The sequence below is a fragment of the Kineosporia sp. NBRC 101731 genome, from assembly GCF_030269305.1.
In the GTDB taxonomy this organism is placed as follows: Bacteria; Actinomycetota; Actinomycetes; order Actinomycetales; family Kineosporiaceae; genus Kineosporia.
Map to the genome: position 1 here is coordinate 774,751 of NZ_BSTC01000001.1, position 115,343 is coordinate 890,093.

The window sequence follows — 115,343 nt, forward strand, 5'->3', positions numbered from 1 at the left end:
AGGCACGAACTCCGAACCCGCCTCCCTGACGCGGGCCCGCCTCCAGCTGCCCGCCGTAGAGGGTGGCCCGCTCACGCATGCCGATCAGGCCCTGGCTGCCCGGGGTGGCCGGGGTGGCCCCGGCCCCGCGGCCGTCGTCCTCGATCCGGATCTCCAGGGCCTCGGTCAGCCAGACCACGCGGATCCAGGCGGTGGCCCCCGGACCGGCATGCTTGAGGACGTTGGTGAGCGACTCCTGGACGATCCGGTAGGCGGCGAGTCCGGGACCGGCGGGAAGCAGGACGGACTCCCCGAGCACCTCCAGCTCGACGGTGAGCCCGCTTCCCCGCACCTGCTCCACCAGATCGCTGATCGCCTCGGTGTCCGGCTGTGGGGTGAGCTGTTGTGTGCTGTCGTCCCGCAGCACACCCAGCAGCGCCCGCATGTCGGCCAGAGCCTGCCGTCCGGTAGCCGCGATGGTCTCAAGTGCGGTGATGGCAGCGGCTGGATTGTGTTGTGCGGCATACCGGCCACCGTCGGCCTGGGAGATGGTGACGGACAGCGAGTGGGCCACGACGTCGTGCATCTCCCGGGCGATCCGGGCGCGCTCGGCGGTGGCCGCCAGCTGGGCCTGCTGCTCCGCCTCGGACTCCAGCAGACGGGCCCGTTCGTGCAGGCGCAGCTCGTCCCGCAGCCGTAGGTGGCGCATCCGGCCCAGCGCCCAGGTGCCGAACAACACGGCGGAGAGGAACCCGAGCCCGAGCAGGGCGTCCGCGCCGAGCAGATCCTGGTAGAGCATCACCGTGCTACCGGCGAGCCAGGCCACGCCCATGCCCGCCCAGCCCGCCCAGGTCGGGCCGTAGGCGCTGACCGAGTAGAGCGAGACCAGCGCCACGACGGTGGCGGGCAGGAGGGCGCTGCTGTCGCCGGAGATCACGATGAGTGTCCCGAAGGCGGACACCCCCAGGGCCGAGAGCAGGGGGCGGGTGCGGCGCCAGACCAGGCTTCCGGTCATCAGGGAGGCGAGCAGCCAGGCGGAGTCACCCGCGGCCAGGAAGGCGACGAGGAACATGAACACCGCCGCGGCCCCGGCCCCGGCCGCGTCGACCTGCTGGGGATGCGTGCGCAGCCAGTTGTAGGCCGACTCCAGCCGGTAGGTGTCCTCGCTCACCGTGCCACCGTACGTTCGCGGGCCCCGGTCACACGTCAGACCGTCGGGGGATCCGCGAGGTCAGACCCTGGTCTGACAGTGGCCCCACAGTCGCGGGGAGGCCGGACCGGTCCCGGGAGGGTGAGCGGCCCGAATCTCCCCGCGATCCGCTGTGAAGCCCTGTGAATCACCTGTCGGTGCGGGTGCCGAACGGGTTGTCGCGCGCAGCCCGCTGGTCGGCCTCGGCCTGCTGCTGGGCGGCCAGGGCGGACACACCGCGCGGGGCGTCGGGATCGTTCTTGACACCGGCGTAGAAGACCCGCCAGTTCTCCCGCCAGCCACCGAACGCGTCGGAGTCCAGCTTGTGCTTGCCCTTGCCCAGGAGGCTGCGGCGCCGTTCCACCGTGTCGAACTGCGACTGCATCATGCGCAGATCCTTGAACAGGAACGTCATCGCCTCGGGCGTGAAGCGCCAGTAGTCCACCGGGGTCGGGTGATAGCGCCAGCTGAAGAGAGTCGAGTGGTAGGTGAAGCCGCCCGGCCGCAGCAGCCGGACGATCTCGGGGGCGGCCAGCCAGGGCTCCCGGATGTGCTCGAACACGTCGACGCTGATGATGGCGTCGAAGCTGCCGGACTCGATCTCCGGGCAGTTGGTGATATCGCCCTGAATCACCCCAGGCTCGGTTATCTCGAGATCAAGACAACTATATTCAAAACCGGGGAACCAGTCCTTGTAGGGATTGGCTCGTCCTCCGATTTCAAGAATTCGTCCCCCCTTCACCCCAGATTTACCCAGCATCGTCTTGATGTGTTGCCCGATGCGTTCGGTCCGGTGCGGGAATGCCTCGAAATTCTGTTCGAGACGCTGCCGGGCGCGGGCCTGTTCGAGAAGCTTGACATCCTCAGGGGAAAGGGCTGTCTCGCCGGCCGGAACCTCGGTCTGACCTCGGCGTCTCGTCAGGCGGCGCAACTGCTCGGTCACCACGTGAAGCCTCCGCGGGGTTGGTGCAGGAGTGTCATAACTGTCCTGTGTGAATTTGCTGTGAGTGCACAAGGGGACGGCCAAAAACCTTACACTCCGCAGGTGCCCCATCATGTGATCGCTGTTGCGGAATCGGACTCATTCCTGAAATGGGCTGTCAGTCTCCTCGGGCAACTACCGGAGGGAACGCGGACCGAGGTCGTGGTGGCCTGCTCGCCGGCCAGACCTTCGGCTTCGCAACGGATTGCGGCCCTGAGTGGCACTGCGTACGCAGGCCATGACCCTGAGGTGCTGTCGCCCGGGCAGCTGATGAAGCGGGTGGAGCGGGACCGGCCCGACGCCGTGCTGCTGGCCCTGACCGGGCCGAGCGTGCACGCCTACCAGGAAGCGCTGAGCAAGTCCTCGCACCGTCCGGTGCTGCTGACCGGTATCCCCGGTATTGCGATCCCGGCCCGCCGCCGGGCCTGGGGCTACCGCGGCGCCGTCGACCTCTTCGTCGTGCACAGCCACCGTGAGGTGGAGGACTACGACCAGATCCGCCGGCAGATGGGGATGCACGCCAAGGTGGGGCTCGCCACCATCCCGTTCCTCGCCAAACCTGCCGACATTCTCCCCGCGCGCGAGATGACGCAGGAGATGGCGGCCGGAACAACAGCTTTCGAAGCCTCGCGGAACGAGGCGGGAACCAGCGTCGAACCGCTGAACCCGGTGGCGGCACCGCAGCGCAACCGGGTGCTGTTCGCCACCCAGGGCAAGGTGCCGCGGGTCAAGAAAGACCGCGTCCAGATCCTCCTGAGCCTGGCCCGGCTCGCAGCGAACCGGCCTGATCTGGAGGTCGTGGTCAAGACGCGCGGGGCGGTCGGCGAGTTCCACACCCACCACGAGCCGCACCACTACCAGTCCCTCTGGGACGAGCTGGTGGCGGCGGGTGAGGTGCACGCGCCCGACGCCCTGACCTTCGCGGCCGGGTCGATGGCCGAGCAGCTGGCCAACGCCGTGGCGCTGGTCACGGTGAGCTCGACGGCCGTCCTCGAAGCGATGGCGCTGGACATTCCGGTGCTGCTCATCGACGAGTTCGGCGTTTCGGAGAACCTGATCAACCAGGTGTTCGTTGGTAGTGGGGTGATGGGTGGACTGGACGAACTCGAGCGCGGTGACTTCCGTCATCCCGAAACCTGGTGGCTGGCAGACAATTACTTTCATCCCCGCGGTGACAACTCGTGGATCGGGATGCTCGACGAGCTGGTCGTGCTGAACGCTGCGGGGCAGCTGCCCACCATCGCGTCCGGTCTGAACAAGGGCCGTTCGGCGAAGCGGCGACGGCTCGACCGGCTGAGGCTGACCCCGGCTGGAAGTGCGATCGTGCGGGCGCGCGTCAGAATGCGTCAACGTGTTCGGGAGTCATCACAGACGCTGACTCGTATCTCGGCGCAGAGTTCCTGATCGCGTCGATGACTGGACGCCGTCCGTTCACACAGGTTGTTGATGGGATCCGTAACCTAAACTCGCTCTCCGGGATCGTGGCCGACGAGGGGCTGTCCGAATCCTGCCGGTGACCCACACACTTGGGATCACTCCGGGGCAATCCGCCGGAGACTAGAGGGCCCTCAGGCTTGAAGGAGCAACAATGACTGCTGGACCCAGTAAGACGATCGCGCCGGTTGAGATCGGCGGGAAGCTGGTCGGACCCGACCAGCCCGTGTACGTCATCGCCGAGATCGGCCTGAACCACAACGGTGACGTGGCGATCGCCAAGCAGCTGATCGACATCGCCCACGAGGCGGGTTGTGACGCGGTGAAGTTCCAGAAGCGCACGCCGGAGATCTCGACGCCGGCCGACATGCGTGACGTTCAGCGGGAGACCCCCTGGGGCACCATGAGCTACCTCGACTACCGCTACCGCGTGGAGTTCGAGGAGGAGCAGTACACCGAGATCGACAACTACTGCTCGAAGCTGGGCATGCACTGGTTCGCCTCGCCGTGGGACGTGCCCTCGGTCGAGTTCCTGGCGAACCGGTTCGACGTCGTCACGTTCAAGGTGGCCTCGGCCTCGGTGACCGACCTCGAGCTGCTCACCGCGATGAAGAACACCGGCAAGCCGGTCATCCTCTCGACGGGTATGTCCACCCTCGAGGAGATCGACAAGGCGGTGGAGACCCTCGGTACCGAGAAGCTCGTGATGATGCACGCGACCTCGACGTACCCGATGCCCGCCCACGAGGCCAACCTGCGCACGATCAACACGCTGCGCGAGCGCTACGGTGTGCCCATTGGCTACTCCGGCCACGAGCGGGGCCTGCAGATCAGCCTCGCGGCCGTCGCCCTCGGCGCGGTCACGGTCGAGCGTCACATCACCCTCGACCGCACCATGTGGGGCTCGGACCACTCCGCCTCGCTGGAGCCCGAAGGCCTGCGTCACCTGGTTCGTGACATCCGGATCATCGAAGAAGCCCTGGGTGACGGCGTGAAGCGCGTCTTCGAGGGTGAGCTCAAGCCGAAGGCTCGCCTGCGCCGGGTCGGCTGACCCCGCTGAACAACGGATAATCATCACCGTGACCGACGTCGCCGGAACCGGCACCGTGCAGGCCTGGGTGGAGTCGCCCTTCCAGCTCCTCGGAGCGTTGGAGGCGCACGCCGCGGGCCGGCTCGGTCGGTGGCTCGTCGTCCTTCCCCGTAAGGACGTCGAGCCACTGGTGACGGCGGTCGCCGAGGTCACCCGGCTGGGGCTTCCCGCCGGTGTGACCATTCAGCTTCCCTCCGGTCCACCGCGGCACGGCGGCGGCGACCTCGCCGTCGGCGACGCGTTCTCCGGAGAGGTGCACCGCCTGCTGGTGCAGCACCCACCCCACCGCCTCGTCCTGCTGGACGACGGCCGTTCCACCCGCCGTGTCATGGACGCACTGATCGACCCCGACGTGCCCCTGGTGCGCCCGCACGTGCCGCAGCCCCCGCACCGCGCGATCCTGGCCCGGCTGGCCAAGCTGCGGCTGCGCCGGATGATCGCCCAGGGCCGGGTCCGGGTGATCACCGCGCTGCCGTTGCCCGAGCGGGTGCTGCGGGCCGCCGACGCGATCGGGCTGCCGGTCGAGCCCCACAATTTCGCCTGGTTGCGGTCGCTCCCGGGAGGTGAGGCCGGTTCTTCCGACCAGGAGAAGACGATCGTGCTCGGCACCTCGATGGTGGCGAACCGGCTCATCAAGGCCCAGCCGTACCTGTCCTGGATCCGCAGCCTGGCCGACCAGGGCCCGGTCGTCTACCGCGCGCATCGCCGCGAGAACGCTTCCACCCTGAGTCCTCTGACGAACTACCCGGGCATCACCATGGTCCGCGGTGAGGTGCCGGCCGAGATCAGTCTGCGAGGGCTGAGTAACCGACACCGATTGGTGTCACTGCCCAGTACGGCCGTCTCCACGTTGCGACTCATCGTGCCGGAGGCGCAGATCCAGGAGTTCGCGGTTCCCCAGGAGTGGTGGATGCCCAGCACCCCGGACGCCGCCCGGCATCACCTGGTTCCTGACGGGGAGTCGGATTCCTTTGAGATTCCCCAGCATTCATCGCATTGAAGGTACGGAACCGGTACCGCTGGCAGTATTCTGATCATCAGGGTCCGCTGGGCCCGGCCGGTGCGGTACGGCTGCAGTAGCCGGTCATACCGCTGGGCCTCCATTCGAGCTAGTTCCGAGGACACCTCGTGAGTGACGCACCACCCGCCAAGCCCCGTCCCCGAGTCGTCGCCGTCATCCCCGCCCGAGGCGGTTCGCAGGGGGTTCCGCTCAAGAACCTCGAACCCGTAGGTGGGCGAAGCCTTCTCATGCGTGCCGTGACGGCCTGCCGCAAGTCGGAACTCATCGACGAGGTGGTGGTCAGCTCCGACCACGCCGGCATTCAGGAAGAGGCGCGTCGCGCCGGCGCCACCGTGGTGGTGCGCCCCGCCACCCTCTCCGGTAACACGGCTTCTTCGGAATCTGCTGTGCTGCATGCGATTACCGAGATCCAGGGAGACGGTGAGGCTCCCGAGGTGACCGTGTTGGTGCAGTGCACCAGCCCGTTCATGGACCCGGAAGACCTGGACGCCGCGGTCGGTCGCGTGCTGGCGGGAGAGGCCGATTGCGCTTTCTCCGCAGTCGAAAGTCACGCCTTTCTGTGGAAATACGGGCCGGACGGCCTGATCGGTATCAACCACGACCCCAGCTTCCGGCCCCGCCGGCAAGACCGGGACACCGAATTCCGTGAGACCGGTGCGTTTTACGCGATGCGCACCGACGGCCTGCGCCGTCACGGCCGGCGCTTCTTCGGCACTCTGGTGGCCCAGCGCGTCAGCGACGATCACGCCATGGAGATCGACACCCCCGATGACCTGCACATCGCCCGGCTGCGGGCGGCGGTGCTCGAGGAGCAGGAGCGCATCGACGGGCTGCCGGTGATCGACGTCGACACCCTGGTGATGGACTTCGACGGCGTGCACACCGACGACCGGCTGTTCCTCACCGAGGAGGGCACCGAGAGTGTGCGGGTCAGCCGGGAAGACGGGATGGGCATCAAGCTCGCCCGTCAGGCCGGGCTGAAGATGCTCATCCTCTCGACCGAGGTGAACCCGGTGGTCGCCGCGCGCGGTCGCAAGCTGCAGATCCCGGTGATCCACGGCCAGTCCGACAAGGCTCAGGCCCTGAAGGAATGGATTGCGGCCGAGGGTCTCGACCCCGAGCGCATCGCCTACGTCGGCAACGACGTGAACGACCTGGGCTGCCTGCGCATGGTCGGCTGGCCGATCGCCGTGGCCAACGCCCACCAGGAGGTGATGGACCTGGCGCGACTTACCCTCACCAAGTCCGGTGGGTCAGGTGCGGTGCGCGAGGTGTGCGAGCTGGTCATCTCGGCGATCAATGCCCGCGAGGCCGGCAAGGCGTAAAGAGGCTGTTGCGGAGCGAGGTCTGCGCCCTCGCTCCGCCCTCTCACTCAGAGGCGCAGAGGCACCCGGGGTGCCACATCGTCCTCCATCAAGCAGTATTTTGTTGGCAGGACGAATCTGCTAATAGCTATTGACGATTTAATTAGGCTGCTGCGATGATCCTCGGGCAGTAATGTGTCTGCGTGCTCGTCAAATTACTTCGCGCACGTCTGCGCCCCTACGCTCCTGCCATTGGCTGGGTAGTTCTGTTCCAGCTGGTGCAGACGGTAGCCACCCTTTATCTCCCCACACTCAACGCCGACATCATCGATCGAGGCGTGATCGCTGGGGACACTCACTACATCCTGCGGGTCGGGGCCCTGATGCTCGGCATCAGCCTGATCCAGATCGCCGCGCTCGCGGTGGCGGTCTACTTCGGCGCCCACACTGCAGCGTCCCTCGGGCGTGACGTGCGAGCCGCTCTCTTCCACCGCGTGCAGTCGTTCTCGACCCGCGAGGTCGGGCACTTCGGCACCCCGACCCTCATCACGCGCACCACCAACGACGTGCAACAGGTCCAGATGCTGGTCCTGATGACACTGACCTTCATGGTGTCGGCGCCGATCATGTGTGTCGGCGGCATCATCCTGGCGGTGCGCCTCGATGTGCCGCTGTCGGGCATCGTCGCGGTCGCCGTGCCGGTGCTCGGCGTCCTGGTCGGCCTGATCATCGCCCGCATGCGGCCGTTGTTCCGGCTCACCCAGCAACGGCTCGACCGCATCAACCAGGTGTTGCGCGAGCAGATCGCCGGGATCCGGGTGATCCGGGCCTTCGTGCGGGACGACCGCGAGCGTCTGCGCTTCGAGCGGGCCAGCACCGATCTCTACGACGTCTCGCTGTCGATCGGCCGGCTGCTGGCCCTGATGTTCCCCACCGTGATGCTGGTGCTGAACCTCTCCAGCGTGGCCGTGCTCTGGTGGGGCGGTCACCGCATCGACGCCGGTCAGCTGGAGGTCGGCGAACTCACCGCGTTCCTCAGCTACCTCATGCAGATCCTCATGTCGGTGATGATGGCGACCTTCATGTTCATGATGGTGCCGCGCGCCGAGGTCTCCGCCGAGCGCATCGTGGAGGTGCTCGACACCGAGACCAGCGTGGTGCCGCCGGCTCAGCCGCGCGAGACCGGCCAGTTGCACGGGCGTCTGGAACTGCGCGACGTGGCCTTCCGCTACCCCGGCGCCGAGCGTTCGGTGGTGGAGGAACTGAACCTGAGCGCCCTGCCGGGTCAGACCACGGCGATCATCGGCAGTACCGGCAGCGGCAAGACCACGCTGCTGAACCTGGTGCCGCGGTTGTTCGACGCGACCGAGGGCGAGGTGCTGGTCGACGGCGTGAGCGTGCGCGACCTCGACCCGAAGCGGCTGTCCGAGGCCGTGGCCCTGGTGCCGCAGAAGCCGTACCTGTTCACCGGCACGGTGGCGACGAATCTGCGCTACGGCCGGCCCGAGGCCACCGACGACGAGCTCTGGCACGCGCTGGAGATCGCTCAGGCCAAGGACTTCGTCAGCAAGATGCCCGAAGGGCTCGACACGCCCATCGCGCAGGGCGGTACGAACGTTTCCGGCGGTCAGCGCCAACGGCTCTCGATCGCCCGGGCGCTGGTGCGGCGGCCGGAGATCTACCTGTTCGACGACTCGTTCTCGGCGCTCGACTACGCCACCGACGCGGCCCTGAGGGCAGCGTTGCAGGCCGAGACCCGTGAGGCGACCGTGGTGATCGTGGCCCAGCGGGTCAGCACCATCCGGGGCGCCGACCAGATCATCGTGCTCGACGGCGGGCGCGTGGTGGGCACCGGCAAGCACCGTGACCTGATGGCGCGCAACGAGACCTACCGAGAGATCGTGCTCTCGCAGCTGACCGAGAAGGAGGCGGTGGCGTGAGCTCCGAAACTCAGGAAGAGACTCCGTCGGGCGTTCAGGAGAAGGCTCCGGCCCGGGGTCCCGGCCCGACCGGTCCCCGCCCGGGTGGTGGTCCGGGCGCGTTCATGGCCGGTGCCTCCACCGAGAAGGCGCTCGATTTCACCGGTTCGGCCAAGCGTCTGCTGGGCCGGCTGTCGCCGCAGAAGCATCTGCTGATCGGCGCGATGGTGCTCGGCATCGGCTCGGTGACGTGCAGTGTGATCGGGCCGAAGCTGCTCGGCGACGCCACCGACGCGATCGTCGACGGGGTGCTGCCCCCGGCCACCGGTATCGACTTCGGCCGCGTCGGTGACCTGGTGATGCAGGTGCTCGCGGTGTATCTGGCCGCGTTCGTGCTCAGCCTGGCGCAGGGCCGGTTCGTCGCGGCGATGGTGCAGAAGGTGATCTTCGCGCTGCGGGCCGACACCCAGGCCAAACTGGCCCGGCTGCCGCTCAGCTACTTCGACCAGCAGCCGCGCGGTGAGGTGCTGAGTCGCGTCACCAACGACATCGACAACCTTCAGCAGTCGATCCAGCAGACCTTCAGCCAGATCGTCACCTCCCTGCTGACGATCATCGGTGTGCTGGCGATGATGTTCTGGATCTCCCCGCTGCTGGCCCTCATCGCGCTGGTCACCGTGCCGGTGTCGGTGCTGGTCACCGGCCTCATCGGCAAGCAGGCGCAGCCGCAGTTCGTGAAGCAGTGGGGCACCACCGGGCGTCTGAACGGCCACATCGAGGAGATGTACACAGGGCACGCCCTGGTCAGCGTGTTCGGTCGTCAGGACGAGGCCCGCCGCACCTTCGACGAGCACAACGAGGCGCTGTTCCAGGCCACTTTCCGGTCGCAGTTCATCTCCGGCCTGATCCAGCCGTCGATGATGTTCATCAGCAACATCAACTACGTGCTGGTCGCCGTGGTCGGGGGCATCCGGGTGGCCAACGGGCACCTGTCGATCGGTGAGGTGACGGCGTTCATCACCTACAGCCGGCAGTTCAGCCAGCCGCTGGCCCAGGTGGCGAGCATGGCCAACCTGCTGCAGTCGGCGATCGCCTCGGCCGAGCGGATCTTCGCGCTACTCGACGCCCAGGAGCAGGACCCTGACCCGGTCCCGGCCGATCACCCCGAAACGGTGAGCGGGCTGGTCGAGTTCGACAATGTCTCGTTCCGCTACACGGACGACCGGCCCCTGATCGAAGGGCTCTCGCTGCGGGTCGAGCCGGGGCAGACGGTCGCCATCGTCGGGCCCACCGGCGCCGGAAAGACCACCCTGGTGAACCTGCTCATGCGGTTCTACGAGCTGAAGAGTGGGCACATCCGGCTGGACGGTGTGGACACGGCCCGGATGACCCGTGACGACCTGCGCGAACAGTTCGGCATGGTGCTGCAGGACGCCTGGCTGTTCGGGGGCACCATCGCCGACAACATCGCCTACGGGGCCGACGAGGCCACGCACGACGAGATCGTCGCGGCGGCGCAGGCCACCCACGTGGACGCGTTCGTGCGCACGCTGCCGGCCGGTTACGACACGGTTCTCGACGACGAGGGCTCGGACGTGAGTGCCGGTGAGCGGCAGCTGATCACGATTGCCCGGGCCTTCCTGGCCCGGCCGCAGATCCTGATTCTGGACGAGGCCACCAGTTCGGTGGACACCCGCACCGAGGTGCTCATCCAGCAGGCGATGGGCTCGCTGCGCCGGGGGCGCACGAGTTTCGTGATCGCGCACCGTCTCTCGACCATCCGCGACGCCGACGTGATCCTGGTGATGGAGTCGGGCAGCATCGTCGAGCAGGGCAACCACGAGACGCTGCTGGAGCAGCAGGGCGCTTACGCACGGCTCTACGCGGCGCAGTTCGCCCAGCCCGCCGACGCTATCGAGTAAACCCTGGTTCGTGATCATGCGAAGTGTCCCCCGGGGACACTTCGCATGATCACGGAGCCGGTGCTGCTCGCTCTCGTCCGCTGTCTAGAGTTGCCCTGTGACCTCAACTGACATCTCCGCGGGTACCTCTGACAACTCCGACGCCTCCGGCGGGATCGTGTACGAACGGTCCGCCTTCGGGGTCACCTCCGCCGGGGAGCCCGTGGAGCGGTGGACGCTGGACGACGGCACCCTGCGGGTGAGCGTGCTCACCTACGGCGGCAACATCCAGAAGCTCGAGGTTCCCGCCGGTCCGGACGGGCAGGAGCGGGTGGACGTGGTGCTCGGCTTCGACGACATCGCCGGCTACGAGGGGACGAAGGCCTACATCAGTGCGCTGATCGGCCGCGTCGCCAACCGCCTGACCAACTCGACGTTCACCCTGGACGGCACCGAGTACAAGATCACCGCGAACGAGGCCCCGAACTCACTGCACGGCGGTGTGGACGGCTTCAACCGGCGGATCTGGGCCGCGGAACCGATCGAGGGCGGCCTGCGGCTGAGCCTGACCAGCCCCGACGGCGACCAGGGCTACCCGGGCGAGCTGACCGTGACGGTCGACTACCTGCTGCTGCCGGGTGGCACCTTCCGCATTCGCTACGACGCCACGACGAGCGCCCCGACCCTGATCAACCTGACCCAGCACGCCTACTTCAACCTGGGCGGGGTCAACGGCACCCCGAGTATCGACGGCCAGACCCTGCAGGTGGCCTCCGGCCACTACACCCCGGTCGACCAGGCCCTGCTGCCCTCCGGCGAGATCGCCCACGTGGTCGGCACGCCGATGGACCTGCGCACCCCGCAGCCCCTCGACTTCCTCAGTCTCGACCACAACCTGGTGCTCGACGAGCAGGAGGAGACCGAGGCCGGTCACGGTCACGGTCACGGCCACACCGCCACCGAAGCCCACGACGACCTGCCCGCCCGGCACTTCGCGGCCAAGCTCAGGCACGAGGCCAGCGGCCGCACCCTGACCGTCTCCACCAGCGAGCCCGCGATCCAGGTCTACACCGGCAGCAAGCTCGACGGTTCGGACACCGGCAAGGGCGGCGTGGTCTACGGCGCTTCGGCGGGCGTCTGCCTGGAGACCCAGAACTTCCCCGACGCCCCGAACCACGAGGACTTCCCCTCGATCGTGCTGCGTCCCGGTGAGCAGTACCTGACCGTGACCGACTGGGCGTTCAGCGTCTGAGGCACGGCCTGTCCGGCTGCTGTCACGAAACGACGGCAGCCGGACATGTAGGTGTTTGTGGGGACCTCTGGCGACAGTAGCTTCCGGCGTCTCTACGCCGACAATTTCGCCGCGATCCTGAGTTACGCGCTGCGCCGGGTCGGTGGCCTGGACGACGCGGCCGATCTGGTCGCCGAGATCTTCCTGATCGCCTGGCGCCGCCGGGCCGAGATGCCACCGGACGAGCAGGCCCGGTTGTGGCTCTTCGGTGTGGCCCGGCTGGTACTGGCCAATCACCACCGTGGTGAGCAGCGGCGTCACCAATTGGGTGAGAGGCTCCGCCTGGAACTGCATGAACACCTGATCGAGCACGACCCGACCGGTGACCTGGTCGAGGTGCGGGCCGTGCGGCAAGTGATGGCCGGGCTGGAGCCCGCCGACCGTGAGGTGCTGGAGCTGACCGTGTGGGAGCAGCTCGCCCCGCGCGAGATCGCCGTCGCACTGGATCTTTCGCCGCAGGTGGTGCGCACCCGCCTGTCCCGGGCCCGGGCCCGGATGCGCGCCCTGCTCGAATCCTCGCCGGACGTCGGACCTGAACCGGGTCATCGGGTCGGCATCGCTCCCGAGGAGGGGAAGGCATGAACGACCACGAGCTCGACCGGTTGCTGCGGCGCGCGCAGCCAGCGTCCGCGGCCCGGGTCCCGGCCGTCCTGCCCCTGCTCCGTGCCGGTGGGCTGGAGCTCCTGGGCGACATCGAGGACGAAAACTTCTATCCGACAGGGGAGAACGAGATTGTCTCGGTGTCCCGTCGGCGAAGTCCTTCGAGGTCGGTGCGATGGCTGCTCGGTGCCGTGGCCGCCGTTGCGGTGGTACTCGCGGTGTTGCTGCCGATGCGGTTCTTCGGCGGGCGCCCGGAGAGCGCTTCCCCTACCGGCGGAAACGCGCGGATTCTCGCCGACCGGCTTCCACAGACCGCATTGAAGGGCAGAGGGCTCCCGTTCTTCGTGCTGGACGACCCGAACTGGAGCCTGAGCCACCTCCAGATCCTCAGCGACAGGGGCGACCTGGTGATGGCGGAGAAGGGTTCCTCCCGAACCCTGCAGATCAAGTGGACGAAGCGCTCGGGCGAATGGCGCGAGGGGGCGGAGCCGGTGACGGTGTTCGGGACCGAGGGGGAACTACGTCACCGCAACGGCGACCCCGGATATCTCCTCGCGTTCCAGCACGGGAACTACGTGATGAGCTTCTCCGGTGACGGGTTCGCGGAGGTCGGGCAGTACGCCGATGTGATCGCGAAGATGCACCAGGTCGGCGAGAAGAAGTGGCACGCGAGCATGCCGGACTGGGTGATTACGCCGGAACAGGTCGATGCGATGATGGCCGCGATCCTGCGCGACGTTCCGGTGCCCGGTGACCAGGAGTTCTACAAGCTCTCGACCAAGTGGCCCACGCCGTACAGCGTTCTGGGGAAAGGCATTGCCTCGGACCTGGGTTGCGCCTGGCTGGGTGAGTACGACCAGGCGTATCAGGAGAAGGACGAAGCGGGAATGGCTCACGCCGTGGAGATCCTGCGGGGCAGCCGGCGGTGGAAGGTGGTCCAGCAGATCGACGGGCGAAAGGAATGGCTCCGGACCGTCCAGAAATCCGTGGACAAGATGGTGGAGCGCAAGCCGGTGACGGAGGAGGCCGACTTCCTGCCTCTGTGCGGGGAAGAACTCTGAGGACTTCCGTGCGCCGCCCGGTCAAGGGTGAACGACCAGCAGATCTTCGACTGCGGTCAGCCCTAGGCCCGACATCTCCCGGTGTTACCTCTATGGTGAACGACCATGACCGAAGTGCTTCGCTGGGGGATCATCGGTACCGGGGGAATTGCCTCGAGGTTCGCGGCTGATACGGCGTTCCTGGACGAGGCGGTCGTCACGGCGGTGGGGTCGCGGACGGCGGAACGGGCCGCCGGGTTCGCCTCCACCTGGAACGTGCCGACCAGTCACGACAGCTACGAGGGCCTGGTGTCGGACCCGGAGGTGGACGCGGTCTACGTGGCCAGTCCGCATCCGTTCCACGCCGAGCACGCCCTGCTGGCGATCGGCGCGGGCAAGCACGTGCTGGTGGAGAAGCCTTTCACGATGAACGCCGTGGAGGCCCGCACCGTGGCCGAGGCCGCGCGCAAGGCCGGGGTGTTCTGCATGGAGGCCATGTGGACCCGCTTCCTGCCGCACATGGCTCACGTGCGCGAGCTGCTGGCCGCCGGCGCGATCGGCGAGTTGATGGCGCTCGGGGTCGACCAGGGCATGCGGTTCGAGCAGAACCCCGACCACCGGCTGTTCTCCTTCGAGCTGGGCGGCGGTGCCCTGCTCGACCTGGGCATCTACCCCTTCTCGTTCGCCTCGATGGTGTTCGGCACCCCACAGACCGTGCGGGCCTCGGCCAGCCCGGCCTTCACCGGCGTCGACGGCACCACCTCGGCCGTGCTCACGTACGGCAACGGGGCGCACGCCACGATCCTGTGCAGCGCGATGGTCGCCACCCCGATGAAGGCGTGGATCGCGGGTACCGAAGGGCGCATCGAGCTGGACCGGCAGTGGTACACCGCCAGCAGTGCTGTGACCCTGACGAAAGCTGATGGGTCCACCGAGCGGTTCGAGCCCCGGCCCGAGCTGATCCAGGGCCGGGCCAAGGGCATGAAGTTCATGGTGGCCGAGGCGACCCGCTGCATCCAGGCAGGTCAGGCCGAGAGCACGGTCATGCCGCTGGACGAGACGATCATGATCATGGGCATTCTGGACGAGGTGCGCGACCAGATCGGTCTGGTGTACCCCCCGGCCTGAGGAGTCGCTTTGCTGCGCAGTCCTCAGGAACTGGCGCGGCATCGTTAGTAGAGTGGCGCCATCATGATTGCCGGAACCGCGACGGACGTCCCTCTGCTGAAGTGGTCGATCTTCGTCGGTCACGGTGTGCACGCGGTGGTGACCACGCGTGATGGCGGCGTGAGTTCGGGGCGATACGAATCGCTCAATCTCGGCCTGCACGTCGACGACGACCCGGAGGCCGTGCGGGTCAACCGTGAGCGTGTCGCGAAAGCCTTCGGCGCCACCCTCGACGACCTGGTGTTCGCGAAGCAGGTGCACGGGGCCGAAGTGGCCACGGTCACCTCGCGCGGCCAGGTGATCGAAGCCGACGCCATGATCGCCACCGAGCCCGGCCCGGTGCTGGTGATCATGGTGGCCGACTGTGTGCCCCTGGTGCTGTTCGACCCGGTGCGCCGGGTGGCCGCCGCAGTCCATGCGGGATGGCCCGGCACCGTCGCCGGCATCAGCACGGCGACCGTCCAGGAGCTCCAGGCCGCCGGCTCCGACCCGGCCGACCTGCTCGTCGGCATCGGCCCCTCCATCTCACCCGACCGCTACCAGGTCGGGGCGGATGTCGAGGCGAAGGCCCGGCAGCGGTTCGGCGACCGCGCGCACGAGGTGATCCGGCCCGACGGCACCGGCAAATGGCTCTTCGATCTGTGGCGCGCCAACATCATTCAGCTCACCGAGGCCGGTGTGCGGCCGGAGTCGATCGAACTGGCCGCCCTCGACACCGGCCCGGGCACCCCGTTCTTCAGTCATCGATCGCAGGGCCCTACCGGCCGTTTCGCAGCGCTAGTCCAGCTGTCCCCTCAAGACCAGTCCGAAGAGGATCCCCGATGAGCACATCCCCGGCGGCGAACGCCGACGAGCGCAAGGAGCCCCGGCGCGCCGAGCGTTTCACCTACGCCGGCTTCGACATCGAGCCCGAGGCCAACCGTGTGGTCTGCCGTTACCGGCTCGACGATCTCGAATTCGCCGAGGTGGTGAGCTTTCCCGGTGGTGGGGACTGGACGGGTCCGGCGGTGACCGAGGCCGCCCGCATCCTGTTCCTGCTGACCGGCGTCTCGTACTACAAGGCCGGTGCCCCGCCGGTGGTCGACCTCGGCGAAACCGCGCTGACGAAGACCGAACTCGCCTTCCTGACCAGCTTCTACCTGGACGGCCTGGGCGAGTTCGCCTACCGCAACGGCATCGACCTGAGCGGTCTGGAGTTCGTCGCCCCCGAACTGCAGCGAGAGAGCACGGCCAACTACACCCCCCGCCGTAACAGCCCGCTGGTCCCCTTCGGCGGTGGCGTCGACTCGATCGTCAGCGTCGAGCAGATCCGGCCCTTCGTCGAGGACACGAACGACGCGGCGCTGTTCGTGGTGACCCGCCCCGGCGACCGGTTCGAGGCGATCGAGGAGCCGGCCCAGGTCACCGGCTGGCCGATGGTGCGGGCCGAGCGCTCGATCGACCCGACCGTGCTGCGCTCGCGCGAGCTCGGTTTCCTGAACGGTCACGTGCCGGTCACCGGCATCATCTCCGCGATCACCGTGCTCGCGGCGGTGCTGGAGGGCCGCGACGCGGTGGTGCTGTCGAACGAGTGGTCGGCCTCGTCGGCCACGCTGTTCGACAAGGGCCGCCCGGTGAACCACCAGTTCTCCAAGAGCGAGACGTTCGAGGCCGGCTTCCGCGAGGTGCTGTCCGATGCGCTGGGTGACGGCCTGCAGTACTTCTCCCTGCTGCGCCCGCTGAGCGAGGTCTGGATCGCCGAGCGGTTCGCCGAGCAGCCCCAGTACTTCGACCATTTCCGCAGCTGCAACAAGGCTTTCCTGATCGACACGACCAAGCGGTTCGACCACTGGTGCGGTGTCTGCGACAAGTGCGCGTTCATCGACCTGGTGCTGGCGCCGTTCGTCAGCAAGGCCGACCTGCAGAAGATCTTCGCCGTGGCCGGTGAGCCGCTGCAGAAGCCCGAACTGCTCGACACCTTCCGCCGCCTGCTGGGTTTCGTGCCCGACTCCAAGCCCTGGGAGTGCGTGGGCGACGTCAGCGAGAGCCGGGTGGCGGCCCGTCTGGCCGCGGCCCGGCCCGATCGCGCCGATGACCAGATGCTGCAGACGCTGGTCACGGCCGCCGCCGGCTACAAAGACCCGGCCCCCGAAGAACTGCTGAAACCGCTCAGCCGGCACTTCGTGCCCGAGCGCTACCAGCCCGAGATCCTCAGAACCGCTCATGAGTGACGCGCTGTCCTGGGACGATCTCGCCGGGGCCCGGATCGGCATCTACGGCCTGGGCCGCGAGGGCGAGGCTTCGCTGCGCGCCTGCCAGGCCCGGGGCATCGAGCCGTTGCTGGTCGACGACAACCCGCCGACCGGTGACATCGAGGGCCGCAAGGTGCTGGCGACGGCCGAGGGTGGCGCGCAGGCACTGGCCGTCTGCGAGATCGTGATCAAGTCACCGGGGATCAGCCGGTACGCGGAGAACGTGACCAGCCTGATCAACCAGGGTGTGCAGGTGGTCGGCGGGCTCGGGCTGTGGGTGCAGGGCGCCGACCCGGAGAAGGTCGTGCTGATCACCGGCACCAAGGGCAAGAGCACCACGGCCTCGATCACTGGTCACCTGCTCAAGGGCCTGGGATACCGCACCCTGGTCGGCGGCAACATCGGCGTGCCGCCCTTCGACCCGGCGCTCGACCCGGCCGTGGGCGGTCCCGATCAGGACTTCTGGGTGATCGAGGTGTCCAGTTACCAGGCCACCGACATCCTCACCGTTCCGCACGTGGTCGGGGTGACCTCGCTGAACCCCGACCACCTGCCCTGGCACGGGAACGACCTGGAGACCTACTACCGCGACAAGCTGAGCCTGGCCGGCCGGCCCGGGGCCCGCTGGACCGTGGCGAACGGCGACAGCACGGAGATCCGTGAGCGCAGTGGTCTGCTCGGCCCGCAGGTCGAGTGGGTCACGGCGCAGGATGCCGCCCAGTCGTGGATCGACGAGCTCGGTCTTCTCGGGGTGCACAACCGCCGCAATGCCGCCATCGCCCGCGTCCTCCTGCAGAAACTCGGGGTGCCGGCGGCGGACGACGAGGCCGCTCTGCGCCGGGCCGCCACCGGTTTCGCCGGGCTGGAGAGCCGTCTGCAGCAGGTCGGCATGATCGACCAGGTGGGCTTCGTCGACGACGGGCTGTCCACCAACGTGCTGCCGACGCTGGCCGCGGTGGAGGCGTTCGACGGCCGCCGGGTCGCCCTGATCGTCGGTGGGCAGGACCGGGGCATCGACTACCGGCCGCTGGCCGAGGGCCTGCGGGGCCGCGACACCGAGGTGCTGGTACTGACCACCCCGGACAACGGCCCCCGCATCGCCGCCGAGCTGAACCAGACCGGCTCCGGGCCCAACGTTACGGTGAAGGAGACCGCCGACCTGGACGAGGCGGTGGAGGAGGGTTACGCCTGGGCTCGCCCCAACGGCGTGGTCCTGCTCTCCCCGGCCGCGCCCAGCTTCGGTCGTTTCCGCGACTACCGGCACCGCGGTGAGGCATTCGTCGAGGCGATGAACCGGATCTCCCGCCGGGGCTGATCCACCGCTGATCCACCGCTGATCCACCCTGGACGCCCGGCTCACCCGATCGGGGGGTTGGCCGGGCGGCCGTAGGGGTCGAGTCACCTGGAAGGGCTGATCAGGTCCTCAGTGAACCCGGGAGGACAGCGACATGTCGGCAGGTAAGTTTCGGCTGGTCACGCGCAGCGACTTCGACGGCCTGGTCTGTGCGGTGCTGCTGCGGGCGCTCGACATGATCGACGAGATCACCTTCGTGCACCCGAAGGACGTGCAGGACGGTCAGGTCGAGGTGACCGGCAATGACATTCTGACCAACCTGCCGTACGCAGCGCAGGCGCACCTGGTGTTCGATCATCACCACAGCGAGACGTTGCGCATCGGTGGCACCCCGGACAACCACATCATCATCGAGGAAGCGCCCTCGGCGGCCCGGGTGGTCTACGACCACTTCGGCGGGGCGCCGGCCTTCCCGATGGTCTCGGACGAGCTGATGCGGGCCGTCGATCAGGCGGACTCGGCCGATTACGCGCTCCACGACATCCTTGAGCCCAAGGACTGGACGCTGCTGAACTTCCTGATGGACAGTCGCACCGGTCTGGGGCGCTTCCGGGATTTCCGGATCTCCAACTACCAGCTGATGATGCAGCTCATCGACAGCGTGCTGAACGAGGCGACGGTGCAGGACATCCTGGCCGAGCCCGACGTGGCCGAGCGGGTGGAACTGTTCACCGAGCAGACCGCGATGTTCGTGGCTCAGCTGCGGCGGGTCTGCACGGTGCGCGGTGACCTGGTCGTGGTGGATCTACGCGACGAGGAGATCATCCATGCGGGCAACCGGTTCATGGTCTATGCCCTGTTCCCGCAGTGCCGCGTCTCCGCGCACATCATCATGGGCCGGCAGGGCAAGAACACGGTCTTCGCCGTGGGCAAGTCGATCCTCGATCGCACCTCGCCCGTCGACATCGGCCAGCTGATGCTGAAGTACGGCGGTGGCGGTCACCATGCTGCGGGCACCTGTCAGGTCGCCCACGAGGACAGCGAGCGGGTGCTGAACGAGATCGCGGCGGCGGTGAACGAGTCGGTCCACGTCTGAAAGAGCTTTACCTTGAGGTCCCCCAGCGTGCCCTCCCCCTTGGTGGGGGAGGGCACGCGACGTCCATGGAGAGCCACTCCAGAATGCGCGCGGACGTCCAGGACGGGGCCTCGAGCATCGGCACATGACCGATGTTGGTGGCGGGGAAGAACGACCAGTGCGGGTTCGCCGCCGCGGCCACCCGCGCCACCCGGAAGGGCACGAGCCGGTCTCGGGTGCCGTGGATCAGCAGCACCGGCTTCTCGATGGAGCGCAGGAGTTTCGCGTAGGTGCGACGGCGGGCGAAGGTGAAGACCATGGAGCGCCCGGCCAGTGCGAAGTCGCGCGCCGTCTCTTCCACGAAGCCGCGCCGCTCGGCCAGGGCCAGATGCACGTCGATGACGTCTTCGGTGACCCGGTCGGGGTCGTCGCAGCACAACGTGACCAGTTGCATGGCCGCGCGCTCGCGGGGAATCATGCCGCGCCGGTCGGCCAGGGCCATGCGGGCCCGCAGGGGCAGCGCCGCCTGCAGCACGTTCGCGGTGACCAGCCGGTCAGGCAGGGCGGCCGTGAGGGGCAGAACCGGATCGAGCAGTGCCAGCCCTCGCACCGCCTCCGGGTGGGCGTTGGTCAGCAGCGCACCGATCATGCCGCCCATCGAGTTGCCGACCAGTACCACCGGCTCGGGCGACAGCGCGGTGACGAAGCGGTACAGCAGATCGGCGTTGCCCGACACGCTGGAGGGACGCGGGCCGGCCGGGGTCAGGCCGAAACCGGCCAGGTCGACAGCCACCACCCGCAGGTCGGCGGTGAGGAGTGGAGCCAGGGCGGCCCAGTTGGCGTGCGACCCGCCGAGACCGTGCACGAGCACGGCCAGCGGGGCGCCGTCCGGTCCGCCATGATCGACGTAGTGCACCGGGCCGTCAGCGAGGTCGGCCCATTTCGACTCCCCGGCGGGCCGGGCGTCGGGGCCCACGGAGATCTGCGTCATCAGATGTTTGTACCTCCGGCCCCACCGATCAGCAAGATGGCGTTCTCCTAGATGTTCGAAAGAGGCAACGCACGTGACACCGAAAAGTTCCCTCGACCCGGCGAACCCTTTCGCTCGTCCCAGCGATTTCCCTTACGGGCTGCCACCGTTCGGTGCCGTCCGGGAGGAACACTATCTGCCCGCGTTCCGGGCCGGCGTGGCGGAGCACCGGCGTGAGGTGGAGGCGATCGCCGCCGACGAGCGCCCCGTCTCACCCGCCACCGTGCTCGATCCGCTGGAGGCCTCCGGCGCCCTGCTGACCCGGGTGTCGGCGGTGTTCTTCAACCTGATCGGCTCCTCGATGACCGACGGCCTGCGCGAGATCGAGGCCGAGGTGAACCCGCTGCTGGCCGCTCACCGCGACCGCATCGTGATGGACCCGGCCCTGTTCGCGCGGATCAGCGCCCTGCACGCGCAACGCGACGAGATCCCCGACGAGGAGACCCGGCGGCTGCTGCAGCGTCAGTACGACGACATGGTGCGGGCCGGGGCGGCGCTGTCGTCCGCCGATCAGGAACGGCTGAAGGCGATCAATCAGGAGCTCGTCCAGCTCGCCTCGACCTTCCGCGAAGACCTGCGCTCGGACGCCAACGAGCTGGCCCTGCACCTCGAGGACGAGGCCCGGCTGGAGGGACTGCCCGCCGATGCGCTCGCCGCCGCGAAGGCCGCGGCCCAGGGGCGTGGTCTACCCGGATACCTGCTCACCCTGCGCCTGCCCAGCGGTCAGCCGGCCCTGGCCACCCTGACCGACCGTGACGTGCGTCGGAGCCTGTACCTGGCCTCGACGTCCCGCGGCCGCCGCGACAACGCCTACGACACCCGGCCCACGCTGACCCGCACGGTGGCTCTGCGCGCCGAGCGGGCGGCGCTGCTGGGGTTCGTGAGTCACGCCGCGTACGTCGCCGCCGACCAGACCGCTCAGACCGTCGACTCGGTGATGCAACTGCTCACCGGCCTGGTCGGGCCGGCCGTGCAGAACGCGCAGCAGGAACGCGCCGAGCTCACGCAGCGCCTGCACGCCGACGGGGTGGCTGGTGACCTGGAGCCCTGGGACTGGGCCTACTACGCCGATATGGTTGCCCGGGAACGCTTCTCGCGCGACTCGGCGGCCCTGAGGCCGTACTTCGAACTGGACTCGGTGCTGCAGCGGGGCATCTTCGCCGCGGCCACCGGCCTCTACGGACTGCGGTTCACGCACCGCGAGGATCTGCGTGGCTACGACGAAGACGTCGACGTGTACGAGGTGTTCGACGAATCCGGCCGGGGCCTCGGCCTGGTGCTGGCCGACTGGTACTCGCGTGACGCCAAACGCGGCGGTGCCTGGATGAACTCGTTCGCCACCCAGTCGCACCTGCTCGACCGCGCCCCGGTGATCGTCCTCAATCTGAACCTCGGCCGCCCACCGGCCGGCTCACCGACGCTGCTCACGCTGGACGAGGTGGGCACCGCGTTCCACGAGTTCGGGCACGTATTGCACGGACTGCTGTCAGGCGTCCGCTATCCGCGCCTGTCGGGCACCCGGGTGCCCCGCGACTTCGTCGAGTTCCCCTCCCAGGTCAACGAGATGTGGGCGTGGCAACCCGAACTGCTGCGCAACTACGCCCGGCACCACGCCACCGGGGAGCCGCTGCCCGAGAACGCCCTGGACGCACTGGTCTCCGCCCAGTCGTACGGTCAGGGCTTCCTGATGGTCGAGATGCTCGCCGCCAGCCTGCTCGACCAGGCCTGGCACCAGCGCGGCGCCGGTGACCCGGTGATCACCCCGGAGCAGGTGAACACGTTCGAGCACCAGGTGCTGGCCGCACACGGACTGGACCTCGCCACCGTCCCGCCGCGCTACGGCAGCACGTACTTCGAGCACATCTTCGGCGGTGACTACAGCGCCGGGTACTACTCCTACCTCTGGAGCGAGGTGCTCGACGCCGATACGGTCGAGTGGTTCCTCGAGCACGGCGGCCTGAACCGCGCGGCCGGGGCGAAGTTCCGCGACCACCTGCTCTCGCGGGGTGGTGCGGTCGACCCGATGGCCGCACTGGAGAAGGTGCTGGGCCGCCCGCCCCGGCTGGAACCGTTGCTGGAGAGGCGAGGCCTGCTCCCGGTGACGTAACAACAAACTTCGTTCGTGATCATGCAAAACCTCCCCGGCGTTCTAGAACTGTTCCCTTCAGAGTTCTAGAACGCTGGGGAGGTTTTGCATGATCACGGAAGGGGTTTGCTCAGTCGCTCTCGGACCCCAGCAGCAGCACTTCCTGGCTGATGTTGCCCCGGGTGGCGCGGGAGTAGGGGCACCTCTCGTGGGCCAGTTGCAGCAGGTGCTGCGCGGTCGCCGTGTCCACCCCGCCGATCTGGGCCTCGATGCGGGCGGCCAGGTCGAGGCCGGTCTCCCGGCTGCCGACCAGGCTGATCGTCACCGACACCGCGGAGTCGCTGACATCGACCTTCTCCGCCCGGGCGGCACTCTTCAGCGCACTGTGGAAGCAGGCCGCGTAGCCGGTGGCGAAGAGCTGCTCGGGATTGGTGCCCGGACCGTCGTCCCCACCCAGCCCGGCGGGCATCGACAGGGGAACGTCGATGCGCCCGTCGGACGACGCGGCCCGTCCCTCGCGGCCTCCCCAGGCCGTCGATGTCGCGCTGTAAAGAGCTTCCGCCATCAGTGTTTCCTCGTTCCACAGGTGGTCCCGGATGGTGCAACCGCTATCCTTCCGGACCTTGGCGGCACCGGCACATCCTGAGGTCTGATAACTCTATGTCGCCACCCTGCTACGTTTTGTGGTGTGGGGGAGCAGGGGTCAAGAGTCTGGCGTCACGACGAACCCGCCGGTCCGGTTGTTACGGGTGGGGCGGACGATGGTTGGTGGTTCCGGGATGCCGTGCTGCGCCTGCCGCAGACGCATCCCGGGCGCGACGTGCTCGTCGTCGGCGCCCCGCCCGGTTCCGGCCGCACGCGGCTGGTGCGGCGCTGGCTGGAGACGGCTGGGGCGGCGTGGAGCTGGGTCGAGCTGTCGGGTGCGGTCACCTCGCCGATGACGGACGTTGTCGGCCCCGCGGTCCGTGGTCACCTCGACCGGGACGGACCGGGCGGGTTCCTCGTGGTGGAAGCCGTCGACGTGCTGAGCCCGGCCGAGCTGGAAGAGCTGGTCCCGGCGGCGGCCGGGCTGCGCCTGGTGCTGCTGGGGCGGGGTGACGTACTGCCGTCCGGCCTGGCGGTGCGGCTCGCCGGCCGCGTCGCGCGGGTGCGGGGAGAAGACCTGTGGTGGCCGGCCGAGCGGGTGCAGTCGCAGGTGGCAGCGCTGACCGGCGCCCACATCGACATCGCCCGCGCCGACCGCATCCATCGCCTCACCGCCGGCTGGCCCGCCGGTGTGCTCTCCCTCGGCGCCCGTTCCCGGGTGCCCGCCCCCCGCCGCGACGCCGACACGGGCCCGGTCACGCAGGAGGGGGTCGTCGACGACCTGGTCCTGCGCGGGATCCCCGCGCCGCTCCTGGAATTCGTGCTCGCCACCAGTCTGCTGCCCGGCCGGGCGCCCGACCCGGAGCTGTGCGCGGCCCTCGTACCCGGTGCCAACCCCGCCCGCCTGCTCGACGAGGCCCGGCGCTGGGGGCTGACGGCCGATCGCTGGCCGTTCACCGATCCGGATGTCCTGCCCGGCAGCGTCTATCACCCACTGGTCGCGGCGGCCGCCCGGCGGATGCGGGCCCGTCGGGGCGCCGGTGACGCCGAGAATCTCCGCCACGCCGGTGTGGCGGCCTCCGCGCTGGGGCGTAGTCCGCTGGCGGTCGACCTCTTCCGGGCCGCAGGAGCCTGGCAGCAGGTTCTGGTCGAATTGGAAGGCTCTGCGCCGCAAGGATTCCAGGGATGGGAGGGGGCGCATCTGCATGAGGTCATCCAAGCCCTGCCCGCACCGGTGTGGGCTGCCGGGGCCCAGGGCCGGGCCCTGGTCGCCTTCGCCGCCGCGATCTGCGGGGACCACCTGATGGCGGCCGAGGTGCTGACCCCCGCCCCGCCGGTGGAATGGTGGCCGGCCGTGACCGGTCTGATCGGTGCCCTGGGTGGATCCACCGATGCCTGGAATCCCGAGAACGCATCTCCCTTGGAATGTTTCGGCATTCGCGACGGCTATGCCCTGAACGCCACGATCGAGGTGCTGGCTGCCCGGTCGGCCGCGTTCGCCGGCGACCAGGGCGCGGCCGCCCGGCACCTCGCGTCTGCCTGGGAAACCGGTGCCGACCGGCTGCCGCGCTACGTGCTGCTCGCCGGCCTCGGCGTGGATGCGCTGGTCGCAGCCTGGGCGGGCGAGCTCTCCGCCGCCGGGCGGCTGGCCGATCGGGCATTCCGGCTTGCCGCTCAGGCCGGTCTGGACGGGCACCCGCTGCTCACCACGGCCGTACTGGCCCAGGCCGAGGTCCTGCGTTCCCGGGGCGAAGCCGCGGCCGCCCTGGAAGGTCTCACCGCAGCCGCCGGGATCCTCGGCGCCGGAGCCGACTTCGTGGTCACCGCGGCCGGGGGAGCCGCCCCTGCCCAGGCCCATCGGGTGCTGCGGGCCCGGCTTCTGCTCGACCTCGGCGACCGGGCCGCGGCGCGGGACGAGCTCGCCGCCCTGCACGCCGACGGCGACGAGCACCTGCCGCCCGCACTCGCCGTGCGACTGGCCCTGGCCCACGCCCGGCTCGCCGAGCTCGACGGCGACCTGGCCGCCGCCCAGTCCCGGCTGGAGGCCGCGCCCGGCGTGCCCGCGATCACCTCGGCCCTGCTGTTCGTCACCCTCCAGCGTCAGGACCAGCACGAGACCGCCGCCGTGATGGCCCGGTTCCCCGCCGATGCCGGTCCGGAAGACCGCCTGCGCCGCATCCTGTCCCAGGCCGCGCAGGCGCTCGCCGAAGGCCGTCGCGGCGCGGCGAACGACCTGGTCAACGAGGCCCTGGTGGCGGCCGAGCCGGACGGCCACCTGCGGGTCTTCCTGGATGTCCCAGCTGCGTTGCGGATGCTGATCTCGACCACGCTGCGCCGGGCGCCGGACGCTTCGCACTGGCGCCGTTGCCTGACCTCCCGGCTCGACGACGCCGGGGCCGACGACGACACCGTCGGCGTGACCCGGCGCGAGCTGGTGGTGCTCGAGCAGCTCACGACCGACCTGACACACGCCCAGATCGCGGCCGGGCTGTTCGTCTCGGAGAACACCCTCAAGTCGCACTGCCGCAATCTCTACCGAAAGCTCGGCGTCCACAGCCGGGAGGAAGCGGTCCGGATCGCCCGGGTCAAGGGCTGGCTGAGTTCCTCGCCCCGGGGTGACTCGGTGATCGATGTCAATATCACCCCGACGCCTGAGGTCATCGAACTGTGATTATCTGGGAGCATTCTCGCCGGACAGCGCAACGAATCGTGCTGTTCGAACAGTGCCGACGGGGGAATCGGCCGGCCCCGGCTTCGTGCCGCGAGGGAGATCATTGGGGGGCGGGCGGCACATGAGAACTTCTTGCACGACAACGGTGACGGTCTGGCCGGGGGCACTGTGGTGACACAGGGGCACACAGACTGGATCCTGCTCGTCGACGACTCGGCCGAAGACCGTGAGCTGCTCCAGCACACGCTGCGGCGCAACAAGTTCCATGGCCGCGTCGAAGAGGCCCGGGACGGTCTGGAAGCGATCGACCGGCTCTGCTGCCGCGGCCGCTGGGCGGACTCCGACCCGAACGACCTACCACGGGCCATCTTTCTCGATGTGAAGATGCCACGGATGTCCGGTGTCGAGGTGCTGCGCGAGCTGCGCTCCGTACCGCAACTGGCCGTCGTGCCGGTGGTGATGCTCACGTCTTCCGCCGAGGAGCGGGACATCCTCGACAGTTATGCCCTCGGCGCCAACAGCTACGTCGTCAAGCCGGTCGACATGGACGAGTACTTCCGGTCCATCGCGGACGTCGGACGTTACTGGGTCGCCCTGAACCGAACACCGACGGAGTACCCACGTGCCAACACCACTGCGCCTGCTGGTCGCTGAGGACTTCCCGCCGGACGCCGAGCTCATTCTCTCGGAGGTCCGGCGGGCCGGATACGACCCGGTGGCGACCGTGGTCGACACGGCGGGCAAGTTCCTGCGTGCTCTCGACGACGAGCCCGAGGTCGTGATCTGCGACTACACGCTGCCCACGATGACGGCGCCCGACGCGCTGGCCATTCTCCAGGCCAAATCGCCCGACCTGCCGCTGATCGTCGTCTCCGGCACGATGGACGAGGCGACGTGCGTGAACTCCCTGCGCCTGGGGGCCGCCGACTACCTGCTGAAAGACCGGCTGTCCCGGCTCGGGCCGGCCATCGACCACGCCCTGGCCCGGCGGGAGCTCGACCGGGTGGCCCGGCTGGCCGAGCAGCGTCGCGACGAGACCATGAACATCCTGCTCGGCCTGGTCGAGAACTCGGTCGCCGCTATCAGTGTGCAGAACCTCAGCGGCAACACGATGGTCAGCAACGACCTGTACAAACAGCTGTCCACCGACCATCCGCCGCTGGCCAGCGCCGCCCCGATCCGCACAGCGGGTGTCGAGGTGCTGCAGCGGCAGGAACTGTTCACGGTCGACGGCGAGCAGCGCACGTTCCACGCCGTGCGGTATCCCGTGCGCGACGGCACCGACACGGTGTTCGCGGTCGGCTCGATCCTCGTCGACATCACCGAGCAGAAACGGATCGAGGCCGATCTGCGCAAGGCCCGCACCGAGCTGGAGGGCCGCAACGAGCAGCTCGACGTGGCCAACGCCGAGCTGCGGGAGGTCGACCGTCTGAAGACCGAATTCGTCGCGTCGGTCAGCCACGAGCTGCGCACCCCGCTGACCAGTATCCGCGGCTACGCCGAGCTGCTGCTCGACGAGGCGGACGAGGGCGACACCCAGACCACGAAGATGCTCGACATCATCGACCGCAACGCCCGTCGGTTGCTGAGCCTGGTCGAAGACCTGCTGCTGCTCTCGAAGATCGACTCGCGCACGCTCACGCACGAGTTCGTCGAGGTCGACCTGACCGATCTGGCCGAGGGCGCCCTGCTGGTGCTGCGACCCAGCGCGGAGACCGCCGATGTCCGGCTGGCCCTCGAGGCGTCCGGCGTGCTACCGGTGCTCGGAGACCGATCGCAGCTGGAGCGGGTGCTTCTCAACCTCCTGAGCAATGCCATCAAGTTCTCCCAGAAGGGTGGGGACGTCGTGGTCAGGGGCGAGGTCAGCGGGAGTGAGGTGGTGATCAAGGTGGTCGACTCCGGACTCGGCGTCTCCGCCGAGGAGCTGCCGAAACTCTTCAACCGCTTCTTCCGCTCGGCCAGCGATGCCGCCCACAAGATCCCGGGCACCGGCCTCGGCCTGGCCGTGGTCCGCGAGATCGTCGAGAACCACGGCGGTTCGGTGGGAATGGAATCGGTTCTGGGAGAGGGAAGCACGGTCACCGTGCGGCTGCCCCGGCGGAAGTGACGCCCAGCGACCCGGACACGACGTCGTCCGTCGTGTCCGGGTCTTCCGCTCAACTGGCCGATGCCCCGCTCGTCTCCTTGAATCCGACCCGGGGCATCTCACCCCAGGCCGCGTTCGAGCCGCGGATGCCCGACCACAGACCCCGCAGACGCCAGAAGGCGTGCAGCTGACGGAATCCGAAGTTCTCCAGGAAGGCGGCGACCAGCAGGATGCCGAGATCCTTCCAGCGGCGGTAGGTCTGGTACGACAGGTCGTCGACCACGATCGCGACGACCGAGAGCAGGATGCCGTAGCCGATGGCCACCAGCGCGTAGAGCACGGCCGCCTGCCAGTTCAGGATGCCGAAAGCGATCCCGAGGGGGAGGCAGATCAGGCCGAGGATCTCCACGACCGGCGTGAGCAGCTCGAAGACCACGTAGTACGGCAGCACCAGCAGGCCCATCCGGCCGTAGCGGGGGTTGGCGATCATGCCGCGGAAGCGCCACAGCACCTCGAGCAGACCGTGCGACCACCGGCGACGCTGCCGGCCGAGAATTTTCAGGTTCTCCGGAACCTCGGTCCAGCACACCGGGTGCGGTACGAAAACAATCCGGTAGTCCTGCTTCTCGTGACGCAGTCGGTGATGCAGGCTGTTCACCAGGTCGGCGTCCTCGGCCAGCGAGTCGGCGGTCAGGCCACCGATCTGCTGCACCAGGTCGCGACGGAACAGGCCGAACGCGCCAGAGATGATCATCAGGCCGTTGAACGCCGACCAGCCGACCCGGCCGAGCAGGAACGAGCGCAAGTACTCGACCACCTGGATGCGGGGTGCCCAGGCCTTCGGGAGGCGCTTCTCGAGAATCATGCCGCGCTCGGTGGGACAGCCGTTGATCGGGCGAATGGCGCCGCCGGTGGCGGCCACTCGTTCCGGGTCGTCGACGAAGGGCCGCACCACGTGCATCAGTGCATCCTTCTCCAGCACCGAGTCGGCGTCGATCATGCAGACCAGCGGATAGCGGGAGTACTCCAGCGCGACGTTCAGGGCGTCACCGCGGCGACGGGCGTTCTCCTTGCGGATGACCACGATCTGGCCGTCCCGGGAGATGTGCACGGAGTTCACCGTGCCCACGGTCTCCACCACACCGGCTGCGACCCGGGTGCTGGGCTGGAGCTCGAACTCCTCCTGGAGAACATCGAAGGTGCCGTCGGTGGAACCGTCGTCGACGATCACCACCTCGAGCTGGGGGTACCGCAGGTCGAGGATCGAGTGCACGCTCGACACGATGCTCGGTTCCTCGTTGTAGGCGGGGACGAGGACCGACACGCCGGGAGTCAGCGGGTTGGCGAACAGGTCTTCCAGGGCCGTCTCCGACGACATCCGCTGGGCGCGCCGCTGCGCCCGGGACGCGATCAGCACGATCACCAGGTAGAGCGAGTTCAGTGCCAGGAAATAGATGATGACGAACGAGTTGAACCCGATGACGGCGGATTCCAGGAAATCTCTCATGAGTGGCCCCTCTACAGCGAGATCAGCGGCGTGGTGTTCGTGGCGATCGAGTTCCTCGCAAGGACCTCCCGGGCCGCGTCACCACCCTCGGCGTCCCGCTGCGCAATCTCGCGCAGCCGGTCGAGACCGGTCTCCCCGAACGGCACCAGAGCCATGGCGGCAGCCACCCGGACGGTGGGGTGCGGATGTGCGACCGCCTGTTCCAGCTCGGGCATGGAGGCCGGATCGATGATCCGGCCGAGTGCGGTGCACGCCGCGGCGAGGACCTCGACGTCCTCCTCCGTGCGCAGCATCGCGGTCAGGTCGTCGACCGAGCTGGGCAGGCTGAGACGACCGAGGGCGTGGGTGGCGCCGAGTCGCACCGAGACACTGGGATCGACCCGCATCCGGATCTGCAGCTCGGACACCGCGGGGTAGACACCCAGCACACCGAGCACCTCCGCGGCGATGGTGCGGACCTCGACCTGTTCCGCGTTCAGCGCCTGGGTCAGCGCCTGGGTGGCGTCGGCCCCGATGCGCAGCAGCGCCATGGTCACCGGGTGGGGCGGAAGCGGGTACTTCTGCCCCACCTCGGAGTCCAGGTGCTCCAGCAGGGCGGTGCCGGCCTCACCGGTGCCGATCCGGCCCAGAGCCCGCACGGCGGCGAGCCGCACATCGGTGCTGTGGTCGGCCAGCAGCTTCGCCGCCTCCGGGACCCCTTCACCGACCCCGGCCGCGCCGAGCAGCTCGACGGCGCGGTACCGCCGCACGGCGACCCGTGACGACGTGTTCTGCCGGGCCGCGTCGATCGTGCCGCGTCGCCGCAGGATGTCGACCAGAACACTCCGGTCGGCACCCCGCAGCTTCGGCAGCAGGCCCGCCACCAGTTCCTCGAACGAGGTGGTGACGCCGTGGTACCCGATGAGCATGTCGGCGAGGTCGTGCGCATCGCCGTCCTCCCAGGTGGCCAGGTACCGCATCATCACCGGCCGGAGCTGGGCCAGCTCCTCCTCATGATGCTTGGCGCGGCGTTCGCGGCGGGCCTTCAGCAGGGCCGTGCTCAGGGAGAGCCCGATGATCAGGGCCAGGTTGAGAGTCGCGGCGACCAGAAGGACCGCCTCGGTACTCACCTCGGGGTCCGGGCCAGCAGCGCGTCGATCCGGCTGGACAGCTCGCGCGGACTGAAGGGTTTGATCACGTAGTCGTTGCCGCCGGCGGCAAAACCCCGCTGGACGTCTGACTCCTGGGCCTTCGCGGTGAGGAAGAGCACCGGGATGTCGGCCATCGATGGGTCTTTGCGCAGTTCCAGGCAGACCTCGATGCCGCTCATGCGCGGCATCATCCAGTCCAGCACCACGACGTCCGGTCGGACGTCCATGATGGCGGCCAGTCCGGCCTCCCCGTCGGCCTCGGCGGTCACCGTGTGACCGGCCGCAGACAGCTTGAATTCCAGCAGACCCCGGATGTCGGAGTCGTCGTCCACAACGACGATGCTGCTCATGTCGGTCTCCTCGGTCGTACGACGGTTTACCGCCGGAGGGCAACCTGCCTCCCGACTCCCCACCGCATCGACGTAAGCCCGAATGGGCTACAGGGTGAACTAGCAACAGCCCGCCCCTCACCCAAGTGCTAGCCCACCCTTGCCGTGATCATGCAAATCCCCCAGCCTTCGGCCGGGAGGTGCCCCCACTCCCCAGAGTTCTAGAACTCTGGGGAGGTTTTGCATGATCACGAACGGTTTTTCAGGGCAGGAGCAGGCAGCTGTCGCCGAACTCGTGCCAGCGGTATCCGCTGCTCGCGGCCCGCTCGTACGCCGCCTGCACCAACTCCGCCCCGCCCACGGCCTCGAGCATGAGCAGGTGCGAGGCTTCCGGGTCGTGCCAGCCGGTGATCAGGCCGTCCACCGTGCGCACCGGACGGGCGGGCGAGATGACCAGATCCGTCCACCCTCGCGCGGGTCGTACTCGGCCGTCCGGCCCGGTGGCCGCCTCCAGCGCACGGGTGACGGTGGTACCCACAGCGACCACGCGGCCACCCGTCCGGCGGGTCCAGTTCACCAGGGCCGCGGTCGATTCCGGCACCCGATAGGGCTCGGCCGGGGGTGCCTCACCGGTCTCCAGCGACGAGACCCCGGCGTGCAGGGTGATCGGGGCCAGCCGAATTCCCGCAGTTACCAGCCGGGTCACCAGCTCGTTGGTGAACGGACGCCCGGCACTGGGCATCTCGGCGCTCGCGCCGGGATCGCGCGGGTCGGCGAACACCGTCTGGTAACTCTCCAGAGGCCAGGGGTGCTTCAGGTAGCCGTAGCGGATCGGCCGGGCCGCGGGGAACAAGGGGACGCCGGTGAGCGGCTCGGTGCGCCAGAGCCGGGTTCCGTGGCGGTGGTCGGAGCGGCCGTGCGGGGCCGTCAGCCGGACCTGCGGTCCACCGGCCAGCCGGATCCGGTCGCCGGGCACGCACGTCCGTACTTGCCCGGCGCCGTCCGGGGCGCTGCGCACCTCCACCACCCACGCGCCGTCGGGTAGTTCGGTGGACAGGTGCACGACCACCGGCCCGAGGCGGTGGTGCTCACCGTCGAGGGCTGCCGCCCGGGTCGCGGAGGTGTTGACCACGAGTAGGTCGCCAGGACGCAGGTGGTCGCCGATCCGGTGGAACGTCGTGTCGTGCAGTTGGTTCCGGTCGGCCACCAGGAGGCGGACGTGGTCCCGGGCGATACCCCGGGCCTCCGGCGGCTCGGTCGCCTCGGCGTCGTGCGGAAGGGCGAAGGTGATGGCGCTCATGCCGTCGCCCCCACGTGTTCCCCGGCGGACGCCAGGTAGCGCCCGTTCGGCGGGCGCTGTGCGATCAGCTGCAGGAGGGCCGGCGCCACGGTCTCCGGAAGCGGCCGGTCGGAGATGTCCTCGTCCGGAAAGGCCGCTTGATGCATGGGCGTTCGGAGGTCTCCGGGGTCGAACGCGTAAACCCGGACGCTGCCGGTGCACTCCGCGCCGAGCACCGCGCTGATCTGCTCGAGCGCGGCCTTCGTGGAACCGTAGCCTCCCCAGCCCGGGTAGACGGCACTGGCCGCGTCCGAGGTGATGTTGACGATCGTGCCGTGTCGTTCGGCCAGCACCGGCACCGCGAGCTGGATCAGTCCCAGCGGTGCGATCACGTTGACCCGGAACAGGTCTTCCAGTGAGCTGAGCGGGAACTCGGCCAGTGACGGCAGCGGACTCGGGCCGAGCCCGCCGGCATTGTTGACGAGCAGGTCGAGGCCGCCGAGCTCAGTGCAGGCAGAGAGCAGTTCGCGACGGTGGCGGGCATCGGTCACATCGCCCGGATGAAGGTGTACGCGGGGCAGGTCGCCGACCGCGTGGGCCAGCCGGGAGGCGCCCCGGGCATCGACGACGACCTCCCACCCCTCCTGGGACAGGGCGGTGGTCAGGGCCTGGCCGAGACCGCTGGAGGCACCGGTGATGAGTGCGACGGGCATGTCTTCTCCCGATGTCGAATGGTTTTCGCTTCGTCAACATCTTGCTAGTTGAAGTCAACTTCAGGTCTAGTACCCTGATCGCATGACTTCCGACGAGAAGCCACGGGCCGATCAGCTGCTCACGATCGGCGAACTGACCCGGCGCAGTGGCCTGGCCGCCTCGGCGCTGCGCTTCTACGAGCGGGAGGGTCTGATCTCGGCCACCCGCACCTCCGGGGGCCAGCGGCGCTACGAGCGGGCGGTGCTGCGCCGCCTGGCGTTCATCCGGGCGGCCCGCAGCGTCGGTCTCTCGCTGGAAGAGGTGCGTGACGCGATGGATCGCCTTCCCGCCGCCCGCACCCCGACCAAGGCCGACTGGACCGGTATCTCGCGGTCGTGGTCGCGGCGCCTGGACGAGCAGATCGAGGCACTCACCGCCCTGCGCGACAAGCTGGACTCCTGCATCGGGTGCGGCTGTCTCTCCCTGGCCCGCTGCCGCATCTCCAACGCCGAAGACCTGGCGGCCCAGACCGGCCCGGGCGCGGCCTACCTACCCCCGGCCCTACGCCGCCCCGCGCAGTAACCCCCCTTTCTCCCGTGATCATGCAAAACCTCCCCGGTGTTCTAGAACTCTCACGATGACAGTTCTAGAACTCTGGGGAGTGGGGGCACCTCCCGGCCGAAGGCTGGGGGATTTGCATGATCACGAAAGGTTGGGCGGTGGGTGGTCCATCGACCCTGGTTCGGCGATTCGGCCCGGCCGATCCGGTGACCGGGTGTTTACTGGTCACCGCGTCCGCCGGCGGCCGGTCCAACGACCTGGCCTGCACCGACGACGCCGGCGCAACACACGGACGAGGGGTTCACCGTGCTTGCACAGGTGGTCGCGGGTGTGGTCGGGTTGCTGCGGCCGGATCGGATCAAACGGGGGAAAGCGTTTCGTGAGTAGGAGTTTTCGGCTGCTCATCATCGAGGACCAGCCGGTTGACGCGGAGCTGATGGTGGCGGAACTGGTCCGCGCCGGCTTCGGCCCGGACTGGACCCGGGTGGACAGTATGGACACGATGCTGGCCGCCCTCGATCCGCCGCCCGGCGTGATTCTCTGTGACTACTCGCTTCCCGGTCTCGACGCGCCGACCGTGCTGGCCACCCTGAACGAGCTGCACCTCGAGGTGCCGGTGATCGTGGTCAGTGGGGCCATGGACGAGGAGACCTGCGTGAAGTCGCTGCGCCTGGGCGCTGTCGACTATCTGCTGAAAGACCGTCTGGCCCGGCTCGGCCCGGCCATCGAACACGCTCTGGAGACCCGCCGCCTCACCGCCGAGAAGCGGGAGGCGCAGCGCCGCGAGCGGGAGACCTCCGCGATCCTGGCCGGGCTGGTGAAGAACTCCCCGGCGGCGATCAGCGTGAAGGCGGTGGACGGGCGCTACCTGCTGGCCAACCGGCAGTTCGAGATGCTCTTCGACATGGCCCCGCACAGCCTGCTCGGCAAGATCGACGCGGAGATCTTCCCGGCCGAGAAGGCCCGCGAGATGACCGAACTGGATGCCCGCTGCCTGCACACGTCGATCGTGGTGGAGCGCGAGGAGGAGTTCCGGGGGCCCGAGGGGGCGCGCAACCTGCTCTGCGTGCGTTACCCGATCAGCGACGACGACGGCGACATCTTCGGGATCGGAGCGATCTATACCGAGATCACGAAGCAGAAGCGGGTGGAGCACGACCTGCGGGCGGCCCGGGCCGACATCATGTCCCGCGCCGAGCAACTTGCGGCCGGCAATCACCAGCTGCGCGAGATGGACCGGATGAAGACCGATTTCCTCGCCGCCGTGAGTCACGAGCTACGCAACCCGCTGGCCTCGGTGCGGGGCTACGTGGAGATGCTGCGCGAGGGCGGGCCGGGAATGGATCCCGAACTCAACCACCGGTTCCTGGACATCATCGACCGGAACAGTGCGAACGTCCTCCATTTGCTCGAAGATCTTCTGGTGCTCTCCCGGACCGAGGCCGGGCCGGCGGGATCGGGCCAGTTCCAGGCCATCTCGTTCCCCGACCTGGTGGAGTCGTCGGTCGCCACGGTGGATCCGGCGGCCCGTCAGGCCGGTCTGACGATCCAGGTGCGGCTGGCCGATCGGCTGCCGGTCGTGATGGGCGACCCCTCGCAACTGGAACGCATGCTGGTGAACCTGCTGGACAACGCCGTGAAGTTCTCCCCTCGGCCCGAGCGTTCCGGCCCCCGCCCACTTGGGCACCACCCGGACGTCGTGGTGCTGGAGGTGTCCGCGATCCCGATGGGAGTGCGGCTGGAGGTGCGTGACCAGGGCATCGGCATCTCGCAGGCGGAACAGGCGAAGCTCTTCACCCGATTCTTCCGCGCCCGGTCGGCGACGGAACGTGGCATTCCCGGCACCGGACTGGGCCTGGCCGTGGTGAAGGGGGTGGTCGACGCGCACCGCGGTGCGATCCGCGTCGACTCCGCCCCGGGTCGAGGCACCACGGTGGCCGTGGACCTGCCCGCCTGAGACCTGCTGAAACTCGCTGAGACCGGCCTACATCCGCGCCGCGAAGCTCGTCGCGGTGGCGGCCTCTTCGTAGTCGAGCTGTTCCAGCAGGTCGCGCAGCACCTCGTCGTCGAGGTTGCCGGCGTCGCGCTCGGCGATCAGCGCCTGGCGCTGGGCCGTGAGCATGCGCTGACGCAGCAGGCGCACGCCCCGGGTCAGGTCTTTACGGGCCAGTTCCCGCAGGGCGGGATCGTCCTCGTCGTCCGGGAGCAGGTCTTCACGGGTCTCCTGGGCGTGCCGGAAGCGCTCGGCGATGCCTTCCAGCAGAGCCGGATCACACCCGTCCGGCGGATCGGCCAGCGTGTCCTTCACCGCCTGACGCGAGGCGGCCCGGGACACCTCCCGGGCGTAGGTGCGTTCCTGCATCTCCTTGGCGTGCTCGGCCTCGCTGGAGATGTCCAGCTTCTTCACCAGGATCGGCAGGGTGAGGCCCTGGATGAGCAGGGTGCCGACGGCCACCACGAACGCGGTGAACTGGATGACCGAGCGGCCCGGGAACGGCTCACCGGTCTCGGTCAGCACGGGAACACCGGCCGCGGCGGCCAGGGTGACCACGCCCCGCATGCCGGTCCAGGAGAGCAGAGCGTTGGTCTGCCAGGTCGCGCCGCGGGTGCCGGCCTTGTCGGTGGCCAGTTTGAGCCCGGAGGCGATGCGCTGGTTCTCCGGTGCGGGAGCGGTGCGCAGCCCCTGACGGATGAGCTTCTTCCCACTGGCGAAGGCGAAGATCCACACCGGTCGGATGGCCATCACCGTGAGCAGGACGAACAGCGAAGCGCTGAGCACCAGGCCGACCGGCTCGTGGTGGGTGGTGAACACGTCGTCGATGATGAACTTCATCTGCAGGCCCATGTAGGCGAAGACGAAGGCCTCGAGCAGGGCGTCGATGCTGCTCCAGAGCTGACGTTCCTGCAGGCGGGTGGCGTAGCCGGAGGTGGTCGAGTTGTGCCCGACCCAGAAGCCGGCCATCACCACGGCCAGCACACCGGAACCGTGCAGCTCCTCGGCCAGCAGGTAGGCGGAGAACGGCACGACCAGGCCGAGCACCGTCTCCAGACCCGGATCGTGCAGGCGCTTGCGGATCCAGAGCACCACCACGGCCAGCACCAGGCCGACCAGGGTGCCGACGACCGAGGTGTAGACGAAGAACAGCACCGGGTTGTCGACCACGGTGTGGCTGCCGGTGACCGCGGCGACCCCCACGCTGAACAGCGTCAGCGCGGCGGCGTCGTTGATCAGGCTCTCTCCGGTGAGGATCGTCATCACCCGGTTCGGCACGCCGAGCGAACGCCCGATCGCCACCGCGGTCACGGCGTCGGGGGGCCCGACCACCGCGCCCAGCACCAGGGCGGCACCGAAGGTCATCTCCGGCACCGCGTAGAAGGCGACGCCGCCCACCGCGAACGCCGTCACCAGCACCAGAACGACACCCAGGCGCAGGATCGGCTGGATGTTCTGCACGAAGGTGGGCACCGAGAAGTCCAGCGCCGTGGAGTAGAGCAGCGGGGGAAGGACGATGCCGAGGATGATGTGAGGTTCGAGCTCGAGCTGCGGCATACCGGGGATGAACGAGGCGGCAAGCCCCACGACCAGCACCACCAACGGAGGCTGTAGCCCTTTTCGGTGGGCCAGTCCGGTCACCGCGATGGCCGCGATCACCACGAGCAGTAGCTGAACGCCGTTCATTGTTCTCGTCCTCCCGAGGGCCGTGACGGGTCATCGAAGTCCGAGCAGGACCCAAGTCATCTCCGGGGAGTGGGAGAGAGGTCCGCTGTGCCGGGGACGGATCACCCGGACGCCGACACTTCAGATGGGCCTCTGACCAGGCTCAAAGCCTACCGGTCGACGAGCGGTGGCGCGCGGGCGGGGTCCGGGGCGGCTCCGTCAGTCACCGGTGGTGGCGAGGACACCGCTGATCAAGGTGTCTACCATCCACCGCCGCCGCTCTTCGCGGTTCTCCTCACCGAGGGTGGTGAACTCCTCGGCCACGTCGTGAAGATGCGGGTACATCTGCGGATCCAGCGCCCGGAAGTGCTGCATCGTGCGCTCGTCCTGCCCCGGGTCCTTCCCGGCGGCGCGGATCGCCTCCTCCGAGGCGGTCGAGGCGATGTACAGCGCGATCAGGTCACCGGCCCAGACCCGCGCGCGTCGCGAAAGACCGCCTTCCGCGAGGAGTCCCAGCATCGCCTCGGACAGTCTCAGAGAGTTCGGCCCGAGGGCTGACTGCGTGATCATCGGGCTGGCCGAGGCCAGGTCGCGGTGCTGGGACAGCGTCTCGATCGAGGTCAGGGCCAGCTGGCTCAACCGTTCCCGCCAGTCGCCGGAATCGACTGCGGGCAGCACGATATCGCCGGCTACCCGATCCCAGAGCAGCTCGATCAGCTCCTCGCGGTTGCGCACGTAGACGTAGAGCGAGGCGGCGCCGGTGTCGAGCTTCTGGGCCACCCGGCGCATGCTCACGCCGTCCAGGCCCTCCGCGTCGAGCAGTTCCAGCGCGGCATCCACGATCGCGACCTGACTGAGAGCCGGCTTCGCCGGACGTTCCCGACGGCTCACCGGTGCTCGTTCTGCCATCCCCGCAGCATATGGCCTCGGCGTTGAACGAACAGCGTACGTGCCGTACGGTGTTTGTCACGAACACTGTTCGTTGAGTATCGGTGCAGGTCAAGGAGGTATGGGGATGAGCAAAATGGTGGACGTCGATGACGCCCGAGCGGTCGGGTCCGGGTTGGTCACGGACAACCGACTGACACTGATCAGCGCCGTTCTCGCTCTCGGCGCGTTCGTCACCCTGCTCGACACCACGATCGTCAACATCGCTCTCGATCACCTGCGCCTGACTTTCGGCGCCTCGGTGTCACAGACGCAGTGGGTCTCGACCGGCTACCTGCTGGCCTTCGTCTCGGTGATCCCGCTCAGCGGCTGGCTGTCGGAGCGTTTCGGCGGGCGCAACGCCTGGCTGCTGGCGATCGGGGTGTTCGGTGCCGGCTCGCTGCTGTGTGGTCTGGCCGGGTCGCTCGACCAGCTGATCGTGGCCCGGGTGCTGCAGGGGGCCGGTGGCGGCATGGTCATGCCGGTCACCATGTCGATCGCCACCCGGGCGGCCGGGCCGGAGCGTCTGGGCAAGGCCACGGCCGCGGTCGCGCTGCCCGGCCTGCTCGGCCCGATGCTGGGCAACGTGCTGGGTGGCGCCATCGTCGAGTCGCTGAGCTGGCACTGGCTGTTCTTCGTGAACGTGCCGGTCTGTCTGGTCGCCCTGGTGGTGGGCCCGATGATGCTGCCCACCGAGCCCGGTCACCGGGGGCACCGTTTCGACCTGCCCGGTTTCCTGCTCCTCACGCCCGGCGTGGTGGCCGTGGCCCTGGGGATCAGCCAGGCCACGGGTGATCAGGGCTTCGCCGCGAACGGCGCCTGGGGTCCGCTCGTCGTCGGTGTCGCTCTGCTGGCGGTCTTCGTCACCTACTCACTGCGGGCCCCCGGTGCCGCCATCGTCGACGTGCGTCTGTTCGCGCGTCCCAGTTTCGGGATCGGCAGCGTGATCACCTTCGCCGGCGGGTTCTCCACCTACGCCCTGTCGTTCCTGCTTCCGCTCTATTACCAGCAGGTGCGGGGCGAGTCGGTGATGCACACCGGTGTCCTGCTCATCACCCAGGGCCTCGGCACGATCTTCTTCGTCCTCGTCGTCCGGGTTCCCGCCCAGCGCCTGGACGGTCGGTTCGTGGTGGCCGGCGGGGTGCTGCTGACCGCGCTCGGCGCCGTGCCGTTCGCCCTGGCCGCTTCGACGCCGTGGCTGCTGGCCGCGCAGTTCGCCCAGGGCCTGGGGTTCGCCGCCACCACCTTCCCGGTGATGGAGCTCGCGTTCTCGAACCTGAGCCACGCCGAGATCCCGAGGGGTAGTGCCGCTTTCAGTGTGGTGCAGCGGGTCGGGGCGCCGTTCGGCGTGGCCGTGGTGGCCGTGATCCTGCAGCGCCTGCTGAACAACGCGACCGCGCCCGTCGATGCCTTCGCCACGACGTTCTGGTGGATCGTCGGGCTGAGTGCCGTACCGCTGGTGCTGTCGTTCTTCATCCCGTCCGGGCGGGGTGGAAAGCCGCTGACCGAGCCGGTAGTGGGCCCGCCGGCAGCACGCTGAGGGGGGTCTGACCGGGCGTCAGTGCGCCATGGTGGTGAGCATGCGGGCGACGTCGCTGAGTCTTCGCAGGGCGGCCTCGGAATCCTTGTCCACCAGCCATCTCAGGGTGGCGCCGTCGATGGCCATCACGGCCAGGCTCGAGACCTCTTCCACGTCGCGGTCCCAGGTGGCGCCGACCAGGTCGGCCACGTGTTGCAGCACCCCGCCGCACGACCGCACCGCGGTGTCGTACTGGAGCTGGGCCACGTCGTTCAGCCGGGGCTCGCGCAGGGCCCGGGTGGTGATCTCGTAGGTCAGGAGCTGGCGCCCGGGAGCAGCCTCGTGCAGGTCCCACAGCCGTTTCAGGGCCGCGTTCAGGGCCCGCTCCAATTCGCTGGACCGCTCTTCGGGCACGGAGTCGCGCGGGGCGAGCTGGAGTGGTTCGTCCGCCACCTCGGCCGTGTCCTCGGCGATGCGCTGGGCCATGGCGACCGTCAGATCGTCCTTGGTGGCGAAGCAGTAGGAGACGAGGCCCAGGGAGACACCGGCCTCCGAGGCGACCCGGCGTGCGGTCACCGCAGCCACGCCTTCCCTCTCGCCGATGGCCAGACCGGTGTCGATGAGTTGTCGACGCCGGTCAGCGATCGGTCGGTATGCCCGCATGGCGCCAGTCAAGACTTGAACGTCCGTGCAAGTCAATGATGGTTTTACCCCGTCTATGGTCGTCCGGTTGTCGGTCAAACCGGCCCGTCATGGCCGGATGTGACAATCAAGTCGCGGAAAGTGATGGACCGAACTGGCGGACTTCTCTCCTTCCGTACCGTCCGGGGCTCAGGAAATCGGCTGAGTCGACCGAATGAGTTTCCACTGGCCCCCTTTTCCTGGTCGCTGGTCAAGTGCGGAACCGGGGAAAACATCGTGACAACGTGGCCAGTCGCGGAATCGTCATTCTGGGGCCCGGCCGATAATTCGGTGGAGTCCGAAAAAGAGGGGGAACTGAAATGTGTCAGGCTTTGACGGGACCGTCGGAAAGCGAAAATATATAGCCATGGCGACCAGGACAGTAACTGAGCTGCTCGATGACATGACCGGGCAGCAGGCCGACGAAACCGTGACTTTCAGCCTCGATGGTGTCGAGTACGAGATCGATATGACCAAGAAGAATGCAGCAGCCCTGCGTAAGGCCTTCGCGCCGTGGCAGGATGCCGCGCGCCGGGTCGGGGGGCGTAAACAGTCCGCTCTGAAGCGGGTCTCGACCGGTGTCGACAACCGCGCCGTGCGGGCCTGGGCGGCGAGCAACGGATACGAACTCTCTGAGCGGGGCCGTATTCCTGCTCACGTGATCGAGCAGTACCAGGCCGCCGGGAACTGACAGGCTTTTCCACCACCAGTCCACCACCAGGTCGCCGGAGCACCATCGACCGATGCTGTTCGTGCCTCCCGATGCGTCCGCACCGGGAGGCACGTCCTGGTCCGCTCCCTCACCGCCGACGCCGGCAGACTCCCGGTCGGGGGGCGGGGAACCTCCCGAAGTGCCGTCCCCATCGATCACCGGCACAGTGACAACCGCGGACGGACTCGCGGAGGAGGCAGCGTGCAGGACACCCTTGAGCCTGAGCCCCCCTTGCTCGCCGGCCGGTACGCGCTCGGGGACGTGATCGGTAAAGGCGGGATGGGCCTGGTCTACCGGGCCAGGGACTGTGCACGTCAGCAGGATGTGGCGCTGAAGGTGCTGCACCAGATGGCGTTGGAGGACGAGGTGAACCGGGCCCGGTTCACCTCGGAGGCCGCCACGCTGGCGGGTCTGGATCACCCGGGCCTCGTGGCGCTCTACGACGCCGCGACCCTCGGCGACGAGCCGTACATCGCGATGGAACTGGTCGAGGGCGAGACGCTGAGCCGTCGATGCCGCCCGGAACCGATGTCCGCGCACGACGTCAGCCTGGTCGGTGCGAGTCTCGGCGAGGCCCTCGACTACGTGCACTCCCAGCGCATCGTGCACCGCGATCTCAAGCCCAGCAATGTCCTCCTCGGCAACGACGGCACGATCAAGCTCGGTGACTTCGGCGTGGCCCGGGCCCTCGACTGTGCCGAGCGGCTCACCGGTACCGGCCTGACCATGGGCACGGCCGGGTACCTCTCGCCGGAGCAGGTGCGGGGAGAGGAGATCCGCGAGTCCAGCGACATCTACTCGCTCGGGCTGGTGCTCATCGAGGCGCTCAGCGGCCGGCCGGCCTTCGACGGTGACCCGGTGGTCGTGGCGGTCGCCCGGCTGCACAACCCGCCGCGCATCGACGTCGACATCCCCGCGGGACTGGCCGGGCTGCTCACGGCCATGACCGACAGCGACCCCGCACTGCGGCCGGACGCCGGTGAGGTGGCCGGTCACCTGCGTCAGTTCCACGAACTGGGCGAGGACGCCACCGGGTACCACGTGACCCAGCTGGTGAACCTGCCCGCGCCCCTACGGACTGCGCCCGAGGTACCCGATTCGCCCGACGTCGGAGTGCCCGCGCCGTCGCGGCACCGGCACCTGCTCCAGACGGCGGGTGCTCCCGGCGCGCTGGAAGACCTGGCCGCCGACTTCGGGATCCCGTCCCTGCTCGACCCGACCGTGGAGCCGATGCCGGCTCCTCTGGGGCGACATGCCTCCTCCAGCAGGCGTCAGCGATCGGTGCCCCGCACCGATCCGCACGGGTTACCTCACCGTCGTGACCTGCGGGGACGTCGTCGTTCTCGTCAGCGCCGGGCCGTGGTCGGTGTGGCGGCGTTCAGCGTGGCTACGCTCGGCTCGGTGCTGGCGGTGGCGCTGCCCTTCATCCACTGAGCCGTCGGGAGGCATCGGGACCCGGCGTCAGGGGCCGGGTTCCGTGGTGGTCCAGTGGTGATCTAGCGGTTGCCCAGGCTCTTGGCCAGGTCGGTCATCGCGGCGGCGGCCTTCTCCATCTCGTCCGCGGCCTGGCCGGCGAACTCGTGCAGGGCCGGCAGACGCGTGGCCAGGGTCAGCTGGGTGGTGACCACGGTGACGTCCATACCCATCGAGGTCCCCAGGGACTGGATGATGCTGGGGATCTCGTGGTCGATCGGCTCGCCCGGTGCACCCGCCCCGTACGCGGCCCCGCGGGTGGAGACCACGACCACCGGCTTGCCCGCCAGCGGCTGGGTGGGCCTGTCGATGGACGAGGTGACGCCGCCGACGTGTACGTAGTCGATCCACGCCTTGAGCGTGGACGGCATGCTCCAGTTGTACATCGGGGCGCCGATCAGCACGACGTCCGCGTTGAGCAGCTCGCTGATGAGGACCTGCTGCAGCTGCTCGGCGTCGGCGGGCACGACCTCCTCGGGGGTCCGCAGCCGGGGCGCCCAGTGCAGCGCGCTGGTCGGCAGGTGCGGCAGCGGGTCGAGGTGGAGGTCGCGGCGCACGACCAGGTGATCGGTGCTGTTCTCGGTCCAGGCGGTGGCGAAACGGGCGGTCAGGGCACGGCTGACGGAGTTCTTCAGGTCGGCGGAGGAGTCGAGATGCAGCAGGGTCGGCACGGATGCAGTCCTAACTCGTGGGTGGAATTGCCGCCGACTTTGCCACGAATTTGTGCCAACTTCGCGCCGGTCAGGTGTGGACGAGTGGGCCCCTGATCAGGTTCTCTGGTTCTCGACCACGCCGTTAGATCCATATCGTCTGATTGATGGAGCTACGGCACCGTTACGCTAGGCTAGCGACAGTTCCATTCGTGCTTGTGAGGATGGGGTTCAAGCCATCCGTGTCATTGTGCTGCGTTCTGTCGAGCAGGCCGGGAGGGCTCGATGAACCTCGTCGGCTATGCAGTGGGTTTGCTGGTCGCGATTGCGCTCGCGATTCAGGCCATCCGGGCGATCGGGCATGCGCTCGGTGGGTTGTTCGGGGCGATCGGCGACGCGTTGCTCCTTGTGGTGCAGGTGGGGGCCACGTTCTGCGTCATCCTGGCCCTGCTCCTGCTCTGGCGTCGTCTGCTGCCCTACTTCCGCGGTAGCTACAACGGGCTGCGGACCAACCCGGCCTCGCGGGTCGCCCTCGGGCGCGACGAGCAGTTGAGCCGGGCGGCCGACGAAGGGTCGCTCTCGGGGCTCCTGCCCGTGCGCATCACATTGCAGCCCGAAGACCGGGTGGTGGAGCACGAAGAGAAATTTGTGGACGCGTCCCGCCTCCCCCGGTTGCGTCGCGGCCCGGGGAACTCGTGGCGGCACAAGGGCGATTGGGCGCCGCCCGGGGAAGAGCCCGAACCCCGGCGTGGAGTCGTTCCCGGTGAGCAGTCCCGAGTAACGGAACGCCCTGCTCACGACGATGAACCCGGCGCGCGCAGGCCGGTTGTCGATCGGTCGGGCTCCGGTGAGTCAGTGGACGACGACCGCACCGGATCGGTGCGCGACGGGGTATCCGGACATCGTTCGACGGGAGCACCCGCGGCGGGTGTCACGGGTGCGGGTACAGCCGACCCGATGGGTCCGGGGGCCAGTGGCCCGGCCACCGGTGCGATCAATATCGGCCCCGGAGCCGTAGCCCGGCAGCGGAACCCCGAGCCCACCGACCCCACTGCCCTGACCGATCCTTCGAGCCCTCCAGACGAGAAACGTCCGAAGACACCGGAGCCGGACCACCGCACGACCAGAACCCCGGACGCTTCTCCGGTGCCCGGGGCGGGCCGGACCGGGCCGACCGGCCGGACCGGTAAGGCCGGATTCGCCGGTCTGATGGCCGGAGCCGCGGCTGCGTTCTCCCGATTCAGGTCGTCCGGCCCGGAAGAGCAGTCAGCCCCAGGAGCCACCGAGCAGTCGGCAGCCGGCTCTGCCCAGCAGTCACCAGCCGGCCCGGCCGAGCGTGGGTCCGTGCGACCGGAACCGTCCGGACGCCGTGAACCCAGGCGCCCTGAGCTCACAGGTCGCGAGCCCGCGAATCCAGCCGCGGGAACAAGCTCAGATCGAGCCGGGACACCGGCGCAAAGCATCGACAAGCTCGGCCGGGAGCGGTTTGGCGCCGATCCGACCGCCGCCGAAAGCTCTGGCCCCGAGCGGTCCGCCATCGAGCAGCAAGGTACTGAGCGCCCGGGTGTTGAGAGGCCGGGTACTGAGCAGCCCAGTGTCGAGCAGTCGGGTATCGAGAAGCCGGGTGTCGAGAAGCCGAGTGTCGAGCGGTCCGGCGTCGGCAAGCCCGCGGCCCCGACGGAGTCCGCTCCCCGCGACACCCCTCAGCCCGACATCATCGTCGACATCACGCATGCCCAGCCGCTGCCCCAACGTCGTGTGGGGAAGTCGGGGGCGGCAGAGGCGTCCGAACCGCTGCGTGATCGGGTAGTCAGCTCCCGGGACAGCGATACGTCTCAGCGCCCCGAACCAGCAGATCGGCCAACCGTCCGGAACGACGAGCAGGATGAGCGTCGCAGCCCGCAGCCGTACGCCGACGACAGCGCCGGCCCAGACCACTCAGACCGCCCGGGCAAGACCGGCGTGATCACCGGTGCTGCGGCAGCTGTGGCCGGGGCTCTGGCCGGACGCCGCGGCGCGGAACCGGATGAACCTTCCACCCCGGAACCGGAAAGGCGTCGCCCATCTGAATCGGTGGACGAACGCGGAGCCGAGCCGACGGGGCGTTCCCCCCTCGAGTCCGGAGAAGACCGCAGGACTGGGTCGGAAGAACGGCGCCCGGCTGAGTCGGACGAGAGCCGTCGGACCGCGGTGGACGGTCCTCGTTCGTCCGCGCCGGTGGGGAGCCGAAAGCCCGAACCGGTCAGGCGGCGCTGGGCCGAACTGGAAGACCAGCGTCGGGCTGACCAGGAGGCGCGACGCAAGGCTGAACTGGAAGACCAGCGTCGGGCTGACCAGGAGGCGCGACGCAAGGCTGAACTGGAAGACCAGCGCCGGGCTGACCAGGAAGCGCGAGGCAAGGCGGAGCTGGACGACAGTCGCCGAGCCGAATCGGGACGAGTTCTCGGAGCCGAACCGGAACGACTTCGCGCCACTGAGCCGCATCGGAACGAGGTCGGGCCGGTGCCCGGCCGTCCGTCCGGCTCGTGTGCGGATACTTCGGCCGGTTCCGGTTCCGGTTCCGGTTCCGGTTCCGGGTCCGGGGTCGCGAGTGAGGCCGGGCCGGTCCCGGGTCAGACCCTTGATCCCGCGGTGGCTCGCTCGACCGAGCCGGAGTCGGCCGACCCCGCCGAGTCGAGGTCGGGCCGCGGTGCTGAGCCGGGTTCGGGTCCCGCGATCGAGTTGAGGTCGGGCCGCGGTGCTGAGCCGGGTTCGGGTCCCGCGATCCAGTCGAGGCCGGATCGCGATGCTGACTCCCGGTCGAGCGACCGCATGCAGTCGCAGCCGGAACGAGTGGCCGGGCCCCCTCAGATCGATCAGGGGTCCGCCACGGCTTCCTCCTCGGATTCACCGCCGCTGGGTGAGAAAGCCGGACCGGTCGTCGTTCCGCAGATGCTCCCGACGCCCGCGAAGCCGAAGGCCGGGGGACGTTCGGAGCTCGGTGGAGTTCCGGTGCTCGGGGCTGCGGATGATGACGACCGACGGGCCGACCAGGAACTGGACCAGGAGGACGAGCAGGCGGCCGAGGCCTCTACCGGCCAGGGCCCGACGCCGTCACCCGCACCGATCAGCGCCCTGCGTCGCCGGCCGGCATCACCCCCGGCCCGGCGCAGTCAGGAGCCGTACGACCCGTCGAAACATCCCTACCAAGACTCCGACAGCCCCGACGACGATCTTCCGGTGCCGCGTCTCTCGCAGCTCCTGTCGCAGTCCAAGCGCCGGGTGATGGACCGGGCCCGCAAGGTGCTACCGGGTTCGGACCCTGACGAGGCGAACGAGACGCCGAAGCCCACGACGGGCACCCCCACCGGGACGACACGGGCCCGGATGAACGAAAAACCCGAGCCGACAAAGAATGCGACACCCGAGACGCCACGGGCCCGGATGGACGAGGCTCGCAAGCCCGCATCCGGTGTGTCCACCGGGGCCGCAGAAGTTCGCGCGGACGAGACCTCCGATCCGCGAACAGCCACCGCTGATCAGGCATCTGAAGGCACGGGACACCATGGCCCGGCGGCAGCACTCAGTGCGGCCGCGGCGGAGGGTGCTGCGATCGACGCTGATCGCCAGGACGCCGATCGTCAGGACATCGAACGGCCGAAGATCGAACCTCCGCGAACAGTTCAGGATGCCCGCAAGGCCCGGCCTCACCGGCCCAGCCTGCGGGAGGCCATGGGGCGCTCGCAGCCCAGGACCCCTGAGCCGGACACCACGGAACCCGGCCAGAACGAGGCAGATCCGGCCCCGGACACCGGCACCGATCAGTCGGCCGGAACGGCCGACTCCGCCCGGGAGCCCAGGGAAAGCGTTGCTGACCCGCTGCCGGTCCGGGCGAAAGGCCCGGTGCCCAGGTCCGGTTCGGTAGCGCCGGCCCCCGGGGCATCGACGGGTCGGTCAGAGCTTTCCGGGCAGGACGACCCGGAACGTTCCGGCACCTCGCACGACACCCCGGCCGGCTGGGCGGAGAAGCCGTACTCGTTCTTCGGGCTCGGCGACGAGGTGGGCCCGGATGACGAGGGCGCGCTGGACTACGCACCGGGTGACCGGGACGACGACCAGGCATCCCGTTCGGTTGGGGAGAACAGCGACGGGCCGGACGAGTCCCTCGAGACTGCCGCCGAGATCGCCGCTGCTGCCGACCTGGCCGAGTCCGACGTGTCCCGGGGAAGCACCCCGGACGATGACGACAGCGACGACAGCAGGGATGCCCGACGTCGACCCGATGTCTCAGGGGCCGCTGCCGCTCGCCCGGTCGCCGAGAGCCTGGGTGGATCGGTCGCGTCGTCCGGGCCGGCCGAGGGCTCGTCCCCGGAAGACCCGGTTCAGGGTGACGAGGTGAGCTCGTCCGACAAGACCGGGACCGAGACCGGGACCGAGGACGAGGACGGGTCGCTGGCCGGGGGTGCCCCGACGACCCCACGGTCGATCCCGGGGCAGCGGGAGCGAGTACTGCTGAGTCCGGCCAACGAACCTCCGGAGCGGACACCGCGCCGGTCGCCGGCCCGGGAGGAACAGCCGCACCAGCTGAGCCGGAACACCCACCGCATCAAACTGCTGCACATCGACCTCGAAGACCGGCTCGCCGACGAGGCCGTCTGTCAGGTGGCACTGGAACTGGCCGGGGCCCCGGACGACGAAGTCGTGCGCCAGATCCTGCTCGACGCCCTGCGTGACTCGCTCACCAGCGACGGCAGCGCCATCACCGAGTCGGGCTCACAGCTTCAGGTGACCACGCTGCGCGGATCCGGTGGTGAGGTGGCCAAGATCCTGGACGGCCTGGTGCTGATGCGCGACCTCAGCCCGCGCCCCGCGGGCCCCCGCGCCGGCGTGCCCGGGGTGACCGCGTCGTCCTCGAACACCGATCGGCCGGTGCACGAAGACCTCGTCTACGCCGTCGCCCCGACCCGCCTGACACGTCACCTGCTCTCGACCGACCAGGGTTTCACCCGGGCTCTCGCCGGCTGGGCGCTGCCCCGCGACGGCTCCGACCGGGCCGAGCACGAGGCGGCCTTCCAGCACGCGGTCGCGCGGATCCCGTTCGACCTGATCGAGACCATGAAAGACGCGGCCCGGCTGGCTCCGCCCTTGTTCGGGGTGCCGCTGCGGATCGACCGCTCGAACGGTGTGGTGGTCACCCTGCCCGAAGACCAGGCGCACGAGGTGCCCGGCGAGGGTTTCCCGCCGGAGTGGCGCAGCTCCGAACGTCGCTTCCACAACTGAGGCCGCCGCAGACGTCGAAAAGTTCAAGATCCGCGCTGTTTTCTGCGGTGGTTCAGTGGCTCGATCGCCTGTTGGGGTGCACCCACGCGTCCCACTACTGCGGGCGGGCGACTGTCTACTTGGATGTGCGTCCTCGCTGACGACCCGGGTACCTGGCTCTACTGAAGCTCTACCGAACAGTCCATATAGACCACGCCTCCCGGGCCAGGGGCGAGCCAGGGAGGGTGAGTGTTCCGCGCAGGACGCGTTCGTACGATCGGTGGGGCGGCGCTCGCCCTGGTTTCATCGGCCCTGGTGACGATGCTGGTGTCCCAGCCCGCCCTGGCTGCTTCGTCCGCCTCGTCCGCCACTCGGACGATCGGCTGGACCGACCTGGCGCCGACCCTGATCCGCCCGAACACGGACTACACGCGGCTCGCCACGGCCACCAGGGTTCCGGGCACGGCCGACGGCAAGGCCCTCAAGCTGACCCTGCCGGCCAACCCGGAGGCCGGCCCGATGGGTGGTGTCGGCTTCGAGACCACGAAGGCCTACCGGTACGGCACCTTCGGCACCCGGATGAAGACGGCCGACTGCACCGGCCAGAACGCGCCGGGTGTGGTCTCGGCGGCGTTCACCTACTCACGCGACCACAGCGACACCAACGGCAACGGCGTCACGGACAACAACGAGATCGACTTCGAGATCCTCTGCTCCCAGCCCGACGTGGTCTGGATGACGATCTGGACCGACTACAGCGAGACCTCGAACAACCTGCGCTCGATCTCGCGCGTGGTGAATGTGCGCACCGGACAGGTGCTTTACAACTGCTACATCGTGTCGTACGGCACCGGCTGCCAGACCCCGCAGGCCGGCGAGAACGTGCCCGCGAAAACTCAGCCGATCCCGGGTTTCGACGCCTCGAAGCAGTTCCGCACCTACAAGTTCGACTGGCAGCCCGACCGCATCACCTTCTACACGTTCGACAACCAGAACCGGAAGGTCGTGCTCTGGGACTACCGCGGCCCGGCCGAGCGCATCCCGCACACCCCGTCGCTGTTCATGCAGAACGTCTGGCACAGCGCCAACTGGGACCCGTTCGGCGGTCGCTCCGCGCACAACCGCCCGACGGTCGCGAACACTGCATTCATCGACAGCACGTTCCTCCCGCAGTAACGTTTACTTGGGCGTCAAATAGTTGGACGTCCAAGTGTCTCAGCGGGGAGGCGCAGGATGTCGGTTCCGGACGGCGACAGCAACGGCTTGCGGACGACGCCGAGCTCTGATCACGCGGCCCACCAGGGCACGATCCACGGCAGCGATCACGGCACAGTGCCGGACTCGACGGTGGAGAGACGTCCGGTGCGGTTCGTCACCGCGGCCAGCCTGTTCGACGGCCACGACGCCTCGATCAACATCATGCGGCGCATCCTGCAGGCCCAGGGGTGCGAGGTGATCCATCTCGGTCATGACCGCTCCGTGGATGCCGTGGTGGCGGCCGCGATCCAGGAAGACGTGCACGGCATCGCGATCAGCTCCTACCAGGGCGGCCACGTCGAGTACTTCGGCTACCTGGTAGACCTGCTGGCCGAACGAGGTGCCCCGCAGGTGCGGGTCTTCGGCGGGGGCGGTGGCGTGATCGTTCCCGACGAGATCGCCCTGCTGAAGGCCAAGGGGGTGCTGATCTTCTCGCCGGACGACGGGCAACGACTGGGCCTGGCGGGAATGATCAGCTCGGTGGTGCAGGCGTCGGACCGCGACCTCACGAGCACGGCGCCGGACCTCGACGAGCTCCGGGCCGGGTCGGATCCGGCGCTGGCCCGGGCGATCTCGGTGATCGAGGCGGGAAACGCCGACGCGGCCTGGCTTGCTGCACTACGGGAGAGCGCGGGGCCGGCCCCGGTGCTCGGCATCACCGGTACCGGCGGCTCAGGCAAGTCGTCGCTCACCGACGAGCTGATCCGCCGTCTGCGCACCGACCAGCAGGACAAGCTCCGCGTAGCCGTGATCGCCGTCGATCCCACCCGGCGCCGGGGCGGTGGCGCACTGCTCGGCGACCGGATCCGGATGAACGCCCTGCAGCCCGGCCGCACCTTCTTCCGTTCCCTGGCCACCCGGGGCGCCGGCGGCCAGGTGCCCGAGCACCTGCCCGACGTGATCAATGCCTGCCGGGCAGCGGGTTACGACCTGGTGATCGTCGAGACCCCGGGCATCGGGCAGGGTGACACCGGCATCGTCGACCTCGCCGACGTGTCGCTGTACGTGATGACGCCCGAGTTCGGCGCCGCGTCGCAGCTCGAGAAGATCGACATGCTCGACTTCGCCGACGCGGTGGCGATCAACAAGTTCGAGCGGCGCGGCGCGCTCGACGCCCTGCGCGACGCGAGCAAGCAGGTCGCCCGCAACCGCGAGGCGTTCGGCGTGCCCTGGGACCGGATGCCCGTCTTCGGTACCAGCGCGGCCCAGTTCAACGACGACGGCGTGACGGCCCTCTACCAGCACCTGCGCGGGCTGCTGGCGGCCAGGGGTCTGCCCGTGGCCGAGGGCGTGCTGCCGGAGGTGACGGCCAGGACGTCGACCCAGGCCGCCGCGGTCGTGCCGCCCGAACGGGTGCGATACCTGGCCGAGATCGTCGAGACAGTGAGGAATTACCGCCGGGAGACGGCAGAGGTGGCGGAGGCGGCGAGAAAGGCCCAGCACCTTCGGACTGCGATCAGCGAACTCCAATCCTCCGTGATCATGCAAAACCTCCCCGGGGAGGTTTTGCATGATCACGAACACAGTGTTCTTGCCGCGAAGGCCGACGCATTCGAGCGTTCGGTGCCCACCGACGTCCGCCATCAGTTGACCGAATGGCCCGACACCGTGCGCCAGTACGCGGGTGAGGAGTTCGCGGTCGAGGTCCGGGGGCGCACGCAGAGCACGAAACTGCGCCGGCTGACGCTCTCGGGCAACCAGATTCCCCGGGTCGCCCTGCCTCGCACCACCGACCACGGCGATCTGGTGCGGTATCTGCGCGAGGAGAACCTGCCGGGAGTCTTCCCTTTCACCGCCGGGGTGTTCCGGTTCAAGCGGGATGCCGAGTCGCCGGCCCGGATGTTCGCCGGCGAAGGCGATGCCCGGCGCACCAACCGCCGCTTTCATCTGCTGGCGCAGGGTCAGCCCGCGACCCGGCTGAGCACAGCCTTCGACTCCGTGACCCTGTACGGCCGCGACCCCGACCTACGGCCCGACATCTACGGCAAGGTCGGCACTTCCGGCGTCTCCATCGCCACGCTCGACGACATGCGCCAGCTGTACGAGGGCTTCGACCTCTGCGACCCCACCACCTCGGTCTCGATGACGATCAACGGCCCGGCCCCGGCGATCCTGGCCATGTTCCTGAACGCGGCGATCGATCAGCAGCTGGCAGCACACCCGCACGAAGACCCGGCCGCCGTCCGTCAGAGAGTCTTGAGCTCGGTCCGCGGCACCGTTCAGGCCGACATCCTCAAGGAGGATCAGGGCCAGAACACCTGCATCTTCAGCACCGAGTTCTCGCTGCGGGCCATGGCTGATGTGCAGGAGTGGTTCATCGCCCACGGTGTGCGCAATTTCTACTCGGTCTCGATCAGCGGGTATCACATCGCCGAGGCCGGGGCCAACCCGATCAGTCAGCTGGCGTTCACGCTGGCTAACGGATTCACCTACGTGGAAAGCTATCTCGCGCGAGGTATGGCGATCGACGACTTCGCGCCGAACCTGTCGTTCTTCTTCAGCAACGGTATGGACGCCGAGTACACGGTGCTCGGACGGGTGGCCCGGCGGATCTGGGCGGTGGCGATGCGGGAGCGCTACGGTGCGGGTGAGCGCAGCCAGAAGCTCAAGTATCACGTGCAGACCTCGGGCCGCTCGCTGCACGCGCAGGAGATGAACTTCAACGACATCCGCACCACGCTGCAGGCCCTCTGCGCGCTCTACGACAACGCGAACTCGTTGCACACCAACGCCTACGACGAGGCGGTGACCACTCCGACCGAGGCCTCGGTGCGCCGGGCCCTGGCGATCCAGCTGATCATCAACGCCGAATGGGGCCTGTCGATGAACGAGAACCCGCTCCAGGGCTCGTACATCGTCACCGAGCTCACCGATTTGGTCGAAGAGGCCGTACTGGCGGAGTTCGAGCGCATCAGTGAACGCGGCGGGGTGCTGGGCGCGATGGAGACCGGGTATCAGCGGGGCCGGATCCAGGACGAGTCGATGCTGTACGAGCAGCGCAAGCACGACGGATCGCTGCCGTTGATCGGGGTGAACACGTTCCTCGGACCGGACGAGGCGGCGAGCCAGGGGCTCCAGGGCCTGATCCGGGCGACCGAGCAGGAGAAGCAGTCGCAGCTGGACCGGCTGCACCGGTTCCATGAGGCGCACCGGCACGAAGCCCCCGCGGCCCTGGCCGCCCTCAAGCACTCGGCGGCGGCCGGGGGCAATGTGTTCGACGAGTTGATGAACGCCGTACGCTGCTGCTCCCTGGGCCAGATCACCGAGGCCTTCTTCGAGGTCGGCGGTCAGTACCGTCGCAACGTTTGAGGTGCCCATGAGCCAGCTGCCTTTCGACCCGATCGAAGAGGCGCAACGTCAGTGGGTCGCCCACGGCTGGGACGACGCCGCGCCCGGGATGGCGGCCGTGACCTCGATCGTGAGGGCGCACCAGATCCTCATGGCGCGGGTGGAGGAGACGCTGCGGCCGCACGACCTGACCTTCGCCCGCTACGAACTGCTGCAGCTGCTGGCCTTCACGAAGACCGGGTCCCTGCCACTTTCGAGGATCGGTGCCCGGTTGCAGGTGCATCCGGCCAGCGTCACCAATGCGGTCGACCGGTGTGAGCAGCGAGGGCTGGTGCGGCGGATGCCGCACGCCACCGACCGGCGCACCACCCTGGCCGAGATCACCGATCCCGGGCGGGAACTGGTGTCCAAGGCCACGGACAGCCTGAACCGTGAGGTCTTCACCTCGCTGGGCCTGGACGAAGCGGCCATGGGCGAGCTGACCGGCGTCCTCAAGCATTTTCGTCAGGCGCACGGTGACTTCTCGTGAACAGCGGCCGATGATGGACGACGACCTCGGGGCACCCGTTCGGGTGCCGGTCACGGTGGGGCGGGTTGTCTCGATCGTTCCCTCGCTCACCGAGAGCCTGGCCGCAACCAGACCGGGTCTGCTGGTGGGGGCGACCGACTGGTGCACCCACCCGGGCGATCTGGACGTCGTCCGCGTGGGCGGCACCAAGAATCCCGACCTCGAGGGAATTCGGCGACTCGCACCGGATCTCGTGGTGGCGAACGAGGAGGAGAACCGGCCGGAGGATCTGAGGGCATTGCGAGAGGCCGGGCTGAACGTTTGGGTGACGCGGGTGCGTACGGTGCCCGAGGCATTCACCAGTTTGCGGCGGATGCTGGCGGCCGCTTGTGGACCGGAGGTTCCCGGATGGTTGCTCGACGCCGAAAAATCCTGGTCAGCAGTGGTTCCCGCGCCGGAGCAGCGGGTGATCGTCCCGGTCTGGCGGCGTCCGTGGATGGTGGTGGGCCGCGACACGTTCACCGGCGATGTGCTGGCCCGGCTCGGGCGGTTCAACGTGTTCGCAGATCACGCCGAGCGGTACCCGAAGATCCAGCTGGACGAGTTGCGTTCGGTGCCGGCTGATCTGGTGGTGCTACCGGACGAACCCTACGCGTTCACCCGTGACGACGGCCCGGAGGCGTTCGTCCCCGTGCCCTCGGCCCTCGTCAGTGGCCGGCATCTGACCTGGTACGGGCCGAGTCTGACGCAGGCTCCGGAGATTCTGCGGCGGCAACTGGGCTGAACAGCCGTCCGGGGCACCTCCCCGTGGGGAGATGCCCCGGACGGCTGGGGGATGGTTCAGTTGACGACAGACCCGCCGACGACCGCGATGAACTGCTCCGGGCGGAAGGTCAGCACCACCCGGACATCGGCATCACTGATCGGATAGACGTTGCCGTAGCGGATCTGGAGCGAGTGGTAGAAGGACGCATCGGCGTCGTCGTCCTCCACCGACTCCAGCTTCGCCCGGACCTCGACGAACCGGTAAGGGTTCTCCGGGTCCAGCACCGACAGCGCCACGCGGGGCTCGTTCTGCAGGTTCGCGAACTTCTGCCGGTTCTTCGTGTGCGTCAGCTTCAGCACCTCGCCGTCCCAGGCGAACCACATCACGCTGCTCTGGGGTGACCCGTCGGGACGGATCGTGGCCAGGTGGGCGAAATTGGCTCGTTCGAGCAGGTCCTTATGACTTTCCGGAAGGGCCCTGGTTGCCATGCTCTCACTCCTGCGTTCGAGGCCGGACGGTGTTGCCCAACGCTACTCCGGGCGTTCGGAATCGTCCTGTTCCACCGGCACACGCAGCGGCCGGAGGAAGACCCAGGCCAGCATGATGGCCGCGAACACCAGCAGGCCGATGCTCACGCGGGTGTTCAGGTTGATGCCGTCGGCCCGGTCGATCTCGCTGGCGTCGGTGAACCACAGGCCCATGACCAGGAGGATCACCCCGTAGATCCCCATCAGGCCGCCGATGATGGTGCGGATGTCGAAGGCACCGGCGGTGGTGGTCTTCTCCGCTGTTTCTGAGGTCTCTGCCATGACGGTGGCTCCTTAGAAGAAGATGATGTTCAGGGCCACCACGAGCACGCCGGCCACGCCCACCAGCATCGGGGTGGAGCGGTACCAGACCGCCTCGTCGCCCGTGCGGTTCTCGCTCAGGTCGGCCTTCGGCGTCAGGGAGTAGACCAGACCCCGCAGTTCGGACTCGGGCTTCGGCTTGGTCACCATCGTCACCAGCACGCTGATCACGATGTCGGCCACGAAGGCCACACCCGCCGCCAGGAAGCTCGCGCCCTGACCCTGCAGGCTGATCACGTCGGTCTCGGAGAGGATGAAGATGAAGATGGCAGAGCTGGTTCCGACCACCAGGCCGACCCAGCCGGCCGTGGCCGTCATGCGCTTCCAGAACATCCCGAGGATGAACGTGGCGAACAGCGGTGCGTTGAAGAACGAGAACAGCTGCTGCAGGTAGTCCATCAGGTTCGAGTAGCCCGACGCGATCACCGCGGTGAAGATCGCGGCGATGGTGGCGACGATGGTGATGACCCGGCCGACCTTGAGGTAGTACTCGTCGGGGCGGTCCTTCACCACGTAGGTCTGCCAGATGTCGTAGCTGAACACCGTGTTGAAGGCACTGATGTTCGCGGCCATACCGGCCATGAACGAGGCCAGCAGACCGGTGATGGCCAGGCCCAGCAGGCCGTTCGGCAGCAGGTCACGCATGAGCAGCAGCAGCGCGTCGTTGTAGGTGACGTCGCCGCCGGTGCCGCCGTTCGCCTTGTACTGCACCATCTCCTGCACCGAGACCGCGGCGATCATGCCGGGGATCACGACGATGAAGGGGATGAACAGCTTCGGGAAGGCGCCGATCACCGGGGTGCGGCGGGCGGCCGACATGCTCTTGGAAGCCATCGCGCGCTGGACCTCGACGAAGTTCGTCGTCCAGTAGCCGAAGGAGAGCACGAAGCCGAGGCCGAAGATGATGCCGAAGACCGAGAGGAAGTCGTTGTTGAAGCCGGAGAGCTCGTTACCGGGCCAGGCCGAGAGCTGCTCGGCGCCGCCGGGGCTGGCGCTGATCTTGTCCTTCAGGCCTTCCCAGCCGCCGACCTTGTGCAGACCGGCCAGCGTGAGCGGCAGCAGCGCAGCGACGATGACGAAGAACTGCAGCACCTCGTTGTAGATCGCCGCTGACAGACCGCCGAGGGTGGTGTAGACCAGCACGATCGCGGCGGCGGCGATCAGGGAGACCCAGAGCGGCCAGCCCAGCAGCACATTCACGATGGTGCCGAGCAGGTACAGGTTCACGCCGGCGATCAGCACCTGCGCGAGCGCGAAGCTCAGCGCGTTCACCAGGTGCGCGGCCGGACCGAACCGGCGCAGCATGAACTCAGGCACCGAGCGAACTTTCGAGCCGTAATAGAACGGCATCATCACCACGGCGAGGAACAGCATCGCCGGAACGGCGCCGATCCAGAAGTAGTGCATGGTCGGCAGGCCGTACTGCGCGCCGTTCGCCGACATACCCATGATCTCGATGGCACCGAGGTTCGCGGAGACGAACGCGAGGCCGGTGACCCAGGCAGGCAGTGATCGGCCGGACAGGAAGAAGTCGATACTGCTCGACACCTGCCGACGGGCCAGCACACCGATACCGAGGACCACAGCGAAATACGACGCCAGGATCACGTAGTCAATGGCAGACGCATCCAGGCGGAGGACGTCCGAGTCCACAGGAACTCCCTTGTACTGACCGGGCTCCACATGGTCGGAACCCGATTCGGGTACGCCAGGTATAAACCCGGTTCAAGGAGATCGCAATTCGGGCCAAGGGGAAAACAACGATCAGTTGGGTGCGTTGGTTCCCGAATAAAAGACGCCTGTGACGACCGTCGCATTCAGGTCGGGGTCTTCGTGGAGCTCAGTCTCCAGTCCCTGACCAGCAACGATGGCCTCGGCGAGGGGTGCCTGGCGCTCGCTCACCTCGGACATGACCCGTCCGCCGGGCGCCAGCCACGACGTGGCGCCCATCACCAGGCGCCGGAAGAGGGCCAGGCCGTCGCCGCCCCCGTCCACGGTCGCGCCGGGTTCGTGCAGCCGGGACTCCGCGGGCAGGAAGGGGATGTCGCCGGTCGGAACGTAGGGCACGTTGGCGACGAGCACGTCGATCCGTCCCCTCAACTGCTGGGGGAGCGGCGCGAAGAGATCGCCGGTGTGCAGGGTCGCCCGGGTGCCCAGGTTGGTGGCGGCGACCCGGACGGCGACCGGGTCGATGTCGGCGGCGTGCAACGTGGCCGTGGTCTCGGCCAGGATCGCGGCGCTGATCGCCCCGGCCCCGCAGCAGAGCTCGACGACCACCGGCTGATCCAGTTGTCTGACGGCCGAGATGGCCTGCCCGGCAAGGAGTTCTGTGCGCAGACGGGGGACGAAGACCCCCGGCTCGACCCGGATCCGCAGCCCTCGGAACCGCGCCCATCCCACCACGAGCTCGAGCGGGACCCCCTGCGCCCGCCGTGTCACCATGGCCTCGAGATCCAGCGAGGAGGTTGTGCTTTCGGTAAGCAGCGAGGCCTCTTCCTCGGCCCACACACAGCCCGCGGCCCGCAGGGTGGTGACCACCTCGTCGTACGTCATGCGCCCGCTTCCCGCAGCCCGACGCAGTCGTTGTCCCAGAACTCCCGCGCGTAGACCAGTGTGCCGCTCATCCAGTCTTCGTAGGCGGGCAGTTTCACCACCTGGAACGCCGCGTCGGGGGTGCGCAGCGACGGCTTGCGAAAGCCCAGTGGCCCGCCCGCGCGGAAACCGACCCGACGGTAGAAGGCCGGATCGCCCTCGAGGAACAACAAGGGGACAGAGGTCTTCGACATCTCCTCGATCGCGGCCCGCACCAGCGCCGACCCGATTCCCCGCCCTTGATGTCCGGGGGCTACGGCCAGCGGGCTGAGCACCGCCACGTCGACCAGCCGGCGTGGGGCATCGAGCAGGCTGCGGGTGCAGAGAACCGAGCCGACGACCTCGCCGCCCTCCTCCGCCACCAGCGCCAGATCGCTCGAGGACGGCGGCATGGCCCGAAGCGCGGTCAGCAGCCGGACGATCACGGGCCCTTCGTCCCCGAAGCCTCGTCGGTGAACCTCGTCGGCGGCGATCCGGTCAGCCGCGGTCTCCCTGCGAATCTGCACGGACGGAGGCTAACGAGCTGGGGATGTACCTGGCACCTTCTTTAACTCGTCACCAGCAGCGCCGCCCAGCCGCCCAGCAGGATCAGGGGGAGGCCGCCGAGTCCGACCAGACCGAAGCGGAGGGCACTGATCTCGACGCCTCGCTGGCGGCAGCGTTCGCGCCACAGCAGGGTGGCCAGGGAGCCCCAGAGCAGGACGAGAGGGCCGGCGTTGGTGCCGATCAGGGCGCCGAGGAGCTGGGTGGTGTGGCCTGCCGGGACGGCCGACTCCACGGCCAGGTAGGCGGGGAGGTTGTTCACCAGGTTGCTCGCACCGGCCGCGGTGATCACGGTGGCCAGGGTCGACTGCCCGGCCAGGTGCTCGATCAGGTCGCGTCCACCGTGCACGGTCAGCGCGGTGACGACGAGGAAGAGTCCTTCGGTCAGCAGCACGATCCTCCAGGGCAGGAGCCAGATCCCCAGCACCGAGGGTGCACGGACGGCGAACACCGTCACTGCGGCCAGGGCGCAGGGCACTGCCACGACCCACGGTTCGAAGCCGGCCACCACGCCGGGCGCGAGAGCCAGGCAGGCCAGGGCGCAGACGCGGAACGTCCAGGGGTCCGGCGGGGGGACGTGCTCGGGCGGGTCGAAGCTCCCGCGCAGGTCACGGCGGTGGATCAGCCAGAGGTAGAACACCGTCACCAGCACGCAGGCCAGCTCGGGAAGGGCCATCCGGGCCAGGAACTGGGTGGGGTGCATGTCGAGCCGGCTGATCGCGAGCAGGTTGGTCAGGTTGGAGACCGGCAGCAGCAGGCTCGCGGTGTTCGCCAGCCAGACCACGAGCAGCGCGAACGGCATCGGGCGCAGGCCTAGCTTGTCGGTGACCGTGAGCACGACCGGCGTGAGCAGCACCGCGGTGGTGTCCAGGCTCATCCCGACGGTGGTCAGCACACCCAGTGCGGCGATCAGCAGGAACAGCCGCAGCGTCGAGCCCCGGGCCAGCCGCGCCGCCACCCGGGCCGCGGCATCGAAAACCCCTGCCTTCTCGGCCAGATCGGCCAGAATCGTGATGGCGACGAGGAACCCGAGTACCGGCAGGGCGCGCTCGACCGCCACGTCGTACGCCTGTGCCCGGGGGAGCCACCCGGTGAGAACGACGAGCACGCCACCGACCGCCAGTACGAGCCACATGGCTGAAAGCTAAGGGCTAGGGCGATGGTTTGCATGATCACGAACAACCCCTCCCCCAAACCTTCCGTGATCATGCAAAACCTCCCCGGCGTTCTAGAACTCTCCCGGCGACAGTTCTAGAACTCTGGGGAGGTTTTGCATGATCACGGACAAGGGGTTACGGGGTCAGGGGGTTGCGGGGGTTAAGCCGGCTTTCGCCCCGCCCATGCTCTCCACCACCTTCGTGGTGCGGCGCAGGGCCTGGAGCAGCCGGGGACGGGTGGTCGAGCCGTAGTCCTTCGTGCGCAGGGCCTGGCGCACGTCGAGCACTCGGTGCGGTGTCTTCTTGGTCATCAGCAGGGGCACGTACTCGGCCTTCGAGACGGTGAAGCGCCGGGCCCCGGGTGAGCGGGTGAAGGTGAACCGGGTCAGCAGGCCCTCGGCGTTGGCCTTGCCCGGGGTGTCGTGGTCGGCCAGCAGGTTGCCGAGCCCGTAGACCACCCAGGTGCGGCCGATCTTCTGCACCGGCTCCACCACGTGGGCGTGATGGCTGATGATCAGGTCGATCTTTCCGGATTTCGCCAGCCGGGGAGCCAGGTAGGCCTGGTCGGCCGACGGGGTCTGCTGGTACTCCTGCCCCCAGTGCAGCGAGGTCACCACCACGTCGGCACCGGCCTTCCGGGCCCGGGCGGCGTCTTTCAGCACGGTCGACTCCTGAAGGAGGTTCGCCCGCCAGGTCTGCCCCTGCGGATAGTCGATCCCGTTGAAACCGTAGGTGTACGAGAGGAAAGCGATCTTCGCTCCGTTCACGCGCAGCATCGTGATGCGCCGTGCCTCCTTCTGGGTGCGCGCGGAGCCGGTGTGTCGCAGGCCGGCCGCGTCGAGCCGGGCCAGGGTGCGGTCGATCCCGTCACCGCCCTGGTCGAAGGTGTGATTGCTGGCGGTGCTGCACACGTCGTAACCGGTCGCGGCCAGCCCGGCGGCGATCTGGGGAGGGCCGGAGAAACTCGGGTAGGAGGAGTACGGGCCGCCCGGGGGAGCGAGGGGCGTCTCCAGATGACACAACCCGACGTCCGCGCTCTCCACATAGGTGCGCACCTCGTCCATCATCGGTGCGAAATCCAGGCGACTGCGCCCGGTGGCCTGGGCATCCCGCTTCGCCTGGATCCATAAAGGCTTGTGCAGCAGGACATCACCGGTGGCGACCAGAGTGAACTGATCGGGTGCCGGGGTGGTGGGCGACGGCGGGCTGACCGACGCCGTGGAGGCCGGCCGGCGGGGTTCGTCGTCCACTGCCGGACTGCTCGAACAAGATGCCAGAACGACGCAGAGCCCGGCTCCTGCCCAGGGGAGGAGCCGGGCTCGGAGGCCGTTAGTTGTGTGGCTGCTGTGACGCACGCCCCGAGTATGCCGGTTATGGGCGATTCCGTCGGGGATCTACGGGACCACCGTGAGCGTGCCCGCGGCCACCGAGGTGCCCTTGATCCGGCCGGTGCCGGAGTAGGTCAGGGTCAGCCGGTACCTGCCAGCCACCAGTCTCGGTAGCACAACCCAGCGAGAACCCTTGTTAGAGTACGTGAAATCGATGGACGCGCTGCGCTTGGCACCGCTCTTGGCCGTCGCGGTCAGCGTGACCCGTCCCGGCGGTCTGGCGGTACCCGGCACTCTCACCTTGACCTGTGCCTTCGCGTTCTGCGTGGTCGGCACCGGCTTGCTGTTGCGGTAGAAAGTCATCTTCGAGCTGACCTTCACCGGGTTGATCACCTGCGAGAGGGCCACACTGCGGAAGGCGATGTGCTCCTTCCAGGTCTGCGTACCGGTCTCGTAGAGCACCCCGACCCCGGCCCCGATCTGCACGATGTCCGAGTACGAGCCCGGCGTGCTGTGCAGCTCCAGCTGGTAGCGGCTGCGCCAGGTCTTCCCACCGGTGGTGCTGACGAAGATCGACAGGTCACGCCGGAGGTTACGGGTGCGATCAGCGGGCGCCGTGAACAGCAGCACGTTGTCGTACCTTCCGGACGGCGTCAGGGCCGCGCCCTGCACCGACACGATCGGCAGCTTGGACGCGGCGAAACCCTGGCCCGACAGCGTTTCCCCGCCGTCCTTGGACAGCGCCCACTCGCGGGCGGTACCGGCCGGGGCCTGGTCGATGCGCTCGCGGTAACTGATGAACAGATCGCCGTTCGCCAGTTCGGCCGCGGTGCCCTCGATCCAGTCGTGCGTGCCGCCGGTGTCGAGCTGCTGGTAACCGGTGTGCCAGGTCGCGCCGTGGTCGTCGCTGTAGATGCCGTAGGCGCCGTACAGACCTTCCTTGGTCTTGTACGCCACCGGGTACAGCAGTCGGCCGGCATGGGTGCGAGTCAGCTGGATGCCGTGCCCCGGACCGGCCAGGCCGCCCTTGAGGCCGTCCGCCTTCATCGGGTTGCTCAGCAGCGCCGAGAACGTCTTGCCGTCGTCCGTGCTGGTCTGCAGGTACAGGCCCTTGCCCTGGCCACCGGAGTTCTCCCGCACGCTCACGCTGGAGAGCACCAGCACGTTGCCGGTCTCGGCGTCGACCAGGGCCGACGGGCTGGCCACCCGGTTCGCGCCGTCGCTGGCGATCACCTTCGGCGCGCTCCAGGTGCAGCCGTTGTCGGTGGAACGAGCCGTCGCGATGTCGTAGTCGCCCATGTCGCTGGCGTCGTTGTTGTCCCGGGCCTCGGCGAACGCGACCAGGGTGCCTTTCGGCGTCCGCACCAGCGAGGGGATGCGGTACCAGAGCGTCTTGGACGGCTTGCTGACGAACGGCGCGCCGGAACAGGTCGCGGTCTGCCGGATGGGGGACGCAGGTGGGCCCGCTCCGATGGAGGACGCGGTTGCGGTTGCGTTCGCGGAGAGGGCGTTGCCGAGCGCGAGCCCGGCGACGGCCGTGGATGCGATCAGTCCGCCGGAGAACCGGCGGAAGACGGACGTGCGGGTCATTCGGCGTTGTTCGCGTCGAGGGCCACGGGATCCCCATCGACACCGGTCGGTAGCACTTGAGTCTGGAAGCTTTTCAAGAATCCCCCCGGGACGGCAGGGACTCGACGTTAGGCGCCCGGAGGGAGCCCGCTCGAGGCCCGCTGCACCGAGCAGACCTCGACAAAAGACAGAAGCGGCCGGTGCGGAGAGGACGAGTCACGCACTCGTCTCTCACGCACCGGCCGCTGTGGTCCGGTCCTCCGGACCCGGGGCGGGTGTCCCTACCTACCGCCGGTGGCGGACCGGACGTCCGCAGGCGCCAGGGTTCAGACCGTGAAACCCCGCTGCCGGCGGAACACCTTGCGGGCCATGAAGAGGGTCTGCACGACGGTGAAGATGTAGAGCGCCGGCCAGCCCAGCGACAGGATCGCGGCCTGCACCCCGATCGACTGCTGGCTCCAGGCGAGGATCAGCAGGCCGAACACCGCCGCGAAGACCACCAGCGGGAAGATGTACGCCGCGCCCCGGCCCTTCTCGGCCGCCGCCTGAGCCGCCCAGTTGTCCTTCTCCACCCGGGCGAAGAACTGCGTCCAGGCGGAGAGGAAGTGGCCGATCCGGATCCACATGTAGGCCTCGGCCGGCAGGAGGAAGCAGAACAGGTAGTCCGAGGCCGACTTGTCGTGCATGGCCATGGCCAGACGCAGGTTCAGGGCGATCGCGATCACCGGCGGGAGCAGCCAGATCGGGTTGAACACGAAGGCATGGATCGACAGCGCCGCCGCCAGCAGCAGGAAGAAGGCCATCCGGCTGACGATGTTGGAGACCATCGAGAAGTTCTCGAACCAGCGCAGCCGCAGGTTCGGGTGCAGCGGCTGACCCTTGGTGTCACCCCGCTGGCCCGGCCACATCAGGTCGATGGCGCCGTAGTTCCACTTCACCTGCTGACCGTGCAGCGCTCGCAGGTTCTCCATCGCGCCGACGTAGGCCCGGGCCCGGGCGCTGATCTTGGTGCTGAAGCCGGCGTCGCGGATCTGCAGGCTGAGTTTGGAGTCCTCGACCTCGGAGTCCCGCACCCAGGGAGTGTTCTGGTGGTCGCGGAGCATCACGGTCTGCAGGGCCTGCATCGAGAAGATGCTGAACTGGCCACCGAGCACGGCCATGTTGCGGCCCCGCAGCAGGTTGTCCATGTTGAACCCGGCGAACTGGGCGCGCTGCCCGGCCACCAGGAACTTGGCCATGCCGCCCTCGATCTTGCTCTTGTCGATCGAGTAGATGGCCGAGATGCCGCCGATCCGGGGGTCGTCGACGATCTCCTTCTCCAGCCACTCCACCGCCTGGCGGTGGGCCGTGGTGTCGCCGTCGACACCCAGCAGGTAGTCGTAGCCACGGGCCAGGCGGAAGCCGAAGTTCAGCGCCCCGACCTTCTTGTCCGGGTTCACGCCCATGTCGTGCACGTGGATCGTGGTCTCGTAGGTCTGGCCCTTGACCGTGCGGCGGTGCCGGCCGACGTAGCGGTTCGCGATCTCGACGGTGTCGTCGTCGGTGTTGTTGACGACCACGTGGATGACGTCGGGCAGGCGGGTCTGCGACAGCAGCGACTCCAGCACGTCGGCGATGCTGTCCTGCTCGTTGTACGCCGGGATGACGCAGGCGATCCGGGCGTGGCGGATGATCTCCAGATCGGCGGTGCCGCTCTCCGGCGACGTGGTCTGGGCCGGCAGGTGCAGGGCCCGGGCCGCGGCCTGCTGGCCGGCATCGAGCATGCGCTGGTGGAAGGGCCGGGTGTCCGGCAGCTGCGGGTTGCGGCGCACCGGCACCTGGGTGACGACGTGCACCTCGCCGGGCTCACGGGCGATGAGGATCTCGTTGTTGCTGCTCACTGGGAAGCTCCTTCGCTGGCGGCCTCGCTGCTTGAACTCACGTTCAGCGCGACGGTGTCCAGAACGGTCTGGCGGTAGAAGGCACCCGAGCCGGGCTCGGTCTCGACGAGTAGGTCGAAGCGGACGTCGATGGTCCGGTCGGCCGTGTCGGTAGCGGTGGGGATCGCCAGCGCGGAGGTGTACGAGTACGGCGGGGTCAGCACGAACTCGCCCTGGTCGTCGGCCAGCGACACATTGCTGCCGTCGCTGTGCTCCAGGGTGGCGGCGAACCGGGTCACCTTGACCGCGTGCAGGCTGTCGGCGCCCTTGAGCTCGGCCGAGAGGTGCACGCTGGTGTCGCTGTCGTCGGTCCAGTAGTTGACGACCAATGAGTGGTCGCCGACCGCCTGAGTGTGCTTCGCCGATCCGTCAGCCAGCTCGCCTCCGGCGAAGGGGTTTACGGACGCGGTGGTCGCCGTCGCCGTCGGGCTCGGGGTGGCCGTGGCGTGCGGCGTGGGGACGACGCTGCGAGCGGCCGGTGTCTTCGCCGTGAGCGAGGGACTCATGGAGGCCCACTCGGTGGAGCAGCCGGACAGGAACACCGGGAGGGCGAGGAACGACGCCACGAGGGCGACGCGCTGACGCCGGTTCTTGCCGAGGCGACCGGGGACACGGCCGTTGCTCTGCGTAGGACTGTGATGGCGTGGCGTCTGGGACGGACGCCCACCGTGGGACATGGTGGTACTCGGTCTGGACATGAAACCCCATTGCGTGACGATGGGTGGTGACTTCTCGTCGGCTCTTCGTCGAGGCCGCCGTTTCCGTCGCTCTGTGTCATCACAAGTTGGCCACACCGGCTGGCGATTACGGAAGGTAGTCGTTGGGCTTGCAGGCGATCGGCTCACTCCCCGTCACGAATCCGATAACGAAATCACGCTGCGTATATATTCGGCGCATGTCACACCGCCGGAGTGGCCGCTATGGGGGGTTCGGGAGCTTCGTCCTCGATTTAAACGACACATGTAGGACTAACGTCTGTTGTGCCCGCGCCTGGACGTCTCACCGGAAATGGCGACGCCCGACCGACGCGGCGACATCTCGTGGAAGAGGTCAGTCATGAAAGCCGTGCAGTACCGCACGATCGGCAAGGGCCCTGAGGTCGTGGAGATCGACAAGCCGGTCGCCGGGCCGGGACAGGTCCTGCTGAAGATCACCGCGGCCGGCCTGTGTCACTCGGACGAGCTGGTCATGTCCGTGCCGGATGCGATGGGTTACGAACTGCCGATGACGCTGGGCCACGAGCCGGCCGGCATCGTCGAGGAGCTGGGCGCCGGCGCGACCGGTATCGAGGTCGGCACACCGGTCATCGTGTACGGCTGCTGGGGTTGTGGCGTCTGCGAAATGTGCGCCGCTGGAAAGGAAAACCTCTGCCTGAAGGGCATGACCTCGCCCGGTCTGGGCTCCGACGGCGCGATGGCCGAGTACATGGTCGTCGACACGCCGCGCCACCTGGTGCCGATCGGTGACCTCGACCCGGTGCGCGCCGCATCCCTCACCGACGCCGCCCTGACGCCCTACCAGGCCATCCTTTCCGTGCTGCCGAAGCTCAAGGGCGGCTCGACCGCGGTCGTGCTCGGCGTCGGCGGTCTCGGCCACGTGGCCGTGCAGCTGCTGCGTGAGCTCACGGGCACCCGGATCATCGCGATGGACGTCGCCCCCGAGAAGCTAGAGCTCGCGAAAGAGTGCGGTGCGCAAGAGGTTCTGCCGTCCGGCCCGGAGGCTGCGGCGGAGGTGAAGAAGATGACCGGGGGCCGTGGCGCCGAGGTCATCTTCGACTTCGTCGGCATCGACAAGACCAGCGAACTGGCCCTGGCCTGTGCCGGTTACGAGTCGCACATCGTCATCGTCGGTGCCGGTGGCGGCGGTGTGAAGATCGGCTTCCTCAGCGCCCCGTACAACATCAACGTCTCGACCTCGCTGTGGGGCGGCCGGGCCGAACTGGCCCAGCTCGTCGGCATGGCCCAGCGTAACCAGATCCACATCAAGACACGTACTTTCAGCCTGGACGAGGTGCCGAAGGCCTACGAGCTCCTGCACGAGGGGCAGATCGTCGGCCGGGCGGTCGGCGTCCCCTCCCGGTAGCGAGGGCAGGGGCCCTCAAACCTGGTCATGATCAGGCAAAGTGTCCCCAGTCGTGGCAGTTCCGGAGCTCCGGGGACACCTTGCCTGATCACGGAGGTTTTTAGTTGCGCTGGCCGGCCTGGATCGCGGTCAGGGCGATCGTGTAGATGATGTCGTCGACCAGGGCGCCGCGGGACAGGTCGTTGACCGGCTTGGCCAGGCCCTGCAGCATCGGGCCGACACTGATGACGTCGGCGCTGCGCTGAACCGCCTTGTACGTGGTGTTTCCGGTGTTCAGGTCGGGGAACACGAACACCGTGGCCCGGCCCGCGACCGGGCTGTCGGGCGCCTTGCTCTTCGCCACCGAGGCGATGGCGGCCGCGTCGTACTGCAGCGGTCCGTCGGCGAGCAGTTCCGGAGCGCGCTCGTGCACGATCCTCGTCGCCTCGGTCACCGCGGCCACGTCGGTGCCGGAGCCCGAGCTGCCGGTGCTGAAGCTGATCATCGCCACACGCGGTTCGATGCCGAAAGCCTCGGCTGAACGCGCACTCTGGATCGCGATGTCGGCCAGCTGCGACGGCGTCGGGTTCGGGTTCACCGCGCAGTCACCGTAGATGACGACCTCGTCGGGCAGACACATGAAGAACACCGACGAGACCAGCTCGGCCCCCGGTGCCGTACCGAGCAACTGCAGGGCCGGGCGCACCGTGGCGGCGGTGGTGTGCACGGCGCCCGCGACCAGGCCGTCCACCTCGTCCAGCCGCAGCATCATCGTGCCCAGCGTGATCGGGTCGGTGAGCTCGTCCGTGGCCCGCTCGGGCGTCATGCCCTTGTGCCGGCGGGCCTCGACCAGCTTGTCGACGTAACGGTCGGCCACCCGCCGGGGATCGATGATCTCCAGGCCCTCGGGCAGCTTCAGGCCGAGCCCCTCGGCCTGGGCGCGCACCTCGTCCTCCGGCGCCAGCAGCACACACTGGGCGATGCCCCGCTGGTGACAGGCCACGGCCGCGCGCAGAGTGCGGGGCTCACTGCCCTCCGGCAGCACGATGCGCTTGGACACGGCCCGGGCCCGGGTGGTCAGCCGGTGCCGGAACGCCGGCGGGCTGACCCGGGTCAGATGGGTCGCTGTCGGAAGCTCGGCCAGCCAGTCCGGATCGAGCGATGCGGCCACGCTCGAGGCCGCCATCCGGGCCCGCTCCTCGTCGTCGTAAGGAATCTCCGGATCGAAAGAGTTGAGCGTCAGAGCGGTTTCGTAGCTGTACTCGTCGGTGAGAAGGATCGGCAGGCCGGTTGCGGCGGCCGGCTGGCACAGTGCCCAGACCCGCGGGTCCGGCTCGATCCCGACCGTGAGCAGCAGACCGGCCAGCCGCACCCCGTTCATGGCGGCCAGGCAGACCCCGAGGATGACGTCGACGCGGTCGCCGGGCACGACCACCAGCCGACCCTCCCGCAGGAGAGGCAGCATGCCCTGCACCGACTGTGCGGCAATGATGACGTCCTTGACCCGGCGGTCCTCGTCACCCTCGCTGAGCACCTTCACGTCGAGCGCGGCGACCAGATCCTTGGTGCGCGGCCAGCTCAGTGATTCCTTCGCCGGAACCGCCCCGGCCAGGCGAACCCCGACCTCGGCGAGCGCATGATGCAGCTGCGCCTTCTGCTCCGGCGACCGGCCGGTGACCTTGTTGACGATGCCGCCGATCACCCGGTCGTGCTCGCCACCGCGATATGTCTGCGCCGTGATGGACATCGACTCGGCCGTGCGGTCCACATCGCCGTCCACATCGGCCGCACTGACCAGCACCACGTCCGCGTCGAACGCCTTGGCCAGCGCCAGGTTGACCCGGCCGGAGTAGACACCGCCGGGACCGCTCGCCAGACCTTCCACGATCACCACGTCGTGGGCCGAGACGATCGGCTCGGCCGTCTCGACCGCCTGCTGCATGAGGGTGTCGAGGCTGTTCTCACTCAGCAGCCGCTCGGCCTCCTTGGCCGGGATCGGCTCCGGAGGCTCGAGCGCGGAGATCAGCCGGATCAGCGACGTCGACGTGTCGGCCACGTCGGTGCGCGCCCGGAACTGGGCCAGTGGTTTGAAGAAACCGACGTTCACCCCACGTTGCTGCAACGCGGCGACGACGCCGAGGCAGGTTGTCGTGAGGCCGGAACCGTGTCCGGTGGGAACCATCAGCAGGGTGCGGGTCATCGAGCACTCCAATTACAGGACGGCGCACTGCTCGCGACCAGCCTGCCTCGTGGGTGACCAGCCTGCCCCGTGAAGAGCATCCTCGCCCTTCGTGGAGTGAACGAACAGATGTCTGGACAGGACGTTACCCAGGGGAAGGAAGTCCCGGATCGCCCGGGCCCAGTGTCCGGGCATCGGGTTTCGTGATGATCCGCACGGGCGTGGCGTTCGCCTCACCCCGTTCCTACGAGGAGAGCGTTTCCAGCACCTGCTCGCCGTACTTCTCCAGCTTCGCCTGACCCACGCCGTCCACCGTGCCGAGCTGCTGCAGGCTCGTGGGCACCAGCGTGGCGATCTGCCGCAACGTCTTGTCGTGGAAGATCACATACGCGGGCAGCCCCTGCTCCTTCGCCACCCCCGCCCGCCAGGCCCGCAGTTTCTCGAACACCACCGTCGCCTCGGGCGTCAGATCGATGGCCGGGCTCGCCTTGCTGCCCGACGACCGGCCCGAACCCGACGACCGCGACGGCTTCTCCGGCTCGGTGCGCATCATCACCTCACGCTCACGACGCAGCACGGACGAGCTGCCGTCGGTCAGCGTGAGCGTGCTGTACTCGCCCTCGACCGCCAGCAGGTTCTTCGCCAGCAGCTGCCGCACCACCCCGCGCCACTGCGACTCGCTCAGCTCGGTGCCGATGCCGAACACGCTCAGCTCGTCGTGCCGGAACTTGGTGACCTTCTCGGTCTTCTTGCCGAGCAGGATGTCGATGGACTGACCGGCGCCGAACTTCTGGTTGCGCTCGCTCTGCAGCCGGTAGACCGTGCTGAGCAGCTTCTGCGCCGGCACGGTGCCGTCCCAGGTCTGCGGCGGGGCCAGGCAGGTGTCGCAGTTGCCGCAGGGCTTGGCCTGTTCGCCGAAGTAGTTGAGCAACTGCACGCGACGGCAGTCGACCGTCTCGCAGAGAGCCAGCATGGCGTCGAGGTGCCCGGACAGCATGCGCCGGTGGGCCAGGTCGCCCTCGGAGGAGTCGATCATGCGGCGCTGCTGCACCACGTCGGCCATGCCGTAGGCCATCCACGCGGTGGACGGCAGGCCGTCACGACCCGCCCGGCCGGTCTCCTGGTAGTAGCCCTCGATCGACTTGGGCAGGTCGAGGTGCACCACGAACCGCACGTCGGGCTTGTCGATACCCATGCCGAACGCCACGGTCGCCACCATCACCAGGCCGTCTTCCCGCAGGAAACGCGACTGGTTCTTCGCGCGCACCCGCTGGTCCAGACCCGCGTGGTACGGCAGCGCCGGGATGCCGCTGGCACTCAGCGTCTCCGCCGTCTTCTCCACCGAGTTGCGGGAGAGGCAGTAGACGATGCCGGCCTCACCGTTGTGCTCGGTGCGCAGCAGGTCGAGCAACTGCTTGGTCGGGGAGTTCTTTGGCACGATCCGGTACTGGATGTTGGGCCGGTCGAAGCTGGCGACGAAGTGCTTGGCCCCGGTCAGGTTGAGCCGCTGCGCGATCTCCTCATGGGTGCGCGACGTGGCCGTGGCCGTCAGGGCGATGCGCGGCACGGTGGGCCAGCGCTCGTGCAGCATCGACAGGGCCAGGTAGTCGGGCCGGAAATCGTGACCCCACTGGGCCACACAGTGCGCCTCGTCGATCGCGAACAGAGCGATGTTGCCCTGCTCCAGTAACCGCATGGTGGACGAGGTGCCACCGCCCAGCGCCTCGGGGGCCAGGTAGAGCAGATCGAGTTCGTCGGCCAGGAAAGCCTTCTCGACCTCGCGCCGGGTCTCGTAGTCCTGACTGGAGTTGAGGAAACCGGCCCGTACCCCGAGCGCCGTCAGCGCGTCGACCTGATCCTGCATCAGCGCGATCAGCGGCGAGATCACCACCCCGACGCCCGGCCGCACCAGCGACGGCACCTGGTAGCACAGCGACTTGCCGCCACCGGTCGGCATCAGCACCAGCGCGTCGCCGCCGCCGATGACCTGATCGACGATCTCCCGCTGGCTACCCCGGAAGGAGTCGTACCCGAACACCCGGTGCAGCACCTCGAGCGCCGGATCCGGATCACCGGCCCCGCTGACGGTGATGCCGGGGTCATGGGCAGTCTCGGCGTCCGCAGTCACCCGCCCGAGTTTAGAGGCGGCACACGAGCGCCGTCGGCGCCCTGGGGACAAAGGTGATCTGTGGACAAGGGCGCCGGACCCCGGCCGGTCCGGGAACGGGGAAGATCTGTGCGTTGTGGCCGCACGGATCTTCCCCGTCGAGCAGCGGCGTCGGACTCGCGGGAAAATGTGGGACCGCGCCGGCGTTGTCACCGGTGGACGAGTGCACAGGGGAGGCCATGACGGAGCGGAAGCCGGCGGGCATGCGCAGCGAGGACTGGGTCGAGCGGCAGATCCGCGAGGCCCGGGAGCGGGGTGCGTTCGACAACCTGGAGGGCGCGGGCAAGCCCCTGCGCGGTCTGAACCGCACGTTCACCTCGGAGGAATGGGCCCGGGACTGGGTGCAGCGCTCGGGTGGTGACCTGGAGGCCCTGCTCCCGCCCCTGCTGATCCTGCGCAAGGAGCGTGCCGCCCTGCTCTCGGCTCTGCCCACCTTCGCGTCGGAGAAGGTCTTGCGCGAGACCGTCGCCGACTTCAACCACCGCCTGCTCGACCAGTACCGCCGCCCCATGGACGGGCCCCTGATCGCTGTCGGTGTGCTCGACGCCGACGAGACGGTGGAGCAGTGGCGGGCGGCTCGCCCGGAAGAGCCTCAGGAACCTGAACCCGAATCGCTTCCTGGTCCGGGTCGGTGGCAGCGGATCCGCCGTCTGGTCCGCCGCCGCGGCTGACCGGCTCGACCCGGCCTGTTCTTCTGGACGAGTCTTCTGGACGAGCTCAGGCGAGGGGGAGCCGGCTGACCCCGGCGTCCACCTCGTCATCGGTCGTGTCGTGATCGTGATTGCGCCAGGCGCCCCGTTCGCTCGGGCGCGTCGGCCGGGCGGCGTCGTCCGGGCCCATCTCGCTGTCGTCCAGTGCGTCGGGCGGTCCCAGTGACATCTTCGTCCTCCATTGCTCCGAGTCACTTCAGGCTACGCCCGGTAGATAATGGGTGGGCGACGGGCTCCTCGTCCGGGCTACTGTGCGCCCCCGGGGCCACCGATGAGAATCGGCTGTCAGGCCGGTCCATCTCATGGAAGCAGACGCCACGAACACATGCGGGAGGGGTGCGATGACCGACCTGGCTATTGAAACAGCCGGTCTGGTGAAGACCTTCGGGTCGATGCGGGCCGTCGACGGGGTGGATCTGAAGATCCCCGAGGGCGGCGTGTACTCGGTGCTCGGGCCGAACGGGGCGGGGAAGACCACCACCATCCGGATGCTGGCCACCCTGCTGGTGCCGGACGGTGGCACGGCCACCGTGCTGGGCCACGACGTTGTGCGGGAGGCCGCGCAGGTGCGCGCCCGGGTGGCGATGACCGGTCAGTTCGCCTCGCTCGACGAAGACCTGACCGGCCTGGAGAACCTGCTCCTGCTCAGCCGGCTGTACGGCTACCCACGCCGGGCGGCGAAGGAGCGGGCCCACCAGTTGCTGGCTGCCTTCGACCTCGGGGATGCCGCGAACAAGCAGGTCAAGGCCTATTCGGGCGGTATGCGCCGGCGCATTGACATTGCCGGCAGCATTGTCGTGCGGCCCGATCTGATGTTCCTCGACGAACCGACCACCGGGCTCGACCCGCGCAGTCGCAACCAGGTCTGGGAGATCGTGCGGGCCCTGGTCGGGGCGGGCACCACGATCCTGCTCACCACGCAGTACCTGGAGGAGGCCGACCAGCTCGCCGACCGGATCGCGGTCATCGACCACGGCCGGGTCATCGCCGAGGGCACGAGCGGTCAGCTCAAGGCCTCCGTGGGCACCGGGGCGGTGAAGGTGCGGGTGGCCGATCCGGCCGACCGCGACGAGGTGGCCCGGTTGCTGGGCGAATCCCTGACCACCGAGCCGGTGCTCGAGTCCGATCCGGCGTCCGTCTCGCTGCGGGTGACAAATCCGGCCGCGGTGGCCGGGGCGCTGCATCGCGTGGGGGAGCACGGCCTGCTGATCAGCGAGTACTCGCTCGGTCAGCCGAGTCTCGACGAGGTGTTCCTGGCCCTGACCGGCAAGGCGACCGAACAGGAGGTCCCGGTATGACGACCAGCTCCGGAATCGATGCGAAGGTGCTTGCCGCGCTGGGGTCTTCGGAACGGCCGGCACCGGCCGGGCCGATCAGTTCGTCACTCACCTTCGGCTGGCGGGCCTTGCTGAAGATCAAGCACGTGCCCGAGCAGCTCTTCGACGTGACGATGTTCCCGATCATGTTCACGCTGATGTTCACCTACGTGTTCGGCGGCGCGGTCTCCGGTTCGCCGAAGGAGTACCTGCAGTACGCCCTGCCCGGAATCCTGGTGCAGACCATCATCTTCATCACGATGTACACGGCGATGACGATCAACGCGGACATCGAGAAGGGTGTGTTCGACCGGATCCGGTCGCTGCCGGTCTGGCGCCCGTCGCTGCTCGTCGGGGCCCTGCTCGGAGACACCCTGCGCTACCTGATGGCTTCCACGATCGTGCTCGTCGTCGGTCTGCTCATCGGGTACCGTCCACCGGGCGGGATTCTCGGGGTCTTCGGGGCGGTGGCCCTGCTGCTGGCCTTCTGCTTCTCGCTCAGCTGGCTCTGGCTCATCCTCGGGCTGAAGGTACGCACACCCAACGCCGTGATGGGCATGGCGATGATGATCCTTTTCCCGCTCACCTTCGTCAGCTCGGTGTTCGCCCCGCCGGAGACGATGCCGGGCTGGCTTCAGGCCTTCGTCGACGTCAACCCGGTGACCCTGCTCGTCGAGGCGGCCCGAGGCCTGCTCAACGACACGCCCGACCGGGGCGACATCCTCGTCGTGCTCGGCGCCTCGGTCGCCCTGACCCTGGTGTTCTCGCCGATCGCCCTGCGGATGTACAACCGCAAGACCTGATCGGTCAGGATCGGTCAGGATCGGTCAGGATCGGTCAGGATCGGTCAGGACGCCGGGGGCGGCTCGCTCGTGGTGTACTCCCGGTCGGCGTCCACGTAGGCGTTGAGCCACCGGCTGGCGGGGTAAGCGCCGACGACAACCCGGTTCTCGTTCCAGCCACAGCCCACGGTGAGCACCCCGGAATCACTGATCGAGATGTTCTCGGCGTCCTTGTAGACGTCGGCGCTGGAGATGGGCCCGGTCTCGTCGTGCCGGGCCAGGATCACGGTTACTGACATGCCGTGATCGTAGTATCGCTCAGGGTAATCCAGGTGGGGGGTCACCGGTTCGGCCCAGCGGTGACCGAGGAAGTTCCCTACGCACGGCGCGAGACCGGTCACACCGGCCGGCATGGCACACTTCCCGGTCATGAGCTCCCGCGTGGTCACCGCGTTCCGCGTCGTCGCCTTCGCCGAAGCAGTCAGCTGGCTGGGCCTGCTGATCGGTGTGTACCTGAAGCGGGTCGCCGAGACGACCGAGGTCGGCGTGCAGGTCTTCGGGCCGATCCACGGCGCCGTCTTCGTGACCTACGTGCTGCTCACCCTCTGCCTGGCCAGGGTGCGGCGCTGGTCGATCGGCACCACCGTGCTCGGTCTGGCCGCCTCCATCCCGCCGTTCTTCACCGTGGTCTTCGAGATCTGGGCCAAGCGGACCGGGCGGCTGGAGTCCTCGCAGGAGTCCGGCGCGCCGGTCGCCGTCTGACGTCGGGCTCAGGCCGGGAGCTCTCCCCGGATGAACGCCGGGGTGTAGAACGCGTTGGGGTCATGGGCCAATGAGGCCTTCACGTACCGGGTCCAGTCGTCGACCAGGACCTCGCCCAGTCCCGCCTCGACCCCGTCCAAGGCGGCAGCCGCGACCTGGGCCGGGCTGACCATCGGCCCCTCGTAACCGGCCATCATGTCGGTGTCGGCGGCACCCAGGTGCACGCCGGTGACCTGGGTGCCCTGCTCGAACAGCTCGATCCGGAGGCTGTTGGTCATGGCCCAGGCGGCCGACTTGCCCACGGCGTAGCCGCTGCTGCCCGGGTAGCTGAACCAGCTCAGGGCCGAGAGCATGTTCACGATCGCCCCGCCCCCGTTCGCGGCCAGCGCCGGGGCGAAGGCTCGCACCATGTTCAGGTTTCCCCAGAAATGCACGTCCAGTTCCTGGCGCACCAGGTCGAGCCGCTCGTCCAGGAGCCGGGCGCCGGTCAGGACGCCGGCGTTGTTCACCAGCAGGGTGACGTCGTGGGCCACCTTCGCGGCGGCTGCCACCGACTCGGGGTCGGTGATGTCCAGCTGGAGCACCTCGACGCCGGGCAGGTCTACGGAGGACGCCGTCCGGGCGGTCGCGTAGACCTTGCTCGCTCCACGTTCCACCAGGTGGGCGGCCAGTGCCCGGCCGAGGCCGCGGTTCGCTCCGGTGACCAGGGCAACGGATCCGGCGATCTTCACATGAGCTCCTCGGGGATTCGCCGCCCTCGGTGGGCGGCGCCTGCGAGTACGCTAAAAGCTCACATCGGTGTCAGGGGCAAGTACTTCTGGGGTGGTTCATGCGAATCGGTGACGTGGCGGCCCGGTCGGGCGCCAGTGTGCGGTCTCTGCGCTACTACGAGGAGCAGGGGCTGCTGGAGTCCGGCCGCAGCACGAGTGGTCAGCGGATCTACGCCGAGGAGGCCGTCGAACGGGTGCAACTGATCCAGATGCTCTACACGGCCGGCCTGCCCAGCCGGAGGATCCAGGAGCTGCTGCCCTGCGTGGAGACCGGCGTCTCGACCGATCACACGCGGGCCCTGCTGCTGACCGAGCGGGAGCGCATCGACCGGCAGATGAACGAACTGGCGTTGGCCCGGGGCAAACTGGACGAGATCATCAGCATCGCGTTCGACGACAGCCAGCCCTGCGCCGCTTCCAAGATCGACAAGGTGGCTTAACTGTCCCGGCGTTCTGCCGATACCAAGCCCCATGACCGACGAGACCCTGGCCATGGGCACCGTGACCGTGGAGGCGTCTGTCTCCGGAGCCGGGGGAGACCCCATTCTGCGGCTCTTCGCGAGTATTGCCGAGCATGCGTCGTTCGAGGTCGGCATCACCGTGGCGGTCGACGGTGCGCTGGTCTCCGGGGTGCTGGTCGGGCAGGACGAGTGGCTGAGACTGCTGGGCCAGACCATGGACGGCGGTGACTCCATCGCCCAGTCGTTGCGCCGGTACCTGAACAAGGGCCTGCACGAAGCGGTCACGGCCGTCATCGAACCGCTGACCGACGATCCGCAGCCCGAGGAGTACGAGTACCTGCACCTGAAGAACGCCCGTTACGTGATGGGCGAGGCCTTCGTGCCCACCCCGGCGGCCGATCCGGTGCTCTGGCGCGGGCGCATCGTCCATATCTCCGGCTGGAGCTGGGGAGCGCTCACGGCGCCCGGCGCGCACTGAGGGGCCGTACTACGAATTCCAATCAGGCGGTGGAGCGGGCTGGGACTCACCGGCGTGCCTGCCGGTGATCAACCCCCGGGATCGCGGTGTCTTTCGCCCTGCTCGGGGTGAGTGCCCTGTTGCACCACGAGGTCGAGCGGCAGGTGCGGGAGGAAGCGGGTCACCCCCGACGACGTGACCGAGCTGACGCCCGTCCTGGATCTGGTGCGGGCCCACATGAGGAGCCGGCCCCCGCGGTCGGCGACCAGGCGTGCCCGTCGCTGACCATCCTTGGCCGGCTGAGACAAAATGCAAGCCGCCCGGCCGCTTTCGCGAACCGGGCGACGTGGTGAGAATGGGCTACTTGGGCATGCTGCCCTGGTAGATGGTGTTGCGGCCGGTGCCGCCGTACAGCTTGTCGGTACCCGCATCGCCGGCGAGCAGGTCGTTGCCGGAGTTGCCGTAGATCTTGTCGTTGCCCTTGCCGCCGAGCAGGCCGTCGGGGCCACTGCCGCCGACGATGTAGTCGTTGCCCGCGTCGCCGCTGACCCCGTCGCTACCGGTGCCGCCGTAGATCTTGTCGTTGCCGTTACCACCGACGATGACGTCGTCGCCGGCGTCGCCCGAGAGGTAGTCGTTGCCGGCGTCGCCGGTGATGGTGTCGGTGCCCGCGCCACCGTAGACGGTGTCGTTGCCCGAGGCCCCGATGATCGTGTCGGCGCCGTCCTGGCCGTAGATCTTGTCGTTGCCGGCGTCGCCGGTGATGACGTCGGCGCCGGCGCCGGCGCAGACGATGTCGTTGCCGCCGCGGCCCTCGATGTAGTCGTCACCGCCGCCGGACACGATCACGTCGATGCTGCCGGTGCCGATCAGGTAGTCGTCACCGCTGGTTCCGACGATCGTGGCGGACTTACCACCGCAGGTATACGTTGCGGCCTGGGCTGTGCCCGCCCCGCTCAGAGCCAGACCACTCACCACGGCCGTGGCCGCACCGAAGATCGCCACGCGCTTGAACACGTTCACGAACTGCTCCCCTGATTTCGTCCGGGCCGTCATGGCCCGGTCGCAGCTGTCACACCCGTCCGAGGATGCGAACCCGCGCGCGTACCGCGGGAAATGTGACGTTACTGATGAGTTGGGGTAGCCGTCGGACAATGCCCTGTGACCTAGTGCACAGTTTTCTCACAGGTTTCAGCGAGGGCCGATTCCCTGGAACACGGAATCGACGCCGCTGCCGCCGTCGAGCTTGTCGAGACCCGCTCCTCCGGCCAGATAATCGGCCCCGGCGCCACCGAGAAGCGTGTCCTTGTCAGCGTTCCCGCGCAGGTCGTCCGCCCCGTCGCCGCCCGTGACCCGGTCGTCACCGGCCCCGCCCGCGAGGGCGTCGGCACCGGAATTGCCGTAGATCCGGTCGTTCCCACTGCCGCCGACCACCGTGTCGACGCCCGACCCGCCGGAGATCCAGTCGCTGCCGCTGTTTCCGGTGATCAGGTCGACACCGCTGTCACCGTAGACGCGGTCGGCGCCCGTGCCGCCGGCGATCACGTCGTTACCCGTGCCGCCGCAGATCAGGTCCTTGCCGCCGTTGCCCTCGATGTAGTCGTTGCCCGACCGGCCGACGATGACGTCGACGCCCTCGGTGCCGATCAGATCGTCGTTACCGGCGGTGCCGATGATCGTGGCCTTCTTGCCGTGGCACGTCGGCACGGCCGCCTGGGCGGTGCCGGCCAGGCCGAGCACGGTGGTGCCGATCAGGCCGATCGCCATACTGCCGAACGCGAATCGCCTACGCGAAGTCACAAACATCTCCCTCGTAAAGATCGATGACCCTGCGCAGGCTAGCTCACGAAACGGTAACGGCATCCCCGCCCGCCTCGGGATCGCCGTTCAGCCAGGCGGTCAGCCGGATCCCCGCCGCACTGTCCCGTTTCGTCGCGACCTCGGTGGCAAGGTCGAGAATGCTTACTCCACGTAGTGATTCGCTCCAGGCGCGTTCGGCCACGGCCATGGTGCGGGCAATGCCGCAAGGCTCCAGGCACTGCTCCGGAGAGCCGGCCATCGGCCCGCGTTGCCGGATCTCGTTGCAGACGAAGGCAGGTCGACCGCCATCCACCGCCCGCACGATGTCGTACACCGAGATCTCGCCCGGTGGGCGGGCGAGAACGTAGCCGCCGTCCTTGCCCTGCACCGACCGGATGATCTTCGCGCGCGACAGTGCCTGCAGGTGTTTGGCCAGGTAACTGCCCGAGACGTCGTGGAACTGAGCGAGTCGCGCCGCGGGAACAGGGTTGTCGGCAGCGGTCAGCACCACGCAGCAGTGCACTGCCCACTCGACACCGTCGGACATCTTCATCTGCCCAGGGTAGTTGACTCGGACTATCGGTGTCCGGGTATGGTTTATGAACTCGGATAAATAGTGTCCGGGTTAATCCGGAGGTAGATCATGAAGATCGTCGTGATCGGTGGCAGTGGCCTGATCGGTGCGCAGGTGGTCCCGATCCTGAGCGAGCAGGGGCACGACGTGGTCGCGGCATCGCCCTCGACCGGCGTGAACACGTTGACCGGTGAAGGGCTGGCGCTGGAGGGGGTCGACGTCGTGGTGGACGTCTCGAACTCGCCGTCGTTCGCCGACGACGACGTGATGAGCTTCTTCACCACGTCGACCGGGGTGCTGCTGGAGGCCGAGAAGGTCGCCGGGGTGAAGCATCACGTGGTGCTCTCGATCGTCGGCACCGATCTCATCCCCGACAGCGGCTACATGCGGGCGAAAGTGGCGCAGGAGAAGCTGGTGCGCGACTCCGGCATCGCCTACTCGATCGTGCGGGCCACCCAGTTCTTCGAGTTCGCGCCGGGCATCGCGGCCATGTCCACCGACGCGACCGGGGTGGTGCGGCTGTCCTCGGCCTTCGTCCAGCCGATCGCAGCCTGCGAGGTGGCGCGGATCGTGGCCGGGACGGCGCTGGGATCGCCGCTGAACGGGCACATCGACATCGCCGGCCCGCAGCGCTACGGCCTGGACGAGTTCATCCGGCGGGCGGTTCCCGAGGCCGAGGTCGTGACGGACGAGACCGCGACCTACTCGGGGGCGCGGTTGCGGCCGACGTCGCTGGTCCCCGTCGGTGAGGTGACCCGGCTCTCCGAGGTGACCCCGTCGTGGGACCTGAGCGCCTGATGAGGATCGCGGTCGCGGGCGGCACCGGCACGCTCGTCACCGGGCCGGGTGCGGTGCACGGTCGTCAGACCTACGCGCGGTGGCCGGCCGGTCAGCCTTCTCGTCCCACCGGCTGAAGCCGTTCACCGGCGCAGCGGGCATCCGGGCCCTCCGGGCGCTTAGCCTGACTGGACGGGTAACGGGTGCGTGTCACGTGCGGATGGGGTGAGTCGGATGTGGGCTTATCGGCTGGCGGGTCCGGGGCGGTTCGAGCGGTGTTCGGTACCGGCACCCGAGGAACCCTCGGCGGGACAGGTGGTTCTGCGCACGACGTCGGGCGGCCTCTGCGGCAGTGACCTGGGGTTCTTCCAGGGGGCGACGACGCCGGAGGGCACGCTGAAGGAAAGCATGTTCGGGGAGCCGGGCTTTCCGCTGCACGAGATCACCGGTCGGGTGGTCGCGTCGGCGCACCCGGCGCACGCGGTCGGCGACCAGGTGGTCGGGTGGGCGACGCGGGCGGACGGGGTGGCCGAGTTCGTGGTCACCAGTGGGGACGAGGTGGCTGGGTACCGATCCGGGCTCAGGCCCGAGATCGCCGTGCTGCTGCAACCTCTCGCCTGTGTTCTGTACGCCGTGGAGACGATGGGTGACGTGCGCGGCAAGAACGTGGCCGTGCTCGGTCTGGGCCCGATCGGGCTGCTCTTCGCCCACGTACTGCGGGCCCGCGGGACCGGGCGCATCATCGGGGTCGACCGGGTGAGGCGCGACGGCATCGGGCCCCGGTTCGGTGTGGACGAGGTGGTCTGGGCCTCGACCGACCGCTGGGCCCGCGACGCGATCCTCGGGCCCGACCTGGTGGTCGAGTGCATCGGGCACCAGGCGGGCACCCTGAACGACGCGATCCGCGTTGCGGCGTTCGGCGGTCAGATCTACTTCTTCGGGGTGGCCGACGAGGCCACGCAGAGCGTGAACCTGCGTCAGTTGCAGCGCAAGAACCTGACCCTGCGAACGGGTCTCACGCTGGACCGGCGCCGGATGCTCGCCGAGGCGGACGACTACCTCGCCGAGCACCCGGAACTGGCCTCCGACTACGTCACCGACGTGCTGCACGTGGTCGAGATCGACGCCGCGTTCCGGCGGGCGCTCAACCCGGCACCGGAGCAGGCCAAGGTGGTCGTCCGGATGCCCTGATCAGAGCTCGAGCACCGGCCAGTGCGCCAGATCGTTGAGCAACTGCCGGTCGTGGGTGGCGACGACGACCGCGGCCCGGCTCGTGGCCAGGACCGCGGTCAGTTCGTCAACCAGCGTCATCGACAGGTGGTTCGTCGGCTCGTCGAAGATGATCAGGCCGGGTCGGCGGGCCATCTGCAGGGCCAGGTCCAGCCGTCGCTGTTGCCCTTGCGACAGCTGGTCGCCCGGTGTCCGCCGGGCCTCGGCGTCGAGCAGGCCGGTCGAGGCCAGGGACGGCCGACCGGGCCGGTCGTCGTAGATCTCCTGCGCCGTGCGCCCGCCGGGCCACCGGCCCACTTCCTGGCCGACGATCGCGATCCGTTCGTGCGGCGCGGATTTCACCGATCCGGTGGAAGGCGCCAGCTGACCGGCGAGCACCGTGAGGAGCGTGGACTTACCCGCCCCGTTCGGCCCGGTGACCAGGAGGCGATCTCCACCGTTCAGCCGGAGCGACACCGGGGTACTGAGCCGCCCCTCGACGGTGACCTGTTCACAGGTCAGCAGGGTCTCTCCCCGGTGTACTTCCGGTTCGGGCCAGGTCAGCCGGGCCGGGGGTTCGGGCACCGTGATCCGGTGGGCGGCCAGGTCTTCCTGCTGCCGCCGGTAGGCCTGCACCACCGCCGGGGCGTGCGACTGCCGCTGATGCCGGCCTGTTCCCTTGTCCGGTCGCCACCCCGTGCTCAGGCGATCGCGGGCCAGGGCGGCCGCCTGCACCAGGCGCTGGTGCTCGGCCACCTGACCGGAGTGGTCGGCGACCCAGCTCTCGTACTCCCGGCGCCTACCGTCCTGCCAGCCCGGATACCCCCCGGAGAAGAAGTGTGGACGTCCGTCCCGGCTCGGGTCGAGGTCCAGGACGTCGGTGGCCAGGTCGCGGAGCAGGGCCCGGTCGTGCGTGACGACGGCCAGCCCACCCGGATGCTGCCGCAGCCGCTCGGTGAGGAAGGCCAGTCCGTCGGCGTCCAGGTGGTTGGTCGGCTCGTCGAGCAGCAGCAGGTCGTACCGGGCTCCGAGAAGACAGGCCAGGCGTACCCGGTACCGCTGCCCGACGGAGAGGGTGGCGAGTTCCCGCGTCCGGTCCGGGCAGGCGCCGAGTGCTTCCAGAGCCACGTCCACCCGGCGCTCCGCGTCCCAGGCGTCCAGCCGGGTGACGGCGTCGAGGGCCTGGGAGTACCGGTCCTCGCCGTGCCCGTCGGCGAGCTCCGCGGCGGCCGTCGCGAACTCCGCCAGAGCGGTGAGTGGCGCGGCCATGGCCCGGTCGACCACGGTGCCGACGGTCTCGCCGCCGCGTACCTCGAGATTCTGGTCAAGCAGGGCGAAAGTACCGGTCCGGTGAACCGTTCCGGAGTCGGGGGAGAGGGTTCCCGCGAGCAGGTGCAGCAGGGTGGTCTTGCCCCGGCCGTTCTCGCCGACCACGGCCAGGCGCGAGCGCGCCGACACGGTGACCGAGACGTCGCGCAGCAAGGCACGTCCGCCCCGGGAGAGATGCAGGTGCTCGGCGCGCAGATGGGCGCTGTCGCCGGCGGGCAGAAGGTTCTGGTTAAGGGGCACGAATGTCTCCGCGGCTCTGGTTTCTGGAGAGCGCGGGCAGGCCGAAGGACCGCCCGGCTCATGAGGACCGGAACGGCGGCGCGGAGAGGGGCTCGGGTGGCGCCGCCGTCAGGCGGCGAACCGGAGCCGCATGAAAGCGGTGCCCAGATACATGCTGTCGACGATAGGCGCCGTGTTCTTCGGCCGCCACCCAATTTCCGACTTCAGTCAGCACGGGCTTGTCGCACGCCTAAATGAATGTGAAATGGAAACTTCCAGGCGGTCAGGGGATCCGGGCGCTGCTACCTTTGAGGGAGTAATTAGTGAGGGGAACTTACTAATTGCAGGGCACCAAGCCGACTGTTCCTGACCCAGCCGGACACCCTTCCCTGAATCGAGTTACTGATGAGCCGACGCCTCTCAGTCCGTCATCCGCAATCACCGGCCGCACGCTGGACATCACCCCGCACCCTGATCGGGATGGTCTCTCTCGCCGCCGTCGTGGTGATGCTCGCCGCCACCACGCTGTTCGGCTCGGGAGCGGCCAGTGCCGCCCCCGCGCTGCCGACCCACCTACTCACCGGCTACTGGCAGAACTTCAACAACGGTGCGAAATCACTGAAACTGTCTGAGGTTCCGACCAGTTACGGGATCGTCGCGGTGGCCTTCGCCGACGCGGTGCCGAGCCGCACCGGCGCCATCGACTTCAACCTCGACACCTCGGTGGCCGGTGGCTACACCGAGACCCAGTTCAAGGCCGACGTGGCCACACTGAAGGCCCGTGGCCAGAAGGTGGTCATCTCGGTCGGCGGCCAGAACGGCACGATCTCGCTGCCCGACGCCGCCGCGGCCACGGCCTTCGCCGACAGTACCTACGGCCTGATGCAGGAGTTCGGTTTCGACGGTGTCGACATCGACCTGGAGAATGCCCCGAATCTGGTCAACATGACCTCGGCGCTGAAGCAGATCGGGAGCAAGGCCGGTTCGGGTTTCGTGCTCACCATGGCCCCCGAGACGATCTACGTGCAGCCGGGCGGTTCCTACCTGCAGCTCATCGACCAGGTGAAAGACCTGATCACCGTGGTCAACACGCAGTACTACAACTCCGGCAGCATGCTCGGGCGCGACGGCAAGGCCTACAGCTCCGGCACGGTCGACTTCCAGACCGCCCTGGCCGACATCCTGCTCGACGGGCATCTGCGTGCCGACCAGGTCGGTCTCGGTCTTCCCGCCAGCACCAGCGGTGCCGGTAGTGGTTACGTCGCACCGTCGGTGGTCAACAACGCCCTCGACTGTCTCACCCAGGGCACGAACTGCGGCTCGTACAAGCCGGCCGCGAAGTACCCGACCCTGCGTGGTGCCATGACCTGGTCGATCAACTGGGATGCGTCGAACGGTTACAACTGGGCCAACACCGTGGGCGGTCACCTGGCGAGCCTGCCGGGCGGCACCGGCGGCGGCACCACGCCGACCAACCCGACCAGTCCGAGCACGCCCGTGCCGACCACCACGACGGTCGCCCCCACCGTGGCCCCCACGGCCACGAGTACGACCAACCCGCCGAGCACCGGCTGCACCGGCCTCGCGGCGTGGAACAAGACCACGGCCTACACCGGCGGCACGAAGGTCAAGTACAACAACCACTCCTGGGCCGCCAAGTGGTGGACCTACGGTGACACTCCGGGCGCCAACGCCCAGGACGTCTGGGTAGACGGCGGAGCCTGCTGATCCCCTTCGTTCGTGATCATGCGAAGTGTCCCCGGAGTTTCAGAACTCCGGGGACACTTTGCATGATCACGACAAGGGGTTGGGTGCCAACGCCTACACCGCGCTGCCGGGTGGGCGTGCCGAAGTCTCCCCGTGCGTCCTTCATCCCAGACGGCAGAGCGCCGCGCGTCCCGATCGGGGACGCGCGGCGCTTGTGGTTCAGATGGGTTACTTGAGGGCCTGGGTGACGCTGGAGTCGACCGCGACCGTGAGCGGCGAGGTGGGGGACTGCACCGACTTCGGGCGGCCTTCGGCGGCCCAGTCGCTGGTGTGCCAGAAGTTCACCAGGTAGCTCGCCGGGCGGCTCGGGATGCGCTCGGCCGGGCCCTTGTAGTCCCAGAGTGTGATGCCCTTGCCGGAGGAGTCTGTGATGGTGAACGTGACGCCGCCGGCGGTCCAGTCGATCTTGTAGTCGTTGTACGACTTCGAGGAGTCGAAGCCCGAGATGGCGGGCACCGTGGCCGGGCTGGCCTGGGTGCCGCTCAGCACCTCTTTGCACTCACCCGAGAAGTCGGTGTAGTAGCAGGTCGAAATGACCTTACCGGCAGCCAGATCCACGATGCGCGAGACCCGCTGCGACTTCGCGGTGCTGTCTTCGTAGTCGGTGTAGATGGTCAGGTTCAGCACGTCGGGCCGGGCGCAGAGCACCTCGATGTCGATCTCGCTGTTGTCAGTGAGACCGTCACCGTCCTTGTCGGTGCCGTCGTTGCCGTAGGTGAAGATGCCCGTCACCGCACCGGTGTTCGGCTGGGCGGAGCAGTCGGCGGTCTTCACCCGGCTGCTGAAACTGCCGTAGGTGAACTGTTCCTTGGAGGCCAGCTCGGCGGCGTTGCCGGGTGAGGAACCCGCACCGGCCGGGATGGTCAGGTTGACGGCCTTGCCGTCGGTGGCGCCGGAGTCGCTGACCCCGCCCTTGACCGTGCTGCCGCCGCGCTCGTACTTGGTGTAGAGCTCCGAGACGTTGGCCGTCCAGTTCTCGGTCTTCTTCGTGCCGGCGAAAGCGGCATTCGTGGAAGCCGATTTCGTGGTGGCGGCCGGTGCCGTGGTCTGGGTGGGCTCGGCCGTCGTGGTCGGTTCGGTCGGTTCGGTGCTGGCGGACGGGGTGCTCGCCGAGGGCTCGGCGGTCGCCGTCTGCGTCGGTGTGGTGGTGGCCCGCTTCTTGCGGTGCTTCTTCTTGACGTGCTGCGTGGCGCCGTCCGAGGCCGGGTAGGCACTGCGCTTGCCGTAGGCGACCGTGGTGGTGTCGTCCGGCGCGGTGGTCTTGGTCTGCTGCACGGCCATCGCCGTGCCCCCGGCCGTGAGGACCAGGGCCGTGAGTGATGCCGAGACCAGGTACACGCGCCGTCGCCGGGAGTTCTTCATCGACCGGCGGTTGCGGACTTCGTTCATCGGGTTCAGGGCCTCCGAGCGGGATCGGGCCGCGGGACGCACTGCCGAACATCAGGGGATCGGCAGTGCGCCCGCGGCATTGCCCGGTGATCCTCGCGCTCCTGATCTCAAAGTCAGGTAAAGCGCCAGGTAACGCATCCCTGCGAAGTATTTGTCGTAGCACTCAGAGTGAGGACGCGTTCACAGGGCGACGGTGCGGAACCCGGTGTTGGCCATCGAGGAGTCGGGTGTGTTGGACGAGCGGGCCGCGTTGCGATAGCGGTTGCAGTAGGACGGGTGGCAGAGAAAAGACCCTCCCCGCATGGACTTCTGGCTCCCGGAGTCCGGGCCCGGCGGATCGGTGACGGTGCCCGCCGTGAGGCCGAAACGGTAGTAGGCCGGATGGGACCAGTCCGAGCACCATTCCCAGACATTGCCGACGACCTGCCACAGCCCGTACCGGTTGGGCGAGTAGCTACGCACCGGCGCGGTGGTGAGATAGCCGTCGTCCAGGGTGTTCTCCTGGGGAAAAACGCCCTGCCAGATGTTGCACGGCCAGGCGCCGTCCACCATCTCGTCGTCGCCCCACGGGTATCGCCGGCCCGGGACCCCACCGCGTGCGGCGGCCTCCCACTCGGCCTCGGTGGGCAGTCGCCGCCCGGCCCAGGCGCAGTAGGCCGCGGCGTCGTTCCAGCTGATGTGGGTGACCGGGTGATCGGGGCGGTCATCGATCCCGGAGTGCCTGCCCTGCGGGTGTTTCCAGTCAGCACCGGTGACCCCGAGCCACCACGGGGTGGCCGGCGGCTGGCCGATGATGTCGGCCTCGTCAGCGGCGAGGGCCAGGTGGAAGACGGCGGAGTAGCCGAAGGTCTCGGCCTCGGTGCGGTATCCGCTGGCCTCGGCGAACACCGCCCAGTCGGCATTGGTGACGCTCGTGGCGTCGATGCTGAACGGCGACACGGTGACCGGGTGCACGGGGGTCTCGCCGTCGGCCCGTTTGCCGTCGCCGTGATGATCACCCATGGCGAAGGTCTGACCCGGGATCGGGCACTGCTCGATCGTGTGACTGCCGGCGCCCGGCCGCAGGGGCTGGGGCGGCGCCTTCTCGCCCGACGACTCGCGCGCAGGCGCGCAACAGGCGTGCTCGTGGCCGGTGTGCTCAGGCATCCGGACCACGATGACACACCCCGGGCCGGATTCACCGGCCAGGGGTGTGAATGTGATCAGGAAACGACCAGTTTCCCGGCCTTGAAATTTTCCGCGACCTGACGGATGCAGTCCTCGCGCCGCGTGACCGGCGGACAGTGCTGCTCGGTGCGCCCGATCGCGGTGCCCGGGCCGCCGGTGCAGACGTAGACGGCCCGGCCGTGGCTGATCTCCCAGCAGGTGCCCGCGTCCGGCCCGCGGAACGGGTCGTTGCCGAGGCCAAGAGGTTCGTCGCCACGCGGACGGGCACCGTTGAGCCGGTCCCGCTCGTTTACTGTGAAGTCCTCTACTTCGATTTGTCTGGAGCACCCTTGCGTTTCCTCGACGGCCATGTGCCGCAGCGTGACCTGACCTACAACGATGTCTTCATCGCACCGGGTCGTTCCGCCGTGACCTCGCGTTTCGACGTCGACCTGGCCAGTCCCGACGGCACCGGTACGACGATCCCGGTGGTCGTGGCCAACATGACGGCGATCTCCGGGCGGCGGATGGCCGAGACCGTGGCCCGCCGTGGTGGCATGGCCGTGCTCCCGCAAGACCTGCCGCTCGACGTGGTCGCCGATGTGGTGGCCTGGGTCAAGCAGCGTCACCCGATCTTCGAGACGCCGGTCGAGGTGCACGAGCACGACACCGTGACCGACGTGCTGAACCTGCTGCCCAAGCGGGCTCACGGGGCGGCGGTGGTGCTGGACGCGCAGCGGCACGTGCTCGGCGTGGTCACGGCGGCCGACTGCGCCGGTGTCGACCGGTTCACCCAGGTCGGCTCCGTGATGACGGCGGGCGTGGTCTCGATCGACGCCGACACGGCCGAGGCCGACCTGGAAGCGGCCTTCGGGGTGCTGCACGAGAGCCGTCGCCGGTTCGCCCCGGTGGTGCGTGACGGCGTGCTCGTCGGTGCGCTGACGCGTACCGGCGCGCTGCGGTCCACGGTCTACACGCCGGCTCTGGATGCCTCCGGGCGGCTGCGTATCGCCGCGGCCGTGGGGATCAACGGTGACGTCGCCGCGACCACGAAGTCCCTGCTCGACGCCGGGGTGGACACGCTGGTCGTGGACACCGCGCACGGGCACCAGGAGAAGATGATCGAGGCGCTGGGGGCCGTGCGGTCGGTCGACCCGCAGGTTCCGGTCGTGGCGGGCAACGTGGTCACCGCCCAGGGAGCCCGCGACCTGATCGCCGCCGGGGCGAACATCGTCAAGGTCGGGGTGGGCCCCGGCGCCATGTGCACCACGCGCATGATGACCGGTGTCGGGCGTCCTCAGTTCTCGGCTGTCCTCGAATGTTCTGAAGCTGCCCGCGAGGCGGGCGGGCACGTCTGGGCGGACGGCGGGGTGCGCCACCCCCGTGACGTGGCCCTCGCGCTGGCGGCCGGCGCCAGTGCGGTCATGGTCGGGTCGTGGTTCGCGGGCACCCACGAGAGCCCCGGGGATCTGGCGACGGACGCGTCGGGCCGCCCCTTCAAGGAGAGTTTTGGGATGGCGTCGGCGCGTGCGGTGGCCGCTCGTACCAAGGCCGACTCGCCGTTCCAGCGGGCTCGTAAAGGCCTGTTCGAAGAGGGCATCTCGAGCTCGAAGATGTATCTGGACCCGGCCCGGCCGGGTGTCGAGGACCTGCTCGACCAGATCACCTCAGGGGTGCGCTCGGCGTTCACCTACGTCGGTGCGCGCAGCGTGACCGAGTTCTCCGAGAAGGTCGTGGTCGGCACGCAGTCGCCCGCCGGTTACGAGGAGGGACGCCCGCTGCCCGCCGGGTGGTGAGGTGCGGTCAGTTCTTTCATCAGAGCGCTGAGACCTGGGAAGGGCCGGGGGTCTTCACCGTCCCCGGCCGCCCAGGCGTAGGCGAGCCACTCCCCGTTGTCGGCGGTGCGGGTGGAGTCGATGAGGCAGAAGAGGCCATCGCCGTCGTCGAGTACCACGAGACATTTGCCGATCAGCTCGATGACCTCCTCGAAGCTGGACCAGGCGTCGAAGAGGTCGTAGGCCGGGTCTCTGGTCCAGCGCAGCTCGGTGGTGGAGCACAGGCCTGCCCCTGGTAGGCCGTTGCTGAAGGTCAGCAGGCTGCGGAGCTCTTCCGGCAGTTTCGTGCCCAGGCGGTCTTCCGCCTCCTGGAGTTCCTGCTCCGTGGCCGGCGGCCCGCCGTTGAGGTGGCCCAGGTGCTCCCGCCATTCAGTGGTGCTACTGGGACTCATGGTGTTCATGATCTCGATCGTGTGTTGTGTGGGCGATAGATCGGGTGAAAGTTTTTCGCTCCGACCCCCAACCCCGCGAGGGCTCCGCCGTGTTCTTCCCGACGACAGCGCATCACGCACTGTCGTCGAGACGAGTGTCGAGGGTCGAGGGGGAACAACCTGATGAAGAAGGTGACCACGGCGAGGGCGGCGGTCCTGGCCATGTGTGCGGCACTGGTGGTCGGGTCGGCGCCGGTGGCGCAGGCCCAGCCGGTGGCGGGAGAGGGGCGGCTGGTGGCTGCCGGTCTGCCCCAGACCGGTGACCAGCTGTCCTACGTGCAGCGGGGCGGAGCGGTGCAGGTGTACCGGTCCGGGGAGAGGCTGGCCGACGTGCGCGTCGCCTCGGCTGCGCATCCCGAGGGCCGGGGCAAACTGGTGCTGACGGTGAAGGCCCATCAGACCTTCGCCTTGCGGTTCGGCCAGTTCGTCTGGGCCGATGCCACCGGTGACCATGACGCGGTCAGTCCACTGCGCAAGGTGAGGATCAAGGGCGGAACCACCGAGAGTGTCTCCATCCGGTTCGACGGGGTGGAGAACGGCAATGTGCTCTGGGCACCCCGGCGGGAGAACACGGTCGGAGCCTGGAAGGTCTCGGCGCGCCGGATCATCGGTCTGTCGCATCTGCTGTCGCCCAGCTACGTGCAGAGAGACGCGGTGGTGTCGGTCTACAAGGCCGGTGCGCCGGTGGCCCGGGTGACGGCGCAGTCGGCCGTGCACGCCGAGGGTAAGGGGGCGCTCCGGCTGGAGGTCGAGGTGCTGAAGAAGATCTCGCTGCGGCCGGCGGCATTCGTCTGGGTGGACGAGGCCGGTGAGCGGCACCGGGTGGTGAACGCCCGGAAGGTCACCGTGGCACCGAAGACCACCCGCACCCTGACGTTCGGCTACACCGACGTCGAGGCCGGTGAGGTCGTCTGGTCGCCGCGCGTCGGTGTGGTGGCCGGTGCCTGGGGTGTCGGCTGATCCGGCTGGGTCGGCGCATGGTGTGAAAGCGCCGGGCAGACGGAAAGCTGTCTGCCCGGCGGCCTGGGGGCAAGGAGAACGGCTGTCCGGGTGATCGCGGGGGACGGATGAGGCAGGACCTGAAAGACCGCTTCCAGCAGATGGCGCAGGTGGAGTTGCCGAGGCTGCGGCGCTTCGCGTACACGATGTGTGAAGACTGGCACCGGGCCGACGACTACGTGCAGGGGGCACTGGAGCGGATGTATGTCGCGTGGCCCCGGGTGCACGGGATTGCCTATCCGGGAGCCTATTTGCGCGCAATTCTGGTGCGGCAGATGCTGAACGAGTGGCGTCGGCCGTGGCGGCGTGAGCACAGCACCGATGAACTGCCCGAGGCCGGGTACGAGACCACCGGCGGTGCTGACCTGGGGCTCGACCTCGCCCGGGCCCTGTCGGGGCTCAGCACCCGGCAGCGGGCGGCCGTGGTGCTGCGATACGTCGAAGACCGGCCGGTGGCCGAGGTCGCGCAGATCATGGGGGCCGCGCCGGGTACCGTGAAGCGTCACTGCTCCGACGCCGTCGTCCGGCTGCGACGAATCCTCGGCGAGAACTTCATCGACGATCGTCTGCACGACGACTCGCGTGGTTCGCCGTCCGGTGGGCGGCCCGTATCCGAACTCGTACCCGAACTCGACCTCGACGAGACCGGCAGAGGTATCCGATGAACGCAGAACCCACTCCGCTGTCGAAGAGACTCAAACAACTCGACGCGGTGACGCAGGCCCAGGGCATGCCCGAGTTCGACCTCGACGCGGCGGTGCGGGGAGGGGAACGGCGTCAGCAGCGGCGCAGTATCGCCGGTACCGCAGCCGCGACCGTGGGCGCCGGGCTGGTCGCGGCTGCGCTGTTCGCCGGTGGGGTGCACTGGAATGCTTTCTGGGGTGAGGATCCCGATCCGGCCCCGAGCGCGGCCCCGGCCGACCTGGTCTATGCGCAGCACGGTGATTCGGTGACGGTGTCCCGGGGCCGTGACCCGCTGGCCCGCGTCACGGTGAGCTCGGTGGCGGTTGACGGGAACGGCAGGGGAACGGTCGAGGTGATGGTCGACTCGGATGCCGAGTTCGTCCTGCCGCTGTCCGATTTCGTCTGGGCGGGTGATTCTCTCGACCGCCTTTCGGGTGCTGCTGCGGTGACGGTCGACGGCTTCCGCACGGTCCGTTGGACGTACGAGGGGGTGTCCGACGGTGAACTGGCCTGGACGGTGCCCGGTACCGACCGGCTCGCGGGCGTGTGGAGCGTGGGTGACCGGGTCGAGCCGGTGGCTGCCGACCGGTCCTGGTACCTCCAGGTCGGCAGCGCCGTGACGGTGTACGAGGGGGTCGAGCCGCAGGCGCGGGTGACGGTGTCGTCGGTTGCTGTCGGTCGTACGGTCGGTGCGGCGCATGTCAGCGTCACTGCTCATGACGGCTACGAGCTGAGGGCCGACGACTTCGTCTGGGCCGAGGAGAGCGGTCCACAGCATGCCCCGCTGGCTGACGACTGGAGATCCTTGTCGGCGCGCGGCGATGCGGTGAATACCGGCGACCTCCGCTTCGCCGGGGTGGGGGAGGGCTACCTGTTGTGGGCGCCGGACGGCCTGGAGACCGCAGGTGTCTGGCTGAGCCCGGCGGCGGGTTGACCCAGGTTCCTGCCACCACTCGGCTTCGATCTCACGGCCAGACGGTGGACAGGCTCTGGAAGGTTTCGGGGTCGCTGTGTACGGGGATGACGCAGAGCAGATGGCCGCCGGGTGCTCTGAGTGTGCGGCAGTCGAGCCAGCGGCTGATCTCGACGGCGCCGAGGGCGAGGAGGCGGTTCGTCTCGGCGTCGAGGTCATCGGTCTCGATGTCGATGTGGAACCGGGGGGCCGGGTCGTCAATCGCCTGGATCGCCGTGACCAGGCCCGGGAGCGCGCCCTTCAGACTCGTGAACTGTTCCTCGCCGGGAACCGGGGTGGCCGGCACGCCGAGGGCCGAAGACCAGAAGGTCGCCGCCGCGGGGGCTTCGTCGCGGGGGACATCGATGAGCAGAGTGGAGAATCGGCTGCGATGCACGGCGGAATTTTATCCGCCTCGGATGCCGACCGTCTGCGCTATAAGAGTCAAAGTTTCTTCCTCGGTGGATGTCTCGCCGATAACGGATTCGTTCAGGGTGTCGAGCAGATCTCGGTGGGTGTACCAGTCCCGCATCTGTTCGGCCGTGAACTCCTCGGCCTGCGGACGGGTGGAGTGACGGCGCACCGTCTCGGCGAAGCTGATGTCGAAGTAGAAGAAGTGGGTGGGGCCACTGTGCTCGGAGGCCAGGGTTCGTAGCATCTCGCCGTACCGGCCGGTGAACAGAATGCCCTCGAGGATGACGTGATATCCGTGGTGCAGAAGGAACCTGACGTTGTGCTCGATGAAGGCGGGGGCCAGGCCCGGTCCGCTGTCGCGCTCGCGGAGCACGATGCGGCGCAGGAAGTCTTGCTCGACCAGTGCCCATCCCCGTCCTGCGTGAAGACGTAGTTGCTTCGCGATGGTGCTCTTGCCCGATCCGGAGTTGCCACGGATGACGACCAGGTGGGACGAAGACGACGTCACGGTTGCACCTCCGTGCTGAACCGGTTCCGTGGACTCGTGGTCAAGCCGCTGCCAATACATCATTCTCAGCGGTCATGGCCTGGATCCGCCACGCCCCTTCCGGCCGGTAGATGGCGTCATCAGGGCGTGGCGGTGACGTCAGACCGGCTGGAGCGTTGTCATCCTCCGATCAGGGACGCCATGGCGTTCGTGCTCTCGGGGTGGGTTTCCCTGAGCTTCTTGGCCAGTCCGATAGCGGCCGATGCCGGTTCCGGGGCATCTGCCGCCGGGGTTGCCGACCACTCGCCAGGCCGTCCCAGGAGGGCGGCTACTCCGAGTGCTGTGAAGGGATGGGCGTCGAGCAGTCGACGGGCTGCCGAGGCAACCGGTGCCGGCTGTTGCGTGAGCACGGTGGTCTTCTGGGCCGAGCGGTTCCACGGCGCTGTCCAGGTGTCGAGCTCAGACAGTGTGCCGGGGAAGGTACGGCCTGCCTCGCGGGTCAGCACCGGCACCAGCTCCGGCGAGTCTTGCTTCAGCGTGGTGATCAGCGTCGGCAGCCAGGGCAGGAGCACCGGATCGGGGAGGCGAGCGAAAGCCTTGGAGAGGGTCTCGACGACGAACGGGGCCAGCCTCGGCACCGGCTCCAGAGCATGCACGAAACCGCTGACGTACTGCGGGAAACTGGGCACCACGAGCGGGTTGGCCAGCAACTCGTCACAGTGGCGACGTAGGTCGCCCACGGCCAGGTCGCCCAGCTGGTGGCGGGCCGCCCAGAACAGCGCCGTCTTCGCCGGGCCGTGCGGAACGGACTGCTGCACGGCCAGCTCCAGCTGCGTGCGCTCGCAGCCGAGACTCAGGGCCAGTCCTTCCATGCTGAACAGGAAGCCCAGCATCGCGGCGACCTGCCGCACCCCGGTCTCCTCGTCAGCGAACGACATGGGCAGCAACGTGCAGTAGTGCGCGTATCCGGCCTTGACGAACTGCTCGCACCATCCCGGCAGGGATCCGCCGGGATGGGCAGGGCTCTCGAAGTAGGCGATCAGGCGGCGGATGCGGGCCAGGACCAGCGGGGCATCGTCCACGGTGCGTTCGGCTGCCAGCAGCTCGACCGCCCGGATACCGAGCTCGTCACTGAGCCGAGGGCTGTCCAGCAGCCGCAGGGAGTCTTCCACCGCGTCAAGTGCGTCGGCCGAGGTGGCCTTCGGGTCTCGCACGGCGCGGCGCAGTCGCTGCTCCAGCACCTGCTCGACCGTGACCCCCTCGTAGCCGAGCTCGATCAGGGTGCGCTGGTGGCGGCCCAGATCTAGATCCCAGCTCTCCTGCACGGACTTCTCGCCGAGCCGCCGTGACCCCATCACCGTGCGCACCGCGTGGCCCGGCAATAGGTATTGCAACCGCCACAGCAACCGGGAGCAACCCGCCAGCTCCGGGTTCGCCACCAGGTCGATCAGGGCCCGGCGGATCTTCCGGGCCTGGAGGTCGAGCCCCAGCGGATCCAGACGGTCGTGAACGTCTTTGGCCAGCGGAGGCAGCGCCTCGTAGCCGACCTGACCGACCTTGTCGCCGCCGAGCAGGATCTCGCAGAGTCGGCGGACGTCGCGGCGGCCGGGCACCACGTCCTTCTCGATGCAGGTGACCGCGGCGTCCTGGAAGTCGTACGGGGTGGGCCGAGCCCGGCCCCGCATACTCGCCAACAGCACCGATGTCTCGTAGACGGCGATGGCGTCGGCCGTGCTCGCCAGATATCCGTTACGCCGGGCCAGGCGGACCAGATCGACGCACCAACCGCGCAACTCCTCGTCATCGAGCCCACCGAGCGCCGCGGGAGCGGCCAGATAGTCGGTGAGCCGGTCGGTGGCCGGTTCCTGAGCCACCGCCGGGGGCAGAGCCTTCGTGGCCCGGCGGCGTGTGCCCTTCTGCCCCTGAAGGCGGAATGGCTTCAGGCCTGACCGGTTCAGGCCTTTCTCCCAGGTGGCCGCCGCGATGGACACCGAGCCCGGGGCCAGGCCGAACTGCGCCTCGATGGCCGAGTGGCTGGACGGGATGAGGCCGTACAGCCAGGTGGTGCCGGAGCGTGGCGTGATCTTCAGATCGGGTGTGCCCGGCTGCGACCCGGCCTCCGCCACCCGGCTGACCGCGTGGAAGGCCCCGCACACGTACAGGCAGTCTTCCCGCTCGACCCCGGACTGCGCCAGATGGGAGCGGATGCGGGTCCACATGAACCGCTCGCGTTCCTCGTCGGACTCCAGCCGCCGGGTACCGGCCGGGGTCAGCCGCCGGAACAGGCTGCCGACCAGCGTCATCACCTGGCGGTAGGTGTCGTGGTCGGCACCCACCAAGGGCTGCTCCACGTACTGGTCCCACCACTCCGACCAGTGCCGGACCCGGCCGTGATGCAGCAGGTGCTGCTCCAGTTCGGCGAACCGGGGCCGTAGATCGCCGATCTCGACGCCGACGGCGTCACCGTGCAGATCGTCTTCCGGTTCTTCCCGCTCTTCCTCAGCCGGTTCGTCGGGCGCCCACTGGAAGACGTGGTCTGCCGACCGGTCGACCAGAACCAGCTCTACACCGGGCGTCTCGAGGGCGTAGGCAATCGCCTGGTACTCGGCCGAGGCTTCCGTGACCGGTGCGACCACGCTGAGCGGGCCCCACGTCGCGGGGAAACCTTCCAGCTCGGACGCGAACGCCTGCAAGGCCACGGGCAGTCGGCAATTGCGCAGCTCGGTCAGCAGCGGTTGGAGGTCTTCACACAGCTCCAGGTAGATCACCTTCGGCTGCTTCTCCCGCAGCCGACGACCCATCGCCAGCGCCGAGGCCGGCGAGTGGTGGCAGACCGGGAAGATCTCCAGTGGTTCGGCCAGGGAGTGGTCCACATCGTCTACCAGGCCGGCCAGGATCTCGGGCAGCGCGGCCGGACCGTCGGTGAAGGTGGAGGCAGCGTCGAGGAGCTGCTGCCGAAGGGGCTCGAAGACCTGGCTCACGACAGCACCGAGATTGCCTGGCGGCCACCCTCGAGGAAGCCGGTCCATTCGCCGCCCTCGTTCTGGCTGCGGGGCTCGATCACGCCGTGCCAGTAGGTGCTGAGGATGGCCAGGTCTTCGGGGCTACGGCGAGCGAGCGACCCGACCAGCGAACTGGCCAGTGTCTGCGAGGTGAGCTCACGCTCCCCGAAGAAGGTGCTGTGCAGCACGGCATCCTCGAGCACACCGATCTGCTCGGCCGTGGACAGCGCCGATTCGAGCTTCTCGTCGTCACTGGTCGCCGCGGCCGACGCGGTGCGTAGATCGGCGAAGCTCTGCAGCAGCACGTCGAGCAACGTGGGCGGGACCTCCAGGTCGATCGCGTGCCGCCGCAGCAGCTCCTCGGTGCGGAACCGGACGATCTCCGCCTCGCTCTTCTTGTTCGTGACCACCGGGATACGGACGAAGTTGAAGCGGCGCTTGAGGGCCGACGACAGGTCGTTCACACCCCGGTCGCGACTGTTGGCCGTGGCGATCACGGAGAAGCCGGGCTTGGCGAAGACGATGTTGTTGTCGTCGAGCTCGGGGATGGACACGTACTTCTCGGAAAGGATCGAGATCAGTGCGTCTTGCACGTCGCTCGTGGACCGGGTGAGCTCCTCGAAGCGGCCGATCACGCCACCCTCCATGGCGGTCATGATCGGCGAGGGGATCATCGAGTCACGCGACTGGCCCTTCGCGATGACCATCGAGACGTTCCACGAGTACTTGATGTGGTCTTCGGTGGTGCCGGCGGTGCCCTGTACGACCAGCGTGGAGTTACGGCTGATCGCGGCGGCCAGAAGCTCGGCCAGCCAGCTCTTGCCCGTACCCGGATCGCCGATCAGCAGCAGACCCCGGTCGGAGGCCAGCGTGACGATCGCCCGCTCGACGATGCTGCGGTCACCGAACCACTTCTGGGTGATCTCCCGGTCGAGACCGTCGGCCGGCTCCGAGCCGAGTACGAACGTGCGCACCATCTTCGGGCTCAGACGCCACGAGAACGGCTTCGACCCGGTGTCGACCGACTCCAGCCAGTCGAGCTCCTCGGCGTACTTGACCTCGGCGGGGGCGCGCAGGATGTCACTCATGGGAAACTCCAAGTCAGATAAGTATTTTAGGAACAGTGAACGAGGATCAGCTCAGGAAGTTCTTCAGCTCGGTCACCAGCTTGCGCACATGGCCGGAGAGCACCGGCGTGCCCTGATCTTTGAACCGCTGACGGAACCAGGGATTCACGCTCTGCTGGCCACCACTGGAGACCGACCCGACCGGGATCAGCTTCACCCCCGACTTGTGCAGCGCCTCCAGCCCGGTGAAGACCTCCTTCTCCTGCCACTCGTAGAAGTCGGAGATCCAGACCACGACGGTGTTGCGGGCGTCAGCGATCTTCGGGCGGGTCAGTTCCAGCGCGGCCCGTCCGTCCGTGCCGCCGCCGAGCTGGGTGCGCAGCAGCACCTCGAACGGGTCGTGCACCCACGGTGTGAGGTCGAGGGCCCGCGTGTCGTAGGCGACCAGGTGCACATCGACCTTCGGCAGCCCGGTGAAGATCGAGGCCAGGATGGTGCAGTTGACCATCGCGTCGACCATCGACCCGGACTGGTCGACCACCACGATCAGCCGGGCCGGCTCGATGCGCTTGGCCGTCTGCCGGTAGAACAGCTTGTCGACGTAGAGCTTCTCGTCGTCGGGGTTCCAGTTCGGCAGGTTCTTCCAGATCGTGCGGTTCAGATCGAGGTTGCGGAAGACCCGCTTCGGCGGCACCGAGCGGTCGATCTTTCCGGTACTCGCCTGTGCCACCTGGGTCTTCAGCACCTCGGCCACCTGGTCGACGAACTGCCGGATCAGGGCCTTGGCGTTGGCCAGCGCCACGCCGTCGAGGTTGTCCTTGTCGCGCAGCAACTGCTCGATCAGCGACATGCTCGGCGTGAGCTGCTGGGCCAGGCGACTGTCGGCCAGCACCTCGCGCAGGTGCATGCGGCGCACCAGATCGCCCTCGATGTTCGCGAGCACCGGAGCCAGCTTGTCCAGCTGACCCGGAGCCGTGCCGAAGCCGTTGCCGGCGTGATTGCCGGCGCCCGGTCCCGCCCCATGGCCGCGACCCTTGCCCTTACCCCGCAACCCACCCGGCTCGAGCCCGCAGGCCCGCTCGAACCACCCCGCGTCGGCCTGCCACCGGGACAACTGCCCGGCCGTGACCTCACCGTTCCCGGTCGCGAACACGTTGAGCAGCAACTTCGAGACCAGCGCGGCCCGGCGCACCTCGTCACTTCGCCCCGGGGGAGGAGATGTAGAGGTGGCGGTGGAATTTGCATCAGATGTGCTGGGGTTGCCGGCGGCAGGGGCGGCAGGGGCGGCAGGGGCGGCAGGGGCGGCAGGGGCGGCAGGGGCGGCAGGATCGACGCCGATCACCCTGTCTTCGCCGGTATCGGCCGGGCCCGGTGTCAGCAACCCGTCGAAATCGGCGGCCAGGTCAGGAAACCGCTGCACCAGGCTGTCGACCGAGATGGCCGGGTCGAGCACGGCGGCCGGCAGGCCGAGTTCATCGACGACCGCGAAGCTCGCGGTCTCCAGGGATCGCTGCTCCTCAGGATCGAAAAGCCTGGCCAGAAGGCGCCAGTAGAGCACCTGGCGCCGGTTCTCGGCGGCTGGGTCGAGGGCTTGGGGGTCGGTCATTTCCGCAGCAGCCTTCCCGCTCGCTCCCGCAGCACCTCGACCGCGACCCCGGCAGCGGCCTCGGCCTTGGCAGCCTTGGCCTCGGTCGGGCCGAGCGCCCAGTCGCCGGTATGCACCGCCACGGCCTTCTTGCGCACCGTGGCCTGCACCGCGAGCGGACGCAGGAACCAGCGCCCGGCGTCCCATCGCAGCAGCCCGATGCAGGCGGACGATGACGAGACCAGTGCGGGGGTCAGTGGGCCGGCGGAGGGCAGGGGATCGATGCCGACGACGGCACCGCCCAGGTCCAGATTCTCGCCTGACAGCGAGTAGCCCTCCAGAAGGACGGGTTCGGAGATCGCTGCCGGATGCCGGTCGAGCGGAGCCGGCGATGACCCGACGGCACCGCTGAGCTGGACCCGGGCCGTCGTGAACGGATCCGCAGCCTCGCCGGCAGCGGTGAGGGACTCGTCCCACAGCAGGTCGCCGGAGGCGGTCACCCGCATGCCGTCGACCTCGACGGACTGATGCCCGGCGAGCGCCCCCAGCAGCACGGGCACGCCCGTGAACATGCGCCAGACCGACGGCCCGGTGATGGTGTCGACCTTGGCCGCGGTCACGGTGGCACGCACGACGCGCACCGTCGCGCCGGCCTCGAGCAGACCGTGCACCTGAACCTGGACGGCGGTCGGATGTTCGCGAAGATCCGCCCCCAGCGGCAGGAACCGGCCCTTCACCGGTTCGGCCGGAGCCTCGGCGTGGGACATGGTCAGAGCCCGGCTCCACAGGTCGGCCCAGCGCCGGGCCGGCACCTGACTGAGCGTGGCCACCGGAGCTCCTGCCATCAGCTCGGCCGCGAGGCCGTCGACCAGCACGGCCAGCCGCCGTTGCCGGGGGTCTTCGAGAAGGCCGGGCACGGCCCGGGCCCCGGAGGCCGCGATCTCGTGGTCCACCCCGCGCCAGCCGGTGATGGCCAGTTCCCGCAGCCAGGAACGGATTCCCGGGGGAACCGAAACCTCGGCCGCAGCGACCGGGAAAGGTGCGCAGACGCGTCCAAAAGCAGTATCCAGACCCGACCGCAACGCATCGTGCACCGACCCCAGCAACGCCACCCGCGCCCCGGCCAGGGCCAGCAGGTGATCGTCGGTGACGGAACCGGCCGCGATCTTGCCCACCGACTCGGCGACCGGTTCGGCGAGGGGCGAACCAGCAAACACCGCAGCAATATTCGTCAGTGACTGAAGATGTGTCTCGTCGGGGCGGCCCAGGCCGTGCACCAGTGCGTCGTCCAGCCCGTCGACCAGTGCCAGCGCCTCGGGGAGCCCTTCGGGTGTGTCGGACAGAGCCTCGCTGAGCATCACTTCGGCACCGGCCCGGCCGGGAACCACTGCATCTCGGGCAGCGGCTCGGTACTGACGGGGATTTCCAGATAAGCGAGGTGCCGCAGGAAACTGCTGAACACCTCGGCCGCTCGACTGGGCGCGCTGGTCGGGTGCAGGCCGCTGAACAGGCTTTCTCCCTCGGCAATTTCGATGGTGAGGTACCGGGCCACCCGGGCCGTGCCGAACTGTTTCTCGGCCTCGGCCAGCAGACCCTGGATGTGCTTGCAGGCGTAGCTACCGCTCAGCCCGCCGCACGGACGGTTGTTGTTGGTGGAGCAGCTCAGACCGTGATCGCCGGACGAGACGGACGAGACGTAGACCCGCTCGATGTCGGACCCGCTGGAGACAACCCCCTGCAACCTGCCCTCGGACAGCTCGAGGAACGGCACCTTGGCCAGCTTGCGTGGATTGACCGGCGGCACCTGCGGTGACGTGCTGCTGCGTACCGGCCCGGCTTCGTCTCTGTCCACAACCCCTGCGTCCACAACCCCTGCCTTCCGTGGCCCGGCCCCTCCGGGTGATCAAATTTCTAGCGGAGCCCACCGACAAAATGGATGAAGCGCAGGTGGGAGTCCTGATCCCGATATTCGGTGGCCGAGCGACCGGCCTGGAGGGAACTATGGATCGCCGATCCAACGGCGCCTTCGGTGAGGGTGGGTGTCCTACCAAAATCCGTCGGAAACAAATCGTCCTGTGCAGACATGTAGTCGTGTGAGTGATAGCCACGAGTGGTTCCGAGACGTCTACCTGCAGACGTACGCCGACCTGGTGAGGTTCGTGGTCAGGCGAATACATCCGCCCGACCGCGCGGAGGACGTGGTCGCCGAGGCCTTCGTGATCGCCTGGCAGCGACTTGGGGACCTGCCGCAGGAACTGGATGAGGCGCGGGCCTGGCTCTTCGGCATCACCCGGCGGTTACTCCTGGCCGAGTACCGGGCGCAGAGCCGGGGGCAGTCGTTGTCGGTGCGGATTGCGGAGAACAGCACGACGACCACTGCCCACGACGATCTGGTCGCGACCTCCGTGGACCTGATCCGGGCGTGGCAGAAGTTGGCCGCGGTGCATCAGGAGGCCCTGAGCCTCAGAGTCTGGGAGGGACTGAGTGCCCAACAGGCTGCTGGCGTGCTGAGCATCTCGCCAGTGGCCTTCCGGATCCGGCTGAGTCGTGCTCGCCGTGCCCTGAAGGTTCATCTCCGGTCGCTGCCCGAGCCTGTTGATCGCTCTGCAAACCCTTTTCCCGTTAAGGAAGGACGCCTGTCATGAACCTTGAGAGGACGCTTCGCCAGCATGATGCCGCCGCCGACGTCACCGACGATCTGATTGCTTCGCCGCGGGCTGCCGCCACCTTGTTCCGGGTGACTCAAGAGGTCCCGGGTACTGCCGGGATATTGCCGAAACGGCGCCATAGAATTCGTTATTCGATGGCAGTTGTCATCGCGGCAGTGGGTGTGGTGGTGGCTCCGGTGCTGGGGGGCGGGAATGCGGCGTTCGCCGAGTGGACAACGAAGGCCCGTGCCGCCACACCGGCGGAGGCCCGGCAGTGGGGTACCTACTGTCAGGGGATGGTGGGCGATGCCCTGGACGGTATTCGGCGTGTCTACTCGCCGCAGGTGGTGGAGATGAGGGGAAAGCTGGCGCTGGCCTATCTGGAAGCCCCGGACGGGTATGAGTCGCTCTGCGTGACAGAGACCGAACCCAGTGGCCCAGGTGGAAGTTTCACGGGCCAATCGTTGACGGGAAAGCTTTCGGCAGTGCCGGTGGCCGATGGGTTGGCCACCAATAGTGTGTTGGACGTACAGCTTCAGGGGGGCACCCTGTACGCGGTGGCCGGGAAAATGGGGGACGACGTGGTCAGCGTGACTTTCGATGCTGGCGGCGTCGATGCGGAGGCTACTGTCCAGAACGGTTACTTCGTTGCCTGGTGGCCTGAGCGGAAGCCTGCCAGTCTGCTGGAGCGGGCGACACGGAACGGCCCGCCCAACCCGGATGTGAAGATCACGCTCAAGGACGGGACCAGTCGGGTCCGACCTATCCAGGACTTCGACATCTCACCCATGTAGGGCAGACAGTGTGGTGCGGCTCGGTCTGCGTCAGGTCGCCTGCAACACGGTGAACGGCGGACGCACCCCATCGGTCAGTTCGACAGCAGCCTCCAACGCCATCACCGTGCGCTGGCGGCTGTCGATCAGGGATGTGGCGGTGGAGTGCAGGGACCCCAGGGCGACGAGGTATCCGGACCCGACGGCCGAGTACCCGGCCATGGTGTGCCCGACCTGGTAGTCGGACCCGATGACGTAGAGCCGACCGTGGATCCCGACCAGGAAATCCCCGCCTTCTTCGCGCCCGTCTTCGGCTTTCGCATAGCCGCCGTCGGTCAGGCACTGGCGGACGGCGTCGATGAACGTGGTCGCCATGAACCGGTCGACGTCCCAGGTGTCGGGTTCGCCGATCTCGAGCGAGTAGCGCAGGAGCTGGCCCATCCGGTAACTGGTGGTGAAGCCCATGATGTAGGGCCCGACCTGGAACACCTTGGTGTCCGACCGGACCGCGACGTGCCAGCCGTCGCTTCCTGCGGAGTCGCCGCCGATGGTGACGGTGTGGCCGTCCGTGATGCCGACTATGCATGTCACGGGACAATTCTACGTTCCGGTGCATCGAGGGCGGTGTGGAATGTCGTTCCCCACCGCCTCCTGGATCAGCGGATCGTCACCGTGGTGGCCTCGACCGATGACTGGCCGATCTGGGTGTCGACGCCGGTTCGAATCAGGTGCCTCCGTTCGCGCAGCACTGCACCGGCGTGAATACTCCGTTGAGAATTTTGGACGAAGTCCCAGGTGAGCGGGTTTGTTCAGAATGGCCTTCTATAGGCTCCTTGCGGGGTACCGCCCGGTACGCCCATGAGCTTGTGAACCGATGGGGCTGGGATGGACGAGCAGAGCACGCCTGCCGAGAGCGAGACACCGGCCACGGCCGTGATCGAGGTGGCTCCGGCGGCCGAGCCCGAACGAGAGCCGGCAGTAGTAGGAACTGGAGTGACCATGGTTGAACGCGAAGTGGTGGAGAAGATCGCGGCGGCCGCGGCCCGATCCGTACCCGGGGTGTCGGAGCTGGGCGGCGACGTCGCCCGTTTCCTGGACTCGGTGCTGGACCGGGTCGGCCTGACCGAGGCCGGCGACGCCACGCGGGGTGTTCACGCCACGGTGAACGGCATTGAGACCACCGTGACGGTGGTGCTGGTCATCAAGGCGGACGAGGTCGTTCCGGACGTCACCACCGCGGTTCGCACCTCGGTCACCCTGGCCCTGGAGAACTACGGCCTGAAGGTCATCGCGGTCAACATCAAGGTCGACGACATCACCATGGCTTGAGCTCTGAGGACGGTGCTGGGCCCGGAAGGGCTCAGCACCGCTGCTGGTATCCGATGAGTACCAGGGGTGAAGGGTTCGGTCATAGGTCATCCGGGCGATGCGTCGGCGGATGACTTATGGTGCGCGGGACCGTCGGCCGGAGCTGGCCTGACCGTTTCAGTTGTGGCTCGGACGGCGACGGCGGCCCCGACGGTGGAACAGGACCAGGAACAGGGCCAGGAGCACGATGGCACCGGCAGCGCCCTTGCCGATAGACCCCACGTGAGGTTTGGTTTCGGCACTGGTCAGAGTCGAATTGATGACGCTCGCCTTCGCCTCCGGGGCCGTGCTGGGCGAGGACGTTCCTGAGGACGTGGCCGCAAGGGTGGTCGTCGCTGACAGCGTGACGTCGTTGCCGTCGCCGCCGGTGTAACTGAGCGTCCGGCCATTCAGCTTGGCACCCTGCTTGAGCCCGGCGAAGGTGCCGGTGATCTTGCCGGTGCCGGTGTTGTCGATCAGGGTGATCGCCTTTTTGCTGGCCCCTGGAGCCAGCGACAGCTTGCCGGCCAAGGTGATTGGTCCGGTGACCTCGAACCCGCCCGTGATCAGTGTGGCGCTCGCGGTCTGCTGGTAGCTGCCTTTGACCTTGGCTGCCGAGGCCGTGATCTTGCCGTTGTTGGTGAGGGAGCCGCTGATGGTGGCGCCCAGAAGCTCGAGGTTGCCCTTGCCGGTCGCCGTCACCGTTCCGGCACCGGTGATGCCGGCCCGGACCGTGCCGGTGGAAGAGCTGCGCAGGTTGAGTGCACCACCGGCGATGATCGTGCTGCCCTGGGCCGCGCTCAGGTTCTTGAGCGTCTGGGCGCCGGCCTTGGAAAGGTCCAGCGTGGTCTTCTTCGTCAGCCGGACCGAACTGCTGTGCGACAGCGTGCCCGAAACCAGCTGCAGACGTCCCCTGGAAAGCGTTGTTTTTCCTTGATACGTGGGAGATACCAGCGTCACGGCCGCGGCTCCACTCTTGGTGAAGCTGCCACTGCCGCTCACCTTGGACAGTGAGAGCTTCGTCCTGGCGTTCGCGACGATGAAGGTGCCGTTGTTGATCACCTGGTAGAGGTTGCTGGCGAGCAGGCTGGAATCCTCACCGGGGGTTCCGTTGCCCAGGCGCAGCGAGGCGCCCTTTCCGATGGTGGTACTACCGTCGTAGTTCTGCGGGACCGTGAACGTGACGGCGTTCCCTTTCGTGGCTGCGATGACGATGTCGCCGGTTCCGACTGCGGCCAGCGTGTCGTGGAACGTGCCGCCTGAGAACGGCAGGTTGACCACGGTCGGCCCGTTGTAGTTGAGGATCACCCTGCTGCGGGCGCGCCTGGTGTGCAGGTTGATGTAACTACCCTGCGCCAGCGTGCCGGGCAGGAAGAACCGGCTTGTCGTACCGTCACCGAACTCCACGGTGGCGCCTTCGAGATTCAGGCCCCGCGCATTGTTGTTGTGTGCCACCAGAGCCGTGTTGAGGGATGACTTGCTCAGTCGCGGGTTGATCAGGGAGTTGTTGTCCGACCAGCTGTAGACGCCGGTCATCTGGACCACGCCCGTGCCCCAGGTATGGAAGTTGATGTCGTTGCCCCAAGCCTGCGACCAGTAGTCAGCGCGGTCGACGATCCGCTGACCGTCGGCCGCGCTGTGGATCGCCGAACCCTGGTTGACGACGGTGCGCAGGTTCGGCAGAGCGGTGTTCCAATTGACCGATCCGTAGTCGAATCCCGTGCCGTTGTAGAAGGCGCCGGAGAACGAACTGCTCCCCGCCAGCGACGTTCCGGGCCAGATGTCGCGCCGCGCGATCACCAGGCCGGACCCGCTGAGTCTGCCGAGATGAACCCGGCTGCTGATGTTGAGTTCCAGAGTGCCGTCGACACGGGTGTTGAGCAGGTTCCACCGCTCTCCGGCTCCGTTCGGCGTCTGATAGTTGGCGATCTGCCCGGTGCCTGAGCCGATCCCGTACTGCAGGGTCGCGCCCTTCTGCACGATCACGGCCGGTGGATCGACATCGACAGCACGGACCATCGGCGCTCCACCTCGGGCGCCCCCGTCATAGGTCGTGAGGCGCTCCTTGCTGCCCGGGCGGGTGAAGCTGCTGTCCTGGGTAAGCACGAGGGTGCCCGAACCCGCGACGGTGAGAGTTCCGGACCCAGAAAGGCTTCCGGTGTACGTCACCGTGCCGGTCACTCTCACCAGTGCATCCCCACTGAGAACGATGTTCCGATTGCTCTTGACGGCCGAAGTGATATCGGTGGATGCCTGCGCGGACAGCGCCGGCAGCGGCGCGACGAGCAGCAAAATCGCGACTAGCGCGGCTAGACCGAACCGGGACCCTGAACGCCGATGCGAAATCGACAACGCAACTCCTTGACCAGTTCTTGAGCTCTGAGACTTCGGCGGGTCACATGACACGTCCAAGAGAGGACGGTCCGCCCATCGAGCCCATAACAGTTTTCTCAGAACAGGTTGGGGAATCGCGCCTGATCAGACCGGCCGGGCGCTGGGTGCCTGAATGCTGACCTTCAGCAGACAGGTAGGCCAGGTGCGCGCGGGTGATCTGCTCGACGTGGGTGTCCCCATCGGATTTGGTGTTCGGTCAATACCGAACACCGAACAGTGCAGACCTGTGGGCCAAGCACTGGCAGCACTCATCGGAGGTTCCAGCACCCTGTCGGACCTCGCTCCGCACCCATCTCTCTGCTTGATGTCGCAACCGGAGACGGGGTCGCGACCTTGAAGCAGGGACTTGTCTCCTGGGGGCGCTTCGTCGAGGAAATATCAGCCTCACCAGGGCCTCACGTTGGCCGCACAAGGATCTTGAGGCCAACCGAACCACGGCGTTCTTGCAGGTCAAGCTAGGTGGGCCCCCGGGGGATCGAACCCCGAACCCGCGGAAACTGGGGCGGATCTTGCGGTTCTTGGTGAATAATGGCTCTTACCTGCTAATACTCCGGTGTGATGCTGGCATCAGTCGGTGTCGTTGGCGGTCGTCTGGGGCTGTTTTGTGTCCCTAAAGTGTCCCGGTCCGGCGTTCTGAATCAGTCCTGCCGGTGTGACAGAGCGTCAATGGCTTCGCTGTGCGCTCACTCTGTTCTACCGTGTTGAGTATGTCTGTGGCTGCTTCGTCGGGATCGGATCCTGCCCTGCCCCTTGGTGGGCGTCTGGCTCCTCGATCGATCCGTGATCGGCTGCTGCCTGCCGAGGCCGGCGACTTCGACCGGGAGTACCGGCGCGTAATGGCTGAGGCCACTGAAGCGCTGGATCTGAAGCCGGTGCTGGACATGCTGACCCGCTGGGAGCGGGTGGCGCTACTGACGGAACGGGATCCCGAGGGGTATCAGCGGATGCTGCGGACGGCTGAGCGGCTGAACGCGGGTGAGGATCTGCCGACGCGGCCGTGGGCTGACGTGATGAGGGATCTGGGCCAGTAGGTGTACCGGCTCGAGGTTCTGCCCGAGATCGAGGAACAGATGGCAGCCCTGCCAGTCGATGCCTTGGTTTCGCTGGCCGAGGTCAGAGTGATGCTCGAGCTGACGCCGTGGAGCGGGGATCCGCTTAATCGGGAACATCCTGAGCGAAACATGCGGTCGGTGCTCTTCGGCCCGAACGGCGAGGGACTGTTGGTGTATCTGATCCTGGAGGATCAGCGGCGCGTCATTCCTCTTCAGATGACTTGGCTCGGCTGAGCGCGAGCATCCGGCCTCACCCTGGAACTCCTAACCTTCTGATCTAAATCCGGGGTTGTTAGTGGCACCGGATGGTGGCAGTTGGTTGCCGTTGCCCTGGTCAGGGGCGGTTTAAACCTGCTGACGTCTCGCGTCGTTGTGCGTTGTCTGGCGTTGAATCATGTGAGTAAACGCTGAGCGCTGGCTACCTGCGGGCTGACCGACCGTTACGCCAGGTCCAGTTCGAGCTGGATGAACACCGGCAGGGTGAGGCGACAGACCCGGGGCTTCAGGCGCTTCGGTGCCATTGGCCGGCGGACTCTCACGAACCGACCGAGGGCATCCCGCAGCAGGAGTATGGGGAACCAGAAGCGCTTGCCTCCGTGACGCCGAGTCATGTCCTTGACCTCCCGTGGTGGGCCTGCGGTGGGGCCAGCTGTTCTTGCTGGCTCCGCCGTGGGAGGTAGGTACCGGCCCTGGGAGGCTCGCAGTCAACCCCGCCCCGCCCGCTCAGTCCGCCCGCGCCCGCACGGAGTGCAGACCTGGACCACGCTAGGACTGCGGGGTTGATTGGGAGTCAGGGTGCGGTACCGGAAGGTGGGCCGGGAAGCAGTGCCAGGTGAGCAACTACTGCTTCTATCGGACATCGGTTGCCATGAGTCTGCGCTCTACCTCTATGCCCGTGGGGCAGCAGTTCGTTGTGACGAGTGCCGCTGTGCAGGCGGCGTCCCAACTGCGATGATGTGCGGTGAACCTCGAGACAGGGATGATCATGGCAATGGCGGACGTCAAGGCGAGTCTGGCAGGTGCGTACGCTGCCGGAGAGCGCCCGACCTTCGTCTCTGTACTCCCTTCCGGATATGACGAAATCTGGAAGATGCATGGCGTCATGCTTGTGGTTCCGATTGTTCCTCCCGATGCACCTACAGCCCTGCAATTCGCCCTTCGACTGCGGCGGGATGCGTTGATCAGCGGGATTTGCGAGAACTGTGAAGCCACCTTTGCCATTAAAATTGAGGCAGAGGTTCTTGACGTCCCGCTTGCTGGCCTATTCTTTCCGCACAGAATCACTTGTCCAGGAAATGACGCGTCTACCAAGAAAATGCTTCAAGGCTATCGCCAGGCTAAACACGATGAGAAATTTGATCTTGCCAGTGCGGCGGCTAGTGAGCGTCTTCGAGAAGATGCGGGGAGCAATGGCGTCGAACTAGACGCTGCCGAGTTCGGAGATCGAATCGAGCAACGGATCGCCGAACTCTTATCACCTCCCGTGCCTGTGTGCGAACACCTTGAAAGTGATCCTGATCAGGTCTGGAGCACTTTTATTGCCCACGCTGACTGGAAGTGTGATGCGTGTTGGGAACAGGAGCGGCAAGAGGTACTTCGAACTGGCACCAAATTCGACGCGATTGAAGAATTTACATGCGATTTGTGTCGTCGATATGCCCCTAAATCTATTGCAAAGCTGGTAATTCGACATGGCATTTTTCTTCTACGAGGTGGAGCATGTGCTCGCTGCCAGGCCCATGAGGCGAGCCAACGAGCTATTGATGCAACCGTGAGCGGAGGGAACTAGCTATGGTCGAAAAAGGTACAACTGTTGATGACATCGACAGTGAAAGTCTTGCGGCGGCGCAAAAGATGCTCGGCGTGGCCCGGCCGAGAGACGCCGTTAATCAAGCCCTCAAAGAGGCAGTGAGGCGGAAGATGGTGGAGGAATACGTTGATTTCATGAAGACAAATTTATTAGACCCAGACGAGAGCATTCGGAATGATGCATGGTAGTCGCACGGTACATGGCTGACACGAGTGCAAATGCGCGCATTCGACACCAACCAGTTGAGGACAGGCTCGCTCCGCTGATCGACCGCTATCTCGTGGCTACGTGCGCGGTTCTCAATCTGGAAGCCTTATTTTCGGCACGTAGCCCGGTAGAGTACGAGCAGATTTGGAACTGGCGGAATAGTATTTTCGAGTACGTCGACACTGATGAAAGTTGTATGCAGCGAGCACAAGAGGTGCAGCGTATTTTGGCCGAGCGCTCGTCGCATCGCGTCAAACTGCCAGATCTAATCATCGCGGCTACGGCAGAAGCTCATTCGCTGACGTTATTGCACTACGATAAAGAATTCGACCTCATTGCTTCAGTGACTAAACAGTCAGTCGAATGGATAGCTCCACAAGGAAGTCTCGCTTAAAACGCTATTTTCCGGTTCTGGCTACTCGATCGAGCACGATACTGGCATGCGAGATCGCTTCAGATCGCTCGTCAAATACCGCAGAGTCACCGCGAATTGCTCTGTATTTTCCGTCCCCCCGGCGGCGATCCAAACCGAAAGAACTGCGCCCCTTCTTATTGGGAAAAACCCTTGCGCGCCAGGAGTTTTGCCCATCCGCGCTAGTGCCATCCCAGGTATCCTCGCCCAAAACTTGCCAGGACACTACGGGTCGCGTCGCTTCTAAAGCATGACGCAATTCGCTAGGCGATTTGTAGCGTCGTTCGGCATTAATATGTAGGGCCTTTTTAATAACCTTCCGAAGTGGATCGTGGACGTGCGGCAGATAACTGTCTCGCGCTGGAAAACGGCCAAGCCGGATGAGGTCTATAAGATTATCTCCCCAAGCCTCTGTGTCCATGACTGCATCACTGTTTACTAGACGGTGCAGCGTAACTCCCATTGCGTAAACATCGCCTTGAACACTGTCGATGTATCCAGGGTCGGCCACGGATTCGGGCGGCAGATGAGTGACGTAACCGATTGGCGCTTCGGAAACCTGCTCCTTGCCACATGCCAAACCGAAGTCAGAAACTTTGATCGCTCCCGAGGGGGCCAGCATCAAATTCGCCGGTTTGATATCGCGGTGAAGCATGTTCCGGTTGTGGAGGAACTCAAGACCACGGCACGCATCCTCGATGGCTGATACGGCGTCCCGAACCGGGAGAGCGGACTTTCCGTAGCGATCGTGGATGCTTCCGTCCGGCAAAAACTCCATTCTGATCACAGGTACATCAAGGACGTGATCAGCGGAATATACTTGAACAACGTTCGGATGTTCGGCAAGCGCCATAGCTTGAGCCTCTGCGAAGATACTTCGCCCACCCAAATCTTCGCCATTTTTGAGGTACTTGGCCGCGCATAGGCGGTTCAGTGCTTCATCTCGCTCAAGCCAAACTTCTCCGAAGTAGCCGCCACCGAGATACCGAATTCGTTCAAATCCTGTCACGAATCCTCCTTGGGAAGGACGGCAGCGGCAACAATCACCGGATCGCGGCGAGTACTCGGCGTTTGGACGATGCAAGGGACTTGCTCTAGGGCGACTGTCAGTGCTGCTGCGGTCTTCGCTGAAAATTTGGCACGCACAGAGGCTCCATACAGCCTGTCGCAAACGATTCCGCGACTCGTCACAGCCTCCGTTACTACACCCTCGGTCTCTGCTCGCGGCACAACATTTCCCTTGCCAACAGATTCCGCTAGGCGCATGGAAACCCTGTCCGGCGACCAGCGCTCCAGCATCTCGTGAACCTCTCGGCGAACCCAGACCAAAGTCTCGCCACGGTCGGCCGTTTTAGGGGCTTCAACAACCCCGTGGTCTACACGCACAGCGTTTAGCCGTGTCTCGCCTTCCAGAACGGCCCAAGCGATCTTGTCCCTGCCGCATTTCAAACCTAGAACCTTCACCCGAACCCTCTCACCATCTATCAAGCCGCAAAGAACCGCGAAGCGGACGGAGAATATAAGCTACCTATAGGTAGAGGAAGTCGAAATCAGACTGCTGGCGATCGTTGCATTTGCCCCTCTTGATCCAGAAGAGAGTAATTCGGCAGTGCGCGACACTTGCTGGTGACGTCGTGCCGGGTGGCCCGTCGGGTCGGCGCCGTAGGTGCCGCATGCCCGGCGGAGCTGCCCGGCGTGGGCTCGCCATCAGTTCAGGTGCGCACTCGTTGACGCTCCGCTCTGGTGAGGCACGACCGTTCATGCGGCCCGGGTAGGTCTGGCGGCTGAGAGGTCGTCGGTAATTCGGCAACCTCACGTAAGTAGCAAAGACTGAGGTCAGGAGGCACCGCTGGCCTCCTGACCTCCTGTGCGGCCGACTGGTGTCAGGCTGCGTTGGGCCTGCGCAGCACGATCGGTGCGCCATCCCCGCCGAAGGTCGGACCGGCCGGCCATAGTTCGGCAAGCTCGGTCGGCGTGAGCGGGTGGTGGTAGCTGGTGCTGAGGACCTTCTTGATGGTCTCGGCGTCGGCGTGGTCACCAAGGTTCATGAACCAGTCCGTGCCGGCCGTGTACGACCACAGGTAGGAGCGCAGTAGCGGCTCGGTGCCACGGTCGGACAGCAGGTTGCCCACCTGCTCAAGCGTGAGCCACGGGGCCCGGGCCAGCACGTGTTCGGCAATGTCGCGCAGAGGGAGCTCTGCGTTGATGGCGCGGTGGACCTCGCCGCGCACGATGTGCATGTAGTGGTTGAGGCGGGCCTTGGCCATGAGTGGCTTGTTGTCCGGCTCGGTGTAGATCGGCCACGCGGTCGCCAGACCTTCCAGAAGGCTCTGGTAGGGCAGGTGCACCGTGAGCGTGCGGACCCAGTCCACGTCTTCGTTCTCGGCGGTCTGGGTGAAGCTGGAGCACTGCAACGCGTGGCCCAACAGTTCGTGCTGGGCGAAGAACCGCAGGCCGTCCTCGGTGAACACGGCCGTGCGCTGGTTGAACCGCAGCCGTGAGTGATGGCCGGAGCCGTCGACCCAGAATGACCAGTAGTCGTCGATGTCCACGACCTGCACGTCCACCGTGTACGTAGCCGTCGTCCCGGTGAGCGCGCGCACGGCGGGTTCGGCCTCGTCCGCCAGGACCTGCACCTGGGTCGCTGCCCGCTCCAGCGTCATCGGCGTTTCGAGCTGGAAGACCTCGTCGGCGGTCTTGGGGCCCCAGCTCACGCCCAAGTCGGCGTAGGCGTTGCGGGCCCGCTCACCCAGTTCCACGACGTAGTCCTCGGACCAGCCGGCCGTGCCGCATCCCTGGGTCGCCCGCATGTAGGCATCCAGCTCGGGACGCTCTCCCAGCACACAGGACAGGTAGGCCAGGTGGGCGCGGGTGGTCTGCTCGACGTGGGTGTCCCCGTCGGCCTTGGCCTGCTGGTTCAGGGACGTCAGGCGGTCGTGGACCTCGATCCGGCTACTGGCTGGCCTGACGGGTTCGTTGGTGGGGGCGCAGTCGAAGTCGATGACCTGCCGGCCGCCGCGTGATTCCTCGTAGGCTCCCCAGGAGCGGACGAGGGATTCGACCTGGTCACGCAGTCGCACGGGGCACATCCCATCGCAGTGTCACGCTCTGGTTGGACCGCAGGTCGCGGCGGTTCAGGTCGATCACCGTTGCATTCCCCTCGTTCGCCAAGGACAGACTCTCGGCTGCCGTGATCTCGGAGCCGTCAAGACGCTCTTCAACCGCCGTGCAACCGCTCAGAGCTTCCACCCCGTTCAGCCTCAGCTGCAACCGAAGTGACTCCGTCGGCAGGAAAACGGTCTGGCGCCAGTACAACTCATCGGCGAACTTGCCGCCGTTGCAGGTGTAGCCGACGGTCGCGGTCTCGCCGGGGTTGATCGCGGGGAAGATCTGACAGGAGAACTTCACCTGCACGCCGACGTCGTGAATGGTCTTGATGAAGACGTTGCGGTTGCTGTCGGTCTCCTTGACCTCCAGCGGCCCGGTGACGTGCTTGAACCAGATCTGACGCGTCAGCCCGGTGACCGGGGTGTCTCCGAGGTTCTCCAGGTGGTGCACCTGGGAAATCGTGACGCCACCGTCCGGACCGACATCGAGGGTCACGTCCAGGCGCCGGTCGACCAGCTCACCGACGGGGGCCGCGAGTACCTGGCCGTTGCTCGGCGGGGTGGCAACAGCATGCGGGGCGGACGTCGTGGTGCGGTTGGCCTCCAGGGCCTCCCACCTGCGCGGTGCGAGTCCGAGGAAGCTGCCGGGGATGTGCAGGGCGTCGGCGATGCGTTCCATGACGTCGACGGTTGAGACACGGTCCTTGTTCGCCATGATCCGGCTGACGCGGGACTGGGTGAGGCCGTCGACGGGTGCGGCGATGCGGTCTTGGCTGGCGCCGTCCCACTGCCGCATCAGGCGGAAGATGTGGCCGAAGTCACGCTCGCGGCAGGCTGTCTGGAAGTCGGCCCGGGCAAGGAGGTCGTCGCCCACCTGGTAGTCGAGTCGTCCGGGCTTTGCCACCGTTCCCCCTTGCTGGCCTGGCCTATCAGCTTCGTTGCGATCGGTAGCCGGAAGGTTACCGTGCCCAAGTCAACCCTGTATGACGGGTATGCCGGTTTTCAAGCGCTCGGGCGCTCGGAAAGCTTTCGGCAACCGCTCGGGGCGCCTGTTGCCGGTCCGGATGTCACCTCAGGTTGGCATAGGCGAAAGGTGCGTTTCCGGTCCTGACCAGCCGAAGCAGGCTTGCACTACCGACCTTTCCCGGGTCGACGCTCAGGTCCTCGGGAGAGGTCGGCTCCAAGGAAGAGAGTCGACAGGAAGTGAAGCTGTGAATCTGGAGGACGTGCCCCGACCACGTGAGGCGGATCAGCGGGAATGTATCGGCGGGATACCGGCTTCGGCCGGCGTATCGGCTGGGCACCCTGAACGCATCCGACGCGGTCGGACTCGCACGAGGAAGTCCCTGGGGGTAGCTGCGATACCCAGGCAGAAGACTCCCGGCCGCTGAGCGGACCCGGGGCGGCGTCCATATCCCCACCGGCTCCCTCCGCTGGATGGTGGACGCCGGGGTGCGTGTCGGTCCGATCCGGGCGCGACGAGCCGGCACGCACCCACTCATGAACTGCCCGCGCGGGCAACGACGGGGAAGGCCCGCGCGGGCTTCCTGATTTTGGCCAACACTGCGGGGTGCTTTGTGGACGTCGTTGCTCTCGTTATCTTGTTGCGCCACAACGGTATTACCGTTCGCCGGGCCGCATGGCTGCCCCGCGCTGCTGGGTCCCAGAGCGCCCTGGTCGCTTTTCTGGATCCGACGCGTAATCAGCGTGAGGAAGCTCGCGCGCTTCTACGACAGGCGCCCGGTGTGGACGCGGTGAAGTTCTCCCACATCACGCCCTGGGTCGTGTTCGTGACTCTCTCGCCGGCTGAACGGCGTCCTACTCGGACCGGCCGCCGGGCGGCATCCGCTGCTCTACCTGGCTCAAACGGTCGCTGAGCTGCGCCAACTGGTGCTCGATCCTCATCAGGACGGTCACGACCTGGTCGTCGGCCGGTGACGGGGTCGGGACTGCCGGTGGGGTCGCGACCAGAATTTTGATCAGGTGGTCCTCGGGCCAGTCCAGCGCGCGGGCCAGCGCCTCCAGGGTCTTGTTCTGCACGCGCCGGCTGGATCCGTGCTGGATCAGGCGCACGGTCGAGACCGAAACCCCTGACAGGCGCACCAGTTCCTGTTGTCCGATCCTCAACGCTGCCATCCGCGCGTTGACCGCTGCTGCGACCGCCTGCCAGTCCTCGCCCTCTACCTGCCCTCGGGACGTGTACACCGATGGCAATCCCCGTTCAGCCATGCACGAAATCTTAACGGCCTTCCCAGCCTTTTCCTGGCGCCCTCCTGACCTTTTTCGAAGCCCATGCCAAGGGTGCATATTTTCGAACTGGATTCATATGAACATGGCATGGGAAATATGTACGTGCGAATTGTACCGCTTGCATAACCGTTGAAGCGCGGTTGCCAACCGGTTCACGATGTTCTCGCAGTTCAGACAGAGCTGACACCGCAGGGAAAGCACCTTCGCCGTTCATCGGGAATGGCCGGGTGCGGGCGGTTGAATACCGAGAACGGGAGTCACCACAATGGCTGTTGAGGGCCGCATCAATGTTCGTCACGAGGACGTTTTCGCTCAGCCGATCCTGATTCTTTCGGTCGACCCGGTGGAGGACTTCGACAAGCGCAAGGCAGGGAATGTCGACCCGCAGGAGCTGGACAAGCAGACCGGGATGCGCCTGTGGGCCGTGAGCCTGCTGGACCCCACCGCCCAGCAGGGACGGCGCGAGATCAAGGTGAAGATCGCCGCTGATCAGCAGCCGGTTCCCCCGGCCGGCCTGATGGCCCCGGCGGAGTTCGAGGGCTTGCAGGTGATCCCGTACATGGACTCCAACCGGGCCAAGCCCCGAGTCGCGATCGCCTACCGGGCAGCAGGTTTCCGCGCCCAGGGACGCCAGCGGGCCTCCGCTGCCTGACCCGCTCGCCCGGGGTCTGACGGTCTCCCGGTCCGGTCCAACCCCGGACCGGGGGCCCTTCCCACCACCGCCATCACACGCTGAAACTTTGGGGAGTTGACGTCGCAGATGCGTTCCACCAGTGGAAAACCCAAGAACCGCGGACCGTTGGCCAAGCCCTGCCGAACCTGCACCGAGGTCCACCCGGTCGGTCGTCTGCACTTCGGGCAGTGCCCGGACTGCGCGCACCTGGTCGCGCTGCCGCTGCGCGGTGAGGTCGGGCGGTTCATGTCCTTCACCCGCCAGGACACCGACACCATCGGCGGTGCCGCATGAGGGGCGGCTGCGGTGGCCAGGACGCGCACCTTCGCCACATGGGCGACCTGTTCGCCACCTGCCACGCCATCGGCCGCGCCGAAATCTTGCTCAACGGAGCCGCGTATCTGGCAGACGGGCAGCGGCTGGCGTTGCTGCGCGAGGTCCTGCACGACTTGCGCCGTGATCTCGGCCTACCCGCCATCGATCTCCAGCCCCCGGCCACCTCGGCCACCTCGGCCACCTCGATCACCTCGGCCCTGAACCCGGATGCCGATCCCACGGATGGGAGCACCCTCTGATGCTGGTCAACGGAACCCGCGTGGAAGACCTGGCCGGAACCGGTCTGACCACCCGTCAGCGCTATGTCGTCCCCCTGTGGGTCACCGTGCCGGTCTTCCTCATCCGCCATCTGGCGAAATCGTGCGCATGGATCGTTCGCCAGATGCGGACGTACTGGGGCCTGTCTCTGCCGGTGATCGTGCTGTTGCTCCTGTGGGCCTACCTCGGCCGACTGGTCGCGGTGACCGCGCTGACCTGGTGGCTCACCATGGGCCTGATCTGGGCCTACCGGTGGCCGGCGTCCTTCGACACCGCCGTGGCTCAACCGACGCGGGGTGTGTGGCGGTGGTGGACGAAGTACCAGCGGCGCTGGCATCCGGCGATGGACGGCACTGGCCTGACCCGCACCACAGCGACCCGTGAGGTGTACGTCCCGGCCGTGACCCGCGTCCGTTCGACACCAGTGGTCGACACGCTGCACCTGCGCCTGCTGCATGGTCAGACGCCGGCCGATGTGGCAGCACAAGCCGAAGGGCTGCGGCACGTGTACGCCGCTCACCGGTGCAGCGTGATCGAGGATGCTCCGGGCTCGGTGCGGGTGCTGTTCTACGCCCAAGACCCGCTACGGCGCCTGGTCGCCCCGATGCAACCCGCCGTGGTCCCGTCTCTGGATGCTC

At 67.7% G+C, this 115,343-nt stretch carries 104 protein-coding genes (2 of these 104 only partly in view); 55 read left to right on the forward strand and 49 right to left on the reverse strand.

From position 1 onward, the window contains the following. On the reverse strand, positions 1–1,150 hold the 5' portion of the coding sequence (locus QSK05_RS03365; RefSeq protein ID WP_285593768.1) for a sensor histidine kinase. 26 nt of this gene lie to the left of the window's left edge; the window shows 1,150 of its 1,176 coding nt (coding positions 1–1,150); the start codon lies at positions 1,148–1,150; its stop codon lies beyond the left edge, outside the window. Positions 1,151–1,316: 166 nt separating this feature from the next. Continuing rightward, a complete protein-coding gene (locus tag QSK05_RS03370) occupies positions 1,317–2,111 on the reverse strand; it encodes a class I SAM-dependent methyltransferase (RefSeq protein ID WP_285593770.1) in 795 nt (264 codons plus the stop codon). Positions 2,112–2,225: 114 nt separating this feature from the next. Between QSK05_RS03370 and QSK05_RS03375 the strand changes: the two genes are divergently transcribed. From QSK05_RS03375 to QSK05_RS03440, 14 genes are all read left to right on the forward strand, one after another. Then, positions 2,226–3,554, forward strand: a complete 1,329-nt coding sequence (locus QSK05_RS03375; protein WP_352300227.1) for a DUF6716 putative glycosyltransferase — start codon at positions 2,226–2,228, stop codon at positions 3,552–3,554. Positions 3,555–3,738: 184 nt separating this feature from the next. Continuing rightward, on the forward strand, positions 3,739–4,635 hold the full coding sequence (locus tag QSK05_RS03380) for an N-acetylneuraminate synthase family protein (RefSeq protein WP_231483118.1): 897 nt from the start codon (positions 3,739–3,741) through the stop codon (positions 4,633–4,635). A 28-nt stretch (positions 4,636–4,663) separates the two neighbouring features. Then, positions 4,664–5,674 carry a hypothetical protein gene (locus QSK05_RS03385; RefSeq protein WP_285593775.1) on the forward strand — a complete coding sequence of 337 codons (1,011 nt, stop codon included), beginning with the start codon at positions 4,664–4,666 and terminating at the stop codon, positions 5,672–5,674. 128 nt (positions 5,675–5,802) lie between these two features. Next, the gene (locus QSK05_RS03390) at positions 5,803–7,020 is read left to right on the forward strand and encodes an acylneuraminate cytidylyltransferase (RefSeq protein WP_285593776.1); all 1,218 of its coding nucleotides are present in this window, start codon (positions 5,803–5,805) and stop codon (positions 7,018–7,020) included. Between the two features lie 182 nt (positions 7,021–7,202). Continuing rightward, the gene (locus QSK05_RS03395) at positions 7,203–8,939 is read left to right on the forward strand and encodes an ABC transporter ATP-binding protein (protein WP_285593778.1); all 1,737 of its coding nucleotides are present in this window, start codon (positions 7,203–7,205) and stop codon (positions 8,937–8,939) included. A gap of 104 nt (positions 8,940–9,043) precedes the next feature. Continuing rightward, a complete protein-coding gene (locus QSK05_RS03400) occupies positions 9,044–10,840 on the forward strand; it encodes an ABC transporter ATP-binding protein (RefSeq protein WP_352300230.1) in 1,797 nt (598 codons plus the stop codon). A gap of 97 nt (positions 10,841–10,937) precedes the next feature. Then, positions 10,938–12,071: an aldose epimerase family protein gene (locus QSK05_RS03405; protein ID WP_285593783.1), complete on the forward strand. Its 1,134-nt coding sequence runs from the start codon at positions 10,938–10,940 to the stop codon at positions 12,069–12,071. Positions 12,072–12,122: 51 nt separating this feature from the next. Continuing rightward, the gene (locus tag QSK05_RS03410; RefSeq protein WP_285593785.1) at positions 12,123–12,692 is read left to right on the forward strand and encodes an RNA polymerase sigma factor; all 570 of its coding nucleotides are present in this window, start codon (positions 12,123–12,125) and stop codon (positions 12,690–12,692) included. Continuing rightward, on the forward strand, positions 12,689–13,771 hold the full coding sequence (locus tag QSK05_RS03415) for a hypothetical protein (protein ID WP_285593787.1): 1,083 nt from the start codon (positions 12,689–12,691) through the stop codon (positions 13,769–13,771). The genes QSK05_RS03410 and QSK05_RS03415 overlap by 4 nt, the downstream gene beginning before the upstream one ends. Positions 13,772–13,876: 105 nt before the next feature. Further along, complete coding sequence (locus tag QSK05_RS03420; RefSeq protein ID WP_285593789.1) at positions 13,877–14,878, forward strand: Gfo/Idh/MocA family protein; 1,002 nt, start codon at positions 13,877–13,879, stop codon at positions 14,876–14,878. Between the two features lie 63 nt (positions 14,879–14,941). Next, positions 14,942–15,742, forward strand: coding sequence for a peptidoglycan editing factor PgeF (pgeF, locus tag QSK05_RS03425; RefSeq protein ID WP_285593791.1), 801 nt, complete (start codon positions 14,942–14,944; stop codon positions 15,740–15,742). Continuing rightward, the gene (locus QSK05_RS03430; RefSeq protein WP_285593792.1) at positions 15,739–17,127 is read left to right on the forward strand and encodes a MurL-like N-terminal domain-containing; all 1,389 of its coding nucleotides are present in this window, start codon (positions 15,739–15,741) and stop codon (positions 17,125–17,127) included. Before pgeF ends, QSK05_RS03430 begins: the two co-directional genes overlap by 4 nt. Then, positions 17,120–18,463: a UDP-N-acetylmuramoyl-L-alanine--D-glutamate ligase gene (gene murD / locus QSK05_RS03435; protein WP_285593794.1), complete on the forward strand. Its 1,344-nt coding sequence runs from the start codon at positions 17,120–17,122 to the stop codon at positions 18,461–18,463. Before QSK05_RS03430 ends, murD begins: the two co-directional genes overlap by 8 nt. A 133-nt stretch (positions 18,464–18,596) precedes the next feature. Further along, positions 18,597–19,538: an exopolyphosphatase gene (locus tag QSK05_RS03440; RefSeq protein WP_285593796.1), complete on the forward strand. Its 942-nt coding sequence runs from the start codon at positions 18,597–18,599 to the stop codon at positions 19,536–19,538. 7 nt (positions 19,539–19,545) lie between these two features. On the opposite strand, the gene QSK05_RS03445 is transcribed toward QSK05_RS03440, so the two are convergent. After that, the gene (locus QSK05_RS03445; protein WP_285593798.1) at positions 19,546–20,508 is read right to left on the reverse strand and encodes an alpha/beta fold hydrolase; all 963 of its coding nucleotides are present in this window, start codon (positions 20,506–20,508) and stop codon (positions 19,546–19,548) included. Positions 20,509–20,581: 73 nt separating this feature from the next. On the opposite strand from QSK05_RS03445, the gene QSK05_RS03450 reads away from it, so the two are divergent. Further along, positions 20,582–22,654: a M3 family metallopeptidase gene (locus QSK05_RS03450; RefSeq protein WP_285593800.1), complete on the forward strand. Its 2,073-nt coding sequence runs from the start codon at positions 20,582–20,584 to the stop codon at positions 22,652–22,654. 109 nt (positions 22,655–22,763) lie between these two features. On the opposite strand, the gene QSK05_RS03455 is transcribed toward QSK05_RS03450, so the two are convergent. Further along, a complete protein-coding gene (locus QSK05_RS03455; RefSeq protein WP_285593802.1) occupies positions 22,764–23,198 on the reverse strand; it encodes an organic hydroperoxide resistance protein in 435 nt (144 codons plus the stop codon). Between the two features lie 219 nt (positions 23,199–23,417). On the opposite strand from QSK05_RS03455, the gene QSK05_RS03460 reads away from it, so the two are divergent. The 3 genes from QSK05_RS03460 to QSK05_RS03470 all read left to right on the forward strand — a co-directional run bounded on the left by QSK05_RS03460 (position 23,418) and on the right by QSK05_RS03470 (position 27,996). Then, positions 23,418–25,889, forward strand: a complete 2,472-nt coding sequence (locus tag QSK05_RS03460) for a helix-turn-helix transcriptional regulator (RefSeq protein WP_285593804.1) — start codon at positions 23,418–23,420, stop codon at positions 25,887–25,889. A gap of 132 nt (positions 25,890–26,021) precedes the next feature. Then, positions 26,022–26,543, forward strand: coding sequence for a response regulator (locus tag QSK05_RS03465; protein WP_285593806.1), 522 nt, complete (start codon positions 26,022–26,024; stop codon positions 26,541–26,543). Continuing rightward, positions 26,512–27,996, forward strand: coding sequence for an ATP-binding response regulator (locus tag QSK05_RS03470; protein ID WP_285593808.1), 1,485 nt, complete (start codon positions 26,512–26,514; stop codon positions 27,994–27,996). Before QSK05_RS03465 ends, QSK05_RS03470 begins: the two co-directional genes overlap by 32 nt. Before the next feature lie 49 nt (positions 27,997–28,045). On the opposite strand, the gene QSK05_RS03475 is transcribed toward QSK05_RS03470, so the two are convergent. The 5 genes from QSK05_RS03475 to QSK05_RS03495 form a co-directional block, all read right to left on the reverse strand. Then, a complete protein-coding gene (locus tag QSK05_RS03475) occupies positions 28,046–29,482 on the reverse strand; it encodes a glycosyltransferase family 2 protein (protein ID WP_285593810.1) in 1,437 nt (478 codons plus the stop codon). Positions 29,483–29,493: 11 nt separating this feature from the next. Continuing rightward, entirely contained in the window at positions 29,494–30,591 is a 1,098-nt protein-coding gene (locus QSK05_RS03480) for a HEAT repeat domain-containing protein (protein ID WP_285593812.1), read from the reverse strand. Then, entirely contained in the window at positions 30,588–30,962 is a 375-nt protein-coding gene (locus tag QSK05_RS03485) for a response regulator transcription factor (RefSeq protein ID WP_232808297.1), read from the reverse strand. The genes QSK05_RS03480 and QSK05_RS03485 overlap by 4 nt, the downstream gene beginning before the upstream one ends. Before the next feature lie 241 nt (positions 30,963–31,203). Further along, entirely contained in the window at positions 31,204–32,241 is a 1,038-nt protein-coding gene (locus tag QSK05_RS03490; RefSeq protein ID WP_285593817.1) for an S-adenosylmethionine:tRNA ribosyltransferase-isomerase, read from the reverse strand. Next, positions 32,238–32,933, reverse strand: coding sequence for an SDR family NAD(P)-dependent oxidoreductase (locus QSK05_RS03495; protein ID WP_285593819.1), 696 nt, complete (start codon positions 32,931–32,933; stop codon positions 32,238–32,240). Before QSK05_RS03495 ends, QSK05_RS03490 begins: the two co-directional genes overlap by 4 nt. A gap of 82 nt (positions 32,934–33,015) precedes the next feature. Here QSK05_RS03495 and soxR point away from each other — a divergent pair, with 82 nt between their 5' ends. Beyond that, on the forward strand, positions 33,016–33,495 hold the full coding sequence (soxR, locus tag QSK05_RS03500) for a redox-sensitive transcriptional activator SoxR (RefSeq protein WP_285593821.1): 480 nt from the start codon (positions 33,016–33,018) through the stop codon (positions 33,493–33,495). A gap of 358 nt (positions 33,496–33,853) precedes the next feature. Continuing rightward, positions 33,854–35,431 (forward strand): sensor histidine kinase, encoded by a 1,578-nt coding sequence (locus tag QSK05_RS03505; protein WP_285593823.1) that lies wholly within the window; start codon positions 33,854–33,856, stop codon positions 35,429–35,431. Between the two features lie 27 nt (positions 35,432–35,458). Here the strand turns inward: QSK05_RS03505 and QSK05_RS03510 are convergent, their stop codons facing one another. Further along, positions 35,459–37,153 carry a cation:proton antiporter gene (locus QSK05_RS03510; RefSeq protein ID WP_285593825.1) on the reverse strand — a complete coding sequence of 565 codons (1,695 nt, stop codon included), beginning with the start codon at positions 37,151–37,153 and terminating at the stop codon, positions 35,459–35,461. 198 nt (positions 37,154–37,351) lie between these two features. Beyond that, positions 37,352–38,041, reverse strand: coding sequence for a TetR/AcrR family transcriptional regulator (locus QSK05_RS03515; protein WP_285593827.1), 690 nt, complete (start codon positions 38,039–38,041; stop codon positions 37,352–37,354). A gap of 106 nt (positions 38,042–38,147) precedes the next feature. On the opposite strand from QSK05_RS03515, the gene QSK05_RS03520 reads away from it, so the two are divergent. Beyond that, positions 38,148–39,599 (forward strand): MDR family MFS transporter, encoded by a 1,452-nt coding sequence (locus tag QSK05_RS03520; protein ID WP_285593828.1) that lies wholly within the window; start codon positions 38,148–38,150, stop codon positions 39,597–39,599. A gap of 18 nt (positions 39,600–39,617) precedes the next feature. Here QSK05_RS03520 and QSK05_RS03525 read toward each other — a convergent pair whose 3' ends face one another. Beyond that, positions 39,618–40,241: a TetR/AcrR family transcriptional regulator gene (locus tag QSK05_RS03525; RefSeq protein WP_285593830.1), complete on the reverse strand. Its 624-nt coding sequence runs from the start codon at positions 40,239–40,241 to the stop codon at positions 39,618–39,620. A gap of 385 nt (positions 40,242–40,626) precedes the next feature. Here QSK05_RS03525 and QSK05_RS03530 point away from each other — a divergent pair, with 385 nt between their 5' ends. Continuing rightward, the gene (locus QSK05_RS03530) at positions 40,627–40,950 is read left to right on the forward strand and encodes a histone-like nucleoid-structuring protein Lsr2 (RefSeq protein ID WP_285593832.1); all 324 of its coding nucleotides are present in this window, start codon (positions 40,627–40,629) and stop codon (positions 40,948–40,950) included. 222 nt (positions 40,951–41,172) lie between these two features. Then, positions 41,173–42,405, forward strand: coding sequence for a serine/threonine-protein kinase (locus QSK05_RS03535; RefSeq protein WP_285593834.1), 1,233 nt, complete (start codon positions 41,173–41,175; stop codon positions 42,403–42,405). Between the two features lie 62 nt (positions 42,406–42,467). Here the strand turns inward: QSK05_RS03535 and QSK05_RS03540 are convergent, their stop codons facing one another. After that, a complete protein-coding gene (locus QSK05_RS03540) occupies positions 42,468–43,115 on the reverse strand; it encodes an FMN-dependent NADH-azoreductase (protein ID WP_285593836.1) in 648 nt (215 codons plus the stop codon). A gap of 264 nt (positions 43,116–43,379) precedes the next feature. On the opposite strand from QSK05_RS03540, the gene QSK05_RS03545 reads away from it, so the two are divergent. From QSK05_RS03545 to QSK05_RS03565, 5 genes are all read left to right on the forward strand, one after another. After that, a complete protein-coding gene (locus tag QSK05_RS03545) occupies positions 43,380–48,353 on the forward strand; it encodes a hypothetical protein (protein WP_285593838.1) in 4,974 nt (1,657 codons plus the stop codon). 228 nt (positions 48,354–48,581) lie between these two features. Then, positions 48,582–49,508 (forward strand): glycoside hydrolase family 16 protein, encoded by a 927-nt coding sequence (locus QSK05_RS03550; RefSeq protein ID WP_285593843.1) that lies wholly within the window; start codon positions 48,582–48,584, stop codon positions 49,506–49,508. Positions 49,509–49,565: 57 nt separating this feature from the next. Continuing rightward, positions 49,566–52,898, forward strand: coding sequence for a fused isobutyryl-CoA mutase/GTPase IcmF (gene icmF, locus QSK05_RS03555; protein WP_285593845.1), 3,333 nt, complete (start codon positions 49,566–49,568; stop codon positions 52,896–52,898). Between the two features lie 7 nt (positions 52,899–52,905). Next, positions 52,906–53,406 (forward strand): MarR family winged helix-turn-helix transcriptional regulator, encoded by a 501-nt coding sequence (locus QSK05_RS03560; RefSeq protein WP_285593847.1) that lies wholly within the window; start codon positions 52,906–52,908, stop codon positions 53,404–53,406. Positions 53,407–53,419: 13 nt separating this feature from the next. After that, positions 53,420–54,169 carry a helical backbone metal receptor gene (locus QSK05_RS03565; RefSeq protein ID WP_352300232.1) on the forward strand — a complete coding sequence of 250 codons (750 nt, stop codon included), beginning with the start codon at positions 53,420–53,422 and terminating at the stop codon, positions 54,167–54,169. Between the two features lie 56 nt (positions 54,170–54,225). Here QSK05_RS03565 and QSK05_RS03570 read toward each other — a convergent pair whose 3' ends face one another. From QSK05_RS03570 to QSK05_RS03615, 10 genes are all read right to left on the reverse strand, one after another. Further along, positions 54,226–54,639, reverse strand: coding sequence for a PPOX class F420-dependent oxidoreductase (locus QSK05_RS03570; RefSeq protein ID WP_285593850.1), 414 nt, complete (start codon positions 54,637–54,639; stop codon positions 54,226–54,228). A gap of 42 nt (positions 54,640–54,681) precedes the next feature. Continuing rightward, positions 54,682–54,960 carry a hypothetical protein gene (locus QSK05_RS03575; RefSeq protein WP_285593852.1) on the reverse strand — a complete coding sequence of 93 codons (279 nt, stop codon included), beginning with the start codon at positions 54,958–54,960 and terminating at the stop codon, positions 54,682–54,684. Positions 54,961–54,972: 12 nt separating this feature from the next. Next, positions 54,973–56,652: a sodium:solute symporter family protein gene (locus tag QSK05_RS03580; RefSeq protein ID WP_285593853.1), complete on the reverse strand. Its 1,680-nt coding sequence runs from the start codon at positions 56,650–56,652 to the stop codon at positions 54,973–54,975. A 111-nt stretch (positions 56,653–56,763) separates the two neighbouring features. Next, on the reverse strand, positions 56,764–57,552 hold the full coding sequence (locus tag QSK05_RS03585) for a putative protein N(5)-glutamine methyltransferase (protein ID WP_285593854.1): 789 nt from the start codon (positions 57,550–57,552) through the stop codon (positions 56,764–56,766). After that, entirely contained in the window at positions 57,549–58,097 is a 549-nt protein-coding gene (locus tag QSK05_RS03590) for a GNAT family N-acetyltransferase (RefSeq protein ID WP_285593856.1), read from the reverse strand. The genes QSK05_RS03585 and QSK05_RS03590 overlap by 4 nt, the downstream gene beginning before the upstream one ends. A 41-nt stretch (positions 58,098–58,138) precedes the next feature. Further along, entirely contained in the window at positions 58,139–59,269 is a 1,131-nt protein-coding gene (locus QSK05_RS03595) for an SLC13 family permease (RefSeq protein WP_285593857.1), read from the reverse strand. 165 nt (positions 59,270–59,434) lie between these two features. Continuing rightward, positions 59,435–60,541, reverse strand: a complete 1,107-nt coding sequence (locus QSK05_RS03600) for a CapA family protein (protein WP_285593859.1) — start codon at positions 60,539–60,541, stop codon at positions 59,435–59,437. Positions 60,542–60,685: 144 nt separating this feature from the next. Next, on the reverse strand, positions 60,686–62,209 hold the full coding sequence (locus QSK05_RS03605) for a sialidase family protein (RefSeq protein WP_285593860.1): 1,524 nt from the start codon (positions 62,207–62,209) through the stop codon (positions 60,686–60,688). Between the two features lie 305 nt (positions 62,210–62,514). Then, the gene (locus tag QSK05_RS03610) at positions 62,515–63,951 is read right to left on the reverse strand and encodes a glycosyltransferase family 2 protein (protein WP_502879730.1); all 1,437 of its coding nucleotides are present in this window, start codon (positions 63,949–63,951) and stop codon (positions 62,515–62,517) included. Positions 63,952–64,064: 113 nt separating this feature from the next. Next, a complete protein-coding gene (locus QSK05_RS03615) occupies positions 64,065–64,805 on the reverse strand; it encodes a hypothetical protein (protein ID WP_285593863.1) in 741 nt (246 codons plus the stop codon). 358 nt (positions 64,806–65,163) lie between these two features. Between QSK05_RS03615 and QSK05_RS03620 the strand changes: the two genes are divergently transcribed. Further along, positions 65,164–66,189, forward strand: a complete 1,026-nt coding sequence (locus tag QSK05_RS03620) for an NAD(P)-dependent alcohol dehydrogenase (protein ID WP_285593894.1) — start codon at positions 65,164–65,166, stop codon at positions 66,187–66,189. A gap of 100 nt (positions 66,190–66,289) precedes the next feature. On the opposite strand, the gene pta is transcribed toward QSK05_RS03620, so the two are convergent. Then, on the reverse strand, positions 66,290–68,368 hold the full coding sequence (gene pta / locus QSK05_RS03625; RefSeq protein ID WP_285593895.1) for a phosphate acetyltransferase: 2,079 nt from the start codon (positions 68,366–68,368) through the stop codon (positions 66,290–66,292). A 223-nt stretch (positions 68,369–68,591) separates the two neighbouring features. Continuing rightward, on the reverse strand, positions 68,592–70,439 hold the full coding sequence (gene recQ, locus QSK05_RS03630) for a DNA helicase RecQ (RefSeq protein WP_352300235.1): 1,848 nt from the start codon (positions 70,437–70,439) through the stop codon (positions 68,592–68,594). A gap of 254 nt (positions 70,440–70,693) precedes the next feature. Between recQ and QSK05_RS03635 the strand changes: the two genes are divergently transcribed. Continuing rightward, positions 70,694–71,185, forward strand: coding sequence for a DnaJ family domain-containing protein (locus QSK05_RS03635; RefSeq protein ID WP_285593897.1), 492 nt, complete (start codon positions 70,694–70,696; stop codon positions 71,183–71,185). 46 nt (positions 71,186–71,231) lie between these two features. On the opposite strand, the gene QSK05_RS03640 is transcribed toward QSK05_RS03635, so the two are convergent. Beyond that, the gene (locus QSK05_RS03640; RefSeq protein ID WP_285593898.1) at positions 71,232–71,393 is read right to left on the reverse strand and encodes a hypothetical protein; all 162 of its coding nucleotides are present in this window, start codon (positions 71,391–71,393) and stop codon (positions 71,232–71,234) included. A gap of 172 nt (positions 71,394–71,565) precedes the next feature. On the opposite strand from QSK05_RS03640, the gene QSK05_RS03645 reads away from it, so the two are divergent. Continuing rightward, positions 71,566–72,522, forward strand: a complete 957-nt coding sequence (locus QSK05_RS03645; RefSeq protein ID WP_285593899.1) for an ATP-binding cassette domain-containing protein — start codon at positions 71,566–71,568, stop codon at positions 72,520–72,522. Then, on the forward strand, positions 72,519–73,343 hold the full coding sequence (locus QSK05_RS03650; RefSeq protein WP_285593900.1) for an ABC transporter permease: 825 nt from the start codon (positions 72,519–72,521) through the stop codon (positions 73,341–73,343). Before QSK05_RS03645 ends, QSK05_RS03650 begins: the two co-directional genes overlap by 4 nt. Before the next feature lie 44 nt (positions 73,344–73,387). On the opposite strand, the gene QSK05_RS03655 is transcribed toward QSK05_RS03650, so the two are convergent. After that, complete coding sequence (locus tag QSK05_RS03655) at positions 73,388–73,621, reverse strand: hypothetical protein (protein ID WP_285593901.1); 234 nt, start codon at positions 73,619–73,621, stop codon at positions 73,388–73,390. A gap of 130 nt (positions 73,622–73,751) precedes the next feature. Here QSK05_RS03655 and QSK05_RS03660 point away from each other — a divergent pair, with 130 nt between their 5' ends. Beyond that, positions 73,752–74,084, forward strand: a complete 333-nt coding sequence (locus QSK05_RS03660; protein ID WP_285593902.1) for a DUF3817 domain-containing protein — start codon at positions 73,752–73,754, stop codon at positions 74,082–74,084. An 8-nt stretch (positions 74,085–74,092) separates the two neighbouring features. Here the strand turns inward: QSK05_RS03660 and QSK05_RS03665 are convergent, their stop codons facing one another. Then, positions 74,093–74,815, reverse strand: coding sequence for an SDR family oxidoreductase (locus tag QSK05_RS03665; RefSeq protein ID WP_285593903.1), 723 nt, complete (start codon positions 74,813–74,815; stop codon positions 74,093–74,095). A 98-nt stretch (positions 74,816–74,913) separates the two neighbouring features. Here QSK05_RS03665 and QSK05_RS03670 point away from each other — a divergent pair, with 98 nt between their 5' ends. Next, complete coding sequence (locus QSK05_RS03670) at positions 74,914–75,294, forward strand: MerR family transcriptional regulator (protein WP_285593904.1); 381 nt, start codon at positions 74,914–74,916, stop codon at positions 75,292–75,294. Between the two features lie 31 nt (positions 75,295–75,325). Beyond that, positions 75,326–75,793, forward strand: coding sequence for a gas vesicle accessory protein GvpU (gene gvpU, locus QSK05_RS03675; protein ID WP_285593905.1), 468 nt, complete (start codon positions 75,326–75,328; stop codon positions 75,791–75,793). Between the two features lie 339 nt (positions 75,794–76,132). On the opposite strand, the gene QSK05_RS03680 is transcribed toward gvpU, so the two are convergent. The 3 genes from QSK05_RS03680 to QSK05_RS03690 form a co-directional block, all read right to left on the reverse strand. Continuing rightward, the gene (locus QSK05_RS03680; RefSeq protein ID WP_285593906.1) at positions 76,133–76,795 is read right to left on the reverse strand and encodes a calcium-binding protein; all 663 of its coding nucleotides are present in this window, start codon (positions 76,793–76,795) and stop codon (positions 76,133–76,135) included. A 168-nt stretch (positions 76,796–76,963) separates the two neighbouring features. Next, positions 76,964–77,572 carry a calcium-binding protein gene (locus tag QSK05_RS03685; RefSeq protein WP_285593907.1) on the reverse strand — a complete coding sequence of 203 codons (609 nt, stop codon included), beginning with the start codon at positions 77,570–77,572 and terminating at the stop codon, positions 76,964–76,966. 43 nt (positions 77,573–77,615) lie between these two features. Then, positions 77,616–78,125: an RrF2 family transcriptional regulator gene (locus tag QSK05_RS03690; protein ID WP_285593908.1), complete on the reverse strand. Its 510-nt coding sequence runs from the start codon at positions 78,123–78,125 to the stop codon at positions 77,616–77,618. Between the two features lie 90 nt (positions 78,126–78,215). Between QSK05_RS03690 and QSK05_RS03695 the strand changes: the two genes are divergently transcribed. The 3 genes from QSK05_RS03695 (at position 78,216) to QSK05_RS03705 (ending at position 80,114) form a co-directional block, all read left to right on the forward strand. Next, on the forward strand, positions 78,216–78,944 hold the full coding sequence (locus QSK05_RS03695; protein WP_285593909.1) for an SDR family oxidoreductase: 729 nt from the start codon (positions 78,216–78,218) through the stop codon (positions 78,942–78,944). Next, entirely contained in the window at positions 78,926–79,060 is a 135-nt protein-coding gene (locus QSK05_RS03700; RefSeq protein ID WP_285593910.1) for a hypothetical protein, read from the forward strand. The genes QSK05_RS03695 and QSK05_RS03700 overlap by 19 nt, the downstream gene beginning before the upstream one ends. A 97-nt stretch (positions 79,061–79,157) precedes the next feature. Then, positions 79,158–80,114: a zinc-dependent alcohol dehydrogenase gene (locus QSK05_RS03705; protein ID WP_285593911.1), complete on the forward strand. Its 957-nt coding sequence runs from the start codon at positions 79,158–79,160 to the stop codon at positions 80,112–80,114. On the opposite strand, the gene QSK05_RS03710 is transcribed toward QSK05_RS03705, so the two are convergent. Further along, positions 80,115–81,701, reverse strand: coding sequence for an ABC-F family ATP-binding cassette domain-containing protein (locus tag QSK05_RS03710; RefSeq protein ID WP_285593912.1), 1,587 nt, complete (start codon positions 81,699–81,701; stop codon positions 80,115–80,117). It abuts the gene before it with no gap. A gap of 459 nt (positions 81,702–82,160) precedes the next feature. Between QSK05_RS03710 and QSK05_RS03715 the strand changes: the two genes are divergently transcribed. Further along, on the forward strand, positions 82,161–83,408 hold the full coding sequence (locus tag QSK05_RS03715) for a glycosyl hydrolase family 18 protein (protein ID WP_285593913.1): 1,248 nt from the start codon (positions 82,161–82,163) through the stop codon (positions 83,406–83,408). Between the two features lie 207 nt (positions 83,409–83,615). Here the strand turns inward: QSK05_RS03715 and QSK05_RS03720 are convergent, their stop codons facing one another. From QSK05_RS03720 to QSK05_RS03730, 3 genes are all read right to left on the reverse strand, one after another. Then, positions 83,616–84,836, reverse strand: a complete 1,221-nt coding sequence (locus QSK05_RS03720) for a glycoside hydrolase family 16 protein (RefSeq protein ID WP_285593914.1) — start codon at positions 84,834–84,836, stop codon at positions 83,616–83,618. Positions 84,837–85,016: 180 nt separating this feature from the next. Continuing rightward, positions 85,017–85,982 (reverse strand): formylglycine-generating enzyme family protein, encoded by a 966-nt coding sequence (locus tag QSK05_RS03725; protein WP_285593915.1) that lies wholly within the window; start codon positions 85,980–85,982, stop codon positions 85,017–85,019. 56 nt (positions 85,983–86,038) lie between these two features. Beyond that, entirely contained in the window at positions 86,039–86,353 is a 315-nt protein-coding gene (locus QSK05_RS03730; RefSeq protein ID WP_285593916.1) for a hypothetical protein, read from the reverse strand. Between QSK05_RS03730 and QSK05_RS03735 the strand changes: the two genes are divergently transcribed. Beyond that, positions 86,333–87,778 carry a GuaB1 family IMP dehydrogenase-related protein gene (locus tag QSK05_RS03735; protein ID WP_285593917.1) on the forward strand — a complete coding sequence of 482 codons (1,446 nt, stop codon included), beginning with the start codon at positions 86,333–86,335 and terminating at the stop codon, positions 87,776–87,778. The genes QSK05_RS03730 and QSK05_RS03735 overlap by 21 nt on opposite strands. Here the strand turns inward: QSK05_RS03735 and QSK05_RS03740 are convergent. Next, complete coding sequence (locus QSK05_RS03740) at positions 87,742–88,218, reverse strand: SMI1/KNR4 family protein (RefSeq protein WP_285593919.1); 477 nt, start codon at positions 88,216–88,218, stop codon at positions 87,742–87,744. The genes QSK05_RS03735 and QSK05_RS03740 overlap by 37 nt on opposite strands. 153 nt (positions 88,219–88,371) lie before the next feature. Between QSK05_RS03740 and QSK05_RS03745 the strand changes: the two genes are divergently transcribed. From QSK05_RS03745 to QSK05_RS03755, 3 genes are all read left to right on the forward strand, one after another. After that, the gene (locus QSK05_RS03745) at positions 88,372–89,208 is read left to right on the forward strand and encodes a hypothetical protein (protein WP_285593921.1); all 837 of its coding nucleotides are present in this window, start codon (positions 88,372–88,374) and stop codon (positions 89,206–89,208) included. Positions 89,209–89,315: 107 nt separating this feature from the next. Next, positions 89,316–89,912: a SigE family RNA polymerase sigma factor gene (locus tag QSK05_RS03750; RefSeq protein WP_285593923.1), complete on the forward strand. Its 597-nt coding sequence runs from the start codon at positions 89,316–89,318 to the stop codon at positions 89,910–89,912. Further along, the gene (locus QSK05_RS03755; protein WP_285593925.1) at positions 89,909–90,865 is read left to right on the forward strand and encodes a hypothetical protein; all 957 of its coding nucleotides are present in this window, start codon (positions 89,909–89,911) and stop codon (positions 90,863–90,865) included. The genes QSK05_RS03750 and QSK05_RS03755 overlap by 4 nt, the downstream gene beginning before the upstream one ends. Before the next feature lie 31 nt (positions 90,866–90,896). Here QSK05_RS03755 and QSK05_RS03760 read toward each other — a convergent pair whose 3' ends face one another. The 7 genes from QSK05_RS03760 to QSK05_RS03790 all read right to left on the reverse strand — a co-directional run bounded on the left by QSK05_RS03760 (position 90,897) and on the right by QSK05_RS03790 (position 99,290). Then, positions 90,897–91,280, reverse strand: coding sequence for a VOC family protein (locus tag QSK05_RS03760; RefSeq protein WP_285593927.1), 384 nt, complete (start codon positions 91,278–91,280; stop codon positions 90,897–90,899). Between the two features lie 9 nt (positions 91,281–91,289). Further along, positions 91,290–91,805, reverse strand: a complete 516-nt coding sequence (locus tag QSK05_RS03765; protein ID WP_285593929.1) for an AAA family ATPase — start codon at positions 91,803–91,805, stop codon at positions 91,290–91,292. Positions 91,806–91,963: 158 nt separating this feature from the next. Further along, complete coding sequence (locus QSK05_RS03770; protein WP_502879709.1) at positions 91,964–94,813, reverse strand: DUF5682 family protein; 2,850 nt, start codon at positions 94,811–94,813, stop codon at positions 91,964–91,966. Then, positions 94,762–95,874 carry an ATP-binding protein gene (locus tag QSK05_RS03775; protein WP_285593933.1) on the reverse strand — a complete coding sequence of 371 codons (1,113 nt, stop codon included), beginning with the start codon at positions 95,872–95,874 and terminating at the stop codon, positions 94,762–94,764. Before QSK05_RS03775 ends, QSK05_RS03770 begins: the two co-directional genes overlap by 52 nt. A 46-nt stretch (positions 95,875–95,920) precedes the next feature. After that, positions 95,921–97,459, reverse strand: coding sequence for a vWA domain-containing protein (locus QSK05_RS03780; RefSeq protein WP_285593935.1), 1,539 nt, complete (start codon positions 97,457–97,459; stop codon positions 95,921–95,923). After that, the gene (locus QSK05_RS03785) at positions 97,456–98,796 is read right to left on the reverse strand and encodes a hypothetical protein (protein ID WP_285593936.1); all 1,341 of its coding nucleotides are present in this window, start codon (positions 98,794–98,796) and stop codon (positions 97,456–97,458) included. The genes QSK05_RS03780 and QSK05_RS03785 overlap by 4 nt, the downstream gene beginning before the upstream one ends. Continuing rightward, positions 98,796–99,290, reverse strand: a complete 495-nt coding sequence (locus tag QSK05_RS03790) for a hypothetical protein (protein WP_285593938.1) — start codon at positions 99,288–99,290, stop codon at positions 98,796–98,798. Before QSK05_RS03790 ends, QSK05_RS03785 begins: the two co-directional genes overlap by 1 nt. Before the next feature lie 187 nt (positions 99,291–99,477). Here QSK05_RS03790 and QSK05_RS03795 point away from each other — a divergent pair, with 187 nt between their 5' ends. Further along, a complete protein-coding gene (locus QSK05_RS03795) occupies positions 99,478–100,083 on the forward strand; it encodes an RNA polymerase sigma factor (RefSeq protein ID WP_285593940.1) in 606 nt (201 codons plus the stop codon). After that, a complete protein-coding gene (locus QSK05_RS03800) occupies positions 100,080–100,880 on the forward strand; it encodes a hypothetical protein (protein ID WP_285593942.1) in 801 nt (266 codons plus the stop codon). The genes QSK05_RS03795 and QSK05_RS03800 overlap by 4 nt, the downstream gene beginning before the upstream one ends. Positions 100,881–100,910: 30 nt before the next feature. Here the strand turns inward: QSK05_RS03800 and QSK05_RS03805 are convergent, their stop codons facing one another. Next, positions 100,911–101,450, reverse strand: coding sequence for a hypothetical protein (locus QSK05_RS03805; RefSeq protein WP_231482960.1), 540 nt, complete (start codon positions 101,448–101,450; stop codon positions 100,911–100,913). Positions 101,451–101,744: 294 nt separating this feature from the next. Between QSK05_RS03805 and QSK05_RS03810 the strand changes: the two genes are divergently transcribed. Beyond that, complete coding sequence (locus QSK05_RS03810) at positions 101,745–102,188, forward strand: Asp23/Gls24 family envelope stress response protein (protein ID WP_285593948.1); 444 nt, start codon at positions 101,745–101,747, stop codon at positions 102,186–102,188. Positions 102,189–102,344: 156 nt separating this feature from the next. Here QSK05_RS03810 and QSK05_RS03815 read toward each other — a convergent pair whose 3' ends face one another. After that, entirely contained in the window at positions 102,345–104,393 is a 2,049-nt protein-coding gene (locus QSK05_RS03815) for a hypothetical protein (RefSeq protein WP_285593950.1), read from the reverse strand. Positions 104,394–105,313: 920 nt separating this feature from the next. On the opposite strand from QSK05_RS03815, the gene QSK05_RS03820 reads away from it, so the two are divergent. The 5 genes from QSK05_RS03820 (at position 105,314) to QSK05_RS03840 (ending at position 108,063) form a co-directional block, all read left to right on the forward strand. Further along, positions 105,314–105,631: a DUF6247 family protein gene (locus QSK05_RS03820; protein WP_285593952.1), complete on the forward strand. Its 318-nt coding sequence runs from the start codon at positions 105,314–105,316 to the stop codon at positions 105,629–105,631. After that, on the forward strand, positions 105,632–105,886 hold the full coding sequence (locus QSK05_RS03825; RefSeq protein WP_285593954.1) for a hypothetical protein: 255 nt from the start codon (positions 105,632–105,634) through the stop codon (positions 105,884–105,886). Between the two features lie 727 nt (positions 105,887–106,613). Then, a complete protein-coding gene (locus QSK05_RS03830; RefSeq protein ID WP_285593957.1) occupies positions 106,614–107,441 on the forward strand; it encodes a hypothetical protein in 828 nt (275 codons plus the stop codon). Between the two features lie 2 nt (positions 107,442–107,443). Next, the gene (locus QSK05_RS03835; protein WP_285593958.1) at positions 107,444–107,650 is read left to right on the forward strand and encodes a type II toxin-antitoxin system VapB family antitoxin; all 207 of its coding nucleotides are present in this window, start codon (positions 107,444–107,446) and stop codon (positions 107,648–107,650) included. Between the two features lie 11 nt (positions 107,651–107,661). Next, positions 107,662–108,063 carry a PIN domain nuclease gene (locus QSK05_RS03840; RefSeq protein ID WP_285593960.1) on the forward strand — a complete coding sequence of 134 codons (402 nt, stop codon included), beginning with the start codon at positions 107,662–107,664 and terminating at the stop codon, positions 108,061–108,063. Between the two features lie 4 nt (positions 108,064–108,067). On the opposite strand, the gene QSK05_RS03845 is transcribed toward QSK05_RS03840, so the two are convergent. From QSK05_RS03845 to QSK05_RS03860, 4 genes are all read right to left on the reverse strand, one after another. Then, positions 108,068–109,090, reverse strand: coding sequence for a serine/threonine-protein kinase (locus tag QSK05_RS03845; RefSeq protein ID WP_285593962.1), 1,023 nt, complete (start codon positions 109,088–109,090; stop codon positions 108,068–108,070). 874 nt (positions 109,091–109,964) lie between these two features. Then, complete coding sequence (locus QSK05_RS03850; protein WP_285593964.1) at positions 109,965–111,161, reverse strand: hypothetical protein; 1,197 nt, start codon at positions 111,159–111,161, stop codon at positions 109,965–109,967. Continuing rightward, a complete protein-coding gene (locus QSK05_RS03855; protein WP_285593966.1) occupies positions 111,148–112,092 on the reverse strand; it encodes a helix-turn-helix domain-containing protein in 945 nt (314 codons plus the stop codon). The genes QSK05_RS03850 and QSK05_RS03855 overlap by 14 nt, the downstream gene beginning before the upstream one ends. Positions 112,093–113,006: 914 nt before the next feature. Beyond that, on the reverse strand, positions 113,007–113,417 hold the full coding sequence (locus QSK05_RS03860) for a helix-turn-helix domain-containing protein (RefSeq protein WP_285593968.1): 411 nt from the start codon (positions 113,415–113,417) through the stop codon (positions 113,007–113,009). Positions 113,418–113,703: 286 nt separating this feature from the next. Between QSK05_RS03860 and QSK05_RS03865 the strand changes: the two genes are divergently transcribed. The 4 genes from QSK05_RS03865 to QSK05_RS03880 form a co-directional block, all read left to right on the forward strand. Beyond that, complete coding sequence (locus tag QSK05_RS03865; protein ID WP_285593972.1) at positions 113,704–114,090, forward strand: hypothetical protein; 387 nt, start codon at positions 113,704–113,706, stop codon at positions 114,088–114,090. 108 nt (positions 114,091–114,198) lie between these two features. Then, a complete protein-coding gene (locus tag QSK05_RS03870; protein ID WP_285593973.1) occupies positions 114,199–114,405 on the forward strand; it encodes a hypothetical protein in 207 nt (68 codons plus the stop codon). Positions 114,406–114,443: 38 nt separating this feature from the next. Further along, complete coding sequence (locus QSK05_RS03875) at positions 114,444–114,686, forward strand: hypothetical protein (protein ID WP_285593974.1); 243 nt, start codon at positions 114,444–114,446, stop codon at positions 114,684–114,686. Beyond that, on the forward strand, positions 114,686–115,343 hold the beginning of the coding sequence (locus QSK05_RS03880) for an FtsK/SpoIIIE domain-containing protein (RefSeq protein WP_285593977.1). 869 nt of this gene lie beyond the right edge of the window; the window shows 658 of its 1,527 coding nt (coding positions 1–658); the start codon lies at positions 114,686–114,688; the stop codon falls past the right edge of the window. Before QSK05_RS03875 ends, QSK05_RS03880 begins: the two co-directional genes overlap by 1 nt.

Excerpts from the sequence above, each read along its gene's own strand:
- QSK05_RS03560 (WP_285593847.1), top strand. The coding sequence starts at position 52,906 with ATGAGCCAGCTGCCTTTCGACCCGATCGAAGAGGCGCAACGTCAGTGG.
- QSK05_RS03420 (WP_285593789.1), top strand. The coding sequence starts at position 13,877 with ATGACCGAAGTGCTTCGCTGGGGGATCATCGGTACCGGGGGAATTGCC.
- QSK05_RS03705 (WP_285593911.1), top strand. The coding sequence starts at position 79,158 with ATGTGGGCTTATCGGCTGGCGGGTCCGGGGCGGTTCGAGCGGTGTTCG.
- QSK05_RS03840 (WP_285593960.1), top strand. The coding sequence starts at position 107,662 with ATGGCTGACACGAGTGCAAATGCGCGCATTCGACACCAACCAGTTGAG.
- QSK05_RS03635 (WP_285593897.1), top strand. The coding sequence starts at position 70,694 with ATGACGGAGCGGAAGCCGGCGGGCATGCGCAGCGAGGACTGGGTCGAG.
- QSK05_RS03660 (WP_285593902.1), top strand. The coding sequence starts at position 73,752 with ATGAGCTCCCGCGTGGTCACCGCGTTCCGCGTCGTCGCCTTCGCCGAA.
- QSK05_RS03770 (WP_502879709.1), bottom strand. The coding sequence starts at position 94,813 with ATGGACCGGCTTCCTCGAGGGTGGCCGCCAGGCAATCTCGGTGCTGTC.
- murD (WP_285593794.1), top strand. The coding sequence starts at position 17,120 with ATGAGTGACGCGCTGTCCTGGGACGATCTCGCCGGGGCCCGGATCGGC.
- QSK05_RS03530 (WP_285593832.1), top strand. The coding sequence starts at position 40,627 with ATGGCGACCAGGACAGTAACTGAGCTGCTCGATGACATGACCGGGCAG.
- QSK05_RS03585 (WP_285593854.1), bottom strand. The coding sequence starts at position 57,552 with ATGACGTACGACGAGGTGGTCACCACCCTGCGGGCCGCGGGCTGTGTG.
- QSK05_RS03865 (WP_285593972.1), top strand. The coding sequence starts at position 113,704 with ATGGCTGTTGAGGGCCGCATCAATGTTCGTCACGAGGACGTTTTCGCT.
- QSK05_RS03725 (WP_285593915.1), bottom strand. The coding sequence starts at position 85,982 with ATGCCTGAGCACACCGGCCACGAGCACGCCTGTTGCGCGCCTGCGCGC.
- QSK05_RS03520 (WP_285593828.1), top strand. The coding sequence starts at position 38,148 with ATGAGCAAAATGGTGGACGTCGATGACGCCCGAGCGGTCGGGTCCGGG.
- QSK05_RS03775 (WP_285593933.1), bottom strand. The coding sequence starts at position 95,874 with ATGAGTGACATCCTGCGCGCCCCCGCCGAGGTCAAGTACGCCGAGGAG.
- pta (WP_285593895.1), bottom strand. The coding sequence starts at position 68,368 with ATGACCCGCACCCTGCTGATGGTTCCCACCGGACACGGTTCCGGCCTC.
- QSK05_RS03430 (WP_285593792.1), top strand. The coding sequence starts at position 15,739 with ATGAGCACATCCCCGGCGGCGAACGCCGACGAGCGCAAGGAGCCCCGG.
- QSK05_RS03640 (WP_285593898.1), bottom strand. The coding sequence starts at position 71,393 with ATGTCACTGGGACCGCCCGACGCACTGGACGACAGCGAGATGGGCCCG.
- QSK05_RS03595 (WP_285593857.1), bottom strand. The coding sequence starts at position 59,269 with ATGTGGCTCGTACTGGCGGTCGGTGGCGTGCTCGTCGTTCTCACCGGG.
- QSK05_RS03495 (WP_285593819.1), bottom strand. The coding sequence starts at position 32,933 with ATGCCCGTCGCACTCATCACCGGTGCCTCCAGCGGTCTCGGCCAGGCC.
- QSK05_RS03415 (WP_285593787.1), top strand. The coding sequence starts at position 12,689 with ATGAACGACCACGAGCTCGACCGGTTGCTGCGGCGCGCGCAGCCAGCG.
- QSK05_RS03620 (WP_285593894.1), top strand. The coding sequence starts at position 65,164 with ATGAAAGCCGTGCAGTACCGCACGATCGGCAAGGGCCCTGAGGTCGTG.
- QSK05_RS03445 (WP_285593798.1), bottom strand. The coding sequence starts at position 20,508 with ATGACGCAGATCTCCGTGGGCCCCGACGCCCGGCCCGCCGGGGAGTCG.
- QSK05_RS03525 (WP_285593830.1), bottom strand. The coding sequence starts at position 40,241 with ATGCGGGCATACCGACCGATCGCTGACCGGCGTCGACAACTCATCGAC.
- QSK05_RS03875 (WP_285593974.1), top strand. The coding sequence starts at position 114,444 with ATGGGCGACCTGTTCGCCACCTGCCACGCCATCGGCCGCGCCGAAATC.
- QSK05_RS03490 (WP_285593817.1), bottom strand. The coding sequence starts at position 32,241 with ATGAGCGCCATCACCTTCGCCCTTCCGCACGACGCCGAGGCGACCGAG.
- pgeF (WP_285593791.1), top strand. The coding sequence starts at position 14,942 with ATGATTGCCGGAACCGCGACGGACGTCCCTCTGCTGAAGTGGTCGATC.
- QSK05_RS03785 (WP_285593936.1), bottom strand. The coding sequence starts at position 98,796 with ATGCTCAGCGAGGCTCTGTCCGACACACCCGAAGGGCTCCCCGAGGCG.
- QSK05_RS03570 (WP_285593850.1), bottom strand. The coding sequence starts at position 54,639 with ATGGCAACCAGGGCCCTTCCGGAAAGTCATAAGGACCTGCTCGAACGA.
- QSK05_RS03720 (WP_285593914.1), bottom strand. The coding sequence starts at position 84,836 with ATGAACGAAGTCCGCAACCGCCGGTCGATGAAGAACTCCCGGCGACGG.
- QSK05_RS03400 (WP_352300230.1), top strand. The coding sequence starts at position 9,044 with ATGGCCGGTGCCTCCACCGAGAAGGCGCTCGATTTCACCGGTTCGGCC.
- QSK05_RS03780 (WP_285593935.1), bottom strand. The coding sequence starts at position 97,459 with ATGACCGACCCCCAAGCCCTCGACCCAGCCGCCGAGAACCGGCGCCAG.
- QSK05_RS03645 (WP_285593899.1), top strand. The coding sequence starts at position 71,566 with ATGACCGACCTGGCTATTGAAACAGCCGGTCTGGTGAAGACCTTCGGG.
- QSK05_RS03695 (WP_285593909.1), top strand. The coding sequence starts at position 78,216 with ATGAAGATCGTCGTGATCGGTGGCAGTGGCCTGATCGGTGCGCAGGTG.
- QSK05_RS03440 (WP_285593796.1), top strand. The coding sequence starts at position 18,597 with ATGTCGGCAGGTAAGTTTCGGCTGGTCACGCGCAGCGACTTCGACGGC.
- QSK05_RS03750 (WP_285593923.1), top strand. The coding sequence starts at position 89,316 with ATGAGGCAGGACCTGAAAGACCGCTTCCAGCAGATGGCGCAGGTGGAG.
- QSK05_RS03515 (WP_285593827.1), bottom strand. The coding sequence starts at position 38,041 with ATGGCAGAACGAGCACCGGTGAGCCGTCGGGAACGTCCGGCGAAGCCG.
- soxR (WP_285593821.1), top strand. The coding sequence starts at position 33,016 with ATGACTTCCGACGAGAAGCCACGGGCCGATCAGCTGCTCACGATCGGC.
- QSK05_RS03485 (WP_232808297.1), bottom strand. The coding sequence starts at position 30,962 with ATGAGCAGCATCGTCGTTGTGGACGACGACTCCGACATCCGGGGTCTG.
- QSK05_RS03650 (WP_285593900.1), top strand. The coding sequence starts at position 72,519 with ATGACGACCAGCTCCGGAATCGATGCGAAGGTGCTTGCCGCGCTGGGG.
- QSK05_RS03755 (WP_285593925.1), top strand. The coding sequence starts at position 89,909 with ATGAACGCAGAACCCACTCCGCTGTCGAAGAGACTCAAACAACTCGAC.
- QSK05_RS03575 (WP_285593852.1), bottom strand. The coding sequence starts at position 54,960 with ATGGCAGAGACCTCAGAAACAGCGGAGAAGACCACCACCGCCGGTGCC.
- QSK05_RS03670 (WP_285593904.1), top strand. The coding sequence starts at position 74,914 with ATGCGAATCGGTGACGTGGCGGCCCGGTCGGGCGCCAGTGTGCGGTCT.
- QSK05_RS03690 (WP_285593908.1), bottom strand. The coding sequence starts at position 78,125 with ATGAAGATGTCCGACGGTGTCGAGTGGGCAGTGCACTGCTGCGTGGTG.
- QSK05_RS03565 (WP_352300232.1), top strand. The coding sequence starts at position 53,420 with ATGGACGACGACCTCGGGGCACCCGTTCGGGTGCCGGTCACGGTGGGG.
- QSK05_RS03475 (WP_285593810.1), bottom strand. The coding sequence starts at position 29,482 with ATGAGAGATTTCCTGGAATCCGCCGTCATCGGGTTCAACTCGTTCGTC.
- QSK05_RS03615 (WP_285593863.1), bottom strand. The coding sequence starts at position 64,805 with ATGTCCAGACCGAGTACCACCATGTCCCACGGTGGGCGTCCGTCCCAG.
- gvpU (WP_285593905.1), top strand. The coding sequence starts at position 75,326 with ATGACCGACGAGACCCTGGCCATGGGCACCGTGACCGTGGAGGCGTCT.
- QSK05_RS03510 (WP_285593825.1), bottom strand. The coding sequence starts at position 37,153 with ATGAACGGCGTTCAGCTACTGCTCGTGGTGATCGCGGCCATCGCGGTG.
- QSK05_RS03655 (WP_285593901.1), bottom strand. The coding sequence starts at position 73,621 with ATGTCAGTAACCGTGATCCTGGCCCGGCACGACGAGACCGGGCCCATC.
- QSK05_RS03800 (WP_285593942.1), top strand. The coding sequence starts at position 100,080 with ATGAACCTTGAGAGGACGCTTCGCCAGCATGATGCCGCCGCCGACGTC.
- QSK05_RS03740 (WP_285593919.1), bottom strand. The coding sequence starts at position 88,218 with ATGAACACCATGAGTCCCAGTAGCACCACTGAATGGCGGGAGCACCTG.
- QSK05_RS03730 (WP_285593916.1), bottom strand. The coding sequence starts at position 86,353 with ATGGCCGTCGAGGAAACGCAAGGGTGCTCCAGACAAATCGAAGTAGAG.
- QSK05_RS03745 (WP_285593921.1), top strand. The coding sequence starts at position 88,372 with ATGAAGAAGGTGACCACGGCGAGGGCGGCGGTCCTGGCCATGTGTGCG.
- QSK05_RS03835 (WP_285593958.1), top strand. The coding sequence starts at position 107,444 with ATGGTCGAAAAAGGTACAACTGTTGATGACATCGACAGTGAAAGTCTT.
- QSK05_RS03860 (WP_285593968.1), bottom strand. The coding sequence starts at position 113,417 with ATGGCTGAACGGGGATTGCCATCGGTGTACACGTCCCGAGGGCAGGTA.
- icmF (WP_285593845.1), top strand. The coding sequence starts at position 49,566 with ATGTCGGTTCCGGACGGCGACAGCAACGGCTTGCGGACGACGCCGAGC.
- QSK05_RS03455 (WP_285593802.1), bottom strand. The coding sequence starts at position 23,198 with ATGGCGGAAGCTCTTTACAGCGCGACATCGACGGCCTGGGGAGGCCGC.
- QSK05_RS03545 (WP_285593838.1), top strand. The coding sequence starts at position 43,380 with ATGAACCTCGTCGGCTATGCAGTGGGTTTGCTGGTCGCGATTGCGCTC.
- QSK05_RS03870 (WP_285593973.1), top strand. The coding sequence starts at position 114,199 with ATGCGTTCCACCAGTGGAAAACCCAAGAACCGCGGACCGTTGGCCAAG.
- QSK05_RS03605 (WP_285593860.1), bottom strand. The coding sequence starts at position 62,209 with ATGACCCGCACGTCCGTCTTCCGCCGGTTCTCCGGCGGACTGATCGCA.
- QSK05_RS03610 (WP_502879730.1), bottom strand. The coding sequence starts at position 63,951 with ATGCTCGATGCCGGCCAGCAGGCCGCGGCCCGGGCCCTGCACCTGCCG.
- QSK05_RS03715 (WP_285593913.1), top strand. The coding sequence starts at position 82,161 with ATGGTCTCTCTCGCCGCCGTCGTGGTGATGCTCGCCGCCACCACGCTG.
- QSK05_RS03810 (WP_285593948.1), top strand. The coding sequence starts at position 101,745 with ATGGACGAGCAGAGCACGCCTGCCGAGAGCGAGACACCGGCCACGGCC.
- QSK05_RS03380 (WP_231483118.1), top strand. The coding sequence starts at position 3,739 with ATGACTGCTGGACCCAGTAAGACGATCGCGCCGGTTGAGATCGGCGGG.